At 71.5% G+C, this 113,473-nt stretch carries 101 protein-coding genes and 2 pseudogenes (1 of these 103 cut by a window edge); 50 read left to right on the top strand and 53 right to left on the bottom strand.

Features of this window, described 5'->3' with window-relative positions:
* From B072_RS0124705 to B072_RS48320, 3 genes are all read right to left on the bottom strand, one after another.
* Window positions 1–437, bottom strand: the 5' portion of a protein-coding gene (locus B072_RS0124705) for a dihydrofolate reductase family protein (RefSeq protein ID WP_018532629.1). Its footprint begins 163 nt before the window's first position; only the first 437 of its 600 coding nucleotides appear in the window; it begins with the start codon at window positions 435–437; its stop codon lies beyond the left edge, outside the window.
* Entirely contained in the window at window positions 434–1,285 is an 852-nt protein-coding gene (locus B072_RS0124700) for a metalloregulator ArsR/SmtB family transcription factor (RefSeq protein ID WP_018532628.1), read from the bottom strand. Before B072_RS0124700 ends, B072_RS0124705 begins: the two co-directional genes overlap by 4 nt.
* 112 nt (window positions 1,286–1,397) lie before the next feature.
* Window positions 1,398–1,634 (bottom strand): hypothetical protein, encoded by a 237-nt coding sequence (locus tag B072_RS48320; RefSeq protein WP_158689240.1) that lies wholly within the window; start codon window positions 1,632–1,634, stop codon window positions 1,398–1,400.
* 48 nt (window positions 1,635–1,682) lie between these two features.
* On the opposite strand from B072_RS48320, the gene B072_RS0124690 reads away from it, so the two are divergent.
* Window positions 1,683–2,918 carry a GNAT family N-acetyltransferase gene (locus B072_RS0124690; RefSeq protein WP_018532626.1) on the top strand — a complete coding sequence of 412 codons (1,236 nt, stop codon included), beginning with the start codon at window positions 1,683–1,685 and terminating at the stop codon, window positions 2,916–2,918.
* A gap of 52 nt (window positions 2,919–2,970) precedes the next feature.
* On the opposite strand, the gene B072_RS0124685 is transcribed toward B072_RS0124690, so the two are convergent.
* The 5 genes from B072_RS0124685 to B072_RS0124665 all read right to left on the bottom strand — a co-directional run bounded on the left by B072_RS0124685 (window position 2,971) and on the right by B072_RS0124665 (window position 9,308).
* Window positions 2,971–4,041: a peptidase C39 family protein gene (locus B072_RS0124685; RefSeq protein ID WP_018532625.1), complete on the bottom strand. Its 1,071-nt coding sequence runs from the start codon at window positions 4,039–4,041 to the stop codon at window positions 2,971–2,973.
* A gap of 98 nt (window positions 4,042–4,139) precedes the next feature.
* The gene (locus B072_RS0124680) at window positions 4,140–6,221 is read right to left on the bottom strand and encodes an iron ABC transporter permease (RefSeq protein ID WP_018532624.1); all 2,082 of its coding nucleotides are present in this window, start codon (window positions 6,219–6,221) and stop codon (window positions 4,140–4,142) included.
* Between the two features lie 35 nt (window positions 6,222–6,256).
* A complete protein-coding gene (locus B072_RS0124675) occupies window positions 6,257–7,321 on the bottom strand; it encodes an iron-siderophore ABC transporter substrate-binding protein (protein WP_018532623.1) in 1,065 nt (354 codons plus the stop codon).
* Between the two features lie 76 nt (window positions 7,322–7,397).
* Entirely contained in the window at window positions 7,398–8,261 is an 864-nt protein-coding gene (locus tag B072_RS0124670) for an ABC transporter ATP-binding protein (RefSeq protein ID WP_018532622.1), read from the bottom strand.
* Window positions 8,262–8,432: 171 nt separating this feature from the next.
* Window positions 8,433–9,308 (bottom strand): helix-turn-helix domain-containing protein, encoded by an 876-nt coding sequence (locus B072_RS0124665; protein ID WP_043244632.1) that lies wholly within the window; start codon window positions 9,306–9,308, stop codon window positions 8,433–8,435.
* A gap of 215 nt (window positions 9,309–9,523) precedes the next feature.
* Between B072_RS0124665 and B072_RS0124660 the strand changes: the two genes are divergently transcribed.
* Both B072_RS0124660 and B072_RS0124655 read left to right on the top strand, forming a co-directional pair.
* Window positions 9,524–10,321 carry a 3-hydroxybutyrate dehydrogenase gene (locus B072_RS0124660; protein ID WP_018532620.1) on the top strand — a complete coding sequence of 266 codons (798 nt, stop codon included), beginning with the start codon at window positions 9,524–9,526 and terminating at the stop codon, window positions 10,319–10,321.
* A 143-nt stretch (window positions 10,322–10,464) separates the two neighbouring features.
* Window positions 10,465–12,402: a helix-turn-helix domain-containing protein gene (locus B072_RS0124655; RefSeq protein ID WP_018532619.1), complete on the top strand. Its 1,938-nt coding sequence runs from the start codon at window positions 10,465–10,467 to the stop codon at window positions 12,400–12,402.
* A 45-nt stretch (window positions 12,403–12,447) separates the two neighbouring features.
* On the opposite strand, the gene B072_RS0124650 is transcribed toward B072_RS0124655, so the two are convergent.
* Both B072_RS0124650 and B072_RS0124645 read right to left on the bottom strand, forming a co-directional pair.
* The gene (locus B072_RS0124650) at window positions 12,448–13,851 is read right to left on the bottom strand and encodes an MFS transporter (protein WP_018532618.1); all 1,404 of its coding nucleotides are present in this window, start codon (window positions 13,849–13,851) and stop codon (window positions 12,448–12,450) included.
* 303 nt (window positions 13,852–14,154) lie between these two features.
* Window positions 14,155–16,806 (bottom strand): alpha-L-rhamnosidase C-terminal domain-containing protein, encoded by a 2,652-nt coding sequence (locus tag B072_RS0124645; protein WP_018532617.1) that lies wholly within the window; start codon window positions 16,804–16,806, stop codon window positions 14,155–14,157.
* Window positions 16,807–16,980: 174 nt separating this feature from the next.
* Between B072_RS0124645 and B072_RS0124640 the strand changes: the two genes are divergently transcribed.
* Window positions 16,981–17,442 carry a hypothetical protein gene (locus B072_RS0124640; protein ID WP_158689239.1) on the top strand — a complete coding sequence of 154 codons (462 nt, stop codon included), beginning with the start codon at window positions 16,981–16,983 and terminating at the stop codon, window positions 17,440–17,442.
* Window positions 17,443–17,514: 72 nt separating this feature from the next.
* Here the strand turns inward: B072_RS0124640 and B072_RS0124635 are convergent, their stop codons facing one another.
* Both B072_RS0124635 and B072_RS0124630 read right to left on the bottom strand, forming a co-directional pair.
* Window positions 17,515–18,789, bottom strand: coding sequence for an MFS transporter (locus B072_RS0124635; RefSeq protein ID WP_018532615.1), 1,275 nt, complete (start codon window positions 18,787–18,789; stop codon window positions 17,515–17,517).
* Window positions 18,790–18,806: 17 nt separating this feature from the next.
* The gene (locus B072_RS0124630) at window positions 18,807–19,361 is read right to left on the bottom strand and encodes an ArsR/SmtB family transcription factor (RefSeq protein ID WP_018532614.1); all 555 of its coding nucleotides are present in this window, start codon (window positions 19,359–19,361) and stop codon (window positions 18,807–18,809) included.
* A gap of 28 nt (window positions 19,362–19,389) precedes the next feature.
* On the opposite strand from B072_RS0124630, the gene B072_RS0124625 reads away from it, so the two are divergent.
* The gene (locus B072_RS0124625; RefSeq protein ID WP_026246251.1) at window positions 19,390–20,097 is read left to right on the top strand and encodes a fibronectin type III-like domain-contianing protein; all 708 of its coding nucleotides are present in this window, start codon (window positions 19,390–19,392) and stop codon (window positions 20,095–20,097) included.
* Window positions 20,098–20,165: 68 nt separating this feature from the next.
* Here the strand turns inward: B072_RS0124625 and B072_RS0124620 are convergent, their stop codons facing one another.
* Complete coding sequence (locus B072_RS0124620) at window positions 20,166–20,636, bottom strand: peroxiredoxin (RefSeq protein WP_018532613.1); 471 nt, start codon at window positions 20,634–20,636, stop codon at window positions 20,166–20,168.
* Between the two features lie 139 nt (window positions 20,637–20,775).
* Here B072_RS0124620 and B072_RS0124615 point away from each other — a divergent pair, with 139 nt between their 5' ends.
* From B072_RS0124615 to B072_RS0124605, 3 genes are all read left to right on the top strand, one after another.
* Window positions 20,776–21,591, top strand: a complete 816-nt coding sequence (locus tag B072_RS0124615) for an isocitrate lyase/PEP mutase family protein (protein WP_018532612.1) — start codon at window positions 20,776–20,778, stop codon at window positions 21,589–21,591.
* Window positions 21,592–21,662: 71 nt separating this feature from the next.
* Window positions 21,663–21,869 (top strand): hypothetical protein, encoded by a 207-nt coding sequence (locus B072_RS43970; protein WP_043244629.1) that lies wholly within the window; start codon window positions 21,663–21,665, stop codon window positions 21,867–21,869.
* Between the two features lie 85 nt (window positions 21,870–21,954).
* The gene (locus B072_RS0124605; protein ID WP_018532610.1) at window positions 21,955–22,179 is read left to right on the top strand and encodes a hypothetical protein; all 225 of its coding nucleotides are present in this window, start codon (window positions 21,955–21,957) and stop codon (window positions 22,177–22,179) included.
* Window positions 22,180–22,226: 47 nt separating this feature from the next.
* On the opposite strand, the gene yicI is transcribed toward B072_RS0124605, so the two are convergent.
* Both yicI and xylB read right to left on the bottom strand, forming a co-directional pair.
* Entirely contained in the window at window positions 22,227–24,455 is a 2,229-nt protein-coding gene (gene yicI, locus B072_RS43965) for an alpha-xylosidase (RefSeq protein ID WP_018532609.1), read from the bottom strand.
* Window positions 24,456–24,481: 26 nt separating this feature from the next.
* Window positions 24,482–25,963, bottom strand: a complete 1,482-nt coding sequence (gene xylB / locus B072_RS0124595) for a xylulokinase (RefSeq protein WP_043244628.1) — start codon at window positions 25,961–25,963, stop codon at window positions 24,482–24,484.
* A 277-nt stretch (window positions 25,964–26,240) separates the two neighbouring features.
* On the opposite strand from xylB, the gene xylA reads away from it, so the two are divergent.
* The 5 genes from xylA to B072_RS0124570 all read left to right on the top strand — a co-directional run bounded on the left by xylA (window position 26,241) and on the right by B072_RS0124570 (window position 31,997).
* Window positions 26,241–27,410, top strand: a complete 1,170-nt coding sequence (gene xylA / locus B072_RS0124590) for a xylose isomerase (protein ID WP_026246250.1) — start codon at window positions 26,241–26,243, stop codon at window positions 27,408–27,410.
* A gap of 130 nt (window positions 27,411–27,540) precedes the next feature.
* Entirely contained in the window at window positions 27,541–28,806 is a 1,266-nt protein-coding gene (locus tag B072_RS0124585; RefSeq protein WP_043244626.1) for an ABC transporter substrate-binding protein, read from the top strand.
* Window positions 28,807–28,819: 13 nt separating this feature from the next.
* Window positions 28,820–29,770 carry a carbohydrate ABC transporter permease gene (locus tag B072_RS0124580; RefSeq protein WP_018532605.1) on the top strand — a complete coding sequence of 317 codons (951 nt, stop codon included), beginning with the start codon at window positions 28,820–28,822 and terminating at the stop codon, window positions 29,768–29,770.
* Window positions 29,771–29,775: 5 nt separating this feature from the next.
* Window positions 29,776–30,609, top strand: a complete 834-nt coding sequence (locus B072_RS0124575) for a carbohydrate ABC transporter permease (RefSeq protein ID WP_018532604.1) — start codon at window positions 29,776–29,778, stop codon at window positions 30,607–30,609.
* Window positions 30,610–30,617: 8 nt separating this feature from the next.
* Window positions 30,618–31,997 (top strand): GH1 family beta-glucosidase, encoded by a 1,380-nt coding sequence (locus B072_RS0124570; protein ID WP_026246247.1) that lies wholly within the window; start codon window positions 30,618–30,620, stop codon window positions 31,995–31,997.
* A gap of 156 nt (window positions 31,998–32,153) precedes the next feature.
* Here the strand turns inward: B072_RS0124570 and B072_RS0124565 are convergent, their stop codons facing one another.
* The 4 genes from B072_RS0124565 to B072_RS0124550 all read right to left on the bottom strand — a co-directional run bounded on the left by B072_RS0124565 (window position 32,154) and on the right by B072_RS0124550 (window position 35,312).
* Window positions 32,154–33,413, bottom strand: a complete 1,260-nt coding sequence (locus B072_RS0124565) for an ROK family transcriptional regulator (RefSeq protein WP_018532602.1) — start codon at window positions 33,411–33,413, stop codon at window positions 32,154–32,156.
* A gap of 107 nt (window positions 33,414–33,520) precedes the next feature.
* Window positions 33,521–33,736, bottom strand: coding sequence for an amidohydrolase family protein (locus tag B072_RS49340; RefSeq protein ID WP_234018916.1), 216 nt, complete (start codon window positions 33,734–33,736; stop codon window positions 33,521–33,523).
* A 130-nt stretch (window positions 33,737–33,866) separates the two neighbouring features.
* Window positions 33,867–34,298, bottom strand: coding sequence for an amidohydrolase family protein (locus B072_RS49335; protein WP_026246246.1), 432 nt, complete (start codon window positions 34,296–34,298; stop codon window positions 33,867–33,869).
* Window positions 34,299–34,469: 171 nt separating this feature from the next.
* On the bottom strand, window positions 34,470–35,312 hold the full coding sequence (locus B072_RS0124550) for a helix-turn-helix transcriptional regulator (RefSeq protein ID WP_018532568.1): 843 nt from the start codon (window positions 35,310–35,312) through the stop codon (window positions 34,470–34,472).
* A 169-nt stretch (window positions 35,313–35,481) separates the two neighbouring features.
* Between B072_RS0124550 and B072_RS0124545 the strand changes: the two genes are divergently transcribed.
* Window positions 35,482–36,414 (top strand): phytanoyl-CoA dioxygenase family protein, encoded by a 933-nt coding sequence (locus B072_RS0124545; RefSeq protein ID WP_106432933.1) that lies wholly within the window; start codon window positions 35,482–35,484, stop codon window positions 36,412–36,414.
* 311 nt (window positions 36,415–36,725) lie between these two features.
* Window positions 36,726–37,634, top strand: a complete 909-nt coding sequence (locus B072_RS43955) for an ANTAR domain-containing protein (RefSeq protein ID WP_018532570.1) — start codon at window positions 36,726–36,728, stop codon at window positions 37,632–37,634.
* Between the two features lie 70 nt (window positions 37,635–37,704).
* Here the strand turns inward: B072_RS43955 and B072_RS46790 are convergent, their stop codons facing one another.
* The 11 genes from B072_RS46790 to B072_RS0124485 form a co-directional block, all read right to left on the bottom strand.
* Window positions 37,705–37,878, bottom strand: a complete 174-nt coding sequence (locus tag B072_RS46790) for a CsbD family protein (protein WP_018532571.1) — start codon at window positions 37,876–37,878, stop codon at window positions 37,705–37,707.
* Window positions 37,879–37,984: 106 nt separating this feature from the next.
* Window positions 37,985–38,245: a gas vesicle protein K gene (locus B072_RS0124530; RefSeq protein WP_026246237.1), complete on the bottom strand. Its 261-nt coding sequence runs from the start codon at window positions 38,243–38,245 to the stop codon at window positions 37,985–37,987.
* Window positions 38,246–38,370: 125 nt separating this feature from the next.
* Window positions 38,371–38,559 carry a gas vesicle protein gene (locus B072_RS0124525; RefSeq protein WP_018532573.1) on the bottom strand — a complete coding sequence of 63 codons (189 nt, stop codon included), beginning with the start codon at window positions 38,557–38,559 and terminating at the stop codon, window positions 38,371–38,373.
* Window positions 38,556–39,386: a GvpL/GvpF family gas vesicle protein gene (locus B072_RS0124520; protein ID WP_018532574.1), complete on the bottom strand. Its 831-nt coding sequence runs from the start codon at window positions 39,384–39,386 to the stop codon at window positions 38,556–38,558. Before B072_RS0124520 ends, B072_RS0124525 begins: the two co-directional genes overlap by 4 nt.
* Window positions 39,376–39,741, bottom strand: coding sequence for a gas vesicle protein (locus B072_RS0124515; protein WP_018532575.1), 366 nt, complete (start codon window positions 39,739–39,741; stop codon window positions 39,376–39,378). Before B072_RS0124515 ends, B072_RS0124520 begins: the two co-directional genes overlap by 11 nt.
* The gene (locus B072_RS0124510; RefSeq protein ID WP_018532576.1) at window positions 39,741–40,973 is read right to left on the bottom strand and encodes an SRPBCC family protein; all 1,233 of its coding nucleotides are present in this window, start codon (window positions 40,971–40,973) and stop codon (window positions 39,741–39,743) included. The genes B072_RS0124515 and B072_RS0124510 overlap by 1 nt, the downstream gene beginning before the upstream one ends.
* Window positions 40,966–41,649 carry a hypothetical protein gene (locus B072_RS0124505; protein ID WP_018532577.1) on the bottom strand — a complete coding sequence of 228 codons (684 nt, stop codon included), beginning with the start codon at window positions 41,647–41,649 and terminating at the stop codon, window positions 40,966–40,968. The genes B072_RS0124510 and B072_RS0124505 overlap by 8 nt, the downstream gene beginning before the upstream one ends.
* A gap of 33 nt (window positions 41,650–41,682) precedes the next feature.
* Window positions 41,683–41,946, bottom strand: coding sequence for a gas vesicle protein GvpG (locus tag B072_RS0124500; RefSeq protein ID WP_018532578.1), 264 nt, complete (start codon window positions 41,944–41,946; stop codon window positions 41,683–41,685).
* A gap of 7 nt (window positions 41,947–41,953) precedes the next feature.
* Entirely contained in the window at window positions 41,954–42,697 is a 744-nt protein-coding gene (locus B072_RS0124495; protein ID WP_018532579.1) for a GvpL/GvpF family gas vesicle protein, read from the bottom strand.
* 5 nt (window positions 42,698–42,702) lie between these two features.
* Window positions 42,703–43,137 (bottom strand): gas vesicle structural protein GvpA, encoded by a 435-nt coding sequence (locus tag B072_RS0124490; RefSeq protein WP_018532580.1) that lies wholly within the window; start codon window positions 43,135–43,137, stop codon window positions 42,703–42,705.
* Window positions 43,138–43,248: 111 nt separating this feature from the next.
* A complete protein-coding gene (locus B072_RS0124485) occupies window positions 43,249–43,611 on the bottom strand; it encodes a gas vesicle protein (RefSeq protein ID WP_018532581.1) in 363 nt (120 codons plus the stop codon).
* 248 nt (window positions 43,612–43,859) lie between these two features.
* On the opposite strand from B072_RS0124485, the gene B072_RS0124480 reads away from it, so the two are divergent.
* The 4 genes from B072_RS0124480 (at window position 43,860) to B072_RS0124465 (ending at window position 49,943) form a co-directional block, all read left to right on the top strand.
* Window positions 43,860–44,990 carry an FUSC family protein gene (locus B072_RS0124480; RefSeq protein ID WP_018532582.1) on the top strand — a complete coding sequence of 377 codons (1,131 nt, stop codon included), beginning with the start codon at window positions 43,860–43,862 and terminating at the stop codon, window positions 44,988–44,990.
* A gap of 413 nt (window positions 44,991–45,403) precedes the next feature.
* On the top strand, window positions 45,404–45,967 hold the full coding sequence (locus B072_RS0124475; protein ID WP_026246238.1) for a MarR family winged helix-turn-helix transcriptional regulator: 564 nt from the start codon (window positions 45,404–45,406) through the stop codon (window positions 45,965–45,967).
* A complete protein-coding gene (locus B072_RS0124470) occupies window positions 45,960–48,578 on the top strand; it encodes an MFS transporter (RefSeq protein ID WP_018532584.1) in 2,619 nt (872 codons plus the stop codon). Before B072_RS0124475 ends, B072_RS0124470 begins: the two co-directional genes overlap by 8 nt.
* A gap of 648 nt (window positions 48,579–49,226) precedes the next feature.
* Window positions 49,227–49,943 (top strand): S1 family peptidase, encoded by a 717-nt coding sequence (locus B072_RS0124465; protein ID WP_018532585.1) that lies wholly within the window; start codon window positions 49,227–49,229, stop codon window positions 49,941–49,943.
* Window positions 49,944–49,990: 47 nt separating this feature from the next.
* On the opposite strand, the gene B072_RS0124460 is transcribed toward B072_RS0124465, so the two are convergent.
* The 3 genes from B072_RS0124460 to B072_RS0124450 form a co-directional block, all read right to left on the bottom strand.
* On the bottom strand, window positions 49,991–50,887 hold the full coding sequence (locus B072_RS0124460; RefSeq protein WP_018532586.1) for an NAD(+)/NADH kinase: 897 nt from the start codon (window positions 50,885–50,887) through the stop codon (window positions 49,991–49,993).
* Window positions 50,884–51,894 (bottom strand): SPFH domain-containing protein, encoded by a 1,011-nt coding sequence (locus tag B072_RS0124455; protein ID WP_018532587.1) that lies wholly within the window; start codon window positions 51,892–51,894, stop codon window positions 50,884–50,886. The genes B072_RS0124460 and B072_RS0124455 overlap by 4 nt, the downstream gene beginning before the upstream one ends.
* 87 nt (window positions 51,895–51,981) lie before the next feature.
* Entirely contained in the window at window positions 51,982–53,025 is a 1,044-nt protein-coding gene (locus B072_RS0124450) for a LacI family DNA-binding transcriptional regulator (RefSeq protein ID WP_026246239.1), read from the bottom strand.
* A gap of 215 nt (window positions 53,026–53,240) precedes the next feature.
* Between B072_RS0124450 and B072_RS0124445 the strand changes: the two genes are divergently transcribed.
* The 14 genes from B072_RS0124445 (at window position 53,241) to B072_RS0124380 (ending at window position 73,616) form a co-directional block, all read left to right on the top strand.
* A complete protein-coding gene (locus B072_RS0124445; RefSeq protein WP_018532589.1) occupies window positions 53,241–54,389 on the top strand; it encodes a Gfo/Idh/MocA family protein in 1,149 nt (382 codons plus the stop codon).
* The gene (locus B072_RS0124440; RefSeq protein WP_018532590.1) at window positions 54,386–55,309 is read left to right on the top strand and encodes a PmoA family protein; all 924 of its coding nucleotides are present in this window, start codon (window positions 54,386–54,388) and stop codon (window positions 55,307–55,309) included. The genes B072_RS0124445 and B072_RS0124440 overlap by 4 nt, the downstream gene beginning before the upstream one ends.
* A complete protein-coding gene (locus tag B072_RS0124435) occupies window positions 55,306–56,031 on the top strand; it encodes a cupin domain-containing protein (RefSeq protein WP_018532591.1) in 726 nt (241 codons plus the stop codon). Before B072_RS0124440 ends, B072_RS0124435 begins: the two co-directional genes overlap by 4 nt.
* 47 nt (window positions 56,032–56,078) lie before the next feature.
* A complete protein-coding gene (locus B072_RS0124430) occupies window positions 56,079–57,413 on the top strand; it encodes an ABC transporter substrate-binding protein (protein WP_018532592.1) in 1,335 nt (444 codons plus the stop codon).
* Entirely contained in the window at window positions 57,410–58,375 is a 966-nt protein-coding gene (locus B072_RS0124425) for a carbohydrate ABC transporter permease (RefSeq protein WP_018532593.1), read from the top strand. The genes B072_RS0124430 and B072_RS0124425 overlap by 4 nt, the downstream gene beginning before the upstream one ends.
* Window positions 58,372–59,238 carry an ABC transporter permease subunit gene (locus B072_RS0124420; RefSeq protein WP_018532594.1) on the top strand — a complete coding sequence of 289 codons (867 nt, stop codon included), beginning with the start codon at window positions 58,372–58,374 and terminating at the stop codon, window positions 59,236–59,238. Before B072_RS0124425 ends, B072_RS0124420 begins: the two co-directional genes overlap by 4 nt.
* A 4-nt stretch (window positions 59,239–59,242) precedes the next feature.
* The gene (locus B072_RS0124415) at window positions 59,243–59,887 is read left to right on the top strand and encodes a hypothetical protein (protein WP_018532595.1); all 645 of its coding nucleotides are present in this window, start codon (window positions 59,243–59,245) and stop codon (window positions 59,885–59,887) included.
* A 37-nt stretch (window positions 59,888–59,924) separates the two neighbouring features.
* Window positions 59,925–61,727 carry a glycoside hydrolase family 2 gene (locus B072_RS0124410; RefSeq protein WP_018532596.1) on the top strand — a complete coding sequence of 601 codons (1,803 nt, stop codon included), beginning with the start codon at window positions 59,925–59,927 and terminating at the stop codon, window positions 61,725–61,727.
* 102 nt (window positions 61,728–61,829) lie between these two features.
* On the top strand, window positions 61,830–65,009 hold the full coding sequence (locus tag B072_RS0124405) for a discoidin domain-containing protein (protein WP_234018914.1): 3,180 nt from the start codon (window positions 61,830–61,832) through the stop codon (window positions 65,007–65,009).
* 229 nt (window positions 65,010–65,238) lie between these two features.
* A complete protein-coding gene (locus B072_RS0124400) occupies window positions 65,239–66,096 on the top strand; it encodes an ABC transporter ATP-binding protein (RefSeq protein ID WP_026246243.1) in 858 nt (285 codons plus the stop codon).
* Complete coding sequence (locus tag B072_RS0124395) at window positions 66,093–67,076, top strand: iron-siderophore ABC transporter substrate-binding protein (protein ID WP_018532599.1); 984 nt, start codon at window positions 66,093–66,095, stop codon at window positions 67,074–67,076. Before B072_RS0124400 ends, B072_RS0124395 begins: the two co-directional genes overlap by 4 nt.
* Window positions 67,077–67,080: 4 nt before the next feature.
* Window positions 67,081–69,156 carry an iron ABC transporter permease gene (locus B072_RS0124390; protein WP_020573024.1) on the top strand — a complete coding sequence of 692 codons (2,076 nt, stop codon included), beginning with the start codon at window positions 67,081–67,083 and terminating at the stop codon, window positions 69,154–69,156.
* 152 nt (window positions 69,157–69,308) lie between these two features.
* Window positions 69,309–71,528 carry an NADP-dependent isocitrate dehydrogenase gene (locus B072_RS0124385; protein WP_018532600.1) on the top strand — a complete coding sequence of 740 codons (2,220 nt, stop codon included), beginning with the start codon at window positions 69,309–69,311 and terminating at the stop codon, window positions 71,526–71,528.
* A 123-nt stretch (window positions 71,529–71,651) separates the two neighbouring features.
* Complete coding sequence (locus B072_RS0124380; protein WP_026246244.1) at window positions 71,652–73,616, top strand: M13 family metallopeptidase; 1,965 nt, start codon at window positions 71,652–71,654, stop codon at window positions 73,614–73,616.
* 54 nt (window positions 73,617–73,670) lie between these two features.
* Here B072_RS0124380 and B072_RS0124375 read toward each other — a convergent pair whose 3' ends face one another.
* The 14 genes from B072_RS0124375 to B072_RS0124310 all read right to left on the bottom strand — a co-directional run bounded on the left by B072_RS0124375 (window position 73,671) and on the right by B072_RS0124310 (window position 94,046).
* Window positions 73,671–75,635 (bottom strand): M13 family metallopeptidase, encoded by a 1,965-nt coding sequence (locus B072_RS0124375; protein WP_026246244.1) that lies wholly within the window; start codon window positions 75,633–75,635, stop codon window positions 73,671–73,673.
* Window positions 75,636–75,758: 123 nt separating this feature from the next.
* The gene (locus B072_RS0124370) at window positions 75,759–77,978 is read right to left on the bottom strand and encodes an NADP-dependent isocitrate dehydrogenase (RefSeq protein ID WP_018532600.1); all 2,220 of its coding nucleotides are present in this window, start codon (window positions 77,976–77,978) and stop codon (window positions 75,759–75,761) included.
* Between the two features lie 152 nt (window positions 77,979–78,130).
* On the bottom strand, window positions 78,131–80,206 hold the full coding sequence (locus tag B072_RS0124365; RefSeq protein WP_020573024.1) for an iron ABC transporter permease: 2,076 nt from the start codon (window positions 80,204–80,206) through the stop codon (window positions 78,131–78,133).
* A 4-nt stretch (window positions 80,207–80,210) separates the two neighbouring features.
* Complete coding sequence (locus B072_RS0124360) at window positions 80,211–81,194, bottom strand: iron-siderophore ABC transporter substrate-binding protein (protein ID WP_018532599.1); 984 nt, start codon at window positions 81,192–81,194, stop codon at window positions 80,211–80,213.
* A complete protein-coding gene (locus B072_RS0124355) occupies window positions 81,191–82,048 on the bottom strand; it encodes an ABC transporter ATP-binding protein (protein ID WP_026246243.1) in 858 nt (285 codons plus the stop codon). Before B072_RS0124355 ends, B072_RS0124360 begins: the two co-directional genes overlap by 4 nt.
* A 229-nt stretch (window positions 82,049–82,277) precedes the next feature.
* A complete protein-coding gene (locus B072_RS0124350; protein WP_234018914.1) occupies window positions 82,278–85,457 on the bottom strand; it encodes a discoidin domain-containing protein in 3,180 nt (1,059 codons plus the stop codon).
* 102 nt (window positions 85,458–85,559) lie between these two features.
* Window positions 85,560–87,362, bottom strand: coding sequence for a glycoside hydrolase family 2 (locus B072_RS0124345; protein WP_018532596.1), 1,803 nt, complete (start codon window positions 87,360–87,362; stop codon window positions 85,560–85,562).
* 37 nt (window positions 87,363–87,399) lie between these two features.
* Window positions 87,400–88,044: a hypothetical protein gene (locus tag B072_RS0124340; RefSeq protein WP_018532595.1), complete on the bottom strand. Its 645-nt coding sequence runs from the start codon at window positions 88,042–88,044 to the stop codon at window positions 87,400–87,402.
* Between the two features lie 4 nt (window positions 88,045–88,048).
* Complete coding sequence (locus tag B072_RS0124335) at window positions 88,049–88,915, bottom strand: ABC transporter permease subunit (RefSeq protein ID WP_018532594.1); 867 nt, start codon at window positions 88,913–88,915, stop codon at window positions 88,049–88,051.
* A complete protein-coding gene (locus B072_RS0124330; protein ID WP_018532593.1) occupies window positions 88,912–89,877 on the bottom strand; it encodes a carbohydrate ABC transporter permease in 966 nt (321 codons plus the stop codon). Before B072_RS0124330 ends, B072_RS0124335 begins: the two co-directional genes overlap by 4 nt.
* Window positions 89,874–91,208, bottom strand: coding sequence for an ABC transporter substrate-binding protein (locus B072_RS0124325; RefSeq protein WP_018532592.1), 1,335 nt, complete (start codon window positions 91,206–91,208; stop codon window positions 89,874–89,876). Before B072_RS0124325 ends, B072_RS0124330 begins: the two co-directional genes overlap by 4 nt.
* A 47-nt stretch (window positions 91,209–91,255) precedes the next feature.
* Window positions 91,256–91,981: a cupin domain-containing protein gene (locus tag B072_RS0124320; RefSeq protein WP_018532591.1), complete on the bottom strand. Its 726-nt coding sequence runs from the start codon at window positions 91,979–91,981 to the stop codon at window positions 91,256–91,258.
* Window positions 91,978–92,901, bottom strand: a complete 924-nt coding sequence (locus tag B072_RS0124315) for a PmoA family protein (RefSeq protein WP_018532590.1) — start codon at window positions 92,899–92,901, stop codon at window positions 91,978–91,980. The genes B072_RS0124320 and B072_RS0124315 overlap by 4 nt, the downstream gene beginning before the upstream one ends.
* Window positions 92,898–94,046, bottom strand: coding sequence for a Gfo/Idh/MocA family protein (locus B072_RS0124310; RefSeq protein WP_018532589.1), 1,149 nt, complete (start codon window positions 94,044–94,046; stop codon window positions 92,898–92,900). Before B072_RS0124310 ends, B072_RS0124315 begins: the two co-directional genes overlap by 4 nt.
* A gap of 215 nt (window positions 94,047–94,261) precedes the next feature.
* Here B072_RS0124310 and B072_RS0124305 point away from each other — a divergent pair, with 215 nt between their 5' ends.
* From B072_RS0124305 to B072_RS0124295, 3 genes are all read left to right on the top strand, one after another.
* Complete coding sequence (locus tag B072_RS0124305) at window positions 94,262–95,305, top strand: LacI family DNA-binding transcriptional regulator (RefSeq protein WP_026246239.1); 1,044 nt, start codon at window positions 94,262–94,264, stop codon at window positions 95,303–95,305.
* A gap of 87 nt (window positions 95,306–95,392) precedes the next feature.
* Window positions 95,393–96,403 (top strand): SPFH domain-containing protein, encoded by a 1,011-nt coding sequence (locus B072_RS0124300; RefSeq protein WP_018532587.1) that lies wholly within the window; start codon window positions 95,393–95,395, stop codon window positions 96,401–96,403.
* Window positions 96,400–97,296 (top strand): NAD(+)/NADH kinase, encoded by an 897-nt coding sequence (locus B072_RS0124295; protein ID WP_018532586.1) that lies wholly within the window; start codon window positions 96,400–96,402, stop codon window positions 97,294–97,296. Before B072_RS0124300 ends, B072_RS0124295 begins: the two co-directional genes overlap by 4 nt.
* Before the next feature lie 47 nt (window positions 97,297–97,343).
* Here B072_RS0124295 and B072_RS0124290 read toward each other — a convergent pair whose 3' ends face one another.
* From B072_RS0124290 to B072_RS43950, 4 genes are all read right to left on the bottom strand, one after another.
* Window positions 97,344–98,060 (bottom strand): S1 family peptidase, encoded by a 717-nt coding sequence (locus B072_RS0124290; protein ID WP_018532585.1) that lies wholly within the window; start codon window positions 98,058–98,060, stop codon window positions 97,344–97,346.
* A 648-nt stretch (window positions 98,061–98,708) separates the two neighbouring features.
* The gene (locus B072_RS0124285) at window positions 98,709–101,327 is read right to left on the bottom strand and encodes an MFS transporter (RefSeq protein ID WP_018532584.1); all 2,619 of its coding nucleotides are present in this window, start codon (window positions 101,325–101,327) and stop codon (window positions 98,709–98,711) included.
* A complete protein-coding gene (locus tag B072_RS0124280) occupies window positions 101,320–101,883 on the bottom strand; it encodes a MarR family winged helix-turn-helix transcriptional regulator (protein WP_026246238.1) in 564 nt (187 codons plus the stop codon). Before B072_RS0124280 ends, B072_RS0124285 begins: the two co-directional genes overlap by 8 nt.
* 413 nt (window positions 101,884–102,296) lie before the next feature.
* Entirely contained in the window at window positions 102,297–103,427 is a 1,131-nt protein-coding gene (locus tag B072_RS43950) for an FUSC family protein (RefSeq protein WP_018532582.1), read from the bottom strand.
* Between the two features lie 248 nt (window positions 103,428–103,675).
* On the opposite strand from B072_RS43950, the gene B072_RS0124270 reads away from it, so the two are divergent.
* The 11 genes from B072_RS0124270 to B072_RS46775 all read left to right on the top strand — a co-directional run bounded on the left by B072_RS0124270 (window position 103,676) and on the right by B072_RS46775 (window position 109,582).
* A complete protein-coding gene (locus B072_RS0124270; protein WP_018532581.1) occupies window positions 103,676–104,038 on the top strand; it encodes a gas vesicle protein in 363 nt (120 codons plus the stop codon).
* A gap of 111 nt (window positions 104,039–104,149) precedes the next feature.
* Window positions 104,150–104,584, top strand: a complete 435-nt coding sequence (locus tag B072_RS0124265; protein WP_018532580.1) for a gas vesicle structural protein GvpA — start codon at window positions 104,150–104,152, stop codon at window positions 104,582–104,584.
* 5 nt (window positions 104,585–104,589) lie between these two features.
* Complete coding sequence (locus tag B072_RS0124260) at window positions 104,590–105,333, top strand: GvpL/GvpF family gas vesicle protein (RefSeq protein ID WP_018532579.1); 744 nt, start codon at window positions 104,590–104,592, stop codon at window positions 105,331–105,333.
* Window positions 105,334–105,340: 7 nt separating this feature from the next.
* Entirely contained in the window at window positions 105,341–105,604 is a 264-nt protein-coding gene (locus tag B072_RS0124255; protein WP_018532578.1) for a gas vesicle protein GvpG, read from the top strand.
* 33 nt (window positions 105,605–105,637) lie between these two features.
* The gene (locus tag B072_RS0124250; protein ID WP_018532577.1) at window positions 105,638–106,321 is read left to right on the top strand and encodes a hypothetical protein; all 684 of its coding nucleotides are present in this window, start codon (window positions 105,638–105,640) and stop codon (window positions 106,319–106,321) included.
* A complete protein-coding gene (locus B072_RS0124245) occupies window positions 106,314–107,546 on the top strand; it encodes an SRPBCC family protein (protein ID WP_018532576.1) in 1,233 nt (410 codons plus the stop codon). The genes B072_RS0124250 and B072_RS0124245 overlap by 8 nt, the downstream gene beginning before the upstream one ends.
* Window positions 107,546–107,911, top strand: a complete 366-nt coding sequence (locus B072_RS0124240; protein WP_018532575.1) for a gas vesicle protein — start codon at window positions 107,546–107,548, stop codon at window positions 107,909–107,911. The genes B072_RS0124245 and B072_RS0124240 overlap by 1 nt, the downstream gene beginning before the upstream one ends.
* Complete coding sequence (locus B072_RS0124235) at window positions 107,901–108,731, top strand: GvpL/GvpF family gas vesicle protein (RefSeq protein ID WP_018532574.1); 831 nt, start codon at window positions 107,901–107,903, stop codon at window positions 108,729–108,731. The genes B072_RS0124240 and B072_RS0124235 overlap by 11 nt, the downstream gene beginning before the upstream one ends.
* Entirely contained in the window at window positions 108,728–108,916 is a 189-nt protein-coding gene (locus B072_RS0124230) for a gas vesicle protein (RefSeq protein ID WP_018532573.1), read from the top strand. Before B072_RS0124235 ends, B072_RS0124230 begins: the two co-directional genes overlap by 4 nt.
* 125 nt (window positions 108,917–109,041) lie before the next feature.
* Window positions 109,042–109,302 (top strand): gas vesicle protein K, encoded by a 261-nt coding sequence (locus B072_RS0124225; RefSeq protein ID WP_026246237.1) that lies wholly within the window; start codon window positions 109,042–109,044, stop codon window positions 109,300–109,302.
* Window positions 109,303–109,408: 106 nt separating this feature from the next.
* Window positions 109,409–109,582: a CsbD family protein gene (locus B072_RS46775; protein ID WP_018532571.1), complete on the top strand. Its 174-nt coding sequence runs from the start codon at window positions 109,409–109,411 to the stop codon at window positions 109,580–109,582.
* A gap of 70 nt (window positions 109,583–109,652) precedes the next feature.
* Here B072_RS46775 and B072_RS43945 read toward each other — a convergent pair whose 3' ends face one another.
* Window positions 109,653–110,561 carry an ANTAR domain-containing protein gene (locus tag B072_RS43945; RefSeq protein WP_018532570.1) on the bottom strand — a complete coding sequence of 303 codons (909 nt, stop codon included), beginning with the start codon at window positions 110,559–110,561 and terminating at the stop codon, window positions 109,653–109,655.
* A gap of 311 nt (window positions 110,562–110,872) precedes the next feature.
* Window positions 110,873–111,805: a phytanoyl-CoA dioxygenase family protein gene (locus B072_RS0124210; protein WP_106432933.1), complete on the bottom strand. Its 933-nt coding sequence runs from the start codon at window positions 111,803–111,805 to the stop codon at window positions 110,873–110,875.
* Between the two features lie 169 nt (window positions 111,806–111,974).
* Between B072_RS0124210 and B072_RS0124205 the strand changes: the two genes are divergently transcribed.
* From B072_RS0124205 to B072_RS49325, 3 genes and pseudogenes are all read left to right on the top strand, one after another.
* Window positions 111,975–112,817: a helix-turn-helix transcriptional regulator gene (locus B072_RS0124205; RefSeq protein ID WP_018532568.1), complete on the top strand. Its 843-nt coding sequence runs from the start codon at window positions 111,975–111,977 to the stop codon at window positions 112,815–112,817.
* A gap of 171 nt (window positions 112,818–112,988) precedes the next feature.
* Window positions 112,989–113,180: pseudogene (locus tag B072_RS49330) on the top strand (amidohydrolase family protein); the annotation flags it as partial.
* Between the two features lie 71 nt (window positions 113,181–113,251).
* Window positions 113,252–113,473 (top strand): annotated as a pseudogene (locus tag B072_RS49325) (amidohydrolase); the annotation flags it as partial.

Below are 113,473 nucleotides of genomic sequence, written 5' to 3'. Positions count from 1 at the left end.
GCCAGCAGTGCCTTGATGACACTCGCACTCGACAGGACGAGGATGTCGCCTCCCTCGGCCGCTTTGAGGTCGGCGACCACTTCGGCGGTCGGCTTGTCGACGACGGTCGTGCGCTCCCGCGGCGTCTTGTCCAGAGTGGAGGACAGGACCACCTTCTCGGTGTCCACAAGCCATTTCGCGAAGCCCTCGTCGCGAGGGTCGGCCCCTTCCATGCCGATGACGGTGGGCCAGAAGCCCAGGAAGCCCTCGGCGTTGACCCGCCCGAGCAGTGCGGTCGTCGCCGACGCCCACAGGCTCGACAAGTGGTCGCGGGCGGTGTCGGTGACGGCGTAGGGCATCACCCAGCTCATGTCCAGCGGGTCCGTGCCGGCGTAGTGGCCGTCGAGGGACAGGCTCATGTTCGTGACGACCCTGCGGTCGCCGCTCTGCTCGCTCATTTCGTGCTCCTTGTGTCGGTGCCGGTGTGATGCGAGTCCGCGGCGAGGGTCGCCGCGAGCTTGTCGAGGCTCTGTCCGAAGCCGAGCTCGATGCCTGCGATGAAGTCGGCCGATTCGATCGTGCTGTCGCTGATCCGGAACTGGACGTCGAGGTCCGTACCGGCATCGGTGGGCCGGAACTCGAAGGTGACATGGGAGGTGAACGCGGGACCGCCGTCGGGGAGCAGCGGGGAGAGCCGGTAGCCGAGGCGCTCGCCCGGGTGGACCTCTTCGACCAGGCCCTCCGCGCGGCCGACCACTACGTCGGAGCCGTCACGGTCGTCCGCGTCGCGGTACTCCTGAACGATCCGCCCGCCGGGTCGCGCCTCGAAGACGAGCTCGGAGACGCGAAGGTCGTCCGGCGTCCACCACTGTGCGAGCAAGGAGGCCTGCGTCAGGTGGGCCCAGAGCGCCGCGGTGTTCCCCGCGACCGAGCGGCGGAAGTGGAACGAGCGGCCGTCGGCCCACCCCTGGCTCCGGGCCGCGAGCCGCTCGGCCTCGACGCCGAGCCCGTACTCCTCGTGCGTCGCCGACGCGCCGTCGGCCTGCTCCACCGAGTCGGCGAGCCGGCTGAGCGCTTCCGCCAGCTCCCGCAGGGGGTCGGGGCGGAGCGTGTAGATGCGGCGCTGCCCCTCGCGCCGTGAACTGACGACCCCGGCGCGCTCCAGGGTCTGCAGGTGTTTGGTCGTCTGGGGCTGGCGCACTTCGGCGAGCTGGGCCAGGACGCCGACCGGGCGGGGGCGCTCGGACAGGAGGTTCACGAGCCGCCAGCGGGCCGGGTCGGCCAGCGCGGTGAGGAGTGCATCCATGACTCCTATATTCCCCTCACAGAATATTCGTGTCAAGGAATATCTCTGAGCGAGTGTTGCCGCACGACGAGTCGCCGCCGAAGACGAGTCGTCGCCGCTGCGGCGTCCCCGCTCACCTGCGGTCGAGGAAGATCCGGCCGACCTCCTCCGCCGTGTGTTCGATGTGGGTGATCAAGAGTGCGTGCTCGATGTCCGCGTCCGGCCGCCGTATCGGCACGTACCGGCGCAGCACGGTGGGGATCGGCGGGACCGCGGACGCGGCGGCATCGATCCTCTGACCTTGATGTTTACTGGTTCCGCCGGTACCTGTTGAATGATCTTCCGTCAGCTCTGGACGCGCCGTCGGCACGTCCCGCGCGAGTCACGGTGTCGGTATGTCGAGGAGGCAGCGGCGGCAATGAAGATTCGTTCCACGAGCGACCAGGACCTTCAGGTCTTCGTCGACACGATGCATGCCGCGTTCGGGCTCTTCCCGGAAACCCCGGTCGAGGACGGCGGCGGGCTGTGGTGGTCGGCGCTCGAAATGGACCGCGGCCTGCTCGCCGTGGCGGCGGACGGGCGGCCCGTCGGCACCGCGGCTTCGTACTCCTTCGAACTCACCCTGCCCGGTGGGGCCGTCGTCCCCGCCGCCGGGGTGACCGCCGTCGGTGTCCTGCCCTCGCACCGACGCCAGGGCGTCCTCAGCGCGATGATGCGGCATCAGCTCGCCGAGGTGCGGGCCCGAGGAGAGTTCCTGGCCGTGCTGCTGGCCTCCGAGGCCCCGATCTACGGCAGGTTCGGCTACGGCCCGGCGACCGGCACATCGCGGCTGACCGTGCAGCGTCACAAGGCCGCGCTCACCGCTCCCCGGGCGCGCGGCGCGGCAGACGCGGCGGTGACCGGCTCGGACGCCGGTTCGATCGAGGTGCTGCGTCGTGCCGACTGCGGCGAGCTTCTGGAAGAGGTCTACGACCGGTATCGCCGCGCCCAGCCCGGCGCGCTGTCCCGGCCGCACCGCTGGTGGGCGCGGCGCGCGGGGCAGCCCCCGATCTCACCGGCACCGCGCTACGTCGCCGTTCACCGGGACGCCGACGGTGTCCCGGACGGGTACGCCAGCTACTCGATCGGTGAGGCCCAGACCTTGACGGTCGACGAGACCATCGCCGCCGACGACACCGTGTTCCTGGCCCTCGCCCGCTTCGTCCTCGGACATGACCTGGTCTCCCAGATCGTGTTCAGGCACGTCCCGCCCGGGCACCCGCTGCGCTGGCGGCTCGCGGACCATCGGGCCGGTGAGGTGAGCGGCGACAGTGACTGGCTGTGGGTGCGCCTCCTCGACGTCCCGCGCGCGCTGACCGCGCGCGGCTGGTCCGTGGACGGCGAACTCGTCCTCGACGTCGACGACCCGTTCCTCGGCGAGGGCGGCCGCTACCTGCTGACCGTCCAGAACGGCAAGCCCGAGTGTGTCCCGACGGACCGGGAACCCGATCTCTCCATGGACGTACGCGATCTGGGCTCGGTCTACCTCGGCGGAACCGCTCCGAGCACGCTCGTGCGGGCCGGACACATCAGGGCCCACCACCCGGGCGCCGCCACCCTCGCCGACGCCCTCTTCCGCACCGAACGTCCCCCGCACTGCCTGCACTGGTTCTGACCGGGCGCGCACGTGCAGGCCCCGAAGGGGCCACGCGTGCGGCAGCGCTGCGCTAGGGGCGGCCGATGGTCACGGCACCGCGGAAGCGGTCCGCCGAGATGACCGACATCGTGTCGAGTGCGGCGTCGGGGACGGGCAGGGAGTGGGCGTCGACCCAGGTGTCCCCGGTCGCCGCGTTGGCCCACGGGTCGTCGACCACGACGGCGCCCGGTACGACGCCGTGGCAGAGCACCCAGTGCGGTACGTCGAACCCTTGCATCCCGGCGAGCGAGACCAGGAGCAGCACATGGTCCCGTCGGCCGATCGCGCTCCGGATCGCGGCGATGGACAGGGGGTACGGGTCGATCGGGACGCCGACGCGTCCGGCGTCCGCACGCGACATGCGCTGGAGGTCGGCGCGCCACTCCTGGTCGTGCTCGGGGAAGTGGTCGAGCAGGACCGGCCGTTCCGTGTCGAGGTGGACGGTGACGGAGGACGTCGGCCATGTTCGGCGCACGGCGACCCCCAGTCCCACGGGCTCGCACGAGGGGAAGTTGGTCGCCTCGCGCCACAGCGTCAGCTCCGCCCGACGGTCCAGCGCATCCTGCGACAGCACCCCCGCGTGCGCCTGCGCGATCAGCGCGGTGACGGCGCCACACGTGAAGTGCGTGGTCTGCCCGTAGTACGGGGGCTCGGTCGGCGCGTCGTCGGCCAGCCAGCGCACGTAACCGGCAGTGGGCCCTTCCGCGTCCTGCGCCCGCGGGAGGGGCGGAAGCAAGGAGACGAAATCGAGGGCAGCGGCGTCGTCCGGATTCGCCGTCCATCCTTCCCATTTGACCTGTACGAGTTCCTGGCGGCGTGCGTGGGCGACGACGGCCGTGACGGCGGCCGGCACATCGCCGACGGCATCGACGATCTTCAGATAGGCCGTGTGCGGGCGTGCCGTCACGAGCGCGGCAGCGCCCCAGTTCTCGCCGTCGTCATCGGGAACAGCCACGATGTGAGGGGCGTGGGCGGAGCGGTCGACCGCGTGCCAGCGCTCCAGCACGTCGTCGGGTGCGAGCCGCCTCAGCGGGGCCGGTGAGGAACCGGCCTCGAACGGGACGACGACGCTCTTCACGGACGTTTCCTGCGGGGACGGCATTCGGTGCTCCTGGTGGGTCGGACGGGCGAGGGGCGGGAGTGCGCCCGAAGAGGGATCGGGCCCCGGGCCGATCGGCGCGGGCGCGCGGTCTCTCGGTGTCATGCGCGGGACTTCCGCAGGACCCAGACGAAGTACGGCGCGCCGACCAGGGCGATCATGAGGCCGGCCGGCACCTGTGCGGGGGCGATGAGGGTGCGGCCGAGCGCGTCGGCGATGCACACCAGCAGCCCGCCGAGCAGCATCGAGACCGGGATCGCACGGCCGTGCCGGGTGCCTACCAACGACCGGGCGAGGTGCGGGGCGACGAGCCCCACGAAGCCGACGACGCCGACGGCGACCACACTGAGCGCCGCGAGCACCGCGGCGATCGCCAGCGCGGTGATGCGGGTGCGTTCCACCCTGACGCCGACGATGCGCGGGGTGTCCTCGTCGACGGCGAGCAGGTCGAGCCGACCGCGCATGGCGAGCAGCACGGGAAGCGCGAGCGCCAGGGCCACCGCGACCGGTACGACGTCGGGCAGCGTGCGGCCGTAGGTCGTACCGGAGAGCCAGGTGAAGATCCGGGGCGTGTTGTACGGGTCGGCGCGCAGCAGGAGGAAGGTGGTGACGGCGCTGAGGCCGTACCCGCAGCCGATGCCGATCAGCACGAACCGGTCGGGCAGGAAGCCGCCGCGCCAGGCCAGCAGGGCGATCAACGCGAACGTGGCGAGACCCGCCGCGACCGCGACCACGATGAGCATCGGCCGTCCGCCGCCCAGGCCCGACGTGACGACGCTCGCCGCGCCGAGGCCCGCGCCCGCGGTGATGCCGAGCACCCCCGGTTCGGCCAGCGGGTTGCGCACCGAGCCCTGTACGACACATCCGGCGAGGCCGAGCGCGGCGCCGGCGAGGACCGCGGAGAGCACCCGGGGGACCCGGTCGTCCAGCGCCTGGCCGATCAGGTCGGGTGCGGTGCCCTGGATCCAGAGCGCGATGTCCCCGGTCCGCAGCCAGAGGCTCCCCGCCATGACCGCCCCGAGGACCGCCCCGAGCAGGAGTGCCACCGCGCCGAGCACGACGAGCAGGTACCCGCGGCCGGACCGTACGGCGACCCGCACGCTCGGCGGTTGCCGGAGCTGCCCCGTGTCGCGAAGGCGCAGCGCGAGGACCACGATCACGACGGAGCCGAGCAGCGCGGTCGGCACACCCGTGGGAATGGCGGCGGCTCCGTCCGCGCCCTGCAACGCGCGCAGGGACGCGTCCGCGAGCAGGATGACCAGCGCGCCGACCAGCCCGGCCGCGGGCACCAGGAAGAGGTGGCTGCGCAGGGCCCTGACCCGCCCCGCGATCAGGCGGGCCAGGACGGGGGCGCCCAGGCCGACGAACGAGATCGGGCCCGCGAGGGTCACCGCCGTGCTGGTCAGAACCACCGCGCAGATCACGGCCGTCACGCGGGTGGCCCGGATCGGTACGCCGAGGGTGGACGCGGCGTCGTCGCCGAGGTTCAGCACGTCAAGGCGTCGGGACAGGGCCAGGGCGACGCACAGCACGACGGCCACCAGAGGGAAGGCACGTACCGACGCGTCGATGTTCAGCTGTGCGAGCGAACCGCTGCCCCAGGCGAAGAGACCGGTCGTGTTCTGCTTGAACAAGATGAGGAGCATTCCGGTCGCCGCGTCCAGGGCCATCGCCGTCGCCGATCCGGCGAGGATCAGGCGGGTGCCGGCGGTACCCGCGGCCCGGCCCGCGAGAAGCAGCACGAGCGCCGCCGCGACCACACCGCCGGCGAAGGCGACGGCCCCCGACGCCCACAGCGGAACGGTGAGACCGAAGGCCGCGACGAGCGTGAGCGTGAAGTAGGAGCCGGCCGTGACCGCCAGGGTGTCGGGGGAGGCGAGTGTGTTGTGCGTGACGGACTGGAGCAGCGTGCCGGCGCAGCCTAGGGCGAAGCCCACCGCCACGCCCGCGAACAGGCGCGGCAGGCGCGAGCCGGTGAAGATCTCGCCGACCGGCGCATCACCCGTGTTCTCCCGGTCCCCGGTGAGGTGGCGCAGCAGGTCACCGGCGCCCACACCCGACGTCCCCTGCGTCAGATGCCACAGGCCGACCAGGGCCGTCACGACGAGAAGGAGCGCCAGTACGGCCACCCCGGCGGGGCCGCCGCCGCGCTCCGTGCGCGGCAGCGACCCCCCTTCGGGCACCGATGTCCGTGGTGTCTTCACGTCCTGTGCTGTGCTCACTTCTGGTCGAGTACGTCGACGTACGCGTCGATCGCCTGCTCGTTGGACCGGGGACCGCCCGCGCCCCACACCCGCGCCGGGAACGCGTGGGCGCGGCCTTCCCTGACCGCCGGGATGGTCTTCCAGATCGGGTTCTTCCGCAGCGCCGCGACGTACCCGCCGGCACCCTCGTCGTTCGCGTAGAAGAGGTTGGCGTCGCCGACCGCGGTGAGTCCCTCGACGTCGGTCTGCGCGAGGCCGTAGGCGGGATCGACGCCGCCGTCCCCGTGGGCCTTGTCGATGGCCTTGGTCCAGGCGGGCTTCATGCCGAGTTCCTTGCCTATCTCGGTGAACAGCGCGCCGTCGCTGTAGGGGCGGACGGAGAGGTTGCCGCCTTCGAGCCATCCGTCGAAGAACAGGAAGTCCTTCGTCGGCAGATCGGCGTCGGCGACCTTCTGCTTCGCCGTCGCCAGGTGCTGGTCGAACTCCTCAAGCACCTGGTCGGCACGCTCGGTGCGTCCCGTCGCCTCGCCGATCATGCTGAACACCTCGCGCATGTTCCCGATCGGGTCCTTCGGGTTCGCACCCCGCGTGGCCATGACGGGGACACCTCTCTTCTCCAGCTTCTTGAGCGTCTCGTCCTTGGCGTCGAACGCCTCCACCACGATGAGGTCGGGCCTGGCCGCGTAGAGGGTGTCGAGGTCGGGCTCCTCACGAGTGCCGATGTCCGTCACCCCGCCGGGCAGCTTCTCCGCGCTGACCCACGTGCCGTATCCCTTCGCGTCGGACACCGCGGTGGGCGTGACACACAGGGTCAGCGCGTCTTCGACCTGCTGCCATTCCAGGACCGCGATCCGCTTGGCGGGCTTGTCCAGCTTCACCTGTCGGCCGACGCCGTCCTTGAAGGAGACCGGCTTCGTCGAGGTGGTCGTGGTGTCGTCCGCGCAGCTCTTCGACGCGGGCTTCGCGTCGGGGCTGCTGCCGGCCGTGGCCTTGTCGACGTCGGTCGTACCGCAGGCCGATGCGGCGAGAAGGGCGAGCCCGGTGGTGGCGGACGCCGCCAGACGGCGGGCACGGTTCATGACAAATCCTCTTTCTTGGGGTTCATCGGCTGTACGCAAAATGGCGCAGGTGAGAGGAGAAGGAGCGGTTGCCGCTTCAGGAGGCGTGACGCCCGACCGGGTCGATGCGGAGCCGGCCGGTGCGGGGGTCGACCTCGACCTCGACGCGGATGTCGTAGACCTCGCCGATGTTCTCGGCGGTGAGGACGTCGACGGGGGCACCCATCGCGTGCACGCGGCCGGAACGCATCAGGACCAGCGTGTCCGCGACACGGGATGCCTGGTCGAGGTCGTGCAGCACGATCCCCACCGCGATGCCGTGTTCCTCGACGAGATCGCGTACCAGGTCGAGCGTCTCGAACTGGTAGCGCAGGTCCAGGTGGTTGGTCGGTTCGTCCAGCAGCACGACGCCGGTGTCCTGGGCCAGACAGGCCGCGAGCCAGACACGCTGCATCTCGCCGCCGGACAGCTCTCCGACCGGTCTTGCGGCCATGTCCCGTACGCCGGTGACGCCCATGGCGCGATCGACGGCGGCCCGGTCCTCGGAGGTCGGTCCGGCGAAGCCGCGCCGGTGGGGATGGCGTCCGAACGCCACGACCTCCGCGACCGTCAGCCCCTGGGGTGCGGGCCTCGACTGGGAGAACAGCGTGACCTCGCGGGCGAATTGGCGAGGGCTGAGCAGGGCGGCGTCACGTTCGGGCCGTCCCTCGGCGGCGCCGAGCGTCACCCGGCCGTCGTCCACCCGATGCAGCCGGGAGAGCGCACGCAACAGCGTGGACTTCCCGCTGCCGTTCGGTCCCACCAGGGCGGTCGCGCGGCCGGGTTCCAGGGCGAGCGAGACGCCGTGGACGACCGGGACGCCGCCGTACCGCAGCACCAGGTCGTGCCCGTTGAGGGCGGCCACCGGTGCGGCGGGCGCCGCCACCGAACGGTCGGCGTGCCGGAAGGGGCTTGTGAACATGGAAGGGTCCGCATGGTCGGAGGGGCAGGGAGTACGGCACCCTCCGACCGGCCTGCACCGGCAGGTCCGCGAACGTTCCCACGCAGGAACAACGCCGTCCGCGGCAGGCAGCAACTAAGCTAAGGGTTACCTAACTTCGAGAAGGCTATATTCCGCTTGCCGCGTCGACAATCAGGAGTTCTGGACACCCGATACGGGATTCCGGACATCTACGGGGGTGTCTGCGCCCGCGTCGAAGAACGCGCCCGGAGTGGTTCCCATGATCCGCCGGAAGGCGGCGATGAACGTGCTGGCCTGGGCGTAGCCGAGCACCTCGGAGACGGTCAGCACGTCGAACCCCTCGGAGAGGAGCAGCAGCGCCCGGTGCACGCGCAGCATCTGCCGCCACTGCGCGAAGGTGAGACCTGTCGCCTGTCGGAACGCGCGGGTGATCGTGCGATCGCTGGTCCCCAGCCGCCGTGCCCACTCCTCCAGCGAGCGGCTGTCGCCGGGATCGTCCAGCAGCGCTTCGGCGATGGCGTCGATCCGCGCGTCGCCGGGCAGCCGCAGCGCGAACTGGCGCTCCGACGGCTGGATCACGTCGAACACGACCGCCTCGGCCCGTGCCCTGGCCGCCGTGTCGAGATCCGTGCGGGACAGGTGCGTCAGCAGCGACTCGAGCAACGGAGTCATCGCGATCGCCTTCGGTTCCCCGAACGCGAACGGTGTGCGGTCGGGAGCGAAGAACGCGTCATGGAACTTCGCCCCCGCCGTGGCCCGGCCTCCGTGCACCACGCCGGCGGGCATCCACAGCCCGTGCCCCTCGACCACGGTGAAGACGCGGTCGTCCACCCGGGAGGTCAGGGTTCCCCCGCGTACCCAGACGAGCTCGTGCAAGTCATGCGAATGTGGCGTCCACTCCGTGGGGACGCGGGGTATGTGAAACCCGGCGAGGATGGTGAAAGAGGCCGCTGACTCCTCCGAGAGCGGCACACCTTGCCGAACCGTGGTGCCGGACTCGCGCCGCCACATCCCGGGGGTCGCCTCACCGCGGGACGATCGAACCATGTGGATGAGTTTATCGGGGGCCCTATGGGGCGCGATGAACGGGCTAACGGTTTCATGACAAGTCCTGCTGTTCCAGCAGTCCGTCGCAGTTCGCGTAGAGATCCCGCACTCCCCAGATCTCTTCGGGCAGGCATGGTCAGCGGCCATGAGCGGGACACGAAGTATGGGTGCCGACCACATCGGGCGGCGTTGACCGACTGCCTAGGGTGCGGACCATGACCCCGCACACGCCTGACACCCCACCTCCCACGCCGCAGCTCACGCCGCTCGACCTCGGCGGACGCACGGCACTCGTCACCGGCGCCGCCAGCGGTATCGGCCGGGCCTGTGCGCTGCGCCTGGCCGCCGCGGGCGCCAAAGTGCGCGCGGTGGACCGGGACGCGGCCGGGCTCGACGCGCTGGCCGAAGCGGCCGTGGGCATCGAGCCGTACGTCCTGGACCTGACCGACCTCGACGCCGCCGAGTCCGCGGCGGCCGGCACCGACGTCCTCGTGAACAACGCCGGGATCCAGCTGGTGCGCCCGGTCGAGGAGTTCCCCACCGACGTGTTCCACACCGTGCTCACGGTGATGGTGGAGGCCCCGTTCCGGCTGATCCGCGGCGCGCTCCCGCACATGTACGGCCAGAACTGGGGCCGCATCGTGAACGTGTCGTCGGTGCACGGCCTGCGCGCCTCCGCCTTCAAGTCCGCGTACGTCACCGCCAAGCACGGGATCGAGGGCCTGTCGAAGACGGTCGCCCTGGAAGGCGCCCCGCACGGCGTCACCTCGAACTGCGTGAACCCCGGCTACGTCCGCACCCCGCTCGTCGAACGGCAGATCGCCGACCAGGCCGCCGCGCACGGCATCCCCGAGGAGCGGGTGCTCAGCGAGGTGCTGCTGCAGGACAGCGCCGTCAAGCGGCTCATCGAGCCGGACGAGGTCGCCGAGGCGGTAGCGTACCTGTGCACACCGCAGGCGTCGTTCATGACCGGGACGTCGATGGTCCTCGACGGCGGCTGGACCGCTCACTGAGCCACCGAGCTCTCCATCGCTGGTGGTTCGTCCATCTTTGTCGGGATCTGTGGTCGCTCGTCCGAGCGACCACAGTCTCGTGATCCTTCGAGTTGTCCACAGGGCTGGCGGGGCCGGCCGTACGGCGGGTAATCCTGTTGAGCATGTCGCACCACCATCCGCACACAGCCGCAGCCTCCGACCCGGTGGACACGGGGGACCCGCAGGCCCCGTTCCTGGAGCTGCTCGCCAGGGGCGCCTCCGCCGACGCGTACGAGAAGCCCGTGCTGCTCGCCCGCGCGGAGGGCGTGCCGCCCGCGCGGATAGCGGTCCTGGAAGCGGCCAAGCTGCTCGCGCTCGGGGTGCGCGAGGAGATGGAGGGCAGGCGGCGGCGCGAGGCGGAGCTGTCCGCCCTGTTCGAGACCGCCCACGACCTGGCGGGCCTGCGTGACCTCGACGCGGTCCTGCAGGCCATCGTGCAGCGCGCCCGCTCCCTGCTCGGCACGGACGTCGCGTACCTGACGCTGAACGACCCGGCCAGGGGCGACACGTACATGCGCGTCACCGAAGGATCCGTCGCCGCGCGCTTCCAGCAGTTGCGGCTGGGCATGGGGGAGGGCCTCGGCGGGCTCGTCGCCCAGACCGCACGGCCGTACGTGACCGACAACTACGGGCAGGACGTGCGCTTCCAGCACACCCGCACCATCGACGCCGGCGTCCACGACGAGGGGCTCGTGGCCATCCTCGGTGTGCCGCTGATGCTGGGCCCCCAGGTCATCGGCGTGCTCTTCGCGTCGGACCGTCGAGCCCGGGTCTTCGCGCGTGAGGAGATCGCGCTGCTCGGCTCCTTCGCCGCGCTCGCCGCCGCGGCCATCGACGCGGCGAACCTGCTCACGGAGACCCGCGAGGCGCTCGCCGGTCTCGAGCGGGCCAACGAGATCATCCGCGACCGCAGCGGCGTCATCGAGCGGGCGTCGGACGTGCACGACCGGCTCGCCGAGCTGGTACTGCGTGGTGGCGGCGTGCACGACGTGGCCGCCGCCGTGTCCCAAGTCCTGGACGGCACGGTGGAGTTCACCGACGCGGACACAGCACCCGCCGAAGCCCTCGAAGCCTCCCGCGCCGAAGGCCACGCGGTGCGCCGCGGCCAGGACTGGGTCGCGGCCGTCGCCGCCGGCGGCGAACTCCTCGGCGCCCTCGTGCTGCGCGGCCACCCCGGGCTCGACCCGGTCGACCAGCGCACCCTGGAGCGCGCCGCCATGGTCACGTCCCTGCTGCTGCTCGCCCGGCGCTCCGCCTCCGAGGCCGAACAGCGGGTACGCGGCGAGCTGTTGGACGATCTGCTCGACGCCCGCGACCGGGACCCGCGCCTTTTGCGTGAGCGGGCCGCCCGCCTCGACGCCGACCTGGACGCCACGCACGTGGTGCTCGCGGCCCGCCTGGAGACCGACGCGACCGACGCCGAGGAGGAGGCGGCCGCGCGCCGCCGTCTGGGCGCCGCCGCCGGGCATCTCGCCGCCACCCGGCACGGTCTGGCCGCCGCGCGTGACGGCGGGACGGTGCTGCTGCTCCCGCTCGGCGCGGAAGACACGGCCTCCGCGCTCGCGGGGCTCGTGGCCAAGCGGCTGTCCGCGGCGACCCACGAGTCGGTCACCGTCGGTGCCTCCGCGCCGGTCGCCTCGCTCGTCACCCGAGCGGAGACGGCGGCCGCGGCCTACGCGGAGGCGCGCCGCTGCCTCGACGCCCTGCGCGCGCTCGGCAGGACGGGCGAGGGAGCGGCCGCCGAAGCCTTCGGTTTCCTGGGGCTGCTGCTCGCCGACAGCCGGGACATCACCGGGTTCGTCGCCCGCACCATCGGTGAGGTCGTCACGTACGACGAGCGCAGAGGCACCGACCTCGTGCAGACCCTGGGCGCCTACTTTGCGTCCGGGATGAGCCCCGCCCGCACCAAGGACACGCTGCACGTCCACGTGAACACGGTCGCGCAGCGTCTGGAGCGGATCGGCAGCCTCCTCGGCCCCGACTGGCAGTCGCCCGAGCGAGCCCTGGAGATCCAACTCGCCCTGCGACTGCACCGGTTGGCGAGCCCGGACATACGCTGACCCCGCACGCGCGCGGCGTGCGGGGTCGGCGGACCTGCTGCGTCGTCAGACGCGGTGCGAGGCGTCGGCGGGCTGCTCCACCACGACCGCACCGGCGCCTTCGTCCTCCCTGTCGATGTCGGCCAGGTCGCGGTTCCGGGTCTCCTTGGCGACGGCGACGGCGATCAGCGTGATGACCGCGGCGGCGATCACGTAGAGCGAGATCAGCGTGGACTCGCCGGAGCTGTCGAGCAGCGCCGTGGCGATCAGCGGCGCCGGCGCACCGGCCGCGACGGAGGCGAACTGCGCGCCGATGGAGGCACCGGAGTACCGCATCCGCGTCGCGAACATCTCGGAGAAGAAGGCGGCCTGCGGGGCGTACATGGCGCCGTGCAGGACGAGGCCGACCGTGACGGCCAGGATCAGGTTGCCGAAGCTCGCCGTGTCGACGAGGGAGAAGAACGGGAACATCCACACGCCGACACCGGCGGCGCCGAGCAGATACACCGGACGGCGCCCGACCCGGTCCGACAGGGCACCCCAGGCCGGGATCACGGCGAAGTGGACGGCGGACGCGATGAGTACGGCGTTCAGCGCGGTCTGCTTGGAGACCTCGGCCGCCTGGACCGCGTAGACGAGGATGAAGGCGGTGATGACGTAGTAGCTGATGTTCTCGGCCATGCGGGCGCCGATGGCGACGAGGACGTCGCGCCAGTGGTGGCGCAGCACGGCGACGAGCGGCATCTTCTCCACCACGTCGCTGTCGGCCGCCTTGCGGGCCTCGGCGCGGGCCAACGCGGCCTTGAACACGGGCGATTCATCGACGGACAGGCGCACCCACAGACCGACGATCACCAGCAGGCCGGACAGCAGGAACGGAATGCGCCAGCCCCACGCGGTGAACGTGGCGTCGGACATCAGCGCGGTGAGCGCCGACAGCACACCGGTGGCGAGGAGTTGCCCCGCGGGCGCTCCGGTCTGCGGCCAGGAGGCCCAGAAGCCCCGGCGCTCGGCGTCCCCGTGCTCGGAGACGAGCAGCACGGCTCCGCCCCATTCGCCGCCGAGGGCGAAGCCCTGGATCAGGCGCAACGACGTCAGCAGCACCGGCGCGGCCGAGCCGACCGTGGCGTGCGTGGGCAGCAGCCCGATGGCGAAGGTGGCGCCGCCCATCATCAACAGGCTGATCACCAGCAGCTTCTTGCGGCCGAGGCGGTCGCCGTAGTGGCCGAAGACCAACGCGCCCAGCGGACGGGCGGCGAACCCGACGGCGTACGTCAGGAAGGAGAGCAGGGTGCCGACGAGCGGGTCGGAGCCGGGGAAGAACAGCTTGTTGAAGACGAGCGCGGCGGCGGAGCCGTACAGGAAGAAGTCGTACCACTCGATCGTGGTGCCGATCAGGCTCGCCGCGACAATGCGCTTGAGGTGGCTCGGTGCTGTCGGAGTCGGCGGAGCGGATGCTGCGGAGGCCATGTGCACCACTTCCAGGCGGGGAGGGGGGACGTCTGCGTGCTGCCACAAGGTAGGAAGACGCAGGTCAGTGGCACATGTGGTGGGGCACCATACTTTGGCGCCTGAGTGTGGTTGCACGACGCTGCGAGGCGTCCCTGGCGCTCGTTCGGACAATCCCGCCCGACCCGGCGTGCTGTCCCTGGGCGGGCGAGGGTCAGCGGGCTGCTCATCGACGTCGACCTCGACGTCGACCCGCGCGCCAAGGCGGTCAAGCAGCCCGAAGGCCTTGGCGCAGAGGTGTCGGCAGCCCGCTGACCGCCGCGGTCAGCCGATCGGTACGGCCGTGAACGTGTGGGTCCCCTCGCCGAGGGACGTCACGGTGACCCGCCCGGCCTCGACACGGGCGGCACCGGAGGTCTCCCCACGCCCGTCCCACAGCACACGCCGTCCCTGCCGCACGAGCAGCCGCCCCGGCTCCCCGGGCAGGGCCACCGACCCCCGCGTCCCGCCGGGCACGCGCACCGTCAGGCTCAAGCCGGATCCGGAGGTGCGCCACTCCACGCCCAACGGGCCGTGCGGTGTGGGCAGTTGCCCCTGCGCCCAGTCCACGTCACCGGGGTTCGGCCGCACCTGCCAGGTGGCGTAGCCGGGAGAGAGGGGAAGGGCGCCGAGGAGCTGATGGGTGAGAGCGGGCAGCACGCCGGTCGACCAGCCGTGCGCCATGCTCGTGTACGCGTCCTCGTACAGGGAGCCGCCCGGACCGATGCCCTCCCAGTGCGTGATGCCGGGATCGTGCCGGTCCATCCAGCCGTACGTGCGCCGGATCTGGTCCAGCGCGGAGTCGACCCGCCCCGTCTCGAACCGGGCGACGATCTCCGGGTACGACGTGAAGGCGTACACCCGCTGCGAGGCGCCGTCGAAGATCGTGTCGTTGTCCATGAAGGCGTTGCCGTACGGCCGTCGGGTGGTGGCGTCGAGGTGGGCGAGGGCCGAGGCCGCCCGCTCGGCGTCCGCGACCTGCGAGGTGACGGCGATGGCGTTGCCGTCCTGGGCGTGCCGTACCGGACCCGTCGAGGAGTCGAGATAGGCGCCCGCCTTCTCGTCCCACAGGTGCGCGTTGACCGCGTCGGCGACCTGTCCGGCCCGCTTGTCCCAGCGGTCCGCGTCGTCCGCGTGCCCCAGCCAGCGCGCGAGGCGGGCGGAGTCCCGGAGCGCCTGGACGTAGTTGACGTTGTAGTACGTGATGCGCCCGGTGCGGTTCAGGAAGGCGTAGTCCCCGTACCCGCTCGTCCCGTTGAGCCCCTTGCTCAGCAGTCCCGCGTCGTCCGTCACGCTCGGGTACCAGGTGTCGAGCACCTTCACCAGGTTCGGGTAGTAGCGCGTGGCGTAGGCGCGGTCGCCGGTGTAGAGGACGTAGTCCCAGCTGCACGTCACCCACCACAGCGGATAGTCGAACAGCGGAAGTGTGTAGTTGTTGATCGAGGCCGGCGGGATCCAGCCGTCGGCGCGCTGGTGCTCGGCCAGGTCGGCGAGGACGTTGCGGGAGGCGGCCGCCGCGTCGTCGTGCGTGAGGTAGAGAGTGCGCGCCGACACCGCCAGGTCCCCGACGTAGGGGTCGCGGTCGCGCTTCGGGCCGTCGTGCAGGACGAGTTGGCCCTCCAGTGAGGCGCTCCAGGCATTGCGTGGATCGACGTCGTCGCGGCGGAAGGTGTCGGTGACGAGCTCATTGGTGTACGAGGCCCCGTACCAGTAGCGGTTGAGGTCGTCGTCGGAGCACAGGAACCAGCCGCGGTAGCTGCTCGGCGTGCCCAGGTACGCCGTGAACTCCAGGCTCACGGAGTCCACTTCGACCGTGCCCCAGGGCCGGGCGGCCGGCGCGTCCGACGCGAGCGCGTCCAGCGTGATCTTGAGGTAGCGGAAGCCGTGCAGCCCGTCCGCGAACACCTTGTCCCCGGCCTGGAAGCCCTTGTGGTCCAGCCAGTCGGCGCCGCGCGCGGGCACCGCGAACTGGTCGGTGCCCCGACTCGCCCCGCCCGCCTGGTCGTTGCGTGTGAAGTCGCTGCGGTCGGTGAGGAACTGCTCGGTCTCGGAGAACGCGACACGGACACCGGGGGAGTTGTCGGAGGCTCCGGCGAACCGGATGCGCGGGTGCCCGACGACGACCTTGCCGAAGTCGACGGTCACACTGGGCGGTTCGACGGCCTTGACGGCCTGCGGCCACACTTCATTGATGCGGGTGAACGCACCGCTCTGGGTGTCCTGCACCCCGGTCACGGTGATGCGGACCTTGGAGGCCGGGAACGCGGCGGTGAACGGCACCGCGCACTGGATGACATCGTTGTCGGAGCAGATGGCGGCCCGCTTCCACGCATCGTCGTGCCACACGTCGACCGTGAAGTCGGTCGGTACGCCGTCGCTGTTGGAGACGACGGTGATGCCGGTCAGCTCCTGCTCGGCGGGCAGTGTCACGGTGAGGGTGTCAGGAAAGGTGCCTTGCGTGTCGTCGTTCCAGAACGTGTCCGGGTCCCCGTCCACGGCATGGGAGGCGTCGTACGTACGGGGCTGCCCGTCGCCCCCGTTGTTGCCGGCATGCGTGGACGACGCCTCGGCCGTGGTCCCCTCGGGCCAGCGGGGAGCGGGTTCGGGCTCCGCCCTGCGCAGGACCGTCACGGGGCCACCCGGCTTCAGCAGCGCCTCGGGCCGGGACACGTCACCGGTGGAGGCGAGGGTGCGGACGGGGCGCACGGTGCGGGAGGCCGGCGCCTGGACGTAGCGCTGCCAGCCGGTTCCGACGCGCGGCGGTTCGGCGGCGGGGCGCGAGGGGGCGGCAGGTCCGCCCTTGCTCGCCGCGGACGCGGGATTCGCGCCGGCGAGCCCGGCCGCGGACAGTGCCACGGCTGCCGTGCCGGCGGCGAGGACGGTGCGTCTGGCGGGGCCGGGCTGGGGGACGTTCGCGTGCGGGTGGCTCGATGTCATGGCGGCTCACTCTTCGGCGGTGTCGGCAAGGGGTGACCAAGGGCTGAAGCAGTGTCTGAAACGATTCATTCCCGCTGGTCGGGGCGACGCTATCCCCAGGCAGCCCTCCGCGTACAGGGGTGAGAACACTCTTCGTGGGACCAGGCCTCGACTTTCGCCACGCCGCTCCAGCCGTTGAACGGACCGCTCCTGGCCGGTCTGCGGATACCGGTCGGCGATGTCGTCCGTAGCGTGGGACGGCTGCTCGCCGGCGCGGCGGCATTCCTTGCGGCCGCCAGGAACTGGCCGGTGGAGAAGGCGAGTTGGTGGGGTGCGATGGCGTCGCTCGCCGTCGCCGTCGTGGCTCTGGCCCTCGGGATCTCCTGCTCGCGCAGCCCCGGTGGGGGACCGCCGCAGGGGTTCGCGCGCGCCGGCGGAGCCACCCTGGCGTATACGTGGATCGGCTTCGGGCAGACCCTCGGCGTCGGCTCCGACGGCACCGTCAGTTGCTGTTTGTCGTCGGGCAACGGGTGCGTACGTACGAGGGATCCCTCGGGTCGAGTGGTCCCGCTTCCGCTCTACGGGGAGCGGGCCCCGCTCGCTGAAGACCTTCGCGGCGCCGATCGTGACGTTCGGGGCGCGGAGTGGCCGCAGTAGCCGGCCGGTAACGGTGGCGCCGCGACGATCTGGCCTGGCATTCGACGTGTGGTGACATCATCGCGGCAGGCGTCACAGCACCTCGGTCGCGCTCTCCTGCGCGGGGCACTTGGGCGCCGGGCGATCCGGACCGTCGGCCGGGGCGGCCGCCCGCAGCGCCGCTTCGACCCGGCGGTTGCTGGTCATGGACGCCGTGACGGCCGTCATGGCCAGCAGCAGGCCGGCGGCGGCGTACAGCGGGGTGCGGATGTCGTAGGTGGTGGCCAGCCAGCCACCGAGGAAGGCCCCGACGGGGGCGGCGCACATGGCCAGCATGCGGGAGGTGGAGGCGACCCGGCCCATCAGGTGGGCGGGGACGATCGCCTGTCGCAGGGAGGGCGCGAGCACCATGGTGGCGCCCATGCCGGCGCCGCACACGGCGAGCGCCAGCCCGGCCGCGTACGGGTTCGGGGCGGCGGCCAGGCCCAGGATGGCCAGCCCTTCGACGGCGGCCGTGCAGGTCAGCGCGGTGCCGGTGCCGAGTCGTCGGCCGAGGAAGGAGGCGATGCCCGCACCGAGCAGGCCGCCGGTGGCCTCCGCGGTGAGGAGCAGCCCGAAACCGTAGGTGTCGATGCCCAGGCGCTCGTGCGCGAAGAGGGCGAGGACGGTCTCCACGGCGAGGAAGGCGACGTTCCCGACCGCCGGGCGGAGCGCGAGCCCGAGCAGCACGCGGTCCCGGAAGACGTACGCGGCGCCGGCGCGTGCTTGCCGAAGCAGCGACTCGCGGACCTCCGGCACCGGCCGGGGCATGGCGGGCAGCGTACGGACGAGCAGCGAGGACAGCGCGAACGACACCGCGTCGGCGAGCAGCGGAACCGCCCGGCCGAGCGCGAGCAGCGCACTGCCCGCGGGCGGCCCCGCGAAGCCGGACATGGCGGTCTGGGCGCCGCGCAGGCGGGAGTTGGCGCGCTCCAGGAGTACGGGTTCGCGGCGGAGCAGATCCGGTAGATAGGCCGTGGCGGCCGTGTCGAAGAACAGCCCGCCGAGACCGAGCAGGAAGGCGACGGCCGCGAGCAGCGGAATGCTCAGCGCGTCGAGCACGGCTGCCGCCGCCGGTATCGCGAGCAGCACCGCACGCGCCGCGTCCGCGATCCACATCGTGCGCCGTCGGTCCCAGCGGTCCACCAGCGCACCGCCGAGCACCCCGAAGAGCAGCCACGGCAGCGTCCCGGCGGCCGTGACGACGGCGAGCGCCATCGGATCCCGTGTCAGCGTCAGCGCGAGCAGCGGCAGCGCGGCATGCGTGACTCCGTCACCGAGCGAGGAGATCGTCTGCGCGGTCCACAGCCGTCCGAACCCGGCCGGCAACCTTCTTATGTCTGCGGTCACTTGGTGTCCCCCTCGGTCTGCTCGGTCTGCTCGGTCTGCTCGGGCCGTGCCGGGTGGAACAGGGCGAAGACGAGTGACGTGTCCGGCAGCGACGGGTCGGACAGCTCCCGGTACTCGTCCGCCAGTGCCTGCAGCCGCGCCCCCAGCTGCGCGAACTGCTCCTCGGTGAGCCGCAGATGCGCCATCCGTACGTGGCGCTCGTCCACCGGCGACGCCTCCAGGTCCGCCACCGCGTGGCGCATCAGCACATCCGGGCCTCCCTCGCCCGGATCCGGCAGCGCGATCGACCGCGCGGCCATCGCGTAGTACCGCTCGGTGACCCCCCGCACCTTCCGCGTCCGTACCACCTTCACCAGGCCGGCCCGTTCCAGCAGTCGTACGTGGTAACTGGAACTCCCCTTCGCGAGGCCCACCCGCTGAGCGATCTGCGTGATGGTCGCCGGCTCGAAGCGCAGTACGGCCATGATCCGGTGACGCGTGAGGTTGGAGACGGCGCGCAGTTGCTCGGCCGTGGTGACGTGAAGCGTCTCGGGAAGGTCGTCGGTAGGCATGCGAGCAATGGTCAACGATTCTTGACCATTGGGCAAGGGGTTTCACGCGGACGCGCGGAATCCGGCGACCTTCGACCCGTCGGCGGAACCGCGCTACGGCAGCGTGGTCGGCCATGGCCGCGACCGGCCTGCTCAACGGCGCGCGCGCCAACGACGCCGAACTCCTCCAGCACGCGGCCAAGGACGGCTGGGCTTCGACGGGTTCGTCGTCACCGACTGGGACGGCGGCCGCAGCACGGTCCGCGCCGCGAACGCCGGGCTGGACCTGACCATGCCCGCCGCCGGGAACTTCGGGCAGGCACTGACCGACGCCGTACGGCAGGGCAAGGTCAGCACCGACGTCATCGACGACAAGGTCCTGCGCCTGCTCACCGAGGAGTTCGCCTACGGACTCTTCGAGCGCACCCCGGGCTCACCGGACGCCACCGCGACCAGCGCCGAGCATGTGAAGACGGCCCGGGACATCGCCGCCGAGGGCACCGCACTGATGACGAACGACGCACGTCACGGTGCGGCTCTGCTGCCGCCGCGCCGGCTCAAGGCGTTCAAGAAGGTCACCCTGCGTCCCGGCGAGGCCCTGCGGATCGACCTGACGGTGCCCGCGGACCAGCTGCGCATCTGGGACGGCGCGGCGCACGGATGGACGTCACCGGTGGGCACCGCACGAGTCGAGGTCGGCAACTCGGGGGCGAACCTGCCCCTCAAGCGCAGCTGGCGGATGGGACGTTCGCGCTGAACCGTGCGGCGCGTCGCGCATTCGCCGGTACGCCTGATCCGTCGATCGGTCAGGCGTACCGGCCGATGTCAGGCGGCCTTGCGCAGCGCCGCCAGTGCCCGGTCGGCGTGCGCGCTCATCCTGAACTCGCTGCGTACGACCTCGAGTACGCGACGGTCGGTCCCGATGACGAAGGTGGCCCGCTTGGTGGGCAGCGGCCCGAAACCGCGGGTCACACCGAAGAGCCCGCGCACCGCACCCTCCGGGTCGGACAGCAGCGGGAACCCGAGCGTGTGCAGGCCCGCGAACTCGCGCTGCCGGTCCACGGCGTCCGCGCTGATCCCCACCGGCCGGGCGCCGACCGCCGCGAACTCCGCCGCCAGGTCCCGGAAGTGGCAGGCCTCGGCGGTGCAGCCCGGCGTCATCGCGGCCGGATAGAAGAACACCACCACCGGGCCCTCGGCGAGCAGCGAGGACAGCGTCGTGGGGGTACCCGTCTCGTCGGGCAGGGTGAAGTCCTCCACGAGAGAACCGACTTGGATGCGGGGGGACGAGGACACGGAGGCTCCCGACGACGCTGGTACGGAGCGGAACAGGACCCGCAAGATCCTACTCGGCGGTAAGCCGCTCGTCCGGAGGCGGTACGTCGATGTCGGATTCCTGCCGGAACACCGCGGGGCACGGTGTTTGACTGCCTCCATGACCACCACCCAGCAGGGCAAGGCCCGCGCGTTCCGCAGCCTGCACACCGCCGCCCGCCCGCTCGCGCTCGCCAACGCCTGGGACGTCGCCAGTGCCCGGATCGTCGAGGCCGCCGGGGCGTCCGCCGTCGCCACGACCAGTGCGGGCGTCGCCTGGTCCCTGGGCCGCCCGGACGGTGACGCGCTGACCCGCGCGGAGGCCGTGGCCGCGATCGCGCGGATCGCCGCGGCCGTCACCGTGCCGGTCACCGCCGACATCGAGGCCGGCTACGGCGACGACGAAGCGGGCGTCGCGCAGACCGTGCGGGAAGTGCTGGCGGCCGGTGCGGTCGGCGTCAACATCGAGGACGGCACGCGGCCCCCGGCCGCACTCGCCGCGCGCCTCGCGACGGCCCGCGCCACCGCCGCGCACGAGGGCGTGGACCTCTTCCTCAACGCCCGTGTCGACACCTACCTCTTCGGGCTCGGCCCGGACCACGACCGGCTCGAGGACACGCTGGAGCGCGCCCGGGTCTACGTCGACGCCGGCGCCGACGGCGTCTTCGTCCCCGGTGTCGGAGACCTCGCCACCATCGAGGAGCTCGCGGCGGGGATCCCCGTACCGCTCAATGTGATGGCCGGACCCGGCGTCCCGTCCGTCGCCGAGCTGGGCGCGGTGGGCGTGGCCCGGGTCAGTCTCGGATCCGGTGTGGCGCAGGCGGCTTACGCCACAGCGCGGCGCGCCGCTGGGGAACTGCTGGCATCCGGCGGCTACGACGCCCTTGCGGACGGCCTGGACTTCGCCGACGTCAATTCCTTGTCGGCCCGCGGTTGAGTCCCGGGCGGGCCGGACGGGTCCGTACCGAGAGATGTTGGCGGGGTGCACTTGCGGGTAGGCGCGGACCTATGAACTCGCATGATCAGAACGTGGAGACGGCGGCGGCCGCGGCTGAGTTCCTGGCCGGACAGCGGGTCACCGAGAAGCAGTGCGGCGGCTGCGGCGCGGTCGTCGCCGGTGTCAACGGCCGCTACGCGTGCGGCGCCTGCGGCTGGATAAACCACTGGTCGGACGGGGACACCAGCCTCCCGGCGGCGAAGGACGACGTGCAGTGAGCCCTCGACCACTGGTGTAAATGTGGTGCGTCGATGATGCGTCCGTGGTCACTCCTGAGAGGTTCACACGACAGGAGGCCACACCATGGCAGGACATCCGGAACATCCGCCCAGCGAGCGCTTCTCGGTCACGCTCGTGCCGCCGGCCGTCGTCGCGGTCAACGAGCTGGCCGAGAACGGGCACGTGAGCAAGGCGGACGTCATCAACCGGGCCGTGCTGCTGGGCTTCGTGGAACGCGAACGCGCCAAGGGGCACGAGCTGATGATCCGTACGGAGGACGGTGAGCTGGAGCGGATCCACATCCTCTGACGCCCGCCGACGGCTGAGGCGCCTCCCGTCCGGGAGGCGCCTCAAGTTCACAGCTCCTTGACCGTGGGAGCCGCGCTCCCGTCGAGCGGCCGCACCGTCACCGCGCCGCTCCCGGAGTCCCGGGTCACCTCGTACGCGGCGGCCCGGCCGCCGTCGTGATCGGGGACGGTGACCGTGACGTCGTCCGCGCCGGGGGCCACGAGCAGGGTGAGGCCGTCGGGCCAGTCGCCGTCGGGCCGCTGGTCGTCCGCGCCGAACGGGATCACCGCGCCCTCACGCACGTACAGCGGGAGGCTGTCGAAGCCGTGGGTCTCGCGGCGCCAGGCCGGGCCCTGTACCCGCTCACCCGTGAGCAGATGCGTCCAGGTGCCCGCGGGCAGGTAGTACTCGACGTCGCCGTCGGCCGAGAACACCGGCGCCACGAGCAGGTCGGGGCCGAGCATGTACTGCCGGTCGAGCGCGCGGCACGTCGGGTCGCCGGGGAACTCCAGGAGCATCGGCCGCATCAGCGGCACGCCGTCCCGGTGGGCCTCGACGGCAGTCCCGTAGAGGTACGGCATCAGGCGGTGCTTGAGGAGGGTGAACTGCCGTGCCACGTCGACCGCTTCGTCACCGAACTCCCACGGCACCCGGTACGAGGACGAACCGTGCAGCCGGCTGTGCGAGGACAGCAGGCCGAAGGCGAGCCAGCGCTTGAAGACCGCCGGGTCGGGCGTGCCCTCGAAGCCGCCGATGTCGTGCGACCAGAAACCGAAGCCCGACAGGGACAGGGACAGGCCGCCGCGCAGGGACTCGGCCATCGCGCCGAACGACGACCAGCAGTCGCCGCCCCAGTGCACCGGGAACTGCTGACCGCCCGCCGTCGCCGACCGCGCGAACAGCACCGCCTCGCCCAACCCCCGCTCCTTCTGCAGGAGTTCGAAGACGACCTGGTTGTAGAGCTGCGTGTAGTAGTTGTGCATGCGCTCCGGGTCGGCGCCGTCGTGCCAGACGACGTCCGTCGGGATGCGCTCGCCGAAGTCCGTCTTGAAGCAGTCCACGCCCTGATCGAGGAGGACCTTCAGCTTCGACTGGAACCAGGTGCAGGCGTCGGGGTTGGTGAAGTCGACCAGGCCCATGCCCGCCTGCCACAGGTCCCACTGCCAGATGTCGCCCTCGGCCGTGGTCACCAGGTAGCCGCGCTCCGCGGCCTCGTCGAACAGGGCCGACTTCTGGGCGATGTACGGATTGATCCACACGGAGATCCGCAGCCCGCGCTCCTTGAGGCGGGCCAGCATGCCCTCCGGGTCCGGGAAGACGTCCGGGTCCCAGGTGAAGTCCGACCACTGGTACTCGCGCATCCAGAAGCAGTCGAAGTGGAATACGGAGAGCGGGATGTCGCGCTCGGCCATGCCGTCCACGAAGGACGTCACGGTCGCCTCGTCGTACTGCGTGGTGAACGACGTCGTCAGCCACAGGCCGAACGACCACGCGGGCGGCAGTGCGGGCCGGCCGGTCAGCGCGGTGTAGCGGCGCAGCACGTCCTTCGGGGTCGGGCCCGCGACGACGTAGTACTCCAGGGTCTGGTCCTCGACGCTGAACTGCATGTGGCCGACCGACTCGGAGCCGATCTCGTAGCCGACCCTGCCGGGGTGGTTCACGAAGACGCCGTACGCGCCCGCGGGGGAGAGGTGGAGGCTGAACGGGACGTTCTTGTACGCCTGTTCGCTGCTGGTACCGCCGTCGGCCTGCCACATGTCGACGACCTGGCCGTTCTTGGCGAACGGCGTGAAGCGCTCGCCCAGACCGTAGACCTGCTCGCCGACGCCGAGTTGCAACCGGCCCGCCATGTGGTGGGCGCCGTCGGCGGTGGTGAAGAACGCCGTGCCCTTGGGGCCCGCCGACGTCACCTCGCGGCCGTCGGCGTCGCGGAACGACAGGGTCCACGGCGCGTCGGTGTCGAGGCGGACCGTGAGGGCGCCGCTCGCCAGCTCGACGACACCGCCGTCCCGGCGGACCTCGCCGGCCGGGGCGTGCGCGCCGGGCAGCGCGAAGTCGGGGCCCGGGTGACGCCGGCCCGCCAGGTGCGTGACGCGGACGCCGATGACGCCCTCGGCGGGGGAGAAGCACTCGGTGGTCAGCAGAGGGGAGTTGAGGGTGTCGCCGCGGCGCTCGACGCGCTTGACGGCGGCGTACGCGGTGAAGCGGTCGGCGTCCGCTCGGACGTCGCGGACCTCGGTGGCGTACGAGGCCGTGACCCCGTCGCGCATCAGCCAGAAGCCGTCGGTGAACTTCATGATCTTCCCAGGGGTGCGGAGGTGGTTCAGGTCAGCAGGGCGGGTGTGGCCCGGTCGAGGACGTCGGTGAGCCGGTGCCAGGCCGCGTGGTCGCGGGGAGCGGCGGGCAGCAGGGTGCCGCGGCCGGTGTCCCAGCCGGTCGCGACGGCGACCGGGTCCCGGCCGGTGGCGGCGGCCTGCGCGAGGGCGGCGGCGCCGAGCGCGACCAGTTCGGTGGCCTCCGGTACCAGGACCGGGCGGCCGGACAGGCGGCGGACGGTCTCCACCCAGGTGCGGCCCTGCGCGCCGCCGCCGACGAGGCGCACCGGGCGGGCGGCGACCTCCGGGTCGTCCGGGTCGAGGCCGCAGGCGCGCGACAGCTCGTCGAGGGCCCGCAGCAGGGTGAACACGGCGCCTTCGTACGCTGCGCCGAGGATCTGCCGTCCGCTCGTGTCGTGCCGCAGACCGGTCAACAGGCCCGCGGCGTGCGGCAGATCGGGGGTGCGCTCGCCGTCGAGGTAGGGCAGCAGCACGGTTCCGTCGCCGGGCTCCGCGTCCTCCCGGTCCAGGCCGAGCAGGTCCGCGATCCGGTCGACGGCGAGGGTGCAGTTCAGCGTGCAGGCCAGTGGCAGGTACGTCCCGTCGGCGGCGGCGAAACCGGCCAGGGCGGGGGAGGCGGGCCGGGTGCGGGTCGCCGCGAACACCGTGCCGGACGTGCCGAGGCTGAGCACCGGGTGGTCGAGGAGTCCGGCGGCGCCGAGGCCGAGCCCCACCGCCGCGGCCATGTTGTCCCCGGTCCCGGCCGCCACCGCGATACCGGCGGGCAGACCGAGGAGCGCGGCGGCGCTCTCGGTGAGAGAGCCCGCCCGGGCGCCGCCGCCCGCGGCGACGGCGGGCAGCAGTTCGGGGGCGAGGCCGAGCAGATCGAGGATCTCGGCGTCGTAGGCGCCCGTCGCGGTGTTGTACCAGCAGGTGCCCGACGCGTCCCCGGGGTCGGTGACCGCGACGCCGCACAGCCGCTCGGTGAGGAAGTCGTGCGGCAGCCGGACCGCGGCCACCGGGCGGGCCGGTTCGTGCTCGCGCAGCCACTGCCACTTCGCCGCGGTCATCGACGCCACCGGCACGGAGCCGGTGCGCGCGAGCCAGGCGTCCGGTCCGCCGAGGCGCTCGGTGAGGGCGGCGGCCTGCGGCGCGGACCGGGTGTCGTTCCACAGCAGGGCGGGCCGCACCGGACGGCCCTGCGCGTCGAGGGCGACGAGGCCGTGCTGCTGTCCGGCGACCGCGATGCCGGTGACGCGCTCGGGCGGGACGTCGGCTTCCTTGAGGGCGAGCGTGACCGCGTCGCACAGGGCGGACCACCAGACGCCGGGTTCGCTCTCGCGGGCCCCCTGCCGACCGGTCACGAGGTGCGGGGCACGGCCCGTCCCGAGGGAGCGGCCGGTGGCGGCGTCCAGGACGACCGCCTTGGTGGACTGCGTCGAGCTGTCCACGCCGATCACGGCTGCGACCGGCGGTGATGACGGTGGCATGGCGCCCCTCAACTTACTTGCGATCTTGAAGGCAGACCTTGAAGACAAATGACCCGCCGACGCCATTTGATCGTACAGAAAACAAAAGAGCAAGAGTGGGTCGAGTGGAGGTCCGGTGAAGCGCTTCGATTCGCTTAACAGCAGGTGATGAGGGGTGTGCCCGGGGTGAGGTAGGTCGCTGGGTCTAGCGCTTCGACGCATCTTGGCGTATTAGTCATGTCAGAAAACAAACGCCTCGGTGGACGCCGAGGGTTCGCGCACCAGTAAGGGCCGCACCATGTCCGACCGCTTCACCCCCACCTTCGACGACAAGTTCACCTTCGGTCTGTGGACCGTCGGCTGGCGGGGAAACGACCCGTTCGGCGACGCCACCCGGCCCGCGCTGGACCCGGTCGAGTCCGTGCACCGCCTCGCCGAACTGGGGGCGCACGGTGTGACGTTCCACGACGACGACCTGATCCCCTTCGGTGCGTCGCAGAGCGAGCGCGACGCGATCGTCAAGCGGTTCCGCGCCGCCCTGGACGAGACGGGCCTCACCGTCCCGATGGCGACGACGAACCTGTTCACGCACCCGGTCTTCAAGGACGGCGGCTTCACCGCCAACGACCGTGACGTGCGCCGCTTCGCGCTGCGCAAGACCATCCGCAACATCGACCTCGCCGTCGAGCTCGGCGCGACGACCTACGTCGCCTGGGGCGGCCGCGAAGGCGCCGAGTCCGGCGGCGCCAAGGACGTGCGCGACGCCCTCGACCGCATGAAGGAGGCCTTCGACCTCCTCGGCGAGTACGTCGTCGAGCAGGGCTACGACCTGCGCTTCGCGATCGAGCCGAAGCCGAACGAGCCCCGCGGCGACATCCTCCTGCCGACCATCGGCCACGCCCTCGCGTTCATCGAGCGCCTGGAGCGCCCCGAGCTCGTGGGTGTGAACCCGGAGGTCGGCCACGAGCAGATGGCGGGCCTGAACTTCCCGCACGGCATCGCCCAGGCGCTGTGGGCGGGCAAGCTCTTCCACATCGACCTGAACGGTCAGACCGGCACCAAGTACGACCAGGACTTCCGGTTCGGCGCCGGCGACCTGCGCCAGGCGTTCTGGCTGGTCGACCTCCTGGAGGCGGCCGGATACGAGGGCCCGCGGCACTTCGACTTCAAGCCGGTGCGCACCGACGGCATCGACGGCGTGTGGGAGTCCGCGAAGAACTGCATGCGCAACTACCTGATCCTCAAGGAGCGTTCGGCCGCCTTCCGCGCCGACACGGAGGTGCAGGAGGCGCTGCGCGCGTCCCGGCTCGACGAGCTCGCGCAGTCCACGGCCGCCGACGGGCTCGCCGGACTCCTCGCGGACAAGGGCGCGTACGAGGACTTCGACGTGAACGGCGCCGCCGAGCGGTCGATGGCCTTCGAGCGCCTCGACCAGCTCGCCATGGAGCACCTGCTCGGCGTCCGCTGACGCCGCAGTCCCCTCGCGACGCGATCCGTACGGCGCAGACCGGAGCCGTACCGGGTCAGCAGCGAACACCCCGACGCGACACGGGCGTCGCGTCGGGGCCGGTCACCCCTCCCAGGCAAGGGCAACCACCGTGACAGCAGTAACTCCACCGGACGGGACGCGCGCCAGGCGCCGCCGTGCCGGCCGACGGGCCACGATCCCGCTCACCGTTGTCTCCGCACTCGTCGCCACCGCCGCCCTCGCGGGCTGTGGCCAGCAGCGCGACCCGGACGTGTACACCGTCCTCAACTCCTCGACCGACGACTCGTACCACGGCTGGGACGCCGCCACGCTCTCGCGCTGCAGCAAGCAGCTGGGCATCACCATCGAGCAGCAGAGCGTCCCCGCGTCGCAGGTCATGACGAAGTCGCTGCGAATGGCGTCGTCGAAGTCGCTGCCGGACGTCATCCAGTTCGACGCCTCCGAGGTGCCGACCTTCGCCGAGGCGGGCGGCCTGGTCGACCTGCGCACCCTGGGCCTGTCCACCAAGGACATCCCCAAGGGCATCGTCGACTTCGGCTCCTACAAGGGGACGTACTACGGCGCCGCGCGCACGGTGAACACCCTCGCCCTCTTCTACAACAAGGACATCCTGAAGAAGGCCGGTCTCGAAGTCCCCACCACCTGGGCCGAGATGCAGGAGACCGCCAAGAAGCTCACCCAGGGCAGGCAGTACGGCATCGCGCTGAGCGCGGGCGGCGCGGAGGACGGCGTCTTCCAGTTCACCCCGTTCATGTGGTCCAACGGCGGCGACGAGACGAACCTCGCCACCAAGAACGTCGCGGGCGCGCTCGACTACTGGAAGGGCCTCATCAAGGACGGCTCGCTGTCCAAGTCGACCGTCAACTGGACCCAGGCCGACGTCAACGACCAGTTCATGGCCGGCAACGCCGCGATGATGATCAACGGTCCGTGGCAGGTGGAGACCCTCAACACCAAGAAGAACCTGCACTGGGGCATCGCGCAGATCCCCGTTCCGAAGACGGGCGACAAGTCCGTGGGTCCGCTCGGCGGCGCCGTGCTGACCGTGCCCAAGACCGGTGACACCGCGCGCCAGAAGACCGCCGCGAAGATCATCGGCTGCATGGCGGGCGAGAAGGAACAGATCACCTACGCGCGCAACAGCTGGATGGTCCCGGCCAACGAGAAGGCCGCCGCGATCTGGCGCAAGGAAGTACCCGAACTCGACGCGCTCGCCGACCAGGTGGCCACCGCCCGCTCGCGCACCGCGAAGGTCGGGGCCCGCTGGTCGTCCGTGTCGCTGGCCCTGCAGAGCGCCTTCCAGTCCGCGCTCACCGGGCAGTCCAGCGAGGCCGCGCTGAAGAAGGCGCAGAGCCGCGCCACGAGCGGGAACTGAGGGGATCACCGAAATGTCGACCACCACGGCCCCGGCGCCCGCCGTCAAGCCCGCCGTCGCGAAGAAGAAGACCGACCCGCTGCGCGCCCGGCGCCGCCGCAGGCTCTCCCAGTGGGGCTTCATCGCGCCCGCCGTCGTCTTCATGCTGCTGTTCTTCGGCTACCCGCTCGTCCGCAACGTCGTGATGAGCTTCCAGGACTTCTCGCCGTCCACGTTCTTCGACGGCAAGTCCCCCTTCAACGGCACCGACAACTGGAGCAAGGTCTTCCACGACGACCTCTTCGGCAAGGCGCTGTGGCACACCATCGTCTTCACGATCGGCTCGCTGATCGGCCAGTTCGGCATCGGCCTCGCGCTCGCCGTCTTCTTCACCAAGCGCTTCCCGCTCAACGGGTTCCTGCGCTCGCTGATCCTGCTTCCCTGGCTCGTCCCGATGGTCGTCTCCGGCATCGTGTGGCGCCGCATCCTCGACCAGGACACCGGAGTCCTGAACTCCTTCGTCGACACCCTCGGGTTCGGCGGCCACACCCCCTGGCTGACCAGCCCCGGCATGGCCCTGTTCTCCGTGATCATGGTGAACATCTGGATCGGCATCCCGTTCAACATGGTGATCCTCTACGGCGGCCTCCAGGAGATCCCCAAGGAGCTGTACGAGGCCGCGTCCCTGGACGGCGCCTCCGCCTGGCGCACCTTCCGCTCCATCACGCTGCCGCTGCTCAAGCCCGTCATCACGGTCGTCCTGGTGCTCGGCTTCATGTCGACGGTCAAGATCCTCGACCTGATCCTGGCCCTGACCGACGGCGGCCCCGCCGACTCCACGCAGACGCTCGGCACGCTCACGTACCAGAACTCCTTCGTGCAGCTGGACTTCGGCGCGGGCGCCGTCGTCGGCAACGTCCTCATCCTCATCTCCGCCGTCTTCGCGGTGTTCTACCTGCGGGCCAACCGCTCCGAGGGGAAGTGACCGGCATGGCAATCGTCTCCGAGACCGCCACCAGGCCGAAGCGCCGCTGGGGCGCCACCGTCGCCGGCGTCGTCATCCTGTGCGTGATGCTGTTCCCGCTCTACTGGATGATCAACACGGCTCTGCAGCCCGAGTCCGGGCTGCTCGAAGTCTCGCCCGTACCGCACTCGCTGGACCTGTCCGGCTTCACCGACGCGATCAGCGAGCAGGGCGGCCACCTGCTGACCTCGCTCGCCGTCGCGCTCGGCGCCGTCGTCATCTGCCTCGCGATCGCCGCGCCCGCCGCGTACGGCCTCGCCCAGTTCCGGCTGCCCGGCACCAAGTCCATCGTCTTCGGCACGCTCATCACGCAGATGGTCCCGGGCATCGTCATCGCCAACGCCCTCTACAGCGCGTACGTCGATCTGGGCCTGGTCAACTCCTACTTCGGCCTGATGCTCGCCGACGCCTCGCTCGGCATCCCGTTCGCCATCGTCCTGATGCGCTCGTTCATGGTGGCCATCCCGAAGGAGGTCATCGAGGCGGCCGAGGTCGACGGCGCGAGCAAGGTGCGTACGTTCGTCCAGGTCGTCCTGCCGATGAGCCGCAACTCGCTGATCACGGCGGGCCTCTTCTCCTTCCTGTACGCGTGGAGCGACTTCATGTTCGCGCTCACGCTGAACACCACCGACGACGTCAAGCCGGTCACGCTCGGCATCTACCAGTACATCGGCGCCCACGTCGGCGACTGGGGCTCCGTCATGGCCGCGTCCGTCCTGTCGGCGATCCCGGCCGCCGTGCTGCTCGTCCTCGCCCAGAAGTACATTGCTGCCGGTATCACCGGCGGATCCGTCAAGTAAGGCTTTTCATGAGTGACTTGCCCGTTTTCCCCGAAGGCTTCGTGTTCGGCGCGGCCACTGCCTCGTACCAGATCGAGGGCGCCGCCACCGAGGACGGCCGCGGTCCCTCCATCTGGGACACCTACAGCCACACGCCCGGGCGCACGGACGGTGGCGACACCGGAGACGTGGCCTGCGACCACTACCACCGCTACCCCGAGGACGTGGCGCTGCTGCGTGACCTCGGCGTCGACTCGTACCGCTTCTCGATCGCCTGGCCGCGCATCCAGCCCACCGGAGAGGGCCCCGCGAACCAGAAGGGCCTCGACTTCTACTCCCGTCTGGTCGACGAGCTGCTCGAGGCGGGCATCGAACCGGCCGCCACCCTCTACCACTGGGACCTCCCGCAGGCCCTGGAGGACAAGGGCGGCTGGCGGGTGCGCGAGACCGCCGAGCGGTTCGGCGAGTACACGGCGATCGTCGCCGAACACCTCGCCGACCGGGTGCCGCGCTGGATCACCCTCAACGAGCCCTGGTGCAGCGCCTTCCTCGGCTACTCCGTGGGCCGGCACGCGCCCGGCGCCCAGGAGGGCACCGGCGCCCTGGCCGCCGCGCACCACCTGCTCGTCGGCCACGGCCTCGCCATGAAGGCGCTGCGCGCCGCCGGGGTGCGCGAGGCGGGCATCACCCTCAACCTCGACCGCAACGTCCCCGCCACCGACTCCGCCGCCGACCGCGCCGCCGTGCTGCGCGCCGACACCCAGCACAACCTGGTCTGGACGGAGCCGATCCTCGCCGGCCGCTACCCGGCCTCCGACGAGGACACGTGGGGCGAGCTGATCACCGACGCGGACTTCCGGCGCGACGGCGATCTCGAACTGATCGCCCAGCCGCTGGACTTCCTCGGCATCAACTATTACCGGCCGATCGTCGTCGCCGACGCCCCGCACCGCGAGGCGGACCCGGCGCGCCGCGTCGCCACCGACAACCGGTACGCGGAAGGGCAGTACCCGGACGTGCGGCGCACGGCGATGGGCTGGCCGGTCGTCCCCGAGTCCTTCACGGACCTGCTGACCGACCTGAAGGCCACCTACGGCGACGCGCTGCCGCCGGTCCACATCACGGAGAACGGCTCCGCCGAGCACGATTCCGTGGCCGAGGACGGCGCCGTCCACGACGCCGACCGGGTCTCCTACCTGCACGGACACCTCACGGCCCTGCGCGCGGCGATGGACGCGGGCGTCGACGTGCGCGGCTACTACGTGTGGTCGCTCCTGGACAACTTCGAGTGGGCCCTCGGCTACGCGAAGCGGTTCGGCATCGTCCGGGTCGACTACGACACCCTTGAGCGCACCCCGAAGGACAGCTACCACTGGTACCGGAAGCTGATCGCCGCGCACCGGGGGTGACGGGGCACCCCGGGGCTCTGCCTTCTGGGGGCCTGTCCGGCGGATCCGGTCGCGTCTCGGGTGGCCCGCGCCCTACTGCGCCGGCGAGCGGGGTCTGGTGCGCCGCAGGTCGGCGTGCCGGACCCCGCGTCCGCGACGAGGCCCGCCGGACACGACCTAGTCCGTCGCCCGCTCCGCGTACGCGGCCGGGTCCGTGAGGACCTCGCGGACGACGCGGGCGGCGGCGCCCCGGGCCGCGTCGGCCGACGAGGACGAGGCGCGCAGGCGGCCGTTGCCCGGGGTCCACAGGCCCGAGACCACGCGTGCCGTCAGCTCCTCGTCCGCGCCCGCCGCCAGCCACGGCATGAGGCCGCGGAGGACCCCGCCGAGCATCACGGCGTCCGGATCGACGAGGTTCACCGCGCCCGACAGGACCCGGCCCAGATGGCGGCCCGCGTCCGCGAGCGCGGTCAGGGTGCGGGGATCGCCCGCGCGGGCCCGGAGTTCGAGCTCGGCCACACCGGCCGCGCCCGCCGTCTCGTCGAGGCCCGCCGCGCGCAGCAGCGCCGCCTGCCCCGCGTACTGCTCCAGGCAGCCGTGCGCGCCGCACCGGCACTCGGGGCCGCCCGCCTCCACCACCACATGCCCGATCTCGCCCGCGAACCCGTGGGCGCCGCGCAGCAGTTGACCGTTCAGGACCAGCGCTCCGCCGATGCCGATCTCGCCGGTGAGGTAGATGAAGCTGGTGACGCGCTTGTCCCGGTCCACCGTGCCGCCGCAGCCGAACCAGAGCTCGGCCATCGCCGCGAGATTGGCCTCGTTGTCCGCGCTCACCGGCAGCGCGCGGTGCGCCGGACGCAGCGCCGTGAGGGCCTGCGCGAACAGTCCCTCGACCGGCACCCTGTTCCACCCGAGGTTCGGTGCCTGCCGCACCGCTCCGCCCGACACCAGTCCTGGCAGCGCCAACTCGGCGGAGACCGGGCGCAGTTCCTGCTCCGTCGCCGACTCCATGGCACGCGCCGCGATCCGCGCCGCCTGCGCGAGGACGGCGGCGGGCGCGGCGCCCCGGTTGTCCATCCGCTCGACCAGGCGGACCCGGTCGGTGCCCGCGAGATCGACCACGCACACGGTCACGTAGTCGATGTTGATCTCGACGCCGAGCCCCGCGGGACCGGTCCTGGCCACCTTCAGCGCCGTGCCAGGACGCCCCGCCTGCCCGCTGAACGTCTTGCCCCGCTCGGTGAGGAAGCCGTCGGTCAGCAACTGGTCGACGAGCGAGGAGACCGCCGCCCGGGTCAGCCCGACCTTCCCGGCGACCCCGGCCCGCGTCGCCTCGCCCTCGTCGTGGACGGTGCGCAGCACGAGGCTGAGGTTGTGCCTGCGCACCGTCGCCTTGTCGGCCTTGGGCGGGGTCGCGGACGGATCGGTGCTGTTCATCGTGGGTACGAGCCTATGCGACTACGGTCCGGTCGGCGGCGCGGGCCCGCGCCGGGACAGGTCCTGCGCGGCTGCCGGGGGCGCCCCTCGAACGCCCAATCGACCTGTCAACGGGCGTCGGCGCCCCGCACCGCTCCCGCGTCGTACGCGACCCTGCCGCCCACCACGGTCGCGCCCACCGTCAGCTCGGCGATGCGGTCCGGGGACACGGACAGGAGATCGTCGCTGAGGACGGTGAAGTCGGCGAGCATGCCGCGGGTGAGCGTGCCCCTGACGTGTTCCTCGTGCACGGCGTACGCGGAGCCGACGGTGTACGCGCGCAGCGCCTCCTCGGCCGTGAGTTCCTCGCCCGGCCCGATGGGAGCGCCGGCGGCGGTGCGGCGGTGTGGCGGTTGACCATTGGGAGCGCCGGCGGCGGTGCGGCGGTGTGGCGGTTGACCATGTCGTGGATGCTCAGCAGCGGCGAACCGGCCACCACGGGGGCGTCCGTGGAACCGGGCAGGACGACACCCGCGTCGCGGAACGACCGCATCCGGTACGCCAGCCGGGCGCGTTCGGGGCCGAGCGCCGCGAGCAGCCCGTCGCCGATCTCGGACAGGAAGCGGCCCTGGGGAACGGGCACGCGGCCCAGCCCGGCGTCCGGCTGACCTGCTCGTCGCTCGCCACGGCGGCGTGCTCGACCCGGTGGCGGACTTCCGCGCGCGGGTAGCGGCGCTGCGCCTCCTCGTACGCGTCGAGCACCACGTCCAGAGTGGCGTCACCGATGGCGTGCGTCGCGACCTGCCAGCCGCAGCGGTGCGCTTCGAGGATGTACGTGCGCAGTTGTACACGCTCGTACTGGAGCAGGCCGCTGTTGCCCGGGGTGTCGTGGTAGTCGCAGCGCATCGCGGCGCACCGTCCGATGAGCGAGCCGTCGGAGAGGATCTTCGTCGGGCCGATGCGCAGTCACCCGTCGCCGAATCCGGTGCGCAGGTCGAGGTCGAGCCGGGACCCCGGCCACTAAGCCCGCCCCGCGATCCACGGGACGGTCGAAGGGCTGCGCGACTACTGCACGGATCACCTCGCGCTGTTCCCGGGCCTGCGCCGGTAGACCGAGGGCGGTGCGCCCACCCTGCGGGCGAACAGGCGGCTGAAATAGGCCGGGTCGTCATAGCCGACCCGGCGGCCGACGGCTGCGACGGTGAGGTCGGTGGTGGTGAGCAGTGTCCTCGCGCGGGCCATCCGTCTGCGCAGCAGGTACTCGGTGGGGGTGCACCCGGTGGCCGTGCGGACCGCCGCCGTCAGGGCGTCGGGCGAGACGCCGAGCCGGCGGGCGAGGCGGGCCAGGCTGACGGGCCGTCCGTCGTGGTCGTCGAGCAGGGCGACGGCCTGCCGGGCCAGGGACGCCGGGCCGGCCGTCGCGGGCGGCGGCGGGGGAGCGGTCAGCGCGATCAGGCGGTGCAGCAGCGCGGCGGCGGTGACGTCCCGGGAGAGCGAGGCGGGCTCGCGGGCCAGTGTCGTCAACTCGCCGAACGCGTCGGCGAGTTCGGTGCTATCGCCCGGACGGGCGACGGGGCGCGCGGCGCCGAGGCAGCCGAGCTGCTCGTACGCGCGGGCCGCGTGCCCCTCGAAGAGGATCCACCGCTCGGACCAGGAGGCGCCGCCGAGCGGTCCGTAGCTGTGCGGGACGTCCGCGGGCAGGCAGAACAGGCTCCCGGTGCCCACCGGGAGCAGGGGTCCGCAGCCGAGGCGCAGGCTGCCCGTCCCCTCGGTGACGAGCACGGCGGCGTGGTGCGGCAGGACCCGGCCCTCGTGGCGCCGGTTCTGCCCCTCGATCCAGCCGGCGCCGGTGAGGGCGAGCCCGAGATCCGGCACACCGGGTGCCGGGGCCAGATACCAGGAGTGGGGTCGCGGACGCATCGGTGCGGGGTCCTTTCTCGGGGCCCGGTCCAGGGGCGGCGCAAGGATCCCTCAGTAGGTGGGCGCGCGTCCATGGTGCGGCGGGCGAGCCCGGACGCCGGGCAGAGTCCAACTCCCCGCGGGGCGGGTCCATGGCGAGCGGCCGGGGCGAGTGCGCAGCATCGTCGGCATGAACGACAGACCCCGGACGCCGCACACAAGCCAAACGTCCCCCACATCCCCCATATCCCTCACATCCCTCACATCCCTCACGTCCAACGGATACGGTCTCGACCCGGGGCCCGGCCGCCTGGGCCGGCTGGAACCGGTCGACCGCGCGGAACTGGGGGACCGGCAGGCGCTGCGCGCCCGGTACGCCCGCGACGGCTACCTCTTCCTGCGCGGCTTCTTCGCGGCGGAGACCGTCCGCGGCTTCCGGCGGCACTACTTCCGTGCCCTCGCCCCCAGTGGTCTGACGGCCCCCGGCACCGACCCCGCCGACGGCGTCGCGGCCGAACCGTACGACGTCGACCGCGCGCTGTTCCGCACCACGCTGTTCGGCGGGATCGTGCCAGGAGCTGCGTACGCCGAACTGTGCGCCCATCCACGGCTCGTCGCCTTCTACCGCTGGTTCTTCGGGGTGGACGAGGTGCATCTGCATCGACGGAAGATCATCCGGCACAACGTCCCGGGGGAGCAGGGCATCGGTTCGGCGACTCAGGCGCACTACGACCTGGTCTATCTGCGCGAGGGCACCGAGAACGTCCTCTCTTCCTGGATCCCGCTGGGCGACTGCCCCGTGGAGCGCGGCGGCCTGGTCTACCTGGAGGGCAGCCATCACCGCGTGAAGGAGGAGGAGCGCAGCGGCTCCACCCGCCGTCCCGCAGCCTCGCTCACCGCCGATCTGCCGGGTCTCGCCGAGGAGTTCGACTCCCGGTGGCTGATCGCGGACTACGCGGCAGGCGACATGGTCGTGCACTCCCCCTACCTCGTGCACGCGGCGCTCGACAACCGTGACCCGGGCCGTGTCATGCGGCTGTCCACCGACATCCGTTACCAGCCCGCTGCCGAACCCGTCGACGCGCGCTGGCAGCGGCACTGGCACGACCGGGACGGCCTGTGACTTTCGACGCTCGCCTCGACCTGTACGACAGGTGTCGACTGGGTGCTGACGCGCGCGATACCGGTCGGCCGAGCCCCGGGGAACGGACAACGGACGGGCCGGTTCGGCGCCGACGATGAAGGTGGGGGCAGGTGACGTGGCGCGACAGCTGCGGTTACGGTCGGGGGAGTGCTTGGGCAAGCAGGCACGGCGCGGAGCAGACCCGGCAGGGTCCATGGCGGGCGTCGCAGACGGCGAAGGAAGGACAACTGCGGCTCGTGTTCGGCGTGGCCGCACGTGTCTCTCACCCACTTCGCGAAGGGCGATTCCCCATGCACTCCGACAAACATCTGCATCCTCCGGTGCCTGCCCGTGCCGGTGACACCGCCGCACGGGACACGGCCGTGCCGGACGAGAACGCGGTGTGGCCGGCGCAGGAGTTCCTGGCGATCGAGCTGCGGTCGGTACGGGAACGGCTGCGGAGCCTGCACAAGCAGGAGCAGGCCCGTACCCGGGTGGCCCTGGCGCAGGGGCTGCTGATGGGGCGCTATCAGCTGCCCGACGCGGATGCCGCGTTCACGTTGATGCGCGAGGCGTCCCAGCGGTTCAACATCAAGCTTCATCAGATAGCGGCGGCCCTGACCACGGCGAGCGCGCCGCCGTCCGCCACCCGGCAGTGGTTCCCGGGCCGCGGCCAGGCCACGCCACCTTCCCTGCCGGGGCTCGGCGCGGGCCATCTCGACCCGAAGAACCAGGGCCAGGTCCTGAGCGCGGCCCTGGAGCGGGTGATGGATGTCGCCGGCGCCCAGTTCGGCAACGCCCAGCTGCGGGAGGCGGACGTCCTGCGGATGGAGAAGCACCGCGCGCATTCGCAGGCGTTCACCGATTACTTCGCGTTCGTCGAGGACGGCACCTCCTGCCACCGGGCCGCGGAGGCCGCCCGGCAGGTCACGGTGCGGGACGTCGCCGTCACCGAGGTCTTCGACGACGAGACGCGTCAGGTCATCCTGGACAGCGGCAGCCGCGCCGCTCACAGCGTGCCCCTCACCGGCGGTGACGGCATCGTGCGCGGGGTCATCTCCAGCCACCACGCGCGCCCGCTGACGGGTTTTCGGCCGGCACAGCTCGCCGAACTGGAACGGCTCCAGTACGTGGTCGGCGGCTGGCTTCAATGGCACAACCGGACCGTCGTCCTGGACGCCCTGGAGCACGTACATCAGAACGCCTCCCGCACCACCTGAAAGATGCCGAAACGCCCTTGGGGCGGCCCTCGTCGACGAGGGCCGCCCCAAGGGCGTCGGGTGGTGCGGGTCAGTGCTTGCCGATGTCCTTGGTCTTCTCCTTGGCCTGGCGGGCGTCGCCCTTCATCTGCTGGGCGCGACCCTCGGCGGTGAGGCGCTCGTTGCCCACCGTGCGTCCGGCGGCTTCCTTCGCGGCGCCGACGGTCTGCTCGGTCTTCGCCTTGGCCTTCTCGTTGGCGGTCATGTCCGCTCACGCTCCCTTGGCATCGACATCAGTTGCTCCCCCTTCGCGTGGCCCGACGAGCCGCCCGTAAACATGATCGCGTCGAATCGGGTGAAAGACGCGTGGCTCAGCGCGGCAGGAGCGGCCCCAGCGGGCCGAGGTCGATGTTCAGGTCCTCGGGGCGCAGGTCGTAGCGTTCGCGCAGCTCGGCCATCCGGTCCTCGAGCAGCATCAGGGTGAGGCCGACGCGCTCCTCCTGGTCCTCCGTCAGGTCGCCGGTGTCGAAGCGGCGTACGGCCTGGCGTTCCATGAGCTGGCGCAGCAGCTCGATGATGGTGAGGACGAGCTTCATCAGGTCGCGTTCCACGGTGTCGGGCTCGATCTGGATCTGCCCCCGGCGCCTTTCCGTGACGGTGGTCCGCGGCGCCGCACCGCACGCGGCGCACGACCGGTCTTCGTCGGGAGCCTCCGTCGCGTTCCGGTGGTCCGTGTGGTCCGTGTGGTCGTACGTGCTCACAGCAGGTCCTCCCAGGGCGAGGGGACGTTCTCGTTGATCGAACTGATCAGGGCGTTCAGATCGATCCGGACGAGGTCCACGTCCGCGATGCGCAGCGTGACGTCCCCCGCGAGGACGACGCCACCCGCGAGCAGTCGGTCCAGCAGGTCGACGAGTGCGATCTCCCGCCGCTCGACAACGGTCATCGGGCACCGTCCGCCGATGTCGCGTCGGTGCGTTCCTCGGGCGGTGCGCAGAAGGAGTACGCGGCCCAGGGGCCCGTCAGTTCCACCCGCAGGCCGGGCTGTTCGCCCTTGCGCGCGTCGACCATCTCCACGAAGGCCTCCGACGCCGAACGGGCCACCAGAAAGGCGGCGTTGAGGACGTTGCGGCCGGTGGACCGGGCCAGTTCGGAGTTCTGCGGCGGGTGGATGCGCGTGTCGTCGGCGTGCCGCGACAACTGGTCGTACAGGTCCTGGGCGAAGCCCTCCGCCTTGTGCAGGGTCTCCTCGCGTCCCGCCCGTTCGGCACGCCGGCGCCGTAGGTAGTCGCGGCCCGAGCCCGCCGCCAGGGAGCCGGCGGAGGCGCGGTCGGCGGACGCCGCACCGGAAGTGCCGGCCTGCTCCGCCGGGGACTCCTCCACGTAGACCTTCACGCCCCATTCGACGCGTTCGCGAAGCCGCGCCAGGGATGCCCGGAGGGAGTCGGCTTCCGCCTCCAGCATGGCGCGTACGCCGCTGTCGTCGTGGAACACCGTGGCCAGGCGCAGTGGCAGGGGGCTGGTCACCGAGGTCAGGGCGGCGATCACCGTCTGATGGGCGCGGGCGGTCTCGGAGAGCCAGTCGAGGTTCTCCAGGTTCCGGCGCAGGGTGCTCTCGGAGAACTCCCCGGCCGGGACGTGGCTCACGACCGCGGTCAGCCCCGCGTGCCGGATCAGCCGGGGGACGGCCCCCGCGACGCCCGTCGGCAGCTCCGGGAGCGGGGCGTCGAGGGGGCCGCAGACCGCGTAGACGTAACGCAGCTCAGTGGTCATGGCGCGGCTCTCTCTCGCGGGCCGTGTCGAGTGACTCGGGAACGCCTCTCGCTTCCAGGGCGGCGAGTCGCTCCTTCAACTCGGCGTTCTCCCGGGCGAGTTCCTTGCTCCGGGCGCCGGAGGACAGTGCCGGGTCGTGCTCCCACCAGTCAATGCCCATCTCCTTCGCCTTGTCGACCGAGGCGACGATCAGACGCAGTTTGATGGTGAGCAGTTCGATGTCGAGCAGGTTGATCTTGATGTCGCCGGCGATCACGATGCCCTTGTCGAGGACGCGCTCCAGGATGTCGGCGAGGTTGGCCCCCGAACTCCCGCCGCCGAGAGGGGAATCGGGAAAGCTGCTTGCGGTTCCCATCAGCGGCTCCTCGCGCCCGCGTGCGCCGACCGCTCACGCCGGTCAGCGGGGACGTCTTCGTCTTCGTACTCGTCCTCGTACTCGTCCTCGTGATCCGCAGGCGCTTCGTCGTCGTACTCGTCCTCGAACTCGTCGTCGGCGTACTCCTCGGCCGCGTCGTCTGCGCCGTCCTCATCGACGTCGTCGGCCGGAGCGTCCTCGTCGAGGTACTCGTCATCGAGGCCCTCTTCGTCCGCGAAGCCGTCCTCGGGGTCCTCCGGCTGGTTCCGGGGCTCCTCGTCCGTGTAGTCGTCGTCCTCGTCGAACGCCTCGCCGTCCGTCTCTCCGTCCGCCGTGCTCTCGGACGTCTGGTCGGCGTTCTCCGCTTCCTCCTCCTCGGCCACCGCGTCGTCGTGGCTGCGGACGACCTCGCCGTCGCGTATCTCGCCGCGCCAGCCATCACTCGCCTCGCCCTTGATGGAGAGGAAGCGCGCGAAGTGCTTGAGGTCGAGGCGGGCGCGACGGCCCTGGGCCCGCCAGATGTTGCCGGTCTTCTCGAAGAGCCCCTTGGGGTAGTACTCGATGATCAGCAGCACCCGGGTGAGGCGCTCGCCCAGCTCGTGGAAGGTGACGACACCCTTCGTGGTGCCCTTGGCGCCTTCGGAGGTCCAGCAGATGCGCTGGTCCGGGACCTGCTCGGTGGTGTGCGCCTTCCAGCTGCGGCTCGACCAGAAGATCTTCATCTGCCAGTCGGAGGTCACGTCGTCGGCACGGTTGGCGTTCTTGACGCCCCGCGCGAACGTGGAGAACTCCTGGTACTGAGTCCACTGGTCGTACGCGGTACGGACATCGACACCGACGTCGATGCTCTCCAGGATCACCGTCGGCTTCTGGCCGCTGCCCGACTTGGACTTGCCCTTGCCGGACTTCCCGCCCTTGCCGAAGAGGCCCTTGACCCCCTCGGTCAGGTTGTCCTTGAGGTGGCCGGCGCCCGCCTCGACGGCCGAGCGCACCGGCCCCTTGCCCTCGGCGAGCTTCCGGCCGCTCTCCAGAGCGAGCCGGGTGAAACCGGGGCTGTTGCCCTCGGCGATGTCGTTGAGCCTGCTGGTGGTCCGGCCCAGCTTGTGGCCCGCGCCGGTGAGCAGCCGGGTCGCCTGCGCGGTGAGGTAGTCCTGCGCCTCGGCCTTGAGCCGGTCGGCGGCCTCGCTCCTGGCCAGCTCCTTGAGCGGGTTGACCGCTGGTGTGTCAGCCATTGCCGCGAGCTCCCTTCGCGTCACCGCGCGGAGCGCGCCGCGCGGCTCCCGAGGACTTCTTCGCCGCGGACGACGACGTCTTCTCGGCCGTGCCCTGTGCGCGTTTGCGCGGCGCGGCCCCGCGCTCGCCCGACGCGGTGGACTTCCGTGCCGGGGCTCGCTTGCGCGGTGCCGGCCGGTCGGTGTCCTGCCCGCCGCCGTCGGCGTCCCGGCTGTCGTGGCTGCCCTCGTCCCGGTCGTCGCGGTCGTCCCGGGTGTCCCGGTCGTCCCCGTTCCGCGAGGTGCGTCCGGTGACCTTGCCGCTCCGTCCGCCCGTGGCCTTGTCCGCCGTCTCCTCTGCGTCCTCGGCGCCGGGCGCCACGCCCGCGATGCGGTCACGGACGCCGGCCGTGCTGTTGTGCAGCCGACCGGCCAGGCCCTCCATCTGCCGTTCGAGGATCGCCCCGGTGGCGGCCTTGCCCATCCCTCGGAAGTCCTGGCGCAGCTGGTCGCCGATCTCCTTGAACTGCGGGTTGTTCTCCAGCTGGGTGCGGGCCATGTCGAGGACCGCCGTAGGGCTCAGCTGCAGCTTCTTGCCGGCGACCATCGTGCCCACCGCGAAGGCGAGCTTCATCTTCTTGGTGCGCCCCAGGAGGTATCCGGCCCCTACGGCGAGGCCGAGTGCTGCTCGGTTCATGGTGTGCTGTCCGTTCCCGTGCGTCGTACGACGTCACGTGCCTGTCTGTCCGGTGGTGCCGGTCTGTCTGGTACGGGCGCCCTCCAGCCGGTCGAGGAGTTCGTCCTCGCGCCGGTCGAACGTCTCCTCGTCGATGTCGCCCGCTTCCAACTCCTTCTCCAGTGCGGCCAGTTGGGCCTGGATGGCCGACGGGTCGTAGTACTGGCGCTCCGCGTCCGCGACCACTTGGTCGAGGACCCAGATGGAACCCCGGACCGGAGCGAGCGGGAGCAGGAGGATCTCGCTCAGCAGCCCCATGGCGCGCTCATCCGGCGGCCGAGGCGGCCGGGGCGGGTTCCACGAAGCTGTAGGGCGGAAGGGGCCCGTTCACGCTGAAGACAACGTGCGGGTGTGCCTGCCGCAGCTCCTCGATCGCCTGCAAGAGGTGCTCGGACGTGCCGCGGTCCACCAGGAAGGACACGTTGGTGATCCAGCCGGTGCCGGCCGGGCCGGGGCTGACGTCTTGCGCGTGCGGTTCCAGGGCGCGGCGCACCATGTCGGCGTCCTGCGCCTCGCGGTGCTGCACGGCCGTCGCGACCGCTTCGCCGAGGCGCAGCTTGTCCTCGTGACTGCCGCCTCCCGCCGCGCGGTTGTGCTCCACCTGCGCGCGGACCTCGGGGCGCTCCGTCATCACCAGGCGCAGCACGGCGTCCTCGTCGTGCTGGACCTTGACGTTGTACTCGACGCGGTCGTGCAGGGCTTCCAGGCGTTCGAGGTAGTGGGCGGCGCGCTCCTCGAGGGCGGTCGCGACGGCCTGGTCGTCGTCGGCGACGCTGCCGAAGCGCATGGGCAGCACGGTGCCGCCGCCACCGGCCTCGGACAGAACGTTCTGGTGGGCGAGGAGATCCCGGCGCTTGGGCCGCAGGTTCTCGGGGGCGTCGCTGACGATCGCGGCGAGACCACCGCCCGTCACCGTGCGGACGGGGAGCGCGGGCTTCCCGACTCCCCCCATGCCGTCGGGCAGGCCGGGGTGACCGGCGTCGGCTATTCCGTAGACGTACGTGCTCATGCCTGCTACTCCTTCTCTTCCTTGCGGCTCGCCGAGGCGCGGCGCTGGCGCGGCCGGGACTCGCTCTTGCTCCCCTCGTCACGGGCCTGGCTGAAGGCGTCGGATATGGTCTCCGCCGCGCCGGACAGCGCCCCCTTGGTCTTGCCGCGCGCGCCGGACTCCATCGAGTCCCCGACGATGTCCGTCAGGTTGGACGGCTTCTTGCTGCCGGTCTCCAGGTCGAGACGGTTGCAGGCCTCGGCGAAGCGCAGATAGGTGTCCACGCTGGCGACGACGACGCGGACGTCGATCTTCAGGATCTCGATGCCGACCAGGGACACGCGGATGAAGGCGTCGATGACGAGTCCCCGGTCCAGGACCAGTTCCAGGACGTCGTAGAGGCCACTGGTGCCTCCACCGCCTCCACCGCCTGCACCGCCTTGTGTCGTTGCCACGGTCATGGGAGTTCCTTCCCTTCGTGCGCTGGGCGACCGCGGGCGTGCTCCGCTGGACGCGGTGCACTCGCGATCGGTGGGTCTTCGGGCGCCGGCATGCCTTGGCGAGCGGGCCGGTCAGCCGCGCTCGTCGGAGCGGCCGCGCTCGTAACGCCTGACTCTTCGGTAGTCGGTGAGCATGGCGTCGCTGTCGAGGGTGACCTCGTAGCTCGCCAGCAAACTCATGGTGTCGGGGACCCGGGAGAGTTCCAGGACCTCGACCTCCAGCCGCCATCCGCCGTCGTCGGTCGCGCTGAACGAGGACACCGCGTCGACCGTCCTGCCGGTGAGCTCGGCCAGTTGCTCGCGCCCTTCGCGGATCGCCTCGGCAGGGCGAAGCTTCTTCGGGCGCCGGGGCGTGGCCGCTTTCGTGTCTGGGTCGGCGCTCTTGCTCTGTTGGGGTGGCGCCTTTCGTGGGCGCCCGGAATGCGTGTCCGTCATGTGTACCTCCCGTGTGCCTCTCGCCCCATCTGCCCGTGAATTCGTCCCCAAACCTGAGACGTGACCGGTCGCTCGGCCCGGACGGCGTGTGTCGATGCCCACTGTTTGTCCACGTCTGCTGTGGTTACCGGGTGCGGCCGGGCCTTGATCCGACCGCGGGCCTCGGTACGGAGACCGGCGACGGACACCAGCTACGGAAAGGACATGCGTTGCGCGCGGTGGAGCGGGTTCACAACGGGAGAGCGTGGATGGCGCGGGCGTGGGGCACCCCGGGGCACGAGCGCCATGCGGTGCTTCTGATCGGCAAATCCGTGCTGGCGTCCACCCTCAGCTGGTGGATCGCCCACGCCGTGCTCGATGCCACGTCGCCCGCGTTCGCGCCCTTCTCCGCCGTACTGACGATGAACGCGACGATCTCGAAGTCGGTGTGGCAGACGCTGCGCTACATCACCGCGGTCATCGTCGGGGTGGCGGTGCAAGCGGCGATCAGCTTCGTCGCGGGCCCGGACCTGATCGCGTTCGTCCTGGTCGCCGTGATCGCCTTGAGTCTGGGCCAGTGGCAGGCGCTGGGGGAGCAGCGGTCGCAGGTCGCCACGGCCGCGTTCTTCGCCTTCTCCACCTACGCCGCCGCCACCTCGAATGCCGACCGGGTCACCCAGCTCGGTCAGATCGTCCTGCTGGTGCTCCTCGGCTGTGGCATCGGCCTGATCGTGAATCTCGGCCTCGCTCCTCCGCTGCGGTACCGCAGCGCCGAGCAGGGGCTGCACGTCCTGGCCGCGGAGATGGAGACGCTGCTGGACGACATGGCCGACGGCCTGTGCAGCGGAGACGTGAACGCCGAACGCGCCGACCGGTGGGTCGCGGCCGGTGAACGCGTGCAGGCCGCGGTCGGCCAGGCCCGGGCCGGGCTGGAGACGGCGGAGAACAGCCTGCCCTTCAACCCCCGCCGCCTGCTGCCCGTCCACCGCGGCCACCTCACCTTCGGCCGCTACCGGCAGACGCTGAGCGCCATGGAACGCGCGGTCTACCAGCTGGCGTCCCTCACCCGCAGTCTGGGCCGCTGGCGCGAGAGCGAGGACACCTACACGTACGGCCCGGCCCTGAAGTCCTACGCAGATTTCGCCGCCTGCCTGCGTGACATCGCGCACGTCCTCGCCGAGGTCGACAGCGACACCCTCGCGGACCAGGCCGAGGAGATGTGCAAGCTCGCCACCATCGCCCAGGAGGCGCTGCGGAAAGTACTGGACACCGCCGACGAGCACCGGCTGCCGCTGGCCGACGCCGGCCGCCCGTACGGCGTCCTGATCGTGGAGGCCACCCGCCTGATGGAGGAGTTCCAGAACACCTGCGATGTCCTCCAGGACACCGCGAGTCGATGAGCGGCCCCGCGACAGGTGTGCCTCGGCTGTCCCGCGCGGTTCCTCCGGTCCCGGCGTGAGGCTCGGGAGGTCGAGCAGCCGTCGGTCTCGCGCTGATCGCCGCACGCTCTCCACCGGTCCGCGACACGATCAGGCTCCTCTGCGTCGGCCACCTGATCCACCTGGGAGCACGGGCGGTACGCGCCGCTCGGCGGGCCGCCCGGGAGCGTGCGCCGGCTTCCTCGGTCTCCTGGACGTCCTGGCCGGGATCGTCTGTTGGTCCGCGCCGGCCGCGGTCGCCGCCCGGCGGCGCACCAGGTTCGCCCGTGCGCCGGGCCGTGCAACCGGGCCCCGTGCAGAGCGCCGTTCCGGGCCCCCTACACTCACTTGGTAGATACAAGCAATAAAAGGTGAGCGGAAGAGGGGGGCGGGCAATGGGCAAGGGGACGGTCCATGACCGCGAAGCGGTACAGAGCAGGGCGATAGCAGACAGCGGGGTCGCCAGTGCCGAGGAGGCCGGGGCAGGGCTGGGGAACCAGATCGTGCGCTTCACCCGGCTGGTCGCGGCACGCAGGCACCAGACCAAGCTGGAGCAGGGCGCCGGTGAGCGCGTCCTGCTGGCCCGGCTCGTACGGGACGGGGAACGGCGGGCGACCGATCTGGCCGCCGACACCTTCCTCGACCTGTCCACGGTCAGCCGTCAGGTGCGCTCCATGGTGGAGCGCGGCCTGATCGAGCGCCGGCCCGACCCGGAGGACCGGCGCGGCACGCTGCTGTACGCGACCGAGTCCGGCAGAGCGGTGTACGAGAAGTACCGGCAGCAGCGCGACGCGCAACTGGCGGAACTGCTCGGACCCTGGCCCCCCGAGGACCGTTATCAGCTGATCAGGCTGATGACACGCCTCAACGACGACCTCGTAGAGCATCAACACAACCGCCACGGCGAGGGAACTCACCCCGCGGCCGTGGCGCAGCAGGGAGCAAGCACGTATGAGTGAGGCCGTGTCGGCACCGCGCCGAGACACCGAGCCGCCCGCCGGGGAGACCACCCGGCGGACCCATAAGAAGACCACCGGGACGAGCGAGGCGATACCCGCCGCTCCGGGCGGTGGCGGCGGCCTGAGCCACCGTCAGATCCTGACCATCCTGAGCGGTCTGATGCTGGGCATGTTCCTGGCCGCCCTCGACCAGACGATCGTCTCCACCTCGATCCGCACCATCGCGGACGACCTCAACGGTCTGAGCCAGCAGGCATGGGCGACGACCGCGTACCTGATCACGTCGACGATCGCGACGCCGCTCTACGGCAAGCTGTCCGACCTGCACGGTCGCAAGCCCTACTTCCTGGGCGCGATCAGCATCTTCATCGCAGGTTCGGCGCTGTGCACGTTCTCGACGTCGATGACCGAACTGGCCGCCTTCCGCGCCGTGCAGGGCATCGGCGCCGGCGGTCTGATGTCCCTCGCGCTGGCGATCATCGGCGACATCGTGCCGCCCCGCGAACGGGCCCGCTACCAGGGCTACATGCTCGCCACCTTCGCGACCTCCAGCGTCGCGGGACCGCTCATCGGCGGGTTCCTCGCCGGGCAGGACAGCATCCTGGGCGTCGTCGGCTGGCGCTGGGTGTTCCTCGTGAACGTGCCGATCGGCATCATCGCCCTGTTCGTCGTCGCCAAGGTGCTCAACATCCCGCACACCCGCCGCGACCGCCGCATCGACTGGTGGGGCGCGTTCACCATCGCGCTCGGCGTCGTGCCGCTGCTCCTGGTGGCCGAGCAGGGCCGCGAGTGGGGCTGGGACTCCTCGAAGTCCCTCGCCTGCTACGGCATCGGCGTGGTCGGCATCATCGCCTGGATCCTCGTCGAGCGGCGGATGGGTGACGACGCGCTGATCCCGATGCGCCTGTTCCGCAACGCGACCTTCAGCAAGACCAGCCTGCTGTCCGTCCTCATCGGCGCGGGCATGTTCGGCGGGATGCTCATGATCCCGCAGTACCTGCAGATCGTGAAGGGCGCCAGCCCCACCAAGTCCGGCCTCGAGATGCTGCCGCTGATGCTCGGCATGATCATCGCGTCCATCGTCTCCGGCCAGATCACCGCGAAGACCGGCCGCTACAAGATCTTCCCGACCATCGGCACCGTCCTCATGGTCGCGGCGCTGCTGCTCTTCCACTTCAAGGTCCAGTGGGACACCCCGCTGTGGGAGAGCATGGTCTACATGCTCCTCTTCGGCCTCGGCCTCGGCGGCTGCATGCAGACCCTGGTGCTCGCCGTGCAGAACGCCGTGCCGCCGCAGGACATGGGTGTGGCGACCGCGTCGTCCACGTTCTTCCGGCAGATGGGCGCCACCGCCGGTACGGCCATCTTCCTGTCGGTGCTCTTCTCGAACGTCGGCGACAAGATCTCCTCGGCGTTCAGGTCGGCCGCCGGGACGCCCCAGTTCCAGGCCGCGCTGCACGACCCGTCGGTCCTGTCCGACCCGGCCAACAAGCCGGTCCTCGACATGGTCAAGAACCCGGGTGCGGGCGGCGGTGGCTCCGATGTCCTGAGCGACTCCTCCTTCATCCAGCAGCTCGACCCGCGCCTGTCGGAGCCCTTCAAGCAGGGCTTCGCCGACTCCATGCACGTGGTCTTCCTGATCGCGGCGGGCGTGATCGCGATCGCGTTCCTCATGGTCCTGTGGACCAAGGAGGTTCCGCTGCGCAAGGTGTCGGGGCTGGAGGCACGCGCCGCCGCGGAGGGGAACGGCACGGCCGCCGAGACTCCCGTGCCGGAGACCTCCGAGATCGTGGACACGGCGGAAGCGGTCGAGGCGGCCCCGGTCGCCTCGCTCACCACGGCCCTCGCGGAGGATCCCGCCGCGGGCGTCCGCGGCCACATCCGTGACGCCGCGGGTTCCGCGGTGGCCGGAGCCGTGGTCACCCTGATCGACCTGCGCGGCAGCCAGCTCGGCCGGACGACGACGGGGACGGACGGCCGGTACGCGGTCGCCGTGCCCGCCGAGGGAACGTACGTCCTGATCGCCTCCGGCGGCGCCCGTCAGCCGCAGGCGACCACCATCACGGTGGCCGGCGGGCCGGTCGACTTCGACCTGGTGCTCTCGGGCGCGGCCGGCCTGTCCGGCACCGTCCTGGCCGCCCCCGACGACCGGCCGCTGCCCGGCGCCCTGGTGATCGCCACGGACGTACGCGGCGAGGTCGTCGCCTCCGGAACCGCCGACCACGCGGGCGACTTCGGCTTCGCCGACCTCGTCCCCGGCGGCTACACCCTCGCGGTCAGCGCCACCGGGCACCGTCCGGCGGCCCTGCCGGTCGAGGTCGCGGGCGGCGCCGCCAACCGCTACGAGGTCCGCCTCGACCTCGGTGCCCACGTCCACGGCACCGTGCGCAACCGCGCGGGCGAGCCGGTGGCCGACGCCCGGGTCACGATCCTCGACACGGCGGGCAACACCGTGGCCACCACGGTCACCGGCGCGGACGGCGTCTACGGGTTCAACGACCTCGACTCCGGCGACTACACCGTCATCGCCAGCGGATACGCGCCCCACGCGATGCCGCTGCAGGTGTCGGGCGAGGGCAAGAGCGACGCGGACATGAACCTGGGCCACTGAGCCCTGGCCGGTCCTTCTGGAAGGGCGTGGCGCGGTACGCACGTACCGCGCCACGCCCTTTTTTGCGCGCCGGCAACCGTGGGCCTGGCCGGCACGCGCGACGGGTGGCTGTCACATGGGCCAGAACTGTGCCATGTACTGCCCGACGCCATGAGGCACACCCGACGCGGCCAGTTCGCGCACCCGGTCCCTGCCGCGTGCCAGGACCCGGACGCGCCACCTTCTGTCGGGCAAACCGAGATCGACTTCTCCCTCGGTCATGGCGGCATAGGTCCACAGCCGCAGCCTTCCGGAGGGGGGAGTCGATCCGGGTCTCCGCTCGTTCGTCCCACGGGTCGGTGGGCGGCGGTGGTTGCTCGGCCCACACTTCGGTGCGGAAGTCCGCCGTGTGGGTATGGCCCGCGCTGTGGATCACGATCCGTGCGCCGTCCGAGGTGCCGAAGGGCACATCAAGCGCGGGCTCGTCGTCGAACTCCGCCGCGACCATGCAGGGGGCGATCGGAGCCGCCTCCGCGACGCGCGCGACGCGGCCGGGTGGCGCAGGGATTTGTCGCTCTTCATGCAAAAGTCGGCCGGATGAAGCGAACCACCCGGATGAAGAGAACGGCCCGAACGTTGGGAACCGGGGGGACGGCACGTCGAGTCGGTGTGCTCGCGGCGGCCGCATCCGTGCTGCTGGCCTGTTCGGTGGTCACGGCGGGCCCGTCCGCCGCGGTGATCGGTGGAGAGCGGAGCGGCTACGGGCCGTGGGCCGTCCGCATGCTCGTCGACGGGAAGCCGGAGTGCACCGCGACGGCGGTCGCCCGGAAGTGGATCCTCAGCGCGTCCCACTGCTTCTTCGAACAGGGCGAGCCCGTCGCGGACCGCCGGATCGAGTTCCGCGTCGGCCATCTCGACATGCGCCAGGGAACCGTGGTGCGCCCGCTGCCCGGCGGGCGCGTGGGCAGCGCACGCGCCGACATGATGCTCGTCGAGGTGGCGCCGATGACGGTGCGCGTGGCGCGGCTGTCCGCCGCCCCGGCCCGGCCGGGCACGCTGGTGCGGCAGTTGGGCTGGGGTGCCACCTGCACCGGCGACGAGAACAGCTGCCAGTCACCGGTGCTGCGGCAGTCGACCCTGCGCGTGCTCGATCCGGACGATCCCCGGTGCGAGGGCTACACCGTTCAGGACGGCTCGGACTTCTGCATGCGCAAGGTCGTGGGCATCCCCGCCGGGGGCGATTCGGGCGGACCCGTGACGACCATCGGCCCCCGCGGCACGGAAACGCTGCTCGGCGTCTTCGACGGCTCCGACCGGGAGGAGATCGCCGGTGCCGGGGAGGTCTCGCGGCAACTCGCCTGGATCCGCTCGGTGATCCGGTACTGACCCCCGTGCACGCGGCGGCGGGCCGGACCCACGGCCCGCCGCCCCGGTCACCCCACCAACCGCAACCGCTCCCCGCACACCCCGACACGCACCGTCTGCCCCCAGGTCAGCGCGACCGCGTCCGCCTCCATGCCGTCCCCGAAAGCGACCAGACTCTCCGACTCCACGGTCAGGGACAGCCGGGCCGACGCCGTCAGTTCCCCCGCGCTCAGCCGCGTACCGGTGACCGGTGACGGCCACGCCTCGCGGACGAACCACAGCAGCCGGTCGTCCGTCGGGGCCGGCAGGCGCCCCGCGCCGCCCCGCTCCTGCCACACCGACCGGAGCCACCCGGTCGCCCCCGTTCCGGTACCGATCAGTACTCCGGAGGAGGCCTGGGCCTCGACGACAGCTCCATCGACGGAGGTGCTGTCGAGGCCCAGGCGGTATCGGGCGGTGCGGTGGCCGGCCGCACCGACGTAGATCTCGTTGAGCGCCACCAGGCGCTGTCCGTCGTCGGTGACCGCCTCCACCATGGTCAGTTCGTCGGTGCCGGCGGCCGTGCCCAGCAGCCGTGCGACGTCCGCCGGACGGTGGCGCACCAGCACGCCGGGATTGCGCCCCGGGTCCGCGTCGACCCCGACCACCGGCAGGGCGCCGACGTACTGGGCGACGTTCGCCACGAGCCCGTCCTGACCGACCACGATCACCACGTCCTGCGGCGCGAAGAGGAAACGGTCCAGATCCGCGCGCTCCACCGTCGCCCGCCGCCAGCTCAGCGGCACGGCGGCGGCCGCCTCGGTGAGCGCCCGCTGCGCCCGCCGGTGCCGCTCGGCGACCTCCGCGATGTCGCGGCCGCGGGACGAGAGGAAGAAGGCGGCCTGGCCGTGCGTGCCGTGCCGGGCCACCAACTCCTCGTACTCCGTGGTCCGGTGGACCAGGACGGCGCGGGGCGCGAGGCTCATTCCGGGCGCCCGCCGTCCGTCCCGAGGCGCGCGAGCAGGCCGGTCAGCACGTCGGGGGAGACCGTCACGCTCTCGATCCGCGGCAGGTTCTCGGCGAGCCGCGTGCCGGTCAGCGCGTGCAGCGTCGCCACGTCGGCCTCGCCGTGCACCCGCAGCCAGGCCGCCTGTGCCTGGGCCCGTGCCTCACCGACCTCGCGGGCGCCCTCCGCCTCCGCGCGGGCGAGGCTCACCTTGCGCTCGGCCTCGGCCTTGACGCGTACGGCGTCGGCGGCGGCGTTCTCCTCGGCCTCGCGGCGGCTGTTCGTGCCGCGTTGCTCGACCAACTGCTCCTCCCTGCGGGCCAGTTCGATCTGGCTCGCCAACTCGTTCTCCGCGATGGTGCGTTCACGCTCCACGGCCACGGCGCGCCGCTCGTACGTCGCCCGGTCGGCCTCCTGCTGGATGCGTTCCCGTGCCGGGGTGCGCAGGGCGCGCTCCACCTCGGGCTCGGGCCGCAGCGCCATCACCCGGACCGCGACCACCTCGATGCCGGTGGCGGGCAGCCGCGGCTCCTCGCCGAGCCCCGTCGCGACGGCGTCGCGGACGGCGGGCACCCCGTCGACGAGGGCCGACGCCAGAGCGGTGCGGGCGAGGACGTCCAGCGCGTGCTGCTGCGCGGTCTCGGTGAGGAGCGTCGCCAGCTGTTCCAGCGGAGCGCCGCGCCAGACACCCGAGTCCGGGTCGACGGAGAAGTCCAGGTGCTCGGCGGCGACCGCGGGATCACCGATCCGGTACGTCACCGTCGCCTGCACGGCCACGTCCTGGAAGTCCGCGGTGCGGGCATGGAAGGTCATCGCCAACTCCCGATCGTCGACCGGCACTTCGGAGATGGCGGCGCTCAGCGGGCGGAACCAGAAACTCAGCCCGGCGCCGTCGTGGGTGAGTCGCCCCGAACGGTGGTGGCGGATGTGGGCGGTGGGTGCGGCGCGCAGGTGGCGCCAGCCGAACCGTCGTGTGATGTCAGCCATGACGAAGCCCCCTCATTAGAGTCATCACGACTTTAAATGTGAGGGCCTGTTGTCGTCAAGCGGACGAGAAAGGGTGCTCGGGCGGCGTCAGGGGCGCACCTCCTCGCGAACGCCCAGTGTCGATTCGCGGGCCTCGAGCGCGTGCGGGGCCGTGTGGACCTCGAACGGGAGCGGCTCCTCCGCCTTGATGCGTGCGGCGAGACACCGGACGGACAGTGATGCGATGGCCGCCTTGTCCGGGACGACGGTGGTCAGCGACGGGGTGCTGTACAGCGCCTCCTGCGATCCGTCGACGCCGACCACGGCGATGTCGCCGGGGATGCTCAACCCGCTCTCGAACATGGCACGTTGGGCGCCGACGGCCAGCATGTCGCTGAAGCAGAAGACGGCGTCGGGGCGGTCGGCGGCCGGCAGTGCGAGCAGGGTGCGCATCGCGGCCAGGCCGCCCGGCCGGTCGAACTCGCCGATCGTGGGGGCCAGCCGGGGGTCGAAGGGCAGCCCGGCCGCGTGCAGCGCCGCGTGGTACCCCTCCAGGCGCTGGCGGCTGGTCGCGGACGCCTTGCGGTCGGCGCCGATCGCGGCGATCCGGGTGCGGCCCAGGCCGATCAGATGGGCCGTCGCGTCACGGGCGGCCCCGACGTTGTCGATCAGGACATGGTCGGCTCCGACACGGTCGCCCTCGTAACTGCGCTCGCCGAGCAGGACGAGCGGCAACTCGCTTGCAACGGGAGCCAGTTCGTCGGCCGAGACGTGCAGCGGCGACAGGATCACCCCGTCGAGCAGCGACGCGCTCACGCCGGTGGCGAGCCGCAGCTCCTCCGCCGGGTCCCCGAGGGTCTCCTCGATGAGGACGGTCAGGCCGAGCGCCGTCGCCTCGGTCCGCACGTGGTGGGCGAGTTCGGCGAAGTACGGCGTCGTCAGCTGCGGAACGGCCAGCGCGATCAGTCCGCTGCGCCCGGTCCGCAGCCGCCGGGCCGACGGATTCGGCCGGTAACCCAGCTCGCGGACGGCCCGCATCACCCGCTCCCGGGTGGCCGGAGCCACCTTCGGCGCCTCACGTACAACGTTGGAAGCCGTTTTGATGGACACCCCGGCGAGTTCCGCCACGTCCTTCAGCGTCACTGCTCCCACGATGAGGTCCCCTCCCTGGAGTTTTTCCAGATTATGCATGCTCAGAGGGGTGTTGTGAGGGTCGGGCGTTGGCTCGGAGTTCTTTTGCTCCGGAGGGTTGACCCTGCGGAGACGTGGCGGTTACAACGTTGGAACACATGCAAGGCAAGCGCTTGCTGCCGGCGTCGGTGGCCGCACCGCCGTGTCCATTCGCCTGTCCGACGAGAGGGACCGTCATGTCCTCGCAAGGTCCGAAGACTCCCCTGCGCACGGCCGTGGTCGGCGCCGGCGGGATCGCCCGCTCCAGCCACCTGCCCGCCCTGCGGACCCTCGCCGAGGAGGGCGAGACGGAGATCGTGGCCGCGGTCGATGTGAACGACGCGGCGGTGCGGGCCCTGGCGGAGGAGTTCGCGATCCCGTACGCGTCGACCGACCTCGACGCGATGCTCGCCGAAGTGCGCCCCGACCTCGTCGTGTTGTGCACCCCGCCGGCCGTGCACCGGGAACAGTCCGTGGCCGCGCTCAAGGCGGGCGCGTACGTGTGGTGCGAGAAGCCGCCGTGCCCCTCGCTGGCCGACTACGACGCCGTGGAGGCGGCCGAACCGGGCGACGACACCGCGCCGTACTCCTCCATCGTCTTCCAGCACCGCTTCGGCTCCGGCGCCCGGCACGTGCGGCGACTGCTGCGGGAAGGCGCCTTCGGACGGCAGTTGGTCGCGCACTGCCAGACCACCTGGTACCGGGACACCGCCTACTACGCCGTTCCCTGGCGCGGCCGTTGGGCGACCGAGGGCGGCGGCCCGGCCATGGGACACGGCATCCACCAGACCGATCTGCTGCTCGACCTGATGGGCCCGTGGTCCGAGGTGCGCGGCATGGCGGCCCGCCTGGTGCACGACGTGGAGACCGAGGACGTCTCCACCGCCCAGGTCCGCTTCGCCGACGGCGCCGTCGCCACGGTCGTCAACAGCGTGCTCAGCCCGGACGAGGTCAGCCGCATCCGCATCGACTGCGAGCGCGCGACCATCGAGCTCACCCACCTGTACGGCTACCGCAACGCGGACTGGCGCATCACCCCCGCCCCCGGCGTCCCCACCGAGGAGGCCGCCGCCTGGCAGGACTTCGGCGCCGACGAGCCCAGCTCGCACCTGGCCCAACTGCGCGCCCTGGTGGCCGACATCAACGCCGGGCGACGCCACCCGACCAGCGGCGAGGGCGGCCGCCGCACGCTCGAGTTCATCACCGCCCTCTACAAGTCCGCGTTCACCGACACCACGGTCCGCGCCGGGGACATCGGCCCCGGCGACCCCTACTACACCGCCCTGCACGGCGACGCCCCCGGCTGGGCGCCCGCCGACGCCCGTACGGAAGAGGCCCAGGCATGACGCTCGCACTCACCCACGCCCACGGCGACCGCATCACCGTGGTCCACGAGGCCACCGGCACCGAGCTGTTCGCCTACGTGTACCGCCCGGAGGCCGCGTGGGAGGCCCCCAAGCCCTACCTCCACCCGATCCGCACCCTGTCCGGTGCCGTCGTCACCGACTACCGCCCCAACGACCACCGTTGGCACAAGGGACTCCAGCTCACCGCCTCCCACCTCTCGGGCCAGAACCTGTGGGGCGGCAACACCTACGTGCACGGCGAGGGATATCTCCCGCTGCACGAGAGGATCGGCTCGATGGCGCACGTCGCCTTCGACGAGGTCTCCGCCACCGGCGACCGGGCCGTGATCGCCGAACGCCTCACCTGGCACCCGTACGACGGGGAGCTGTGGGCCGAGGAGGAGCGCCGCCTGGAGGTGTCGCACCTCGACACGGCGGCCGGCAGCTGGGCGCTGACCTGGACCTCGTCGGTGACCAACCGTCGCGCCGAGCCCCTGCACTTCGGCAGCCCCACCACCCACGGCCGCCCCGCCGCCGGATACACCGGACTGTTCTGGCGCGGCCCGCGCGCCTTCCGCGACGGCCGGGTGTTCAGCGCCGAGGCCGACAGCGGCGACCTGATGGGCACGCAGGCGCCGTGGCTGGCGTACGTCGGCGAGCACGACGAGCGCGACGGACACGCGACCCTGGTCTTCGAGCACGCGGCGGGCAACGACCACACGGGGGAGAAGGGGACGCACCCGGCGCACTGGTTCGTGCGCAGCGACCCGTTCGCCGCCGTCGCCCCGTCCTGGGCGTTCCACGACGAGCTGGTCCTCGCCCCCGGCGACACGCTCTCCCGCTCCTACCGGGTCACCGTCGCCGACGGCGCCTGGGACCGCGAGCAGGTCGCCGCGCAGGTCGAGGGGAACGCGTGGTGAGCGCGGCGTACGACGGTTTCCCCGGCGCGGTCGGCGTCTCCCGGCTGCGCGTCTACGACTGGCCCACCGTCGAGGGCCTGCCCGGCGGCGGCACCCCGCACCTGCACCTCGCGTGCAGCGAGGGGTACGTGGTGACCGCCGGGCGCGGCCGGGTGCAGACCCTGACCCTCTCCGGGTACGAGGAGACGGCCCTGGAGCCCGGCACCGTCGCCTGGTTCACGCCCGGCACGATCCACCGCCTGGTCAACGACGGCGCGTTGGAGATCACCGTCGTGATGCAGAACAGCGGCCTGCCCGAGGCGGGCGACGCGGTCCTCACCCTTCCGCAGGACCTGCTCGACGACCCCGACACGTACGCGGACGCCGTGCGCATCCCCGACGACGTGCCCGAGGCCGAGCAGGTGGAGATCGCCCGCGCCCGCAGGGACCTGGCCACGCGCCGCTTCCTGGAACTGCGCGCGGCCACCGAAGCGGGCGACCCGGCACCCCTGGAGGCGTTCCAGCAGGCCGCCGCCGCACTGATCCGCCCCCGCCTCGACGCCTGGGAACAGCGCTGGCGCGACGGCGCGCAGGCCGCCGCGTCGGCGACCGGGGCCCAGCTGCACGCCTTGCGCGGACAGCACACGGAGCACCTCGCGCACGCCCGGGTCGCGGCCACCGGACCCACCGCACGCGGCCGGTTCGGCATGTGCGGGCGGCTCGACGTCTATCCGGGCATCTGAGGCCCGCACCTGTCCTTCCACCTCCGCCACCCCTCAGGAGGGCAACCATGCCCGAACCCCCACGCCGTCGACGCCGCCTGCCCCGCCGGGCCGTCCTCGCCACGGCCGCCGTCGCCCTCAGCACCGCGCTGACCGGCACGCTCTCCGCCTGCTCCGGCGCGAGCGGCGAGGCGGCGCACGGCGTCACGATCACCTTCACCTGGTGGGGCAACGACGACCGCGCCACCCGCACGAAGAAGGCCGTAGAGCTCTTCGAGAAGGAACACCCCGGCGTCACCGTCCGCACATCGAACGCCGACTTCGGCGCGTACATGCAGAAGCTCGCCACCCAGGCGGCCGGCGGCGGCATCCCCGACGTCGCGCAGCTGGACTACCGGCAGATCTCGCAGTACTCCGACGGCAACGCGCTCCTGCCGCTCGACAAGGCGATCCGCGACAAAGCGATCCGCACGTCCGAGATGGACAAGGAACTCGTGCGCACCGGCACCTTCAAGGGCACGCAGTACGCCATGCCGATGGGCCGCGGGATCACCGGATACGCGTACGACACCAAGATCTACAGGAAGGCGGGCGTCCCCACGCCCGAACCCGACTGGACCTGGCGGGACTTCGCCGAGGCCAACAAGAAGATCGCGGCCCTGGGGTTGAAGGCCCCGGACGGGCGGGCCGTCGCCGGTTCCAACGACGGCGCCACGAACGAGGACGTCTTCGAGGACTGGCTGCGCAGCCGCGGCGGCAAGCTCTACGCGAGCCAGACCAGGCTCGGCTTCACCGAGGACGACCTCACCGCGTTCTGGACGTACTTCAACGATCAGCGCAAGCACGGCGCCGTCGCGAAGGCCGAGGACACCGTGCAGGCCGACAGCACCGAGTGGACACCCATCGGACGCGGGCTCGCCGCCGCCGACTACACCTGGGACGCCACCTTCCCCGGCTATCCGGCGCTCCTGGGCGACCAGGTGCGCATCGGGCCGGTCCCCACCACCGACGGCCGCGCCGGCAACTACTTCAAGCCGTCGATGCTGCTCGGCGTCGGGGCGCACACCCCCCACCCCAAGGAGGCGACCGAGTTGATCGACTTCCTCCTCAACGACAAGCGGGCCGGCGACATCCTCGGCTTCACCCGCTCCACCCCGCCCAACCGCGCGATCGCCACCCGCGTGGCCAAGACCCTCAAGGGCCCCGAGCTGGAGATCTACCGCTACGGACAGATGATGGAGAAGTACGGGGTCGACGCACCGCCCGCCGCGCCGCCCCGCGGCGACGTCGCGATCCAGACCGCCTTCAACCGCAACTACCAGCGCGTCATGTACGACCTCGCGTCGCCGCGGCAGGCGGCCCGTGAGTTCATCGACGAGGCGAACCGGGAGCTGAGGTCATGACGGCGCTGTCGACCCAGGCGCCCCCGCGCGCCGACCGCACGACGAAGCCCCGGCCGAAGAGCGCCCGGCGCCGCCGCCGTGAACAGCAGTGGCCCGCCTACGTGTTCCTGTCGCCCTGGATGATCGGCGCCGTGGTGCTGACCCTGGTGCCGATGGCGGTCTCGCTCTACCTGTCCTTCACGGACTACAACCTCTTCGACCCGCCGCACTGGGTGGGCCTGCGCAACTACACCGAGATGCTCACCGAGGACCCCCGCTACTGGCGCTCGGTCGGCACCACCCTCCTGTACGTCGTGATCGCCGTTCCGCTCAAGCTCGGCCTCGCGCTCGGCGCGGCGATGCTCCTGAAGAACCTCGGCCGCGGCCGCGCCTTCTACCGCTCCGCCTTCTACGCGCCGTCGCTGCTCGGCGCGAGCATGTCCATCGCGCTGGTGTGGCGTGCCCTGTACAACGACGGCGGCACGATCCCGAACCTGCTCGACTCGATCGGCATCCACACCGGCGGCTGGGTCGGCAACCCCGACCTCGCGATCTACGTCGTGGTCGCCCTGACGGCCTGGCAGTTCGGCGCCCCGATGGTCATCTTCCTGGCGGGGCTCCAGCAGATCTCGCCCGACCTGTACGAGGCGGCCGCCCTCGACGGCGCCGGCCGCTGGCGGCAGTTCGTCTCCATCACCGTGCCGATGCTGTCCCCGGTCGTCTTCTTCAACCTGGTCCTGGAGATGATCCAGTCCTTCCAGGTCTTCACCCCGGCCTTCGTGGTCAGCAACGGCAGCGGCCGGCCCGCCGACTCCATCAACTTCTACACCCTCTACCTGTACGAGCGCGGCTTCACCGCCTCCCACATGGGTTACGCGGCGGCGATGGCCTGGCTCCTGCTGATCGCCATCGGCGTCATCACCCTGATCCTGTTCCGGACCTCCCGGTCCTGGGTCTTCTACGCGGACGAGGAGGGGCGATGAGTCTCACCGCCAAGAACCTCACGGGCAGCGGCCCGGACCTCAAGCGCTGGCTGCCGCACACCGTCGCGCTCGTCTCCCTGCTGGTGCTGCTCTACCCGCTGGCCTGGCTGCTCGCCACGTCCCTGAAACCGGCCGACGAGGTCGTCACCAGCCTCGACCTGTGGCCCAGCCACCTGGAGTGGTCCAACTACACCACCGCCCTGGACGGCGTCTCCGGCGTCAGCGTGACCCGGCTGCTCGGCAACTCGCTGATGATCGCGGTCGGCGCGGTGATCGGGAACGTCCTGTCCTGCTCGCTGGCCGCCTACGCCTTCGCGCGGCTGCGGTTCCGGATGCGCGGCCCCATGTTCGGCTTCATGGTGGCGACGCTGATGCTGCCCCACCATGTCGTCCTGATTCCGCAGTACATCATCTTCAACCGCCTCGGCCTGGTGGACACCTACTGGCCGCTGATCCTGCCCAAGTTCCTCGCCACCGAGGCGTTCTTCGTCTTCCTCATCGTCCAGTTCATGCGCGGGCTGCCGCGCGAGCTGGAGGAGTCGGCGCGCATCGACGGCTGCGGAGCGTTCCGTACGTACTGGGCCATCACCCTGCCGCTGAGCCGTCCGGCACTGATCACCACGGCGATCTTCGCCTTCATCTGGACGTGGAACGACTTCTTCACGCAGATGATCTATCTGTTCGCGCCGGAGAAGTTCACCATCACCCTGGCGCTGCGCAGCTTCGTCGACCAGTCCAGCACCTCCGCGTACGGGCCCATGTTCGCCATGTCGGTGATCTCGGTCCTGCCCATCGTGCTCTTCTTCTTCGTCTTCCAGCGCTACCTGGTGCAGGGCATGGCGACCTCCGGACTGAAGGGCTGACCCCATGGCCACCGATCACATGACCGCCGCGCACCGGGTCAAGACGCCCGCCGCGGAGAGCCGCCGACGCCGTGAACCCGGCGAGGTCTTCGGCTCCGGGTTCACGATGTTCGCCGACATGCTCCTCGTGGGGCTGCTCACCAGCCTCGCCTGCCTGCCCGTCGTGACCGCGCCGGCCGCGTTCGCCGCCGCGTCGGGAACCCTGCGACAGGCCGCGGAGACCGGCACCCAGGCCGACGTGGGCGGGTTCGTCCGCCGCCTGCGCGCCCGCACCACCGCACGTTCCGTCGCCGCCGGGCTGCTGCTGCCGCTCGTCGCGGTGGCGGTGCTCGTCGACACCGCCCTGCTGCGCAGCGATCTGCCCGGCGCCGGGCTCGTGGCGCCCGCGCTCGTCCTGCTGACCGTCGGCGGCGCGGTCGTGGCGCTGCGCTGCACGGCCCTGCCGGGAGCCGACCAACTGTCTCTGCGCGCGGGCCTGTTGCGGACCTCGGCCGATCCGCGAGGGAGCGTCCTGCTGCTCGCCGCGGTGGTCCTCGCCGGACTGCTCATGTGGTCCACGCCGCTGCTGCTGCCGCTGCTCCCGGGACCGCTGGCCTTCGCCGCCACCGTCGTCGACCTGCGCACGGCCGGGCCCGACGCGCGCACCTGAACCACCGCACCCTGCACGAGATCACCGGAGTTCCACGATGCACCCCACCCATCTCGACGCCGCGGGCCATCCGCGCCCGCAGCTCGTCCGCGACCCGAACTGGCGCGACCTGAGCGGACCGTGGCGGTTCGCCCACGACGACGCGGACCTCGGCCGCCGGGCCCGCTGGCCGGACCCCGACGTCACCGCACCCTTCACCGCCACCATCACCGTGCCCTACCCGCCCGAGTCCCCGGCCTCCGGCATCCACGACACCGGCTTCCACCCGGTGGTCTGGTACCGCCGCAGCGTGGACCTGACCAGGCCCGCGGCAGGCCGCCGGCTGCTGCTGCACTTCGGTGCCGTGGACCACCGGGCCGAAGTGTGGCTCGACGGCCGGCCGGTCGGCCGGCACGAGGGCGGCCACACCGGATTCACCTGCGACCTCACCGACGCCGTCGACCGCGACGGCCCCCACGTGATCGTGGTGCGCGCCGAGGACCAGCCCCAGGACACGACCCAGCCGCGAGGCAAGCAGGACTGGCGGCGCGACCCGCACGTCATCTGGTACCACCGCACCACCGGCATCTGGCAGCCCGTGTGGCTCGAGGAGGTCCCCGACGAACACCTCGTGAGCCTGCACTGGACGCCGGACGTCACCCGGGCGCGCGTGCACTGCCAGGTGAGGCTCAGCCAGTGGCCGCGCGGGGAAAGGCAGTTGACGGTACGGCTCGCGCACGGGGAGCGGGTCCTGGCCGAACAGCGGATCCGCACCGACCAGCAGGAGACCGCGTTCGACATCACGGTCCCCGCCCTGCGCCACGGGCAGGATCTCGACGACCTGCTCTGGACGCCCGAGCATCCGCACCTGGTCGACGCGACCGTGACGCTCACGGACACCGACGACGCACCCCTCGACCGGGTCGCGTCCTATCTCGGGCTGCGCGACATCGACTGGAACGACGGCCTCTTCCTCCTCAACCACAAGCCGTACTTCCTGCGCTTCGCCCTGCAACAGGCCTACTGGCCCGACACCCACCTGGCTGCCCCGGGCGAGGCTCTGCGCCGCGACGCCGAACTCGCCAAGGAGATCGGCCTCAACGGGCTGCGGATCCACCAGAAGATCGAGGATCCGCGCTTCCTGTACTGGGCGGACCGGCTCGGGCTGCTGCTGTGGGAGGAGATGCCGTCCGCGTACGCCTTCGGGACGGCGACCGTCGAGCGTGTCACCCACGAGTGGACCGAGGCCGTCACACGCGACCTGAGCCACCCCTCGATCATGGCCTGGGTCCCGGTCAACGAGTCCTGGTCCGTGCCGAACCCCGCCCACGTCCCGGCCCAGCGCCACTTCATGGACGCGCTCTACCACCTGACCAAGGCCCTCGACCCCTCGCGGCCCGCGGTCTCGAACGACGGCTGGGAGATCTCCCGGGCCGACGTGTGGGGCGTGCACGACTACACGCAGGACGCCGCCACCCTGCGCCGCCGCTACGGGCACGACGCGCTGCGCCGAGGCGAACTGCGCGAACAGTGGCCCGGCGCCAAGCGACTCCTCCTCGACGGCGTCGAACACGACCAACAGCCCGTAGTCCTCAGCGAGTTCGGCGGCGCGACCTTCGAGCCGGCGGCGGGGGAGGAGTGGTTCGGCTACGACACCGTGGCCACCGGCAAGGACTTCGCCGAGCGGCTCTCCTCGCTCGTCGAGGCCGCCGTCGACTCCGGCCTCGCGGGCTTCTGCTACACGCAGTTCACCGACACGCTCCAGGAGACCAACGGCCTGCTCACCGCTGACCGGGAGCCCAAGATCCCCGTCGCCGAGCTGCGCGCCGTCCTCACCCGAACCCGTACGGCGTCCGGCTGACCAGGCGTCCTGTGCCCTCGCATCAATTCCGCCCCATGCGTTGACGTACGTCCCACGGACGCCGACTATGGGGCGGCCCCCCTGCTGACAACGTTGTCTCGCGTGAGAGGACCACCCGTGCCGCCCCTGAACGACCCGGTCGACCTGATCAACCGCAGGCGCCTGCTCCAACTCCTCGGCCTCACCGGTGCGGCAACCGTGCTGCCGGGCACACTCGGCGCGGCCGGGGCCCACGCGGCGGACGGCACCGCCACCGCATCCGCCGGAACCGGCACCCCGCCGGACGACGTCGCCGCCGTCTACCACCGCGTCCTGCTCCAGCACACCCGCTGGTCGGAGACGCAGTGGGACGAGGCCAAGGGGTACTACACGGCGAAGGACTTCGGCTTCGCCGTGGTGCTCGGCAACGCCCTCCTGCTCACCCACGGCACGTACGACGCGGACCTCGCCGGTGTCGCGCGCGACGAACTCGCCCGGCGCACGGTGGCCACCCTGCGCCACTTCGCCGCCTCGAACCGGCTCACCGGCGGCACCGAGTGGGGCCGCACCCTTTTCTTCGACACGACCTTCCAGCTGTACTTCGTCCTCGCCGCCCGGCTGCTCTGGGACGACCTCGACGCCGAGACCCGGGCGAACGTCGACAAGATCACCCGCGAGCAGGCCGCGTACACCACGGCCTTGGGCACGGGCGACGACCCCGCCTCCGGTTCCTGGACGCCGCACGGCCTGGCCGGCGGCCACGAGGGGGACACCAAGCTGGAGGAGATGGGCGTCTACGCGCAGTCGCTCGCCCCCGCCCTGGCCTGGGCGTCCGACGACGCGCGCGCCGCCGACTGGCGCGACGCGTACGGACTGTGGTCGCGCAACGAGACGGGCCTGCCGCCCGCAGACCTCGCCAACCCGGCCCTGGTCGACGGCGTGCCGGTCGCGCGCAACACCGCCCGCAATCTCTACGACACGTTCATCGTGGAGAACCACGGCTCGTTCGGCCCGCACTACCAGGAAGAGCTGTTCCGCACGTCGGGGCGGAACGCCGCCCACTTCCTGACCGCGGGCCGGCCGCTGCCCGAGGTCCTCACACACCAGCCGAACGGCACGGCGCTGTGGCGGACCCTGCTCGGCGTGATGAGCGACGCGGGCGAGCCGCTGATGCCGATGGTCAATGACCGCGAGCACCTCTACGGCCGGGACGTGATCCCCCTGGCGTTCCTGTCGCAGGTGCTGGGCGACCGGGCCGCGGCGCGCGCCGAACAGGAGCTGGCGCAGCGGCTGGAGGCGTACCAGAAGTATCCGCCGGAGTACCGGCTGGCGAAGTTCTCCGGGGAGCCGAAGTACGAGCCCGAGGCCCGGGCCGAGATCGCCATCAGCTATCTCCTGCACGTGTGGGCGGCGGCCGAGAAGCGCCAGGTGACCCCGTACTCGCGCGCCGAACTGTTCGCGCACGCCTCGGGGGTGACCGACTTCGGCACCGGACCCGGACTCGTCTCCCACCAGTCGCCCGCGGCCTGGGCGGGAGCCGTCTCCAAGCCCGGATTCGTGAAGTTCACCTGGCAGCCGGCGCACGACGACTGGCTGTTCCGGCTCAGCGGCGCCACCCCCATGTTCCTGCCCGCGACGAGCGGCAAGGTCGCCGGGCGCACGGTGCGTGTGTACGAGAAGGTCCGTGACGGCTTCGACGGCAGCGCGACCCTGCTGCGACTGGACGGCGGACACGCCGGATTCACCACTCTGCCCACCGGCTCCGTCGTCTACGCGAGCAGCGGGACGGCCGCGGGCGAGGGCCACCTGGAGATCCACAACCTCACGATGCCCGGAATCGAGGGGCTCGACGGCAACCGCACGTACCGCTTCGAGGAGGGACAGGTGTCGGTCCGCGCGGCCGACGCGTCCCCCGCGGCGAGCGCCGACGCGGGCGGGCGCGTGGACCGGCTGACGTTCCCGCGCGCGACGGTCCGCCACCTCCGCATGCTGGGCGTGCGCCCCGACCCGTCGTACGGCTACTCCCTGTACGCCCTTGAGGCGCGAGCCGACGCCGAGGGTCCCGACCTGGCGCGCGGCAAGGCGGCGACGGCGTCCTCCGCCGACACGGGCAAGGCGGCTGGGCTCGCGGTGGACGGCGAAGCCGCGACCCGCTGGGCCGTCTCCAAGGCCGATCGTCCGCGCGCCGACAGCTGGCTGGCCGTCGACCTCGGCATGGCCCAGGAGGTCGCCGAGGTCACCCTCAGCTGGGAGGCCGCGGCGGGCCGTGCGTACCGCGTCCAGGGCTCGGCGGACGGCACCGACTGGCAGGACCTGGTGGCCTGGCCGGTGCCCGAGGCGAGCAGCCGGGGCGGCTGGCTGGACGTCGACGGCCGGGCCGGACTCGTCGTGCGCGGCACGGATCATCCCCTGTCCGTCTACGGCGACACGATCGTGCTGTCCGACGGAGCAGCGGCGCCGCTCGTGGTCGAGGGCTTCGCCCAGGCGTCCGCGACGAAGCTGCGGGACCTCGCCCGCGAGAGCGGCCCGACCGCGGAGCACACCGCCGTGCGGGCGGCGCTGACCGACGGACACCTGAGCCTGTTCAACCTCTCCGGCGACCCCGTCGCGACGCCGGTCGCCGTCCCCCAGTCCCGTACGCGCGTCGTGGTCTTCGAGGGCACCCAGACCGTGACCGGGGACGGCACGACGTTCGAGGCCCGGCTCGACGCGGCCGCCGCGCGCCTGCTGCCGACCCGCTTCACGCTCACCCCGGCGAAGGGCGACTCCCTGCCGACGGGCCTGCGCGTACAGGTGGACAACGGCGCGCGGCTGCGCCTGTCCGGCGCGGACGCCCGGATACGGGTCGAGGGACAGGGGCGCACCGCCTCCGTCACCGTCCACGCCCGTCGGGAGACCGTGGTCGACCTGCGCGGTGCCGCCGCCTTCCCGCACCCGGACCTGGCTCTGGGGCGCGAGGTCTTCCCCAACAGCCCGCTGCCCGAGGAGATGTCGGACCCGAGCGCGGCGGTGGACGGCGACACCGCCACGTCGTGGCGGCCCGGCCGCGACGGCCGTCTGGTCGTGGACCTCGGCGCCGTCCAGCGGATCAGCGCCGTGGAGGCGCAGTGGACGACCGGCGCGGCGCCCACCGGGCGCGTGCAGTTCAGCGACGACGGCATCGACTACCGCGACGCGGGACGGACCAGCGGCCGCGGGTCCACTCGGCAGCTGTCCGCCGATGGTTCGGCCCGGTATGTCGCGTTCCAGGTGGAGGGTGAGCCGTCCGCGCGCACCCGGCTGGTCCGGCTCTCCGTGCGGTGAGCCGCTGACACCTGGCGGGCCGCCGCCCTCTGGCCTCCGGGCCGGGCGGCGGCCTTTTCGGTGCCTGATCCATGTCGACTCGAAGGGGGAGGTGTCACAGCAACGCACCTACGGTGAAGGCGAGTTGATGGCGGGGCGACTTTCTGGCCGAGTTTCCTCTTGCGGGTGATGCGACCGTCCCGCGGGACCCCCTCCCGGTCGGTGCTTAGGTTAGGCTAACCTTTGCCGCGTGCAAGCTGAAGAGACCAGCGTGGCCCCACGCCCCCAGGGTCATGAACTGTCCGCGACGGGCGTCACCGTGGCGTACGAGGGCGTCGACGTCGTCCACGACGCGGCGATGACCGTGCGGCCGGGCGAAGTGACGGTCCTGGTGGGGCCGAACGGCAGCGGCAAGTCCACGTTGCTGCGCACGCTCGCGCGGCTGCAACGGCCCAGGACGGCCACGCTCGTCCTCGACGGCGACACCGACGGCCTCACCCTCGGACCCCGCGAGTTCGCGCGCCGCGTCGCCCTGCTCACCCAAGGGCGGCCCACGCCCAGTGGCCTGACGGTGCGGGACGTCGTCGAGTTCGGCCGCTACCCGTACCGGGGGCGCTGGGGCAAGGCGGACCCGGGCGGGCGGGAGGCGGTCGACCACGCGCTCGCGCTGACCGGCGTCGCGGCGCTCGCGGACCGCGGCGCCGAGCACCTGTCCGGCGGCCAGCTCCAGCGCGTCTGGCTCGCCGGCTGCCTCGCCCAGCAGACCGGCGTGCTCCTGCTCGACGAGCCCACCACCTACCTCGATCTGCGTTACCAGGTCGAACTCCTCGACCTGATGCGGGACTTGGCGCAGGACCACGGCATCGCCGTCGGTGCCGTCCTGCACGACCTCGACCAGGCCGCGGCCGTGGCCGACCGCATCGTGCTCCTCGACTCGGGGCGCGTCGTCGCGGACGGCGCCCCCGAGGACGTACTGACCGCCGACCGGCTCTCCGCCACGTACGGCATCCGCATCGAGGTCGACACCGACCCCCTCACCGGCCGGCTGCGCACGCGCGCCCTCGGCCGTCATCACGAACGTACCGAAAGGCTGCGCACCACCTCATGAGACGCCTCCTGATCACCACGGCGGCCGCCACCGTCGCCGCTCTCGCCCTGACCGCGTGCGGCACCACCGAGCCCGCGGCGGACGCCGACACCAAGAAGAGCACCGAGAAGATCCAGCTCACCGACGCCACCGGCGCGAAGGTGAAGCTCGACGGCCCCGCCAAGAAGGTCGTCGGCACCGAGTGGAACGTCGTCGAGAGCCTGATATCCCTCGGTGTCGCCCCGGCGGGCGTCGCCGATGTCAAGGGGTACAAGACCTGGGACGCGGCCGCCCCGCTGACGAACGACGCCAAGGACATCGGCACGCGCGGTGAGCCGAGCATGGACACCGTCGCCGCCATCAAGCCCGACCTCGTCGTCGCGACGACCGACCTCCCCGCGGCCGCCGTCAAGCAGCTGCGCAAGATCGCCCCGGTGCTCACCGTCACGTCCGCCGACGCGTCCGACCCGGTCGGCCAGATGACGGAGAACCTCGACCTGATCGCCGAGGCCACCGGCACCACCGAGAAGTCCACGCAGCTGAAGAAGGACTTCGACGCGAAGCTCGCCGAGGGGAAGAAGGCGCTCGCCGACGCCGATCTGGCCGGTGCCGACATCGCCTTCGCCGACGGGTGGGTGGCGTCCAACCAGGTCTCCGTGCGGCCGTACACCAGCGGTTCGCTGATCGGCGGCGTCAACGAGAAGCTCGGTCTGAAGAACGCCTGGACGGTCAAGGGCGACAAGGCCTACGGCCTCGGTGCCACCGACGTCGAGGGGCTCACCAAGCTTCCCGACGACGTGCACTTCGCCTACATCGGCAACGACGACGACAAGAACGCCACCCCGTACGCCGGTGCCCTGACCAAGGACAAGGTCTGGACGTCGCTGCCGTTCGTCAAGAAGGGCCAGGTGCACCGACTGCCCGACGGCATCTGGATGTTCGGCGGCACCGAGTCGATGAGCAAGTACGTCGACTCCGTCGTCGAGGCGCTGACGAAGTAGCACCATGGCCGTCACCACCACCGCACCCACCACCCGTCCCCAGGTGGCCGCATCCCGTACGGGTGCGGCCGTGGTGACGACCGCGCTGCTCACCCTCGTCGCCGCCCTCGCGGCCGTCGACATCACCCAGGGCACGGCCGCCGTCGGCGCCCCCGAGGTCTGGAAGGCGCTCACCGGCCGGGCCGACACCGGTGACGCGTCCGTCGTCATCGCCTCCCGGCTGCCGAGGATGTGCGCAGGACTGCTCGTCGGCGCCCTCCTCGGCATGGCGGGCACCGCCCTGCAGAAGATCAGCCGCAACGTCATCGCCGCACCGGACACCCTTGCCGTCAACGCCGGTTCGTACCTCGCCCTCGGGCTCGCCGCCGTCACCGGGGCCTCGCTGCCGCTGGTCGCCTCGTCCGGTGTCGCCTTCGTCGGCGGGCTCGCGGCGGCGGCCGTCGTCCTCGGGCTCTCCGGCCTCGGCGCGGGCACCGTCCGCCTCGTCCTCGCGGGCAGCGCCCTCACCCTCGGCCTGGCCGCCGTCACCCAGGGGCTGATCCTGCTGTTCCCGCGGGAGACGGAGGGCCTGTACGCCTGGAACCAGGGCAGCATCGGGCAGAACGGCTTCGACGGCGTCCTGCAGATGGTGCCCGTCGGGCTCGTCGGCCTGCTCGGTCTGCTGCTGATCGCCCGCCGCGTCGACGCCCTGGCGCTCGGCGACGACGCGGCGCGTGGCGTCGGCGTCCCCGTCCGCTCCACCCGGATCATCGCCGTCGTCCTGTCCGCGCTGCTCTCCGCGGCCGCCGTCACCCTCGCGGGACCCATCGGGTTCGTCGGCCTGTGCGCGCCCGCCCTCGTACGCGCGCTCACCCGCAGGTTCCACGCGTTCACGAAGTCCCGTGCCGCGCTGGGGTTCGCGGGACTGACCGGCGCGGCCCTCGTCCTCGGCTCCGACGTCCTGCTGCGCGCCCTCGTCGCGGCGGACACCGCCGTCGCGGTGCCCACCGGCGTCGTCACCAGCCTGGTCGGCGCCGTCTTCCTCGTCGTCATGGCGGCCCGGGTCCGGGACACCGGCGGAGCCGCCGCCGTCGACCGGATCCGCCTGCGCAGCCGGACGACCTTCGTCATCACGACCACGGCTCTGGTGGCCGTGACCGTGGGTGTGGCGATCGCCGCGCTGTTGCTCGGAGACAGCAAGCTCCTGCTGGGTGACGTGGCCAACTGGGCGCAGGGCAGGGCCGGTCAGACCGTCTCCTTCGTCCTGGAGACCCGGCTGCCCCGGGTCGTCGCGGCCCTGCTCGCCGGCGCGGCGCTCGCCCTCGCCGGAACACTCATCCAGGCCGTGACCCGCAACCCCCTCGCCGAACCAGGGGTGTTGGGCGTCACCAACGGCGCGGCGGTGGGCGCGGTCCTGCTCGTCACGACGGTCCCGATGGCGGGGACGTGGAGCGTCGCCGGAGGAGCGTTCGCGGGCGCCGCGCTCAGCGCCGTGATCGTGTTCGGCCTCGCGGCGAAGGGCGGATTCCAGCAGAACCGCCTCGTCCTCGTCGGCTTCGGCGTCGCCACCGGGGCCGCGGCCCTGACCAGCCTCATGATCATCCTCACCGATCCGTTCAACGCGACGAAGGCCCTCACCTGGCTCGCCGGCTCCACGTACGGGCGGACCCTGGCCGACTCGGCGCCGCTGGCCATCGTCCTCGTCGCGGGCATCGCCGTGGCGGTGAGCCGGCGCGGCGAGCTGGACCTGGTCGCGCTTGACGAGGACACCCCGCGCCTGCTCGGCCTGCCGCTGAGCCGCGCGCGCCTGGGCTTCCTCGTCCTCAGTGTCCTGCTCAGCGCCACCGCGGTCGCCGCCGCGGGCACGATCGGCTTCGTCGGCCTCGTCGCCCCGCACGCCGCCCGGGCCCTGGTCGGCCGCCGCCACGTCCGCGTCCTCCCGGTCGCCCTGCTCCTCGGCGCGTCCCTGGTCTGCACGGCGGACCTCCTGGGCCGCACCGTGATCGCACCGGCGCAGCTGGGCGCGGGCCTGATGACGGCCGTGATCGGGACGCCGTACTTCCTGTATCTGCTGGCGCGGGGGAGGAGCGGCGGCCGCTGAGGCGGCACGTCGGAGGGCCCGGGAACGGGCCCTCGCGATCTTGACCGGGCCCCTTTCGAAGATGACCCGGTCACGAGATATCTTGATGTCGAGCAATATTGAGCAGACTGAGAAACACTGCCGACGATGGAAGACGTGGAGCGGAGCCCCCGGTGACTGACTCGACCATTATTTACACGCACACTGACGAGGCCCCGGCCCTCGCGACGTACTCCTTCCTGCCCGTCATCGAGGCCTACGCGTCCACCGCCGGTGTGCGCGTGGAGACCCGTGACATCTCGCTGGCCGGCCGCATCATCGCCGCCTTCCCCGAGCACCTCAACGAGGACCAGCGCATCGCCGACGCGCTGGCCGAGCTCGGCGAGCTGGCCAAGACGCCGCAGGCGAACATCATCAAGCTGCCGAACATCTCGGCGTCCATCCCGCAGCTCAAGGCCGCCGTCGCCGAGCTGCAGGAGCAGGGCTACGCGCTGCCCGCGTACCCGGACGAGCCGAAGACCGACGAGGAGCGCGAGATCCGCGCCCGCTACGACAAGATCAAGGGTTCCGCCGTGAACCCGGTCCTGCGTGAGGGCAACTCGGACCGCCGCGCCCCCGCCTCGGTGAAGAACTACGCCAAGGCGCACCCGCACCGCATGGGCGCCTGGACCGCCGAGTCCAAGACCAACGTCGCCACGATGGGCGAGAACGACTTCCGCTCCACCGAGAAGTCCGCCACCGTCGCCGCCGACGACGCCCTGCGCATCGAGCTGGTCGCCGACAACGGCACCACCACCGTGCTGCGCGAGTCCGTACCGGTCCTCGCCGGTGAGGTCGTCGACGCCTCCGTGCTGCGCGTCGCCGCCCTGCGCGAGTTCCTGACCGCCCAGGTCGCCCGCGCCAAGGAAGAGGGTGTGCTGTTCTCCGCGCACCTGAAGGCCACCATGATGAAGGTCTCCGACCCGATCATCTTCGGCCACGTCGTGCGCGCCTTCTTCCCGGAGACCTTCGCCCGCTTCGGCGGCGACCTGGCCGCCGCCGGCCTGACCCCGAACGACGGTCTGGGCGGCATCTACAAGGGCCTCGAGTCGCTCGCGAACGGCGCCGACATCAAGGCATCCTTCGAGGCCGAGCTGGCCGCGGGCCCGGAGCTCGCCATGGTCGACTCCGACCGCGGCATCACCAACCTGCACGTCCCGTCCGACGTCATCATCGACGCCTCCATGCCGGCGATGATCCGCACCTCGGGCCACATGTGGGACAAGGACGGCAACGAGGCCGACACCCTCGCCGTCATCCCGGACTCCTCCTACGCCGGCGTGTACCAGGCCGTCATCGAGGACTGCCGCGCCCACGGCGCCTACGACCCGTCGACCATGGGCTCCGTCCCGAACGTCGGCCTCATGGCGCAGAAGGCCGAGGAGTACGGCTCCCACGACAAGACCTTCGAGATCCCCTCCACCGGCACCGTCCGCCTGGTCAACAAGGCCGGCGACGTCGTCCTGGAGCAGGCCGTCTCCGAGGGCGACATCTTCCGCGCCTGCCAGACCAAGGACGCCCCGATCAAGGACTGGGTCAAGCTCGCCGTCACGCGCGCCCGCGCCACCGGCGACCCGGCCGTGTTCTGGCTGGACGAGGGCCGTGCCCACGACGCCCAGCTGATCAAGAAGGTCGAGGCGTACCTGCCGGAGTTCGACACCGAGGGCCTGGACATCCGGATCCTCGACCCGGAGGCCGCCACCAAGCTGTCGGTCGAGCGCATCCGCGAGGGCCTGAACACCATCTCGGTGACCGGCAACGTGCTGCGTGACTACCTGACCGACCTCTTCCCCATCCTGGAGCTGGGCACCAGCGCCAAGATGCTGTCGGTCGTCCCGCTGATGAACGGCGGCGGCCTCTTCGAGACGGGCGCCGGCGGCTCCGCCCCGAAGCACGTCCAGCAGCTGGTCAAGGAGAACTACCTGCGCTGGGACTCCCTCGGTGAGTTCCTCGCCCTGGCCGTCTCCTTCGAGCACCTCGCCACCACCACGGACAACGCCCGTGCCAAGGTCCTCGGCGAGACCCTCGACCGCGCCACCGGCACGTTCCTCAACGAGGACAAGTCGCCGACCCGTCGCCTCGGCGGCATCGACAACCGCGGCAGCCACTTCTACGTCGCCCTGTACTGGGCCCAGGAGCTGGCCAAGCAGACCGCGGACGCCGAGCTCGCGAAGGCCTTCGCGCCGCTCGCCGAGACGCTCGCCGGCAACGAGCAGAAGATCGTCGACGAGCTCATCGCGGTCCAGGGCTCGCCGGCCGACATCGGCGGCTACTTCCAGCCCGACCCGGCCAAGGCCGACAAGGTGATGCGCCCGTCGCAGACCCTGAACGAGGCCCTCGCCTCCCTCGCCTGATCCCACGCGGGCTCCACTGCCCCGGCCGGCCTCGCGCCGACCGGGGCAGTGTGCTGTTCGCGCAGCGCCGAAGCGGCCGCAATTGATGCTCTTCACATGCGCTGACCTGGGTAGGCTGCGTCGATGAGCACTCTGGATGACGCACGCGCGGGCATGGACCCGGCGATCCGACCGCAGGACGACCTCTTCGGCCACGTCAACGGCCACTGGCTGGCGACCGAGCCGATCCCCGACGACCGCTCCAGCTGGGGCCCCTTCGTGCAGCTCGTGGACGTCGCCGAGCAGCAGGTGAAGGAGATCATCCAGGACATCGCCGCGGGTGGCCCCACCAGCCTGGACGCGGACGAGGCGCGCAAGATCGCCGACCTGTACGCGTCGTTCATGGACGAGGAGGCCGTCGAGGCGCGCGGTCTCGACCCGGTGCGTCCGCTGCTCGCCGAGGTCGCGGCCCTCACCGACGTGCGGCAGCTGGCCGGCTTCATCGGCCGTTTCGAGCGCACCGGCGGCTCCGGCCTGTTCGGCTCGTACATCGACTCCGACGACCGCGACTCGGACCGTTACCTCTACAACATCCTCCAGGGCGGCCTCGGCCTGCCCGACGAGTCGTACTACCGCGACGAGAAGTTCGCCGAGACCCGCGAGAAGTACGAGACGTACCTCACCGAGCTGTTCCGGCTCGGCGAGCACGCCGACCCGGCCGCCGCCGCGCGCACCGTCCTCGCCCTGGAGACCCGGCTCGCCGAGGGCCACTGGGAGCGGGCCGAGACGCGGGACGTGCAGAAGACGTACAACCTCACGACCTTCGACGAACTCACCGCGCTGGCCCCGGCGTTCGACTGGCGCGCCTACGTCGACGCGCTCGGCGGCACCGACGCCACCCTCGCCCAGTCGTGCGTGCGTCAGCCCTCCTACCTCGCGCACCTGTCGACGGTCCTCGCCGAGACGCCGGTCGAGCAGTGGCGCGACTGGCTGCTCGCCCGCGTGCTGCGCGTCAGCGCCCCTTACCTGTCCTCCGCGTTCGTGAACAACAACTTCGAGTTCTACGGGCGCACCCTGAACGGCACCCCCGAACTGCGTGCCCGCTGGAAGCGTGCCGTCGCCTTCGTCGAGGGCGCCATGGGCGAGGCCGTCGGCAAGGAGTACGTGGCCCGGCACTTCCCGCCGGCCTCCAAGGCCCTGATGGACGAGCTGGTCGCCAACCTCCTGGAGGCCTACCGCCAGTCCATCGGCGCCCTCGACTGGATGACGGACGAGACGAAGGAGCGGGCGTACGAGAAGCTCGCCACGTTCCGCCCGAAGATCGGCTACCCGGACGCGTTCCGCGACTACTCCGCGCTGAGCGCCGTCCCCGACGACCTGCTCGCCAACGCCTACGCGGCCGACGCCTTCGAGCACGACCGGCAGATGGCGAAGATCGGCGCGCCGGTCGACCGCGACGAGTGGTTCATGCTGCCGCAGACCGTGAACGCGTACTACAACCCGGGAACGAACGAGATCTGCTTCCCGGCAGGCATCCTGCAGAAGCCGTTCTTCTCGCCGGAGGCGGACGCCGCCGAGAACTACGGCGGCATCGGATCCGTCATCGGCCACGAGATCGGCCACGGCTTCGACGACCAGGGCGCGCAGTACGACGGCCGGGGCAACCTGAACGACTGGTGGACCGCCGACGACAAGGCCGCCTTCGAGTCGAAGTCCAAGGCGCTCATCAAGCAGTACGACGCTTTCGAGCCGCGCAACCTGCCGGGCGAGCACGTCAACGGCTCGCTCACCGTCGGCGAGAACATCGGCGACCTCGGCGGTCTGACCATCGGCCACACCGCCTACCTGATCGCGCTCGCCGGGGCCGACGTGCCGGTCGACGACGAGGGTGTCAGCGGCTCGCAGCGGCTGTTCCTGAACTGGGCCTACTGCTGGCGCACCAAGCGGCGCAAGGAGCAGGAGCAGCAGTACCTGACGATCGACCCGCACTCGCCGCCGGAGTTCCGGGCCAACATCGTGCGGAACCTGGACGAGTTCCACGAGGCGTTCGCCACGGAGGCGGGGGACGGGCTGTGGCTCGACCCGGCCGAGCGGGTGCGGATCTGGTGATTTCGGTTCGGCGGGGTCGAGCGGCGCGCGCCGCTCGACCCCGCCGAACCGAAATCACCAGATCCGCACCCGCTCGGCCGGGTCGAGCCACAGCCCGTCCCCCGCCTCCGTGGCGAACGCCTCGTGGAACTCGTCCAGGTTCCGCACGATGTTGGCCCGGAACTCCGGCGGCGAGTGCGGGTCGATCGTCAGGTACTGCTGCTCCTGCTCCTTGCGCCGCTTGGTGCGCCAGCAGTAGGCCCAGTTCAGGAACAGCCGCTGCGAGCCGCTGACACCCTCGTCGTCGACCGGCACGTCGGCCCCGGCGAGCGCGATCAGGTAGGCGGTGTGGCCGATGGTCAGACCGCCGAGGTCGCCGATGTTCTCGCCGACGGTGAGCGAGCCGTTGACGTGCTCGCCCGGCAGGTTGCGCGGCTCGAAAGCGTCGTACTGCTTGATGAGCGCCTTGGACTTCGACTCGAAGGCGGCCTTGTCGTCGGCGGTCCACCAGTCGTTCAGGTTGCCCCGGCCGTCGTACTGCGCGCCCTGGTCGTCGAAGCCGTGGCCGATCTCGTGGCCGATGACGGATCCGATGCCGCCGTAGTTCTCGGCGGCGTCCGCCTCCGGCGAGAAGAACGGCTTCTGCAGGATGCCTGCCGGGAAGCAGATCTCGTTCGTTCCCGGGTTGTAGTACGCGTTCACGGTCTGCGGCAGCATGAACCACTCGTCGCGGTCGACCGGCGCGCCGATCTTCGCCATCTGCCGGTCGTGCTCGAAGGCGTCGGCCGCGTAGGCGTTGGCGAGCAGGTCGTCGGGGACGGCGCTCAGCGCGGAGTAGTCGCGGAACGCGTCCGGGTAGCCGATCTTCGGGCGGAACGTGGCGAGCTTCTCGTACGCCCGCTCCTTCGTCTCGTCCGTCATCCAGTCGAGGGCGCCGATGGACTGGCGGTAGGCCTCCAGGAGGTTGGCGACCAGCTCGTCCATCAGGGCCTTGGAGGCCGGCGGGAAGTGCCGGGCCACGTACTCCTTGCCGACGGCCTCGCCCATGGCGCCCTCGACGAAGGCGACGGCACGCTTCCAGCGGGCACGCAGTTCGGGGGTGCCGTTCAGGGTGCGCCCGTAGAACTCGAAGTTGTTGTTCACGAACGCGGAGGACAGGTAAGGGGCGCTGACGCGCAGCACGCGGGCGAGCAGCCAGTCGCGCCACTGCTCGACCGGCGTCTCGGCGAGGACCGTCGACAGGTGCGCGAGGTAGGAGGGCTGACGCACGCACGACTGGGCGAGGGTGGCGTCGGTGCCGCCGAGCGCGTCGACGTAGGCGCGCCAGTCGAACGCCGGGGCCAGCGCGGTGAGTTCGTCGAAGGTCGTGAGGTTGTACGTCTTCTGCACGTCCCGCGTCTCGGCCCGCTCCCAGTGGCCCTCGGCGAGCCGGGTCTCCAGGGCGAGGACGGTGCGCGCGGCGGCGGCCGGGTCGGCGTGCTCGCCGAGCCGGAACAGCTCGGTGAGGTACGTCTCGTACTTCTCGCGGGTCTCGGCGAACTTCTCGTCGCGGTAGTACGACTCGTCGGGCAGGCCGAGGCCGCCCTGGAGGATGTTGTAGAGGTAACGGTCCGAGTCGCGGTCGTCGGAGTCGATGTACGAGCCGAACAGGCCGGAGCCGCCGGTGCGCTCGAAACGGCCGATGAAGCCGGCCAGCTGCCGCACGTCGGTGAGGGCCGCGACCTCGGCGAGCAGCGGACGCACCGGGTCGAGACCGCGCGCCTCGACGGCCTCCTCGTCCATGAACGACGCGTACAGGTCGGCGATCTTGCGCGCCTCGTCCGCGTCCAGGCTGGTGGGGCCACCCGCGGCGATGTCCTGGATGATCTCCTTCACCTGCTGCTCGGCGACGTCCACGAGCTGCACGAAGGGGCCCCAGCTGGAGCGGTCGTCGGGGATCGGCTCGGTCGCCAGCCAGTGGCCGTTGACGTGGCCGAAGAGGTCGTCCTGCGGTCGGATCGCCGGGTCCATGCCCGCGCGTGCGTCATCCAGAGTGCTCATCGACGCAGCCTACCCAGGTCAGCGCATGTGAAGAGCATCAATTGCGGCCGCTTCGGCGCTGCGCGAACAGCACACTGCCCCGGTCGGCGCGAGGCCGGCCGGGGCAGTGGAGCCCGCGTGGGATCAGGCGAGGGAGGCGAGGGCCTCGTTCAGGGTCTGCGACGGGCGCATCACCTTGTCGGCCTTGGCCGGGTCGGGCTGGAAGTAGCCGCCGATGTCGGCCGGCGAGCCCTGGACCGCGATGAGCTCGTCGACGATCTTCTGCTCGTTGCCGGCGAGCGTCTCGGCGAGCGGCGCGAAGGCCTTCGCGAGCTCGGCGTCCGCGGTCTGCTTGGCCAGCTCCTGGGCCCAGTACAGGGCGACGTAGAAGTGGCTGCCGCGGTTGTCGATGCCGCCGAGGCGACGGGTCGGCGACTTGTCCTCGTTGAGGAACGTGCCGGTGGCGCGGTCGAGGGTCTCGCCGAGGACCTTGGCACGGGCGTTGTCCGTGGTGGTGGCGAGGTGCTCGAAGGAGACGGCCAGGGCGAGGAACTCACCGAGGGAGTCCCAGCGCAGGTAGTTCTCCTTGACCAGCTGCTGGACGTGCTTCGGGGCGGAGCCGCCGGCGCCCGTCTCGAAGAGGCCGCCGCCGTTCATCAGCGGGACGACCGACAGCATCTTGGCGCTGGTGCCCAGCTCCAGGATGGGGAAGAGGTCGGTCAGGTAGTCACGCAGCACGTTGCCGGTCACCGAGATGGTGTTCAGGCCCTCGCGGATGCGCTCGACCGACAGCTTGGTGGCGGCCTCCGGGTCGAGGATCCGGATGTCCAGGCCCTCGGTGTCGAACTCCGGCAGGTACGCCTCGACCTTCTTGATCAGCTGGGCGTCGTGGGCACGGCCCTCGTCCAGCCAGAACACGGCCGGGTCGCCGGTGGCGCGGGCGCGCGTGACGGCGAGCTTGACCCAGTCCTTGATCGGGGCGTCCTTGGTCTGGCAGGCGCGGAAGATGTCGCCCTCGGAGACGGCCTGCTCCAGGACGACGTCGCCGGCCTTGTTGACCAGGCGGACGGTGCCGGTGGAGGGGATCTCGAAGGTCTTGTCGTGGGAGCCGTACTCCTCGGCCTTCTGCGCCATGAGGCCGACGTTCGGGACGGAGCCCATGGTCGACGGGTCGTAGGCGCCGTGGGCGCGGCAGTCCTCGATGACGGCCTGGTACACGCCGGCGTAGGAGGAGTCCGGGATGACGGCGAGGGTGTCGGCCTCGTTGCCGTCCTTGTCCCACATGTGGCCCGAGGTGCGGATCATCGCCGGCATGGAGGCGTCGATGATGACGTCGGACGGGACGTGCAGGTTGGTGATGCCGCGGTCGGAGTCGACCATGGCGAGCTCCGGGCCCGCGGCCAGCTCGGCCTCGAAGGATGCCTTGATGTCGGCGCCGTTCGCGAGCGACTCGAGGCCCTTGTAGATGCCGCCCAGACCGTCGTTCGGGGTCAGGCCGGCGGCGGCCAGGTCGCCGCCGAAGCGGGCGAAGGTCTCCGGGAAGAAGGCGCGCACGACGTGGCCGAAGATGATCGGGTCGGAGACCTTCATCATGGTGGCCTTCAGGTGCGCGGAGAACAGCACACCCTCTTCCTTGGCGCGGGCGACCTGGGCGGTCAGGAACTCGCGCAGGGCGGCGACGCGCAGCACGGAGGCGTCGACGACCTCACCGGCGAGGACCGGTACGGACTCGCGCAGCACGGTGGTGGTGCCGTTGTCGGCGACCAGCTCGATGCGCAGGGCGTCGTCGGCGGCGACGGTGGCGGACTTCTCGGTGGAGCGGAAGTCGTTCTCGCCCATCGTGGCGACGTTGGTCTTGGACTCGGCGGTCCAGGCGCCCATGCGGTGCGGGTGCGCCTTGGCGTAGTTCTTCACCGAGGCGGGGGCGCGGCGGTCCGAGTTGCCCTCACGCAGGACCGGGTTCACGGCGGAACCCTTGATCTTGTCGTAGCGGGCGCGGATCTCGCGCTCCTCGTCGGTCTTCGGCTCGTCCGGGTACGCGGGCAGCGCGTAGCCCTGCTCCTGCAGCTCGGCGACGGCGGCCTTGAGCTGCGGGATGGACGCCGAGATGTTCGGCAGCTTGATGATGTTCGCCTGCGGCGTCTTGGCCAGCTCGCCGAGCTCGGCCAGCGCGTCGGCGATGCGCTGGTCCTCGTTGAGGTGCTCGGGGAAGGCGGCGATGATGCGGCCGGCCAGCGAGATGTCACGGGTCTCCACGCGCACACCGGCGGTGGACGCGTAGGCCTCGATGACGGGCAGGAAGGAGTACGTCGCGAGGGCCGGGGCCTCGTCAGTGTGCGTGTAAATAATGGTCGAGTCAGTCACCGGGGGCTCCGCTCCACGTCTTCCATCGTCGGCAGTGTTTCTCAGTCTGCTCAATATTGCTCGACATCAAGATATCTCGTGACCGGGTCATCTTCGAAAGGGGCCCGGTCAAGATCGCGAGGGCCCGTTCCCGGGCCCTCCGACGTGCCGCCTCAGCGGCCGCCGCTCCTCCCCCGCGCCAGCAGATACAGGAAGTACGGCGTCCCGATCACGGCCGTCATCAGGCCCGCGCCCAGCTGCGCCGGTGCGATCACGGTGCGGCCCAGGAGGTCCGCCGTGCAGACCAGGGACGCGCCGAGGAGCAGGGCGACCGGGAGGACGCGGACGTGGCGGCGGCCGACCAGGGCCCGGGCGGCGTGCGGGGCGACGAGGCCGACGAAGCCGATCGTGCCCGCGGCGGCGACCGCGGTGGCGCTGAGCAGGACACTGAGGACGAGGAAGCCCAGGCGCGCGCGGCTCAGCGGCAGGCCGAGCAGGCGCGGGGTGTCCTCGTCAAGCGCGACCAGGTCCAGCTCGCCGCGCCGGCTCACCGCCACGGCGATGCCCGCGACGAGGACGATGGCCAGCGGCGCCGAGTCGGCCAGGGTCCGCCCGTACGTGGAGCCGGCGAGCCAGGTGAGGGCCTTCGTCGCGTTGAACGGATCGGTGAGGATGATCATGAGGCTGGTCAGGGCCGCGGCCCCGGTGGCGACGCCGAAGCCGACGAGGACGAGGCGGTTCTGCTGGAATCCGCCCTTCGCCGCGAGGCCGAACACGATCACGGCGCTGAGCGCGGCGCCCGCGAACGCTCCTCCGGCGACGCTCCACGTCCCCGCCATCGGGACCGTCGTGACGAGCAGGACCGCGCCCACCGCCGCGCCGTTGGTGACGCCCAACACCCCTGGTTCGGCGAGGGGGTTGCGGGTCACGGCCTGGATGAGTGTTCCGGCGAGGGCGAGCGCCGCGCCGGCGAGCAGGGCCGCGACGACCCGGGGCAGCCGGGTCTCCAGGACGAAGGAGACGGTCTGACCGGCCCTGCCCTGCGCCCAGTTGGCCACGTCACCCAGCAGGAGCTTGCTGTCTCCGAGCAACAGCGCGGCGATCGCCACACCCACGGTCACGGCCACCAGAGCCGTGGTCGTGATGACGAAGGTCGTCCGGCTGCGCAGGCGGATCCGGTCGACGGCGGCGGCTCCGCCGGTGTCCCGGACCCGGGCCGCCATGACGACGAGGAAGACGGCGCCGACCAGGCTGGTGACGACGCCGGTGGGCACCGCGACGGCGGTGTCCGCCGCGACGAGGGCGCGCAGCAGGACGTCGGAGCCGAGGACGAGGGCCGCGCCGGTCAGTCCCGCGAACCCCAGCGCGGCACGGGACTTCGTGAACGCGTGGAACCTGCGGGTGAGCGCGCGTACGAGGGCGGGCGCGCACAGGCCGACGAACCCGATGGGTCCCGCGAGGGTGACGGCGGCCGCGGAGAGCAGCGCGGACAGGACGACGGCGATGATCCGGGTGGAGCGGACGGGGACGCCGACGCCACGCGCCGCGTCGTCGCCGAGCGCCAGGGCGTCGACGCGGCGGGCGATCAGCAGCAGACCGAGCAGGCCGACGAGCCCGACGGGCACCATCTGCAGGACGCCGTCGAAGCCGTTCTGCCCGATGCTGCCCTGGTTCCAGGCGTACAGGCCCTCCGTCTCCCGCGGGAACAGCAGGATCAGCCCCTGGGTGACGGCGGCCAGGCCGAGGGTGAGGGCGCTGCCCGCGAGGACGAGGCGGACGGTGCCCGCGCCGAGGCCGGAGAGCCCGAGGACGACGGCCGCCGCCGCGAGCCCGCCGACGAAGGCGACACCGGACGAGGCGACCAGCGGCAGCGAGGCCCCGGTGACGGCGGCGAGCCCGAGGGCGAGGTACGAACCGGCGTTGACGGCAAGGGTGTCCGGTGCGGCGATGACGTTGCGGCTGATCTTCTGCAGGGCGGTGCCCGCCATGCCGAGGAGGGCGCCGACGAGCAGTCCTGCGCACATCCTCGGCAGCCGGGAGGCGATGACGACGGACGCGTCACCGGTGTCGGCCCGGCCGGTGAGCGCCTTCCAGACCTCGGGGGCGCCGACGGCGGCCGTGCCCTGGGTGATGTCGACGGCCGCGAGGGCGGCGACGAGGGTGAGCAGCGCGGTCGTCACCACGGCCGCACCCGTACGGGATGCGGCCACCTGGGGACGGGTGGTGGGTGCGGTGGTGGTGACGGCCATGGTGCTACTTCGTCAGCGCCTCGACGACGGAGTCGACGTACTTGCTCATCGACTCGGTGCCGCCGAACATCCAGATGCCGTCGGGCAGTCGGTGCACCTGGCCCTTCTTGACGAACGGCAGCGACGTCCAGACCTTGTCCTTGGTCAGGGCACCGGCGTACGGGGTGGCGTTCTTGTCGTCGTCGTTGCCGATGTAGGCGAAGTGCACGTCGTCGGGAAGCTTGGTGAGCCCCTCGACGTCGGTGGCACCGAGGCCGTAGGCCTTGTCGCCCTTGACCGTCCAGGCGTTCTTCAGACCGAGCTTCTCGTTGACGCCGCCGATCAGCGAACCGCTGGTGTACGGCCGCACGGAGACCTGGTTGGACGCCACCCACCCGTCGGCGAAGGCGATGTCGGCACCGGCCAGATCGGCGTCGGCGAGCGCCTTCTTCCCCTCGGCGAGCTTCGCGTCGAAGTCCTTCTTCAGCTGCGTGGACTTCTCGGTGGTGCCGGTGGCCTCGGCGATCAGGTCGAGGTTCTCCGTCATCTGGCCGACCGGGTCGGACGCGTCGGCGGACGTGACGGTGAGCACCGGGGCGATCTTGCGCAGCTGCTTGACGGCGGCCGCGGGGAGGTCGGTCGTCGCGACGACGAGGTCGGGCTTGATGGCGGCGACGGTGTCCATGCTCGGCTCACCGCGCGTGCCGATGTCCTTGGCGTCGTTCGTCAGCGGGGCGGCCGCGTCCCAGGTCTTGTACCCCTTGACATCGGCGACGCCCGCCGGGGCGACACCGAGGGATATCAGGCTCTCGACGACGTTCCACTCGGTGCCGACGACCTTCTTGGCGGGGCCGTCGAGCTTCACCTTCGCGCCGGTGGCGTCGGTGAGCTGGATCTTCTCGGTGCTCTTCTTGGTGTCGGCGTCCGCCGCGGGCTCGGTGGTGCCGCACGCGGTCAGGGCGAGAGCGGCGACGGTGGCGGCCGCCGTGGTGATCAGGAGGCGTCTCATGAGGTGGTGCGCAGCCTTTCGGTACGTTCGTGATGACGGCCGAGGGCGCGCGTGCGCAGCCGGCCGGTGAGGGGGTCGGTGTCGACCTCGATGCGGATGCCGTACGTGGCGGAGAGCCGGTCGGCGGTCAGTACGTCCTCGGGGGCGCCGTCCGCGACGACGCGCCCCGAGTCGAGGAGCACGATGCGGTCGGCCACGGCCGCGGCCTGGTCGAGGTCGTGCAGGACGGCACCGACGGCGATGCCGTGGTCCTGCGCCAAGTCCCGCATCAGGTCGAGGAGTTCGACCTGGTAACGCAGATCGAGGTAGGTGGTGGGCTCGTCGAGCAGGAGCACGCCGGTCTGCTGGGCGAGGCAGCCGGCGAGCCAGACGCGCTGGAGCTGGCCGCCGGACAGGTGCTCGGCGCCGCGGTCCGCGAGCGCCGCGACGCCGGTCAGCGCGAGCGCGTGGTCGACCGCCTCCCGCCCGCCCGGGTCCGCCTTGCCCCAGCGCCCCCGGTACGGGTAGCGGCCGAACTCGACGACGTCCCGCACCGTCAGGCCACTGGGCGTGGGCCGCCCTTGGGTGAGCAGGGCGACGCGGCGCGCGAACTCGCGGGGTCCGAGGGTGAGGCCGTCGGTGTCGCCGTCGAGGACGAGCGTGGCCGTCCTGGGCCGTTGCAGCCGCGCGAGCGTGCGCAGCAACGTGGACTTGCCGCTGCCGTTCGGCCCCACCAGGACCGTCACTTCGCCCGGCCGCACGGTCATCGCCGCGTCGTGGACGACGTCGACGCCCTCGTACGCCACGGTGACGCCCGTCGCGGACAGTTCATGACCCTGGGGGCGTGGGGCCACGCTGGTCTCTTCAGCTTGCACGCGGCAAAGGTTAGCCTAACCTAAGCACCGACCGGGAGGGGGTCCCGCGGGACGGTCGCATCACCCGCAAGAGGAAACTCGGCCAGAAAGTCGCCCCGCCATCAACTCGCCTTCACCGTAGGTGCGTTGCTGTGACACCTCCCCCTTCGAGTCGACATGGATCAGGCACCGAAAAGGCCGCCGCCCGGCCCGGAGGCCAGAGGGCGGCGGCCCGCCAGGTGTCAGCGGCTCACCGCACGGAGAGCCGGACCAGCCGGGTGCGCGCGGACGGCTCACCCTCCACCTGGAACGCGACATACCGGGCCGAACCATCGGCGGACAGCTGCCGAGTGGACCCGCGGCCGCTGGTCCGTCCCGCGTCGCGGTAGTCGATGCCGTCGTCGCTGAACTGCACGCGCCCGGTGGGCGCCGCGCCGGTCGTCCACTGCGCCTCCACGGCGCTGATCCGCTGGACGGCGCCGAGGTCCACGACCAGACGGCCGTCGCGGCCGGGCCGCCACGACGTGGCGGTGTCGCCGTCCACCGCCGCGCTCGGGTCCGACATCTCCTCGGGCAGCGGGCTGTTGGGGAAGACCTCGCGCCCCAGAGCCAGGTCCGGGTGCGGGAAGGCGGCGGCACCGCGCAGGTCGACCACGGTCTCCCGACGGGCGTGGACGGTGACGGAGGCGGTGCGCCCCTGTCCCTCGACCCGTATCCGGGCGTCCGCGCCGGACAGGCGCAGCCGCGCGCCGTTGTCCACCTGTACGCGCAGGCCCGTCGGCAGGGAGTCGCCCTTCGCCGGGGTGAGCGTGAAGCGGGTCGGCAGCAGGCGCGCGGCGGCCGCGTCGAGCCGGGCCTCGAACGTCGTGCCGTCCCCGGTCACGGTCTGGGTGCCCTCGAAGACCACGACGCGCGTACGGGACTGGGGGACGGCGACCGGCGTCGCGACGGGGTCGCCGGAGAGGTTGAACAGGCTCAGGTGTCCGTCGGTCAGCGCCGCCCGCACGGCGGTGTGCTCCGCGGTCGGGCCGCTCTCGCGGGCGAGGTCCCGCAGCTTCGTCGCGGACGCCTGGGCGAAGCCCTCGACCACGAGCGGCGCCGCTGCTCCGTCGGACAGCACGATCGTGTCGCCGTAGACGGACAGGGGATGATCCGTGCCGCGCACGACGAGTCCGGCCCGGCCGTCGACGTCCAGCCAGCCGCCCCGGCTGCTCGCCTCGGGCACCGGCCAGGCCACCAGGTCCTGCCAGTCGGTGCCGTCCGCCGAGCCCTGGACGCGGTACGCACGGCCCGCCGCGGCCTCCCAGCTGAGGGTGACCTCGGCGACCTCCTGGGCCATGCCGAGGTCGACGGCCAGCCAGCTGTCGGCGCGCGGACGATCGGCCTTGGAGACGGCCCAGCGGGTCGCGGCTTCGCCGTCCACCGCGAGCCCAGCCGCCTTGCCCGTGTCGGCGGAGGACGCCGTCGCCGCCTTGCCGCGCGCCAGGTCGGGACCCTCGGCGTCGGCTCGCGCCTCAAGGGCGTACAGGGAGTAGCCGTACGACGGGTCGGGGCGCACGCCCAGCATGCGGAGGTGGCGGACCGTCGCGCGCGGGAACGTCAGCCGGTCCACGCGCCCGCCCGCGTCGGCGCTCGCCGCGGGGGACGCGTCGGCCGCGCGGACCGACACCTGTCCCTCCTCGAAGCGGTACGTGCGGTTGCCGTCGAGCCCCTCGATTCCGGGCATCGTGAGGTTGTGGATCTCCAGGTGGCCCTCGCCCGCGGCCGTCCCGCTGCTCGCGTAGACGACGGAGCCGGTGGGCAGAGTGGTGAATCCGGCGTGTCCGCCGTCCAGTCGCAGCAGGGTCGCGCTGCCGTCGAAGCCGTCACGGACCTTCTCGTACACACGCACCGTGCGCCCGGCGACCTTGCCGCTCGTCGCGGGCAGGAACATGGGGGTGGCGCCGCTGAGCCGGAACAGCCAGTCGTCGTGCGCCGGCTGCCAGGTGAACTTCACGAATCCGGGCTTGGAGACGGCTCCCGCCCAGGCCGCGGGCGACTGGTGGGAGACGAGTCCGGGTCCGGTGCCGAAGTCGGTCACCCCCGAGGCGTGCGCGAACAGTTCGGCGCGCGAGTACGGGGTCACCTGGCGCTTCTCGGCCGCCGCCCACACGTGCAGGAGATAGCTGATGGCGATCTCGGCCCGGGCCTCGGGCTCGTACTTCGGCTCCCCGGAGAACTTCGCCAGCCGGTACTCCGGCGGATACTTCTGGTACGCCTCCAGCCGCTGCGCCAGCTCCTGTTCGGCGCGCGCCGCGGCCCGGTCGCCCAGCACCTGCGACAGGAACGCCAGGGGGATCACGTCCCGGCCGTAGAGGTGCTCGCGGTCATTGACCATCGGCATCAGCGGCTCGCCCGCGTCGCTCATCACGCCGAGCAGGGTCCGCCACAGCGCCGTGCCGTTCGGCTGGTGTGTGAGGACCTCGGGCAGCGGCCGGCCCGCGGTCAGGAAGTGGGCGGCGTTCCGCCCCGACGTGCGGAACAGCTCTTCCTGGTAGTGCGGGCCGAACGAGCCGTGGTTCTCCACGATGAACGTGTCGTAGAGATTGCGGGCGGTGTTGCGCGCGACCGGCACGCCGTCGACCAGGGCCGGGTTGGCGAGGTCTGCGGGCGGCAGGCCCGTCTCGTTGCGCGACCACAGTCCGTACGCGTCGCGCCAGTCGGCGGCGCGCGCGTCGTCGGACGCCCAGGCCAGGGCGGGGGCGAGCGACTGCGCGTAGACGCCCATCTCCTCCAGCTTGGTGTCCCCCTCGTGGCCGCCGGCCAGGCCGTGCGGCGTCCAGGAACCGGAGGCGGGGTCGTCGCCCGTGCCCAAGGCCGTGGTGTACGCGGCCTGCTCGCGGGTGATCTTGTCGACGTTCGCCCGGGTCTCGGCGTCGAGGTCGTCCCAGAGCAGCCGGGCGGCGAGGACGAAGTACAGCTGGAAGGTCGTGTCGAAGAAAAGGGTGCGGCCCCACTCGGTGCCGCCGGTGAGCCGGTTCGAGGCGGCGAAGTGGCGCAGGGTGGCCACCGTGCGCCGGGCGAGTTCGTCGCGCGCGACACCGGCGAGGTCCGCGTCGTACGTGCCGTGGGTGAGCAGGAGGGCGTTGCCGAGCACCACGGCGAAGCCGAAGTCCTTCGCCGTGTAGTACCCCTTGGCCTCGTCCCACTGCGTCTCCGACCAGCGGGTGTGCTGGAGCAGGACGCGGTGGTAGACGGCGGCGACGTCGTCCGGCGGGGTGCCGGTTCCGGCGGATGCGGTGGCGGTGCCGTCCGCCGCGTGGGCCCCGGCCGCGCCGAGTGTGCCCGGCAGCACGGTTGCCGCACCGGTGAGGCCGAGGAGTTGGAGCAGGCGCCTGCGGTTGATCAGGTCGACCGGGTCGTTCAGGGGCGGCACGGGTGGTCCTCTCACGCGAGACAACGTTGTCAGCAGGGGGGCCGCCCCATAGTCGGCGTCCGTGGGACGTACGTCAACGCATGGGGCGGAATTGATGCGAGGGCACAGGACGCCTGGTCAGCCGGACGCCGTACGGGTTCGGGTGAGGACGGCGCGCAGCTCGGCGACGGGGATCTTGGGCTCCCGGTCAGCGGTGAGCAGGCCGTTGGTCTCCTGGAGCGTGTCGGTGAACTGCGTGTAGCAGAAGCCCGCGAGGCCGGAGTCGACGGCGGCCTCGACGAGCGAGGAGAGCCGCTCGGCGAAGTCCTTGCCGGTGGCCACGGTGTCGTAGCCGAACCACTCCTCCCCCGCCGCCGGCTCGAAGGTCGCGCCGCCGAACTCGCTGAGGACTACGGGCTGTTGGTCGTGTTCGACGCCGTCGAGGAGGAGTCGCTTGGCGCCGGGCCACTGTTCGCGCAGTTCGCCTCGGCGCAGCGCGTCGTGCCCGTAGCGGCGGCGCAGGGTGGCGGCGTCCTGCGTGTAGTCGTGCACGCCCCACACGTCGGCCCGGGAGATCTCCCAGCCGTCGTTCGAGACCGCGGGCCGCGAGGGGTCGAGGGCCTTGGTCAGGTGGTAGAGCGCGTCCATGAAGTGGCGCTGGGCCGGGACGTGGGCGGGGTTCGGCACGGACCAGGACTCGTTGACCGGGACCCAGGCCATGATCGAGGGGTGGCTCAGGTCGCGTGTGACGGCCTCGGTCCACTCGTGGGTGACACGCTCGACGGTCGCCGTCCCGAAGGCGTACGCGGACGGCATCTCCTCCCACAGCAGCAGCCCGAGCCGGTCCGCCCAGTACAGGAAGCGCGGATCCTCGATCTTCTGGTGGATCCGCAGCCCGTTGAGGCCGATCTCCTTGGCGAGTTCGGCGTCGCGGCGCAGAGCCTCGCCCGGGGCAGCCAGGTGGGTGTCGGGCCAGTAGGCCTGTTGCAGGGCGAAGCGCAGGAAGTACGGCTTGTGGTTGAGGAGGAAGAGGCCGTCGTTCCAGTCGATGTCGCGCAGCCCGAGATAGGACGCGACCCGGTCGAGGGGTGCGTCGTCGGTGTCCGTGAGCGTCACGGTCGCGTCGACCAGGTGCGGATGCTCGGGCGTCCAGAGCAGGTCGTCGAGATCCTGCCCGTGGCGCAGGGCGGGGACCGTGATGTCGAACGCGGTCTCCTGCTGGTCGGTGCGGATCCGCTGTTCGGCCAGGACCCGCTCCCCGTGCGCGAGCCGTACCGTCAACTGCCTTTCCCCGCGCGGCCACTGGCTGAGCCTCACCTGGCAGTGCACGCGCGCCCGGGTGACGTCCGGCGTCCAGTGCAGGCTCACGAGGTGTTCGTCGGGGACCTCCTCGAGCCACACGGGCTGCCAGATGCCGGTGGTGCGGTGGTACCAGATGACGTGCGGGTCGCGCCGCCAGTCCTGCTTGCCTCGCGGCTGGGTCGTGTCCTGGGGCTGGTCCTCGGCGCGCACCACGATCACGTGGGGGCCGTCGCGGTCGACGGCGTCGGTGAGGTCGCAGGTGAATCCGGTGTGGCCGCCCTCGTGCCGGCCGACCGGCCGGCCGTCGAGCCACACTTCGGCCCGGTGGTCCACGGCACCGAAGTGCAGCAGCAGCCGGCGGCCTGCCGCGGGCCTGGTCAGGTCCACGCTGCGGCGGTACCAGACCACCGGGTGGAAGCCGGTGTCGTGGATGCCGGAGGCCGGGGACTCGGGCGGGTAGGGCACGGTGATGGTGGCGGTGAAGGGTGCGGTGACGTCGGGGTCCGGCCAGCGGGCCCGGCGGCCGAGGTCCGCGTCGTCGTGGGCGAACCGCCACGGTCCGCTCAGGTCGCGCCAGTTCGGGTCGCGGACGAGCTGCGGGCGCGGATGGCCCGCGGCGTCGAGATGGGTGGGGTGCATCGTGGAACTCCGGTGATCTCGTGCAGGGTGCGGTGGTTCAGGTGCGCGCGTCGGGCCCGGCCGTGCGCAGGTCGACGACGGTGGCGGCGAAGGCCAGCGGTCCCGGGAGCAGCGGCAGCAGCAGCGGCGTGGACCACATGAGCAGTCCGGCGAGGACCACCGCGGCGAGCAGCAGGACGCTCCCTCGCGGATCGGCCGAGGTCCGCAACAGGCCCGCGCGCAGAGACAGTTGGTCGGCTCCCGGCAGGGCCGTGCAGCGCAGCGCCACGACCGCGCCGCCGACGGTCAGCAGGACGAGCGCGGGCGCCACGAGCCCGGCGCCGGGCAGATCGCTGCGCAGCAGGGCGGTGTCGACGAGCACCGCCACCGCGACGAGCGGCAGCAGCAGCCCGGCGGCGACGGAACGTGCGGTGGTGCGGGCGCGCAGGCGGCGGACGAACCCGCCCACGTCGGCCTGGGTGCCGGTCTCCGCGGCCTGTCGCAGGGTTCCCGACGCGGCGGCGAACGCGGCCGGCGCGGTCACGACGGGCAGGCAGGCGAGGCTGGTGAGCAGCCCCACGAGGAGCATGTCGGCGAACATCGTGAACCCGGAGCCGAAGACCTCGCCGGGTTCACGGCGTCGGCGGCTCTCCGCGGCGGGCGTCTTGACCCGGTGCGCGGCGGTCATGTGATCGGTGGCCATGGGGTCAGCCCTTCAGTCCGGAGGTCGCCATGCCCTGCACCAGGTAGCGCTGGAAGACGAAGAAGAAGAGCACGATGGGCAGGACCGAGATCACCGACATGGCGAACATGGGCCCGTACGCGGAGGTGCTGGACTGGTCGACGAAGCTGCGCAGCGCCAGGGTGATGGTGAACTTCTCCGGCGCGAACAGATAGATCATCTGCGTGAAGAAGTCGTTCCACGTCCAGATGAAGGCGAAGATCGCCGTGGTGATCAGTGCCGGACGGCTCAGCGGCAGGGTGATGGCCCAGTACGTACGGAACGCTCCGCAGCCGTCGATGCGCGCCGACTCCTCCAGCTCGCGCGGCAGCCCGCGCATGAACTGGACGATGAGGAAGACGAAGAACGCCTCGGTGGCGAGGAACTTGGGCAGGATCAGCGGCCAGTAGGTGTCCACCAGGCCGAGGCGGTTGAAGATGATGTACTGCGGAATCAGGACGACATGGTGGGGCAGCATCAGCGTCGCCACCATGAAGCCGAACATGGGGCCGCGCATCCGGAACCGCAGCCGCGCGAAGGCGTAGGCGGCCAGCGAGCAGGACAGGACGTTCCCGATCACCGCGCCGACCGCGATCATCAGCGAGTTGCCGAGCAGCCGGGTCACGCTGACGCCGGAGACGCCGTCCAGGGCGGTGGTGTAGTTGGACCACTCCAGGTGGCTGGGCCACAGGTCGAGGCTGGTGACGACCTCGTCGGCCGGTTTCAGGGACGTGGCGAGCAGCCAGGCCAGCGGGTAGAGCAGCACCAGCAGGGAGACGAGCGCGACGGTGTGCGGCAGCCAGCGCTTGAGGTCCGGGCCGCTGCCCGTGAGGTTCTTGGCGGTGAGACTCATCGCCCCTCCTCGTCCGCGTAGAAGACCCAGGACCGGGAGGTCCGGAACAGGATCAGGGTGATGACGCCGATGGCGATCAGCAGGAGCCAGGCCATCGCCGCCGCGTAACCCATGTGGGAGGCGGTGAAGCCGCGCTCGTACAGGTAGAGGGTGTAGAAGTTGATGGAGTCGGCGGGCCGGCCGCTGCCGTTGCTGACCACGAAGGCCGGGGTGAAGACCTGGAAGGACTGGATCATCTCCAGGACCAGGTTGAAGAAGACGACCGGGGACAGCATCGGCACGGTGATGGAGACGAACTGCCGCCAGCGGCCGGCGCCGTCGAGGGCGGCCGCCTCGTACAGGTCGGGCGAGATCTGCTGGAGCCCCGCCAGGAAGATGACCATCGGGGCGCCGAACTGCCAGGCCGTCAGGGCGACCACGACGTAGATCGCGAGGTCGGGGTTGCCGACCCAGCCGCCGGTGTGGATGCCGATCGAGTCGAGCAGGTTCGGGATCGTGCCGCCGTCGTTGTACAGGGCACGCCACACCAGCGCGATGGACATGCTCGCGCCGAGCAGCGACGGCGCGTAGAAGGCGGAGCGGTAGAAGGCGCGGCCGCGGCCGAGGTTCTTCAGGAGCATCGCCGCGCCGAGCGCGAGGCCGAGCTTGAGCGGAACGGCGATCACGACGTACAGGAGGGTGGTGCCGACCGAGCGCCAGTAGCGGGGGTCCTCGGTGAGCATCTCGGTGTAGTTGCGCAGGCCCACCCAGTGCGGCGGGTCGAAGAGGTTGTAGTCCGTGAAGGACAGGTAGAGCGAGACCGCCATCGGCACCAGGGTCAGCACCACGGCGCCGATCATCCAGGGCGACAGGAACACGTAGGCGGGCCACTGCTGTTCACGGCGGCGGCGCCGGGCGCTCTTCGGCCGGGGCTTCGTCGTGCGGTCGGCGCGCGGGGGCGCCTGGGTCGACAGCGCCGTCATGACCTCAGCTCCCGGTTCGCCTCGTCGATGAACTCACGGGCCGCCTGCCGCGGCGACGCGAGGTCGTACATGACGCGCTGGTAGTTGCGGTTGAAGGCGGTCTGGATCGCGACGTCGCCGCGGGGCGGCGCGGCGGGCGGTGCGTCGACCCCGTACTTCTCCATCATCTGTCCGTAGCGGTAGATCTCCAGCTCGGGGCCCTTGAGGGTCTTGGCCACGCGGGTGGCGATCGCGCGGTTGGGCGGGGTGGAGCGGGTGAAGCCGAGGATGTCGCCGGCCCGCTTGTCGTTGAGGAGGAAGTCGATCAACTCGGTCGCCTCCTTGGGGTGGGGGGTGTGCGCCCCGACGCCGAGCAGCATCGACGGCTTGAAGTAGTTGCCGGCGCGGCCGTCGGTGGTGGGGACCGGCCCGATGCGCACCTGGTCGCCCAGGAGCGCCGGATAGCCGGGGAAGGTGGCGTCCCAGGTGTAGTCGGCGGCGGCGAGCCCGCGTCCGATGGGTGTCCACTCGGTGCTGTCGGCCTGCACGGTGTCCTCGGCCTTCGCGACGGCGCCGTGCTTGCGCTGATCGTTGAAGTACGTCCAGAACGCGGTGAGGTCGTCCTCGGTGAAGCCGAGCCTGGTCTGGCTCGCGTAGAGCTTGCCGCCGCGGCTGCGCAGCCAGTCCTCGAAGACGTCCTCGTTCGTGGCGCCGTCGTTGGAACCGGCGACGGCCCGCCCGTCCGGGGCCTTCAACCCCAGGGCCGCGATCTTCTTGTTGGCCTCGGCGAAGTCCCGCCAGGTCCAGTCGGGTTCGGGCGTGGGGACGCCCGCCTTCCTGTAGATCTTGGTGTCGTACGCGTATCCGGTGATCCCGCGGCCCATCGGCATGGCGTACTGCGTGCCCTTGAAGGTGCCGGTGCGCACGAGTTCCTTGTCCATCTCGGACGTGCGGATCGCTTTGTCGCGGATCGCCTTGTCGAGCGGCAGGAGCGCGTTGCCGTCGGAGTACTGCGAGATCTGCCGGTAGTCCAGCTGCGCGACGTCGGGGATGCCGCCGCCGGCCGCCTGGGTGGCGAGCTTCTGCATGTACGCGCCGAAGTCGGCGTTCGATGTGCGGACGGTGACGCCGGGGTGTTCCTTCTCGAAGAGCTCTACGGCCTTCTTCGTGCGGGTGGCGCGGTCGTCGTTGCCCCACCAGGTGAAGGTGATCGTGACGCCGTGCGCCGCCTCGCCGCTCGCGCCGGAGCAGGCGGAGAGCGTGCCGGTCAGCGCGGTGCTGAGGGCGACGGCGGCCGTGGCGAGGACGGCCCGGCGGGGCAGGCGGCGTCGACGGCGTGGGGGTTCGGGCATGGTTGCCCTCCTGAGGGGTGGCGGAGGTGGAAGGACAGGTGCGGGCCTCAGATGCCCGGATAGACGTCGAGCCGCCCGCACATGCCGAACCGGCCGCGTGCGGTGGGTCCGGTGGCCGCGACCCGGGCGTGCGCGAGGTGCTCCGTGTGCTGTCCGCGCAAGGCGTGCAGCTGGGCCCCGGTCGCCGACGCGGCGGCCTGCGCGCCGTCGCGCCAGCGCTGTTCCCAGGCGTCGAGGCGGGGGCGGATCAGTGCGGCGGCGGCCTGCTGGAACGCCTCCAGGGGTGCCGGGTCGCCCGCTTCGGTGGCCGCGCGCAGTTCCAGGAAGCGGCGCGTGGCCAGGTCCCTGCGGGCGCGGGCGATCTCCACCTGCTCGGCCTCGGGCACGTCGTCGGGGATGCGCACGGCGTCCGCGTACGTGTCGGGGTCGTCGAGCAGGTCCTGCGGAAGGGTGAGGACCGCGTCGCCCGCCTCGGGCAGGCCGCTGTTCTGCATCACGACGGTGATCTCCAACGCGCCGTCGTTGACCAGGCGGTGGATCGTGCCGGGCGTGAACCAGGCGACGGTGCCGGGCTCCAGGGCCGTCTCCTCGTACCCGGAGAGGGTCAGGGTCTGCACCCGGCCGCGCCCGGCGGTCACCACGTACCCCTCGCTGCACGCGAGGTGCAGGTGCGGGGTGCCGCCGCCGGGCAGGCCCTCGACGGTGGGCCAGTCGTAGACGCGCAGCCGGGAGACGCCGACCGCGCCGGGGAAACCGTCGTACGCCGCGCTCACCACGCGTTCCCCTCGACCTGCGCGGCGACCTGCTCGCGGTCCCAGGCGCCGTCGGCGACGGTGACCCGGTAGGAGCGGGAGAGCGTGTCGCCGGGGGCGAGGACCAGCTCGTCGTGGAACGCCCAGGACGGGGCGACGGCGGCGAACGGGTCGCTGCGCACGAACCAGTGCGCCGGGTGCGTCCCCTTCTCCCCCGTGTGGTCGTTGCCCGCCGCGTGCTCGAAGACCAGGGTCGCGTGTCCGTCGCGCTCGTCGTGCTCGCCGACGTACGCCAGCCACGGCGCCTGCGTGCCCATCAGGTCGCCGCTGTCGGCCTCGGCGCTGAACACCCGGCCGTCGCGGAAGGCGCGCGGGCCGCGCCAGAACAGTCCGGTGTATCCGGCGGCGGGGCGGCCGTGGGTGGTGGGGCTGCCGAAGTGCAGGGGCTCGGCGCGACGGTTGGTCACCGACGAGGTCCAGGTCAGCGCCCAGCTGCCGGCCGCCGTGTCGAGGTGCGACACCTCCAGGCGGCGCTCCTCCTCGGCCCACAGCTCCCCGTCGTACGGGTGCCAGGTGAGGCGTTCGGCGATCACGGCCCGGTCGCCGGTGGCGGAGACCTCGTCGAAGGCGACGTGCGCCATCGAGCCGATCCTCTCGTGCAGCGGGAGATATCCCTCGCCGTGCACGTAGGTGTTGCCGCCCCACAGGTTCTGGCCCGAGAGGTGGGAGGCGGTGAGCTGGAGTCCCTTGTGCCAACGGTGGTCGTTGGGGCGGTAGTCGGTGACGACGGCACCGGACAGGGTGCGGATCGGGTGGAGGTAGGGCTTGGGGGCCTCCCACGCGGCCTCCGGGCGGTACACGTAGGCGAACAGCTCGGTGCCGGTGGCCTCGTGGACCACGGTGATGCGGTCGCCGTGGGCGTGGGTGAGTGCGAGCGTCATGCCTGGGCCTCTTCCGTACGGGCGTCGGCGGGCGCCCAGCCGGGGGCGTCGCCGTGCAGGGCGGTGTAGTAGGGGTCGCCGGGGCCGATGTCCCCGGCGCGGACCGTGGTGTCGGTGAACGCGGACTTGTAGAGGGCGGTGATGAACTCGAGCGTGCGGCGGCCGCCCTCGCCGCTGGTCGGGTGGCGTCGCCCGGCGTTGATGTCGGCCACCAGGGCGCGCAGTTGGGCCAGGTGCGAGCTGGGCTCGTCGGCGCCGAAGTCCTGCCAGGCGGCGGCCTCCTCGGTGGGGACGCCGGGGGCGGGGGTGATGCGCCAGTCCGCGTTGCGGTAGCCGTACAGGTGGGTGAGCTCGATGGTCGCGCGCTCGCAGTCGATGCGGATGCGGCTGACCTCGTCCGGGCTGAGCACGCTGTTGACGACCGTGGCGACGGCGCCGTCGGCGAAGCGGACCTGGGCGGTGGAGACGTCCTCGGTCTCCACGTCGTGCACCAGGCGGGCCGCCATGCCGCGCACCTCGGACCACGGGCCCATCAGGTCGAGCAGCAGATCGGTCTGGTGGATGCCGTGTCCCATGGCCGGGCCGCCGCCCTCGGTCGCCCAACGGCCGCGCCAGGGAACGGCGTAGTAGGCGGTGTCCCGGTACCAGGTGGTCTGGCAGTGCGCGACCAACTGCCGTCCGAAGGCGCCTTCCCGCAGCAGTCGCCGCACGTGCCGGGCGCCGGAGCCGAAGCGGTGCTGGAAGACGATGGAGGAGTACGGCGCGGTGTCGTCGCCCGGTTCGGCCGCCTCCACGGCGTCGTAGTCGGCCAGCGAGGGGCACGGCGGCTTCTCGCACCACACGTACGCGCCCGCCTTGAGCGCGGCCACGGACTGTTCCCGGTGCACGGCCGGCGGGGTGCACAACACGACGAGGTCGGGGCGCACTTCGGCGAGCATCGCGTCGAGGTCGGTCGACGCGTACGGGATCGCGAACTCCTCCGCCAGGGCCCGCACCGCCGCGTCGTTCACATCGACCGCGGCCACGATCTCCGTCTCGCCCTCCTCGGCGAGGGTCCGCAGGGCGGGCAGGTGGCTGGAGCGGGCGATCCCGCCGGCGCCGACCACGGCCGTGCGCAGGGGAGTCTTCGGACCTTGCGAGGACATGACGGTCCCTCTCGTCGGACAGGCGAATGGACACGGCGGTGCGGCCACCGACGCCGGCAGCAAGCGCTTGCCTTGCATGTGTTCCAACGTTGTAACCGCCACGTCTCCGCAGGGTCAACCCTCCGGAGCAAAAGAACTCCGAGCCAACGCCCGACCCTCACAACACCCCTCTGAGCATGCATAATCTGGAAAAACTCCAGGGAGGGGACCTCATCGTGGGAGCAGTGACGCTGAAGGACGTGGCGGAACTCGCCGGGGTGTCCATCAAAACGGCTTCCAACGTTGTACGTGAGGCGCCGAAGGTGGCTCCGGCCACCCGGGAGCGGGTGATGCGGGCCGTCCGCGAGCTGGGTTACCGGCCGAATCCGTCGGCCCGGCGGCTGCGGACCGGGCGCAGCGGACTGATCGCGCTGGCCGTTCCGCAGCTGACGACGCCGTACTTCGCCGAACTCGCCCACCACGTGCGGACCGAGGCGACGGCGCTCGGCCTGACCGTCCTCATCGAGGAGACCCTCGGGGACCCGGCGGAGGAGCTGCGGCTCGCCACCGGCGTGAGCGCGTCGCTGCTCGACGGGGTGATCCTGTCGCCGCTGCACGTCTCGGCCGACGAACTGGCTCCCGTTGCAAGCGAGTTGCCGCTCGTCCTGCTCGGCGAGCGCAGTTACGAGGGCGACCGTGTCGGAGCCGACCATGTCCTGATCGACAACGTCGGGGCCGCCCGTGACGCGACGGCCCATCTGATCGGCCTGGGCCGCACCCGGATCGCCGCGATCGGCGCCGACCGCAAGGCGTCCGCGACCAGCCGCCAGCGCCTGGAGGGGTACCACGCGGCGCTGCACGCGGCCGGGCTGCCCTTCGACCCCCGGCTGGCCCCCACGATCGGCGAGTTCGACCGGCCGGGCGGCCTGGCCGCGATGCGCACCCTGCTCGCACTGCCGGCCGCCGACCGCCCCGACGCCGTCTTCTGCTTCAGCGACATGCTGGCCGTCGGCGCCCAACGTGCCATGTTCGAGAGCGGGTTGAGCATCCCCGGCGACATCGCCGTGGTCGGCGTCGACGGATCGCAGGAGGCGCTGTACAGCACCCCGTCGCTGACCACCGTCGTCCCGGACAAGGCGGCCATCGCATCACTGTCCGTCCGGTGTCTCGCCGCACGCATCAAGGCGGAGGAGCCGCTCCCGTTCGAGGTCCACACGGCCCCGCACGCGCTCGAGGCCCGCGAATCGACACTGGGCGTTCGCGAGGAGGTGCGCCCCTGACGCCGCCCGAGCACCCTTTCTCGTCCGCTTGACGACAACAGGCCCTCACATTTAAAGTCGTGATGACTCTAATGAGGGGGCTTCGTCATGGCTGACATCACACGACGGTTCGGCTGGCGCCACCTGCGCGCCGCACCCACCGCCCACATCCGCCACCACCGTTCGGGGCGACTCACCCACGACGGCGCCGGGCTGAGTTTCTGGTTCCGCCCGCTGAGCGCCGCCATCTCCGAAGTGCCGGTCGACGATCGGGAGTTGGCGATGACCTTCCATGCCCGCACCGCGGACTTCCAGGACGTGGCCGTGCAGGCGACGGTGACGTACCGGATCGGTGATCCCGCGGTCGCCGCCGAGCACCTGGACTTCTCCGTCGACCCGGACTCGGGTGTCTGGCGCGGCGCTCCGCTGGAACAGCTGGCGACGCTCCTCACCGAGACCGCGCAGCAGCACGCGCTGGACGTCCTCGCCCGCACCGCTCTGGCGTCGGCCCTCGTCGACGGGGTGCCCGCCGTCCGCGACGCCGTCGCGACGGGGCTCGGCGAGGAGCCGCGGCTGCCCGCCACCGGCATCGAGGTGGTCGCGGTCCGGGTGATGGCGCTGCGGCCCGAGCCCGAGGTGGAGCGCGCCCTGCGCACCCCGGCACGGGAACGCATCCAGCAGGAGGCCGACCGGGCGACGTACGAGCGGCGCGCCGTGGCCGTGGAGCGTGAACGCACCATCGCGGAGAACGAGTTGGCGAGCCAGATCGAACTGGCCCGCAGGGAGGAGCAGTTGGTCGAGCAACGCGGCACGAACAGCCGCCGCGAGGCCGAGGAGAACGCCGCCGCCGACGCCGTACGCGTCAAGGCCGAGGCCGAGCGCAAGGTGAGCCTCGCCCGCGCGGAGGCGGAGGGCGCCCGCGAGGTCGGTGAGGCACGGGCCCAGGCACAGGCGGCCTGGCTGCGGGTGCACGGCGAGGCCGACGTGGCGACGCTGCACGCGCTGACCGGCACGCGGCTCGCCGAGAACCTGCCGCGGATCGAGAGCGTGACGGTCTCCCCCGACGTGCTGACCGGCCTGCTCGCGCGCCTCGGGACGGACGGCGGGCGCCCGGAATGAGCCTCGCGCCCCGCGCCGTCCTGGTCCACCGGACCACGGAGTACGAGGAGTTGGTGGCCCGGCACGGCACGCACGGCCAGGCCGCCTTCTTCCTCTCGTCCCGCGGCCGCGACATCGCGGAGGTCGCCGAGCGGCACCGGCGGGCGCAGCGGGCGCTCACCGAGGCGGCCGCCGCCGTGCCGCTGAGCTGGCGGCGGGCGACGGTGGAGCGCGCGGATCTGGACCGTTTCCTCTTCGCGCCGCAGGACGTGGTGATCGTGGTCGGTCAGGACGGGCTCGTGGCGAACGTCGCCCAGTACGTCGGCGCCCTGCCGGTGGTCGGGGTCGACGCGGACCCGGGGCGCAATCCCGGCGTGCTGGTGCGCCACCGTCCGGCGGACGTCGCACGGCTGCTGGGCACGGCCGCCGGCACCGACGAACTGACCATGGTGGAGGCGGTCACCGACGACGGACAGCGCCTGGTGGCGCTCAACGAGATCTACGTCGGTGCGGCCGGCCACCGCACCGCCCGATACCGCCTGGGCCTCGACAGCACCTCCGTCGATGGAGCTGTCGTCGAGGCCCAGGCCTCCTCCGGAGTACTGATCGGTACCGGAACGGGGGCGACCGGGTGGCTCCGGTCGGTGTGGCAGGAGCGGGGCGGCGCGGGGCGCCTGCCGGCCCCGACGGACGACCGGCTGCTGTGGTTCGTCCGCGAGGCGTGGCCGTCACCGGTCACCGGTACGCGGCTGAGCGCGGGGGAACTGACGGCGTCGGCCCGGCTGTCCCTGACCGTGGAGTCGGAGAGTCTGGTCGCTTTCGGGGACGGCATGGAGGCGGACGCGGTCGCGCTGACCTGGGGGCAGACGGTGCGTGTCGGGGTGTGCGGGGAGCGGTTGCGGTTGGTGGGGTGACCGGGGCGGCGGGCCGTGGGTCCGGCCCGCCGCCGCGTGCACGGGGGTCAGTACCGGATCACCGAGCGGATCCAGGCGAGTTGCCGCGAGACCTCCCCGGCACCGGCGATCTCCTCCCGGTCGGAGCCGTCGAAGACGCCGAGCAGCGTTTCCGTGCCGCGGGGGCCGATGGTCGTCACGGGTCCGCCCGAATCGCCCCCGGCGGGGATGCCCACGACCTTGCGCATGCAGAAGTCCGAGCCGTCCTGAACGGTGTAGCCCTCGCACCGGGGATCGTCCGGATCGAGCACGCGCAGGGTCGACTGCCGCAGCACCGGTGACTGGCAGCTGTTCTCGTCGCCGGTGCAGGTGGCACCCCAGCCCAACTGCCGCACCAGCGTGCCCGGCCGGGCCGGGGCGGCGGACAGCCGCGCCACGCGCACCGTCATCGGCGCCACCTCGACGAGCATCATGTCGGCGCGTGCGCTGCCCACGCGCCCGCCGGGCAGCGGGCGCACCACGGTTCCCTGGCGCATGTCGAGATGGCCGACGCGGAACTCGATCCGGCGGTCCGCGACGGGCTCGCCCTGTTCGAAGAAGCAGTGGGACGCGCTGAGGATCCACTTCCGGGCGACCGCCGTCGCGGTGCACTCCGGCTTCCCGTCGACGAGCATGCGGACGGCCCACGGCCCGTAGCCGCTCCGCTCTCCACCGATCACCGCGGCGGACGGGCCCGCCGTGACCACCGAACAGGCCAGCAGCACGGATGCGGCCGCCGCGAGCACACCGACTCGACGTGCCGTCCCCCCGGTTCCCAACGTTCGGGCCGTTCTCTTCATCCGGGTGGTTCGCTTCATCCGGCCGACTTTTGCATGAAGAGCGACAAATCCCTGCGCCACCCGGCCGCGTCGCGCGCGTCGCGGAGGCGGCTCCGATCGCCCCCTGCATGGTCGCGGCGGAGTTCGACGACGAGCCCGCGCTTGATGTGCCCTTCGGCACCTCGGACGGCGCACGGATCGTGATCCACAGCGCGGGCCATACCCACACGGCGGACTTCCGCACCGAAGTGTGGGCCGAGCAACCACCGCCGCCCACCGACCCGTGGGACGAACGAGCGGAGACCCGGATCGACTCCCCCCTCCGGAAGGCTGCGGCTGTGGACCTATGCCGCCATGACCGAGGGAGAAGTCGATCTCGGTTTGCCCGACAGAAGGTGGCGCGTCCGGGTCCTGGCACGCGGCAGGGACCGGGTGCGCGAACTGGCCGCGTCGGGTGTGCCTCATGGCGTCGGGCAGTACATGGCACAGTTCTGGCCCATGTGACAGCCACCCGTCGCGCGTGCCGGCCAGGCCCACGGTTGCCGGCGCGCAAAAAAGGGCGTGGCGCGGTACGTGCGTACCGCGCCACGCCCTTCCAGAAGGACCGGCCAGGGCTCAGTGGCCCAGGTTCATGTCCGCGTCGCTCTTGCCCTCGCCCGACACCTGCAGCGGCATCGCGTGGGGCGCGTATCCGCTGGCGATGACGGTGTAGTCGCCGGAGTCGAGGTCGTTGAACCCGTAGACGCCGTCCGCGCCGGTGACCGTGGTGGCCACGGTGTTGCCCGCCGTGTCGAGGATCGTGACCCGGGCGTCGGCCACCGGCTCGCCCGCGCGGTTGCGCACGGTGCCGTGGACGTGGGCACCGAGGTCGAGGCGGACCTCGTAGCGGTTGGCGGCGCCGCCCGCGACCTCGACCGGCAGGGCCGCCGGACGGTGCCCGGTGGCGCTGACCGCGAGGGTGTAGCCGCCGGGGACGAGGTCGGCGAAGCCGAAGTCGCCCGCGTGGTCGGCGGTTCCGGAGGCGACGACCTCGCCGCGTACGTCCGTGGCGATCACCAGGGCGCCGGGCAGCGGCCGGTCGTCGGGGGCGGCCAGGACGGTGCCGGACAGGCCGGCCGCGCCCGAGAGCACCAGGTCGAAGTCGACCGGCCCGCCGGCCACCGTGATGGTGGTCGCCTGCGGCTGACGGGCGCCGCCGGAGGCGATCAGGACGTACGTTCCCTCGGCGGGCACGGCGACCGCGTACCGGCCGTCCGTCCCCGTCGTCGTCCGGCCGAGCTGGCTGCCGCGCAGGTCGATCAGGGTGACCACGGCTCCGGCCACCGCGGAACCCGCGGCGTCACGGATGTGGCCGCGGACGCCCGCGGCGGGATCCTCCGCGAGGGCCGTGGTGAGCGAGGCGACCGGGGCCGCCTCGACCGCTTCCGCCGTGTCCACGATCTCGGAGGTCTCCGGCACGGGAGTCTCGGCGGCCGTGCCGTTCCCCTCCGCGGCGGCGCGTGCCTCCAGCCCCGACACCTTGCGCAGCGGAACCTCCTTGGTCCACAGGACCATGAGGAACGCGATCGCGATCACGCCCGCCGCGATCAGGAAGACCACGTGCATGGAGTCGGCGAAGCCCTGCTTGAAGGGCTCCGACAGGCGCGGGTCGAGCTGCTGGATGAAGGAGGAGTCGCTCAGGACATCGGAGCCACCGCCGCCCGCACCCGGGTTCTTGACCATGTCGAGGACCGGCTTGTTGGCCGGGTCGGACAGGACCGACGGGTCGTGCAGCGCGGCCTGGAACTGGGGCGTCCCGGCGGCCGACCTGAACGCCGAGGAGATCTTGTCGCCGACGTTCGAGAAGAGCACCGACAGGAAGATGGCCGTACCGGCGGTGGCGCCCATCTGCCGGAAGAACGTGGACGACGCGGTCGCCACACCCATGTCCTGCGGCGGCACGGCGTTCTGCACGGCGAGCACCAGGGTCTGCATGCAGCCGCCGAGGCCGAGGCCGAAGAGGAGCATGTAGACCATGCTCTCCCACAGCGGGGTGTCCCACTGGACCTTGAAGTGGAAGAGCAGCAGCGCCGCGACCATGAGGACGGTGCCGATGGTCGGGAAGATCTTGTAGCGGCCGGTCTTCGCGGTGATCTGGCCGGAGACGATGGACGCGATGATCATGCCGAGCATCAGCGGCAGCATCTCGAGGCCGGACTTGGTGGGGCTGGCGCCCTTCACGATCTGCAGGTACTGCGGGATCATGAGCATCCCGCCGAACATGCCCGCGCCGATGAGGACGGACAGCAGGCTGGTCTTGCTGAAGGTCGCGTTGCGGAACAGGCGCATCGGGATCAGCGCGTCGTCACCCATCCGCCGCTCGACGAGGATCCAGGCGATGATGCCGACCACGCCGATGCCGTAGCAGGCGAGGGACTTCGAGGAGTCCCAGCCCCACTCGCGGCCCTGCTCGGCCACCAGGAGCAGCGGCACGACGCCGAGCGCGATGGTGAACGCGCCCCACCAGTCGATGCGGCGGTCGCGGCGGGTGTGCGGGATGTTGAGCACCTTGGCGACGACGAACAGGGCGATGATGCCGATCGGCACGTTCACGAGGAACACCCAGCGCCAGCCGACGACGCCCAGGATGCTGTCCTGCCCGGCGAGGAACCCGCCGATGAGCGGTCCCGCGACGCTGGAGGTCGCGAAGGTGGCGAGCATGTAGCCCTGGTAGCGGGCCCGTTCGCGGGGCGGCACGATGTCGCCGATGATCGCCAGCGCGAGGGACATCAGACCGCCGGCGCCGATGCCCTGCACGGCGCGGAAGGCGGCCAGTTCGGTCATCGACGTCGAGAACGTGCACAGCGCCGAACCTGCGATGAAGATGCTGATCGCGCCCAGGAAGTAGGGCTTGCGACCGTGCAGGTCGGACAGCTTGCCGTAGAGCGGCGTCGCGATCGTCGACGTGATCAGGTACGCGGTCGTCGCCCATGCCTGCTGGCTCAGACCGTTGAGGTCGTCCGCGATGGTGCGGATCGAGGTGGAGACGATCGTCTGGTCGAGGGCGGCCAGGAACATGCCCAGCATCAGACCGCTCAGGATGGTCAGGATCTGACGGTGGCTCAGGCCGCCGCCACCGCCCGGAGCGGCGGGTATCGCCTCGCTCGTCCCGGTGGTCTTCTTATGGGTCCGCCGGGTGGTCTCCCCGGCGGGCGGCTCGGTGTCTCGGCGCGGTGCCGACACGGCCTCACTCATACGTGCTTGCTCCCTGCTGCGCCACGGCCGCGGGGTGAGTTCCCTCGCCGTGGCGGTTGTGTTGATGCTCTACGAGGTCGTCGTTGAGGCGTGTCATCAGCCTGATCAGCTGATAACGGTCCTCGGGGGGCCAGGGTCCGAGCAGTTCCGCCAGTTGCGCGTCGCGCTGCTGCCGGTACTTCTCGTACACCGCTCTGCCGGACTCGGTCGCGTACAGCAGCGTGCCGCGCCGGTCCTCCGGGTCGGGCCGGCGCTCGATCAGGCCGCGCTCCACCATGGAGCGCACCTGACGGCTGACCGTGGACAGGTCGAGGAAGGTGTCGGCGGCCAGATCGGTCGCCCGCCGTTCCCCGTCCCGTACGAGCCGGGCCAGCAGGACGCGCTCACCGGCGCCCTGCTCCAGCTTGGTCTGGTGCCTGCGTGCCGCGACCAGCCGGGTGAAGCGCACGATCTGGTTCCCCAGCCCTGCCCCGGCCTCCTCGGCACTGGCGACCCCGCTGTCTGCTATCGCCCTGCTCTGTACCGCTTCGCGGTCATGGACCGTCCCCTTGCCCATTGCCCGCCCCCCTCTTCCGCTCACCTTTTATTGCTTGTATCTACCAAGTGAGTGTAGGGGGCCCGGAACGGCGCTCTGCACGGGGCCCGGTTGCACGGCCCGGCGCACGGGCGAACCTGGTGCGCCGCCGGGCGGCGACCGCGGCCGGCGCGGACCAACAGACGATCCCGGCCAGGACGTCCAGGAGACCGAGGAAGCCGGCGCACGCTCCCGGGCGGCCCGCCGAGCGGCGCGTACCGCCCGTGCTCCCAGGTGGATCAGGTGGCCGACGCAGAGGAGCCTGATCGTGTCGCGGACCGGTGGAGAGCGTGCGGCGATCAGCGCGAGACCGACGGCTGCTCGACCTCCCGAGCCTCACGCCGGGACCGGAGGAACCGCGCGGGACAGCCGAGGCACACCTGTCGCGGGGCCGCTCATCGACTCGCGGTGTCCTGGAGGACATCGCAGGTGTTCTGGAACTCCTCCATCAGGCGGGTGGCCTCCACGATCAGGACGCCGTACGGGCGGCCGGCGTCGGCCAGCGGCAGCCGGTGCTCGTCGGCGGTGTCCAGTACTTTCCGCAGCGCCTCCTGGGCGATGGTGGCGAGCTTGCACATCTCCTCGGCCTGGTCCGCGAGGGTGTCGCTGTCGACCTCGGCGAGGACGTGCGCGATGTCACGCAGGCAGGCGGCGAAATCTGCGTAGGACTTCAGGGCCGGGCCGTACGTGTAGGTGTCCTCGCTCTCGCGCCAGCGGCCCAGACTGCGGGTGAGGGACGCCAGCTGGTAGACCGCGCGTTCCATGGCGCTCAGCGTCTGCCGGTAGCGGCCGAAGGTGAGGTGGCCGCGGTGGACGGGCAGCAGGCGGCGGGGGTTGAAGGGCAGGCTGTTCTCCGCCGTCTCCAGCCCGGCCCGGGCCTGGCCGACCGCGGCCTGCACGCGTTCACCGGCCGCGACCCACCGGTCGGCGCGTTCGGCGTTCACGTCTCCGCTGCACAGGCCGTCGGCCATGTCGTCCAGCAGCGTCTCCATCTCCGCGGCCAGGACGTGCAGCCCCTGCTCGGCGCTGCGGTACCGCAGCGGAGGAGCGAGGCCGAGATTCACGATCAGGCCGATGCCACAGCCGAGGAGCACCAGCAGGACGATCTGACCGAGCTGGGTGACCCGGTCGGCATTCGAGGTGGCGGCGGCGTAGGTGGAGAAGGCGAAGAACGCGGCCGTGGCGACCTGCGACCGCTGCTCCCCCAGCGCCTGCCACTGGCCCAGACTCAAGGCGATCACGGCGACCAGGACGAACGCGATCAGGTCCGGGCCCGCGACGAAGCTGATCGCCGCTTGCACCGCCACCCCGACGATGACCGCGGTGATGTAGCGCAGCGTCTGCCACACCGACTTCGAGATCGTCGCGTTCATCGTCAGTACGGCGGAGAAGGGCGCGAACGCGGGCGACGTGGCATCGAGCACGGCGTGGGCGATCCACCAGCTGAGGGTGGACGCCAGCACGGATTTGCCGATCAGAAGCACCGCATGGCGCTCGTGCCCCGGGGTGCCCCACGCCCGCGCCATCCACGCTCTCCCGTTGTGAACCCGCTCCACCGCGCGCAACGCATGTCCTTTCCGTAGCTGGTGTCCGTCGCCGGTCTCCGTACCGAGGCCCGCGGTCGGATCAAGGCCCGGCCGCACCCGGTAACCACAGCAGACGTGGACAAACAGTGGGCATCGACACACGCCGTCCGGGCCGAGCGACCGGTCACGTCTCAGGTTTGGGGACGAATTCACGGGCAGATGGGGCGAGAGGCACACGGGAGGTACACATGACGGACACGCATTCCGGGCGCCCACGAAAGGCGCCACCCCAACAGAGCAAGAGCGCCGACCCAGACACGAAAGCGGCCACGCCCCGGCGCCCGAAGAAGCTTCGCCCTGCCGAGGCGATCCGCGAAGGGCGCGAGCAACTGGCCGAGCTCACCGGCAGGACGGTCGACGCGGTGTCCTCGTTCAGCGCGACCGACGACGGCGGATGGCGGCTGGAGGTCGAGGTCCTGGAACTCTCCCGGGTCCCCGACACCATGAGTTTGCTGGCGAGCTACGAGGTCACCCTCGACAGCGACGCCATGCTCACCGACTACCGAAGAGTCAGGCGTTACGAGCGCGGCCGCTCCGACGAGCGCGGCTGACCGGCCCGCTCGCCAAGGCATGCCGGCGCCCGAAGACCCACCGATCGCGAGTGCACCGCGTCCAGCGGAGCACGCCCGCGGTCGCCCAGCGCACGAAGGGAAGGAACTCCCATGACCGTGGCAACGACACAAGGCGGTGCAGGCGGTGGAGGCGGTGGAGGCACCAGTGGCCTCTACGACGTCCTGGAACTGGTCCTGGACCGGGGACTCGTCATCGACGCCTTCATCCGCGTGTCCCTGGTCGGCATCGAGATCCTGAAGATCGACGTCCGCGTCGTCGTCGCCAGCGTGGACACCTATCTGCGCTTCGCCGAGGCCTGCAACCGTCTCGACCTGGAGACCGGCAGCAAGAAGCCGTCCAACCTGACGGACATCGTCGGGGACTCGATGGAGTCCGGCGCGCGCGGCAAGACCAAGGGGGCGCTGTCCGGCGCGGCGGAGACCATATCCGACGCCTTCAGCCAGGCCCGTGACGAGGGGAGCAAGAGCGAGTCCCGGCCGCGCCAGCGCCGCGCCTCGGCGAGCCGCAAGGAAGAGAAGGAGTAGCAGGCATGAGCACGTACGTCTACGGAATAGCCGACGCCGGTCACCCCGGCCTGCCCGACGGCATGGGGGGAGTCGGGAAGCCCGCGCTCCCCGTCCGCACGGTGACGGGCGGTGGTCTCGCCGCGATCGTCAGCGACGCCCCCGAGAACCTGCGGCCCAAGCGCCGGGATCTCCTCGCCCACCAGAACGTTCTGTCCGAGGCCGGTGGCGGCGGCACCGTGCTGCCCATGCGCTTCGGCAGCGTCGCCGACGACGACCAGGCCGTCGCGACCGCCCTCGAGGAGCGCGCCGCCCACTACCTCGAACGCCTGGAAGCCCTGCACGACCGCGTCGAGTACAACGTCAAGGTCCAGCACGACGAGGACGCCGTGCTGCGCCTGGTGATGACGGAGCGCCCCGAGGTCCGCGCGCAGGTGGAGCACAACCGCGCGGCGGGAGGCGGCAGTCACGAGGACAAGCTGCGCCTCGGCGAAGCGGTCGCGACGGCCGTGCAGCACCGCGAGGCGCAGGACGCCGACATGGTGCGCCGCGCCCTGGAACCGCACGCGCAAGACGTCAGCCCCGGCCCGGCCGGCACCGGCTGGATCACCAACGTGTCCTTCCTGGTGGACCGCGGCACGTCCGAGCACCTCTTGCAGGCGATCGAGGAGCTGCGGCAGGCACACCCGCACGTTGTCTTCAGCGTGAACGGGCCCCTTCCGCCCTACAGCTTCGTGGAACCCGCCCCGGCCGCCTCGGCCGCCGGATGAGCGCGCCATGGGGCTGCTGAGCGAGATCCTCCTGCTCCCGCTCGCTCCGGTCCGGGGTTCCATCTGGGTCCTCGACCAAGTGGTCGCGGACGCGGAGCGCCAGTACTACGACCCGTCGGCCATCCAGGCCCAACTGGCCGCACTGGAGAAGGAGTTGGAAGCGGGCGACATCGACGAGGAGACGTTCGACCGGCGCGAGGACGAACTCCTCGACCGGCTGGAGGGCGCCCGTACCAGACAGACCGGCACCACCGGACAGACAGGCACGTGACGTCGTACGACGCACGGGAACGGACAGCACACCATGAACCGAGCAGCACTCGGCCTCGCCGTAGGGGCCGGATACCTCCTGGGGCGCACCAAGAAGATGAAGCTCGCCTTCGCGGTGGGCACGATGGTCGCCGGCAAGAAGCTGCAGCTGAGCCCTACGGCGGTCCTCGACATGGCCCGCACCCAGCTGGAGAACAACCCGCAGTTCAAGGAGATCGGCGACCAGCTGCGCCAGGACTTCCGAGGGATGGGCAAGGCCGCCACCGGGGCGATCCTCGAACGGCAGATGGAGGGCCTGGCCGGTCGGCTGCACAACAGCACGGCCGGCGTCCGTGACCGCATCGCGGGCGTGGCGCCCGGCGCCGAGGACGCAGAGGAGACGGCGGACAAGGCCACGGGCGGACGGAGCGGCAAGGTCACCGGACGCACCTCGCGGAACGGGGACGACCGGGACACCCGGGACGACCGCGACGACCGGGACGAGGGCAGCCACGACAGCCGGGACGCCGACGGCGGCGGGCAGGACACCGACCGGCCGGCACCGCGCAAGCGAGCCCCGGCACGGAAGTCCACCGCGTCGGGCGAGCGCGGGGCCGCGCCGCGCAAACGCGCACAGGGCACGGCCGAGAAGACGTCGTCGTCCGCGGCGAAGAAGTCCTCGGGAGCCGCGCGGCGCGCTCCGCGCGGTGACGCGAAGGGAGCTCGCGGCAATGGCTGACACACCAGCGGTCAACCCGCTCAAGGAGCTGGCCAGGAGCGAGGCCGCCGACCGGCTCAAGGCCGAGGCGCAGGACTACCTCACCGCGCAGGCGACCCGGCTGCTCACCGGCGCGGGCCACAAGCTGGGCCGGACCACCAGCAGGCTCAACGACATCGCCGAGGGCAACAGCCCCGGTTTCACCCGGCTCGCTCTGGAGAGCGGCCGGAAGCTCGCCGAGGGCAAGGGGCCGGTGCGCTCGGCCGTCGAGGCGGGCGCCGGCCACCTCAAGGACAACCTGACCGAGGGGGTCAAGGGCCTCTTCGGCAAGGGCGGGAAGTCCGGCAAGGGCAAGTCCAAGTCGGGCAGCGGCCAGAAGCCGACGGTGATCCTGGAGAGCATCGACGTCGGTGTCGATGTCCGTACCGCGTACGACCAGTGGACTCAGTACCAGGAGTTCTCCACGTTCGCGCGGGGCGTCAAGAACGCCAACCGTGCCGACGACGTGACCTCCGACTGGCAGATGAAGATCTTCTGGTCGAGCCGCAGCTGGAAGGCGCACACCACCGAGCAGGTCCCGGACCAGCGCATCTGCTGGACCTCCGAAGGCGCCAAGGGCACCACGAAGGGTGTCGTCACCTTCCACGAGCTGGGCGAGCGCCTCACCCGGGTGCTGCTGATCATCGAGTACTACCCCAAGGGGCTCTTCGAGAAGACCGGCAACATCTGGCGGGCCCAGGGCCGTCGCGCCCGCCTCGACCTCAAGCACTTCGCGCGCTTCCTCTCCATCAAGGGCGAGGCGAGTGATGGCTGGCGCGGCGAGATACGCGACGGCGAGGTCGTCCGCAGCCACGACGACGCGGTGGCCGAGGAGGAGGAAGCGGAGAACGCCGACCAGACGTCCGAGAGCACGGCGGACGGAGAGACGGACGGCGAGGCGTTCGACGAGGACGACGACTACACGGACGAGGAGCCCCGGAACCAGCCGGAGGACCCCGAGGACGGCTTCGCGGACGAAGAGGGCCTCGATGACGAGTACCTCGACGAGGACGCTCCGGCCGACGACGTCGATGAGGACGGCGCAGACGACGCGGCCGAGGAGTACGCCGACGACGAGTTCGAGGACGAGTACGACGACGAAGCGCCTGCGGATCACGAGGACGAGTACGAGGACGAGTACGAAGACGAAGACGTCCCCGCTGACCGGCGTGAGCGGTCGGCGCACGCGGGCGCGAGGAGCCGCTGATGGGAACCGCAAGCAGCTTTCCCGATTCCCCTCTCGGCGGCGGGAGTTCGGGGGCCAACCTCGCCGACATCCTGGAGCGCGTCCTCGACAAGGGCATCGTGATCGCCGGCGACATCAAGATCAACCTGCTCGACATCGAACTGCTCACCATCAAACTGCGTCTGATCGTCGCCTCGGTCGACAAGGCGAAGGAGATGGGCATTGACTGGTGGGAGCACGACCCGGCACTGTCCTCCGGCGCCCGGAGCAAGGAACTCGCCCGGGAGAACGCCGAGTTGAAGGAGCGACTCGCCGCCCTGGAAGCGAGAGGCGTTCCCGAGTCACTCGACACGGCCCGCGAGAGAGAGCCGCGCCATGACCACTGAGCTGCGTTACGTCTACGCGGTCTGCGGCCCCCTCGACGCCCCGCTCCCGGAGCTGCCGACGGGCGTCGCGGGGGCCGTCCCCCGGCTGATCCGGCACGCGGGGCTGACCGCGGTCGTGAGCCACGTCCCGGCCGGGGAGTTCTCCGAGAGCACCCTGCGCCGGAACCTGGAGAACCTCGACTGGCTCTCCGAGACCGCCCGCGCCCATCAGACGGTGATCGCCGCCCTGACCTCGGTGACCAGCCCCCTGCCACTGCGCCTGGCCACGGTGTTCCACGACGACAGCGGCGTACGCGCCATGCTGGAGGCGGAAGCCGACTCCCTCCGGGCATCCCTGGCGCGGCTTCGCGAACGCGTCGAATGGGGCGTGAAGGTCTACGTGGAGGAGTCCCCGGCGGAGCAGGCCGGCACTTCCGGTGCGGCGTCCGCCGACCGCGCCTCCGCCGGCTCCCTGGCGGCGGGCTCGGGCCGCGACTACCTACGGCGCCGGCGTGCCGAACGGGCGGGACGCGAGGAGACCCTGCACAAGGCGGAGGGCTTCGCCCAGGACCTGTACGACCAGTTGTCGCGGCACGCCGACGACACGCGCATCCACCCGCCGCAGAACTCCGAACTGGCCCGGTCCACCGGCCGCAACGTCCTCAACGCCGCCTTTCTGGTGGCCCGTTCGGCGTCGGAGGCCTTCGTGGAGATGGTCGACGCGCGCAAGGGCGAACAGCCCGGCCTGCGGGTGGAACTGACGGGCCCCTGGGCCGCGTACTCCTTCTGCGCACCGCCCGAGGAACGCACCGACGCGACATCGGCGGACGGTGCCCGATGACCGTTGTCGAGCGGCGGGAGATCGCACTCGTCGACCTGCTGGACCGACTGCTCGCGGGTGGCGTCGTCCTCGCGGGGGACGTCACGCTGCGCATCGCGGACGTGGACCTCGTCCGGATCGATCTGAACGCCCTGATCAGTTCGATCAACGAGAACGTCCCCTCGCCCTGGGAGGACCTGCTGTGAGCACGTACGACCACACGGACCACACGGACCACCGGAACGCGACGGAGGCTCCCGACGAAGACCGGTCGTGCGCCGCGTGCGGTGCGGCGCCGCGGACCACCGTCACGGAAAGGCGCCGGGGGCAGATCCAGATCGAGCCCGACACCGTGGAACGCGACCTGATGAAGCTCGTCCTCACCATCATCGAGCTGCTGCGCCAGCTCATGGAACGCCAGGCCGTACGCCGCTTCGACACCGGCGACCTGACGGAGGACCAGGAGGAGCGCGTCGGCCTCACCCTGATGCTGCTCGAGGACCGGATGGCCGAGCTGCGCGAACGCTACGACCTGCGCCCCGAGGACCTGAACATCGACCTCGGCCCGCTGGGGCCGCTCCTGCCGCGCTGAGCCACGCGTCTTTCACCCGATTCGACGCGATCATGTTTACGGGCGGCTCGTCGGGCCACGCGAAGGGGGAGCAACTGATGTCGATGCCAAGGGAGCGTGAGCGGACATGACCGCCAACGAGAAGGCCAAGGCGAAGACCGAGCAGACCGTCGGCGCCGCGAAGGAAGCCGCCGGACGCACGGTGGGCAACGAGCGCCTCACCGCCGAGGGTCGCGCCCAGCAGATGAAGGGCGACGCCCGCCAGGCCAAGGAGAAGACCAAGGACATCGGCAAGCACTGACCCGCACCACCCGACGCCCTTGGGGCGGCCCTCGTCGACGAGGGCCGCCCCAAGGGCGTTTCGGCATCTTTCAGGTGGTGCGGGAGGCGTTCTGATGTACGTGCTCCAGGGCGTCCAGGACGACGGTCCGGTTGTGCCATTGAAGCCAGCCGCCGACCACGTACTGGAGCCGTTCCAGTTCGGCGAGCTGTGCCGGCCGAAAACCCGTCAGCGGGCGCGCGTGGTGGCTGGAGATGACCCCGCGCACGATGCCGTCACCGCCGGTGAGGGGCACGCTGTGAGCGGCGCGGCTGCCGCTGTCCAGGATGACCTGACGCGTCTCGTCGTCGAAGACCTCGGTGACGGCGACGTCCCGCACCGTGACCTGCCGGGCGGCCTCCGCGGCCCGGTGGCAGGAGGTGCCGTCCTCGACGAACGCGAAGTAATCGGTGAACGCCTGCGAATGCGCGCGGTGCTTCTCCATCCGCAGGACGTCCGCCTCCCGCAGCTGGGCGTTGCCGAACTGGGCGCCGGCGACATCCATCACCCGCTCCAGGGCCGCGCTCAGGACCTGGCCCTGGTTCTTCGGGTCGAGATGGCCCGCGCCGAGCCCCGGCAGGGAAGGTGGCGTGGCCTGGCCGCGGCCCGGGAACCACTGCCGGGTGGCGGACGGCGGCGCGCTCGCCGTGGTCAGGGCCGCCGCTATCTGATGAAGCTTGATGTTGAACCGCTGGGACGCCTCGCGCATCAACGTGAACGCGGCATCCGCGTCGGGCAGCTGATAGCGCCCCATCAGCAGCCCCTGCGCCAGGGCCACCCGGGTACGGGCCTGCTCCTGCTTGTGCAGGCTCCGCAGCCGTTCCCGTACCGACCGCAGCTCGATCGCCAGGAACTCCTGCGCCGGCCACACCGCGTTCTCGTCCGGCACGGCCGTGTCCCGTGCGGCGGTGTCACCGGCACGGGCAGGCACCGGAGGATGCAGATGTTTGTCGGAGTGCATGGGGAATCGCCCTTCGCGAAGTGGGTGAGAGACACGTGCGGCCACGCCGAACACGAGCCGCAGTTGTCCTTCCTTCGCCGTCTGCGACGCCCGCCATGGACCCTGCCGGGTCTGCTCCGCGCCGTGCCTGCTTGCCCAAGCACTCCCCCGACCGTAACCGCAGCTGTCGCGCCACGTCACCTGCCCCCACCTTCATCGTCGGCGCCGAACCGGCCCGTCCGTTGTCCGTTCCCCGGGGCTCGGCCGACCGGTATCGCGCGCGTCAGCACCCAGTCGACACCTGTCGTACAGGTCGAGGCGAGCGTCGAAAGTCACAGGCCGTCCCGGTCGTGCCAGTGCCGCTGCCAGCGCGCGTCGACGGGTTCGGCAGCGGGCTGGTAACGGATGTCGGTGGACAGCCGCATGACACGGCCCGGGTCACGGTTGTCGAGCGCCGCGTGCACGAGGTAGGGGGAGTGCACGACCATGTCGCCTGCCGCGTAGTCCGCGATCAGCCACCGGGAGTCGAACTCCTCGGCGAGACCCGGCAGATCGGCGGTGAGCGAGGCTGCGGGACGGCGGGTGGAGCCGCTGCGCTCCTCCTCCTTCACGCGGTGATGGCTGCCCTCCAGGTAGACCAGGCCGCCGCGCTCCACGGGGCAGTCGCCCAGCGGGATCCAGGAAGAGAGGACGTTCTCGGTGCCCTCGCGCAGATAGACCAGGTCGTAGTGCGCCTGAGTCGCCGAACCGATGCCCTGCTCCCCCGGGACGTTGTGCCGGATGATCTTCCGTCGATGCAGATGCACCTCGTCCACCCCGAAGAACCAGCGGTAGAAGGCGACGAGCCGTGGATGGGCGCACAGTTCGGCGTACGCAGCTCCTGGCACGATCCCGCCGAACAGCGTGGTGCGGAACAGCGCGCGGTCGACGTCGTACGGTTCGGCCGCGACGCCGTCGGCGGGGTCGGTGCCGGGGGCCGTCAGACCACTGGGGGCGAGGGCACGGAAGTAGTGCCGCCGGAAGCCGCGGACGGTCTCCGCCGCGAAGAAGCCGCGCAGGAAGAGGTAGCCGTCGCGGGCGTACCGGGCGCGCAGCGCCTGCCGGTCCCCCAGTTCCGCGCGGTCGACCGGTTCCAGCCGGCCCAGGCGGCCGGGCCCCGGGTCGAGACCGTATCCGTTGGACGTGAGGGATGTGAGGGATGTGAGGGATATGGGGGATGTGGGGGACGTTTGGCTTGTGTGCGGCGTCCGGGGTCTGTCGTTCATGCCGACGATGCTGCGCACTCGCCCCGGCCGCTCGCCATGGACCCGCCCCGCGGGGAGTTGGACTCTGCCCGGCGTCCGGGCTCGCCCGCCGCACCATGGACGCGCGCCCACCTACTGAGGGATCCTTGCGCCGCCCCTGGACCGGGCCCCGAGAAAGGACCCCGCACCGATGCGTCCGCGACCCCACTCCTGGTATCTGGCCCCGGCACCCGGTGTGCCGGATCTCGGGCTCGCCCTCACCGGCGCCGGCTGGATCGAGGGGCAGAACCGGCGCCACGAGGGCCGGGTCCTGCCGCACCACGCCGCCGTGCTCGTCACCGAGGGGACGGGCAGCCTGCGCCTCGGCTGCGGACCCCTGCTCCCGGTGGGCACCGGGAGCCTGTTCTGCCTGCCCGCGGACGTCCCGCACAGCTACGGACCGCTCGGCGGCGCCTCCTGGTCCGAGCGGTGGATCCTCTTCGAGGGGCACGCGGCCCGCGCGTACGAGCAGCTCGGCTGCCTCGGCGCCGCGCGCCCCGTCGCCCGTCCGGGCGATAGCACCGAACTCGCCGACGCGTTCGGCGAGTTGACGACACTGGCCCGCGAGCCCGCCTCGCTCTCCCGGGACGTCACCGCCGCCGCGCTGCTGCACCGCCTGATCGCGCTGACCGCTCCCCCGCCGCCGCCCGCGACGGCCGGCCCGGCGTCCCTGGCCCGGCAGGCCGTCGCCCTGCTCGACGACCACGACGGACGGCCCGTCAGCCTGGCCCGCCTCGCCCGCCGGCTCGGCGTCTCGCCCGACGCCCTGACGGCGGCGGTCCGCACGGCCACCGGGTGCACCCCCACCGAGTACCTGCTGCGCAGACGGATGGCCCGCGCGAGGACACTGCTCACCACCACCGACCTCACCGTCGCAGCCGTCGGCCGCCGGGTCGGCTATGACGACCCGGCCTATTTCAGCCGCCTGTTCGCCCGCAGGGTGGGCGCACCGCCCTCGGTCTACCGGCGCAGGCCCGGGAACAGCGCGAGGTGATCCGTGCAGTAGTCGCGCAGCCCTTCGACCGTCCCGTGGATCGCGGGGCGGGCTTAGTGGCCGGGGTCCCGGCTCGACCTCGACCTGCGCACCGGATTCGGCGACGGGTGACTGCGCATCGGCCCGACGAAGATCCTCTCCGACGGCTCGCTCATCGGACGGTGCGCCGCGATGCGCTGCGACTACCACGACACCCCGGGCAACAGCGGCCTGCTCCAGTACGAGCGTGTACAACTGCGCACGTACATCCTCGAAGCGCACCGCTGCGGCTGGCAGGTCGCGACGCACGCCATCGGTGACGCCACTCTGGACGTGGTGCTCGACGCGTACGAGGAGGCGCAGCGCCGCTACCCGCGCGCGGAAGTCCGCCACCGGGTCGAGCACGCCGCCGTGGCGAGCGACGAGCAGGTCAGCCGGACGCCGGGCTGGGCCGCGTGCCCGTTCCCCAGGGCCGCTTCCTGTCCGAGATCGGCGACGGGCTGCTCGCGGCGCTCGGCCCCGAACGCGCCCGGCTGGCGTACCGGATGCGGTCGTTCCGCGACGCGGGTGTCGTCCTGCCCGGTTCCACGGACGCCCCCGTGGTGGCCGGTTCGCCGCTGCTGAGCATCCACGACATGGTCAACCGCCACACCGCCGCACCGCCGCCGGCGCTCCCA

This window comes from Streptomyces sp. HmicA12 (assembly GCF_000373565.1).
In the GTDB taxonomy this organism is placed as follows: domain Bacteria; phylum Actinomycetota; class Actinomycetes; order Streptomycetales; family Streptomycetaceae; genus Streptomyces.
This window is presented reverse-complemented; position numbering and strand designations above follow the sequence as displayed.

What these genes read in the sequence shown, in the direction of transcription:
- B072_RS0124630 (WP_018532614.1), bottom strand. Translation starts at nt 19,361, where the DNA reads ATGCCTACCGACGACCTTCCCGAGACGCTTCACGTCACCACGGCCGAG.
- B072_RS0124645 (WP_018532617.1), bottom strand. Translation starts at nt 16,806, where the DNA reads ATGACATCGAGCCACCCGCACGCGAACGTCCCCCAGCCCGGCCCCGCC.
- B072_RS0124580 (WP_018532605.1), top strand. Translation starts at nt 28,820, where the DNA reads ATGTCGACCACCACGGCCCCGGCGCCCGCCGTCAAGCCCGCCGTCGCG.
- B072_RS0124280 (WP_026246238.1), bottom strand. Translation starts at nt 101,883, where the DNA reads ATGGGCAAGGGGACGGTCCATGACCGCGAAGCGGTACAGAGCAGGGCG.
- xylA (WP_026246250.1), top strand. Translation starts at nt 26,241, where the DNA reads ATGTCCGACCGCTTCACCCCCACCTTCGACGACAAGTTCACCTTCGGT.
- B072_RS0124690 (WP_018532626.1), top strand. Translation starts at nt 1,683, where the DNA reads ATGAAGATTCGTTCCACGAGCGACCAGGACCTTCAGGTCTTCGTCGAC.
- B072_RS0124300 (WP_018532587.1), top strand. Translation starts at nt 95,393, where the DNA reads ATGGCTGACATCACACGACGGTTCGGCTGGCGCCACCTGCGCGCCGCA.
- B072_RS0124605 (WP_018532610.1), top strand. Translation starts at nt 21,955, where the DNA reads ATGGCAGGACATCCGGAACATCCGCCCAGCGAGCGCTTCTCGGTCACG.
- B072_RS0124550 (WP_018532568.1), bottom strand. Translation starts at nt 35,312, where the DNA reads ATGCGTCCGCGACCCCACTCCTGGTATCTGGCCCCGGCACCCGGTGTG.
- B072_RS0124360 (WP_018532599.1), bottom strand. Translation starts at nt 81,194, where the DNA reads ATGAGACGCCTCCTGATCACCACGGCGGCCGCCACCGTCGCCGCTCTC.
- B072_RS43945 (WP_018532570.1), bottom strand. Translation starts at nt 110,561, where the DNA reads ATGCACTCCGACAAACATCTGCATCCTCCGGTGCCTGCCCGTGCCGGT.
- B072_RS46775 (WP_018532571.1), top strand. Translation starts at nt 109,409, where the DNA reads ATGACCGCCAACGAGAAGGCCAAGGCGAAGACCGAGCAGACCGTCGGC.
- B072_RS0124245 (WP_018532576.1), top strand. Translation starts at nt 106,314, where the DNA reads ATGGCTGACACACCAGCGGTCAACCCGCTCAAGGAGCTGGCCAGGAGC.
- B072_RS0124505 (WP_018532577.1), bottom strand. Translation starts at nt 41,649, where the DNA reads ATGAACCGAGCAGCACTCGGCCTCGCCGTAGGGGCCGGATACCTCCTG.
- B072_RS0124375 (WP_026246244.1), bottom strand. Translation starts at nt 75,635, where the DNA reads ATGAGCACTCTGGATGACGCACGCGCGGGCATGGACCCGGCGATCCGA.
- B072_RS0124410 (WP_018532596.1), top strand. Translation starts at nt 59,925, where the DNA reads ATGCACCCCACCCATCTCGACGCCGCGGGCCATCCGCGCCCGCAGCTC.
- B072_RS0124425 (WP_018532593.1), top strand. Translation starts at nt 57,410, where the DNA reads ATGACGGCGCTGTCGACCCAGGCGCCCCCGCGCGCCGACCGCACGACG.
- B072_RS0124565 (WP_018532602.1), bottom strand. Translation starts at nt 33,413, where the DNA reads ATGAACAGCACCGATCCGTCCGCGACCCCGCCCAAGGCCGACAAGGCG.
- B072_RS49335 (WP_026246246.1), bottom strand. Translation starts at nt 34,298, where the DNA reads ATGCGCTGCGACTACCACGACACCCCGGGCAACAGCGGCCTGCTCCAG.
- B072_RS0124650 (WP_018532618.1), bottom strand. Translation starts at nt 13,851, where the DNA reads ATGGCCTCCGCAGCATCCGCTCCGCCGACTCCGACAGCACCGAGCCAC.
- B072_RS43950 (WP_018532582.1), bottom strand. Translation starts at nt 103,427, where the DNA reads ATGGCGCGGGCGTGGGGCACCCCGGGGCACGAGCGCCATGCGGTGCTT.
- B072_RS0124570 (WP_026246247.1), top strand. Translation starts at nt 30,618, where the DNA reads ATGAGTGACTTGCCCGTTTTCCCCGAAGGCTTCGTGTTCGGCGCGGCC.
- B072_RS0124260 (WP_018532579.1), top strand. Translation starts at nt 104,590, where the DNA reads ATGAGCACGTACGTCTACGGAATAGCCGACGCCGGTCACCCCGGCCTG.
- B072_RS0124330 (WP_018532593.1), bottom strand. Translation starts at nt 89,877, where the DNA reads ATGACGGCGCTGTCGACCCAGGCGCCCCCGCGCGCCGACCGCACGACG.
- B072_RS0124515 (WP_018532575.1), bottom strand. Translation starts at nt 39,741, where the DNA reads ATGGGAACCGCAAGCAGCTTTCCCGATTCCCCTCTCGGCGGCGGGAGT.
- xylB (WP_043244628.1), bottom strand. Translation starts at nt 25,963, where the DNA reads ATGCCACCGTCATCACCGCCGGTCGCAGCCGTGATCGGCGTGGACAGC.
- B072_RS0124205 (WP_018532568.1), top strand. Translation starts at nt 111,975, where the DNA reads ATGCGTCCGCGACCCCACTCCTGGTATCTGGCCCCGGCACCCGGTGTG.
- B072_RS0124365 (WP_020573024.1), bottom strand. Translation starts at nt 80,206, where the DNA reads ATGGCCGTCACCACCACCGCACCCACCACCCGTCCCCAGGTGGCCGCA.
- B072_RS0124520 (WP_018532574.1), bottom strand. Translation starts at nt 39,386, where the DNA reads ATGACCACTGAGCTGCGTTACGTCTACGCGGTCTGCGGCCCCCTCGAC.
- B072_RS0124675 (WP_018532623.1), bottom strand. Translation starts at nt 7,321, where the DNA reads ATGAACCGTGCCCGCCGTCTGGCGGCGTCCGCCACCACCGGGCTCGCC.
- B072_RS46790 (WP_018532571.1), bottom strand. Translation starts at nt 37,878, where the DNA reads ATGACCGCCAACGAGAAGGCCAAGGCGAAGACCGAGCAGACCGTCGGC.
- B072_RS0124315 (WP_018532590.1), bottom strand. Translation starts at nt 92,901, where the DNA reads ATGACGCTCGCACTCACCCACGCCCACGGCGACCGCATCACCGTGGTC.
- B072_RS0124325 (WP_018532592.1), bottom strand. Translation starts at nt 91,208, where the DNA reads ATGCCCGAACCCCCACGCCGTCGACGCCGCCTGCCCCGCCGGGCCGTC.
- B072_RS0124415 (WP_018532595.1), top strand. Translation starts at nt 59,243, where the DNA reads ATGGCCACCGATCACATGACCGCCGCGCACCGGGTCAAGACGCCCGCC.
- B072_RS0124445 (WP_018532589.1), top strand. Translation starts at nt 53,241, where the DNA reads ATGTCCTCGCAAGGTCCGAAGACTCCCCTGCGCACGGCCGTGGTCGGC.
- B072_RS0124295 (WP_018532586.1), top strand. Translation starts at nt 96,400, where the DNA reads ATGAGCCTCGCGCCCCGCGCCGTCCTGGTCCACCGGACCACGGAGTAC.
- B072_RS0124440 (WP_018532590.1), top strand. Translation starts at nt 54,386, where the DNA reads ATGACGCTCGCACTCACCCACGCCCACGGCGACCGCATCACCGTGGTC.
- B072_RS0124310 (WP_018532589.1), bottom strand. Translation starts at nt 94,046, where the DNA reads ATGTCCTCGCAAGGTCCGAAGACTCCCCTGCGCACGGCCGTGGTCGGC.
- B072_RS0124615 (WP_018532612.1), top strand. Translation starts at nt 20,776, where the DNA reads ATGACCACCACCCAGCAGGGCAAGGCCCGCGCGTTCCGCAGCCTGCAC.
- B072_RS0124390 (WP_020573024.1), top strand. Translation starts at nt 67,081, where the DNA reads ATGGCCGTCACCACCACCGCACCCACCACCCGTCCCCAGGTGGCCGCA.
- B072_RS0124345 (WP_018532596.1), bottom strand. Translation starts at nt 87,362, where the DNA reads ATGCACCCCACCCATCTCGACGCCGCGGGCCATCCGCGCCCGCAGCTC.
- B072_RS43970 (WP_043244629.1), top strand. Translation starts at nt 21,663, where the DNA reads ATGAACTCGCATGATCAGAACGTGGAGACGGCGGCGGCCGCGGCTGAG.
- B072_RS0124495 (WP_018532579.1), bottom strand. Translation starts at nt 42,697, where the DNA reads ATGAGCACGTACGTCTACGGAATAGCCGACGCCGGTCACCCCGGCCTG.
- B072_RS0124210 (WP_106432933.1), bottom strand. Translation starts at nt 111,805, where the DNA reads ATGAACGACAGACCCCGGACGCCGCACACAAGCCAAACGTCCCCCACA.
- B072_RS0124235 (WP_018532574.1), top strand. Translation starts at nt 107,901, where the DNA reads ATGACCACTGAGCTGCGTTACGTCTACGCGGTCTGCGGCCCCCTCGAC.
- B072_RS0124575 (WP_018532604.1), top strand. Translation starts at nt 29,776, where the DNA reads ATGGCAATCGTCTCCGAGACCGCCACCAGGCCGAAGCGCCGCTGGGGC.
- B072_RS0124335 (WP_018532594.1), bottom strand. Translation starts at nt 88,915, where the DNA reads ATGAGTCTCACCGCCAAGAACCTCACGGGCAGCGGCCCGGACCTCAAG.
- B072_RS43955 (WP_018532570.1), top strand. Translation starts at nt 36,726, where the DNA reads ATGCACTCCGACAAACATCTGCATCCTCCGGTGCCTGCCCGTGCCGGT.
- B072_RS0124420 (WP_018532594.1), top strand. Translation starts at nt 58,372, where the DNA reads ATGAGTCTCACCGCCAAGAACCTCACGGGCAGCGGCCCGGACCTCAAG.
- B072_RS0124480 (WP_018532582.1), top strand. Translation starts at nt 43,860, where the DNA reads ATGGCGCGGGCGTGGGGCACCCCGGGGCACGAGCGCCATGCGGTGCTT.
- B072_RS0124265 (WP_018532580.1), top strand. Translation starts at nt 104,150, where the DNA reads ATGACCGTGGCAACGACACAAGGCGGTGCAGGCGGTGGAGGCGGTGGA.
- B072_RS0124430 (WP_018532592.1), top strand. Translation starts at nt 56,079, where the DNA reads ATGCCCGAACCCCCACGCCGTCGACGCCGCCTGCCCCGCCGGGCCGTC.
- B072_RS0124470 (WP_018532584.1), top strand. Translation starts at nt 45,960, where the DNA reads ATGAGTGAGGCCGTGTCGGCACCGCGCCGAGACACCGAGCCGCCCGCC.
- B072_RS0124250 (WP_018532577.1), top strand. Translation starts at nt 105,638, where the DNA reads ATGAACCGAGCAGCACTCGGCCTCGCCGTAGGGGCCGGATACCTCCTG.
- B072_RS0124525 (WP_018532573.1), bottom strand. Translation starts at nt 38,559, where the DNA reads ATGACCGTTGTCGAGCGGCGGGAGATCGCACTCGTCGACCTGCTGGAC.
- B072_RS0124240 (WP_018532575.1), top strand. Translation starts at nt 107,546, where the DNA reads ATGGGAACCGCAAGCAGCTTTCCCGATTCCCCTCTCGGCGGCGGGAGT.
- B072_RS0124455 (WP_018532587.1), bottom strand. Translation starts at nt 51,894, where the DNA reads ATGGCTGACATCACACGACGGTTCGGCTGGCGCCACCTGCGCGCCGCA.
- B072_RS0124285 (WP_018532584.1), bottom strand. Translation starts at nt 101,327, where the DNA reads ATGAGTGAGGCCGTGTCGGCACCGCGCCGAGACACCGAGCCGCCCGCC.
- B072_RS0124395 (WP_018532599.1), top strand. Translation starts at nt 66,093, where the DNA reads ATGAGACGCCTCCTGATCACCACGGCGGCCGCCACCGTCGCCGCTCTC.
- B072_RS0124655 (WP_018532619.1), top strand. Translation starts at nt 10,465, where the DNA reads ATGTCGCACCACCATCCGCACACAGCCGCAGCCTCCGACCCGGTGGAC.
- B072_RS0124665 (WP_043244632.1), bottom strand. Translation starts at nt 9,308, where the DNA reads ATGGTTCGATCGTCCCGCGGTGAGGCGACCCCCGGGATGTGGCGGCGC.
- B072_RS0124660 (WP_018532620.1), top strand. Translation starts at nt 9,524, where the DNA reads ATGACCCCGCACACGCCTGACACCCCACCTCCCACGCCGCAGCTCACG.
- B072_RS0124545 (WP_106432933.1), top strand. Translation starts at nt 35,482, where the DNA reads ATGAACGACAGACCCCGGACGCCGCACACAAGCCAAACGTCCCCCACA.
- yicI (WP_018532609.1), bottom strand. Translation starts at nt 24,455, where the DNA reads ATGAAGTTCACCGACGGCTTCTGGCTGATGCGCGACGGGGTCACGGCC.
- B072_RS0124255 (WP_018532578.1), top strand. Translation starts at nt 105,341, where the DNA reads ATGGGGCTGCTGAGCGAGATCCTCCTGCTCCCGCTCGCTCCGGTCCGG.
- B072_RS0124380 (WP_026246244.1), top strand. Translation starts at nt 71,652, where the DNA reads ATGAGCACTCTGGATGACGCACGCGCGGGCATGGACCCGGCGATCCGA.
- B072_RS0124485 (WP_018532581.1), bottom strand. Translation starts at nt 43,611, where the DNA reads ATGACGGACACGCATTCCGGGCGCCCACGAAAGGCGCCACCCCAACAG.
- B072_RS0124230 (WP_018532573.1), top strand. Translation starts at nt 108,728, where the DNA reads ATGACCGTTGTCGAGCGGCGGGAGATCGCACTCGTCGACCTGCTGGAC.
- B072_RS0124685 (WP_018532625.1), bottom strand. Translation starts at nt 4,041, where the DNA reads ATGCCGTCCCCGCAGGAAACGTCCGTGAAGAGCGTCGTCGTCCCGTTC.
- B072_RS0124670 (WP_018532622.1), bottom strand. Translation starts at nt 8,261, where the DNA reads ATGTTCACAAGCCCCTTCCGGCACGCCGACCGTTCGGTGGCGGCGCCC.
- B072_RS0124460 (WP_018532586.1), bottom strand. Translation starts at nt 50,887, where the DNA reads ATGAGCCTCGCGCCCCGCGCCGTCCTGGTCCACCGGACCACGGAGTAC.
- B072_RS0124490 (WP_018532580.1), bottom strand. Translation starts at nt 43,137, where the DNA reads ATGACCGTGGCAACGACACAAGGCGGTGCAGGCGGTGGAGGCGGTGGA.
- B072_RS0124475 (WP_026246238.1), top strand. Translation starts at nt 45,404, where the DNA reads ATGGGCAAGGGGACGGTCCATGACCGCGAAGCGGTACAGAGCAGGGCG.
- B072_RS0124700 (WP_018532628.1), bottom strand. Translation starts at nt 1,285, where the DNA reads ATGGATGCACTCCTCACCGCGCTGGCCGACCCGGCCCGCTGGCGGCTC.
- B072_RS0124510 (WP_018532576.1), bottom strand. Translation starts at nt 40,973, where the DNA reads ATGGCTGACACACCAGCGGTCAACCCGCTCAAGGAGCTGGCCAGGAGC.
- B072_RS0124270 (WP_018532581.1), top strand. Translation starts at nt 103,676, where the DNA reads ATGACGGACACGCATTCCGGGCGCCCACGAAAGGCGCCACCCCAACAG.
- B072_RS0124500 (WP_018532578.1), bottom strand. Translation starts at nt 41,946, where the DNA reads ATGGGGCTGCTGAGCGAGATCCTCCTGCTCCCGCTCGCTCCGGTCCGG.
- B072_RS0124340 (WP_018532595.1), bottom strand. Translation starts at nt 88,044, where the DNA reads ATGGCCACCGATCACATGACCGCCGCGCACCGGGTCAAGACGCCCGCC.